The organism is Edaphovirga cremea, from assembly GCF_003332275.1.
GTDB lineage: Bacteria > Pseudomonadota > Gammaproteobacteria > Enterobacterales > Enterobacteriaceae > Edaphovirga > Edaphovirga cremea.
The window spans coordinates 1-83,028 of record NZ_QOVA01000016.1; the positions used below are offsets into that span (position 1 = coordinate 1).

Annotated in this window: 69 protein-coding genes and 5 pseudogenes; 40 read left to right on the top strand and 34 right to left on the bottom strand. The window is 48.2% G+C overall.

The features are described 5' to 3' along the window. The 6 genes and pseudogenes from DRI82_RS17610 to DRI82_RS17635 form a co-directional block, all read left to right on the top strand. Positions 1 to 1,227: pseudogene (locus tag DRI82_RS17610) on the top strand (TcfC E-set like domain-containing protein); the annotation flags it as partial. Positions 1,228 to 1,306: 79 nt separating this feature from the next. After that, complete coding sequence (locus DRI82_RS17615) at positions 1,307 to 2,014, top strand: pilus assembly protein (RefSeq protein ID WP_114195220.1); 708 nt, start codon at positions 1,307 to 1,309, stop codon at positions 2,012 to 2,014. A 59-nt stretch (positions 2,015 to 2,073) separates the two neighbouring features. Beyond that, positions 2,074 to 2,592, top strand: coding sequence for a hypothetical protein (locus tag DRI82_RS17620; protein ID WP_114195221.1), 519 nt, complete (start codon positions 2,074 to 2,076; stop codon positions 2,590 to 2,592). Between the two features lies 1 nt (position 2,593). Beyond that, positions 2,594 to 3,769, top strand: coding sequence for a hypothetical protein (locus DRI82_RS17625; protein ID WP_157968094.1), 1,176 nt, complete (start codon positions 2,594 to 2,596; stop codon positions 3,767 to 3,769). A 57-nt stretch (positions 3,770 to 3,826) separates the two neighbouring features. Next, entirely contained in the window at positions 3,827 to 4,528 is a 702-nt protein-coding gene (locus tag DRI82_RS17630; RefSeq protein WP_114195223.1) for a LuxR C-terminal-related transcriptional regulator, read from the top strand. Positions 4,529 to 4,674: 146 nt separating this feature from the next. Beyond that, entirely contained in the window at positions 4,675 to 5,577 is a 903-nt protein-coding gene (locus tag DRI82_RS17635) for a LysR substrate-binding domain-containing protein (protein ID WP_114195224.1), read from the top strand. Between the two features lie 143 nt (positions 5,578 to 5,720). On the opposite strand, the gene DRI82_RS17640 is transcribed toward DRI82_RS17635, so the two are convergent. Both DRI82_RS17640 and DRI82_RS17645 read right to left on the bottom strand, forming a co-directional pair. Beyond that, positions 5,721 to 7,805 carry a DUF2207 domain-containing protein gene (locus DRI82_RS17640; RefSeq protein ID WP_114195225.1) on the bottom strand — a complete coding sequence of 695 codons (2,085 nt, stop codon included), beginning with the start codon at positions 7,803 to 7,805 and terminating at the stop codon, positions 5,721 to 5,723. A gap of 4 nt (positions 7,806 to 7,809) precedes the next feature. Then, positions 7,810 to 8,352 carry a LemA family protein gene (locus DRI82_RS17645; protein ID WP_114195226.1) on the bottom strand — a complete coding sequence of 181 codons (543 nt, stop codon included), beginning with the start codon at positions 8,350 to 8,352 and terminating at the stop codon, positions 7,810 to 7,812. Positions 8,353 to 8,645: 293 nt separating this feature from the next. On the opposite strand from DRI82_RS17645, the gene DRI82_RS17650 reads away from it, so the two are divergent. Next, positions 8,646 to 9,524, top strand: a complete 879-nt coding sequence (locus DRI82_RS17650) for a hypothetical protein (protein ID WP_157968095.1) — start codon at positions 8,646 to 8,648, stop codon at positions 9,522 to 9,524. Positions 9,525 to 9,724: 200 nt separating this feature from the next. Here the strand turns inward: DRI82_RS17650 and DRI82_RS17655 are convergent, their stop codons facing one another. The 4 genes and pseudogenes from DRI82_RS17655 to DRI82_RS17670 all read right to left on the bottom strand — a co-directional run bounded on the left by DRI82_RS17655 (position 9,725) and on the right by DRI82_RS17670 (position 11,966). After that, on the bottom strand, positions 9,725 to 9,946 hold the full coding sequence (locus tag DRI82_RS17655) for a hypothetical protein (RefSeq protein WP_114195228.1): 222 nt from the start codon (positions 9,944 to 9,946) through the stop codon (positions 9,725 to 9,727). A 34-nt stretch (positions 9,947 to 9,980) separates the two neighbouring features. Then, positions 9,981 to 10,221 (bottom strand): annotated as a pseudogene (locus DRI82_RS17660) (exo-poly-alpha-D-galacturonosidase); the annotation flags it as partial. 142 nt (positions 10,222 to 10,363) lie between these two features. Further along, positions 10,364 to 11,362: an Abi family protein gene (locus tag DRI82_RS17665; protein WP_114195230.1), complete on the bottom strand. Its 999-nt coding sequence runs from the start codon at positions 11,360 to 11,362 to the stop codon at positions 10,364 to 10,366. A gap of 211 nt (positions 11,363 to 11,573) precedes the next feature. After that, positions 11,574 to 11,966 carry a hypothetical protein gene (locus DRI82_RS17670; RefSeq protein WP_245956873.1) on the bottom strand — a complete coding sequence of 131 codons (393 nt, stop codon included), beginning with the start codon at positions 11,964 to 11,966 and terminating at the stop codon, positions 11,574 to 11,576. Positions 11,967 to 12,586: 620 nt separating this feature from the next. On the opposite strand from DRI82_RS17670, the gene DRI82_RS17675 reads away from it, so the two are divergent. Together DRI82_RS17675 and DRI82_RS17680 are read left to right on the top strand one after the other, a co-directional pair. After that, positions 12,587 to 12,931, top strand: a complete 345-nt coding sequence (locus DRI82_RS17675; RefSeq protein ID WP_114195231.1) for a hypothetical protein — start codon at positions 12,587 to 12,589, stop codon at positions 12,929 to 12,931. Positions 12,932 to 13,046: 115 nt separating this feature from the next. Beyond that, positions 13,047 to 14,555, top strand: a complete 1,509-nt coding sequence (locus DRI82_RS17680; RefSeq protein ID WP_114195232.1) for an SNIPE associated domain-containing protein — start codon at positions 13,047 to 13,049, stop codon at positions 14,553 to 14,555. A 292-nt stretch (positions 14,556 to 14,847) separates the two neighbouring features. On the opposite strand, the pseudogene DRI82_RS24380 reads toward DRI82_RS17680, so the two are convergent. The 3 genes and pseudogenes from DRI82_RS24380 to DRI82_RS17700 all read right to left on the bottom strand — a co-directional run. Beyond that, a pseudogene (locus DRI82_RS24380) lies at positions 14,848 to 14,979 on the bottom strand (VapC toxin family PIN domain ribonuclease); the annotation flags it as partial. Between the two features lie 561 nt (positions 14,980 to 15,540). After that, positions 15,541 to 16,014 carry a DUF3757 domain-containing protein gene (locus DRI82_RS17695; RefSeq protein ID WP_114195234.1) on the bottom strand — a complete coding sequence of 158 codons (474 nt, stop codon included), beginning with the start codon at positions 16,012 to 16,014 and terminating at the stop codon, positions 15,541 to 15,543. A gap of 657 nt (positions 16,015 to 16,671) precedes the next feature. After that, positions 16,672 to 17,094, bottom strand: a complete 423-nt coding sequence (locus DRI82_RS17700) for a TraR/DksA C4-type zinc finger protein (protein WP_411704518.1) — start codon at positions 17,092 to 17,094, stop codon at positions 16,672 to 16,674. A 786-nt stretch (positions 17,095 to 17,880) separates the two neighbouring features. Between DRI82_RS17700 and DRI82_RS17705 the strand changes: the two genes are divergently transcribed. The 5 genes from DRI82_RS17705 (at position 17,881) to DRI82_RS17725 (ending at position 23,466) form a co-directional block, all read left to right on the top strand. Further along, a complete protein-coding gene (locus DRI82_RS17705) occupies positions 17,881 to 19,878 on the top strand; it encodes an oxidoreductase (protein WP_114195235.1) in 1,998 nt (665 codons plus the stop codon). 77 nt (positions 19,879 to 19,955) lie between these two features. After that, positions 19,956 to 20,819 (top strand): shikimate dehydrogenase, encoded by an 864-nt coding sequence (locus DRI82_RS17710; RefSeq protein ID WP_114195236.1) that lies wholly within the window; start codon positions 19,956 to 19,958, stop codon positions 20,817 to 20,819. 14 nt (positions 20,820 to 20,833) lie between these two features. After that, positions 20,834 to 22,045, top strand: a complete 1,212-nt coding sequence (locus tag DRI82_RS17715; protein WP_114195237.1) for an MFS transporter — start codon at positions 20,834 to 20,836, stop codon at positions 22,043 to 22,045. Between the two features lie 23 nt (positions 22,046 to 22,068). Beyond that, on the top strand, positions 22,069 to 22,827 hold the full coding sequence (gene aroD, locus DRI82_RS17720; protein WP_114195238.1) for a type I 3-dehydroquinate dehydratase: 759 nt from the start codon (positions 22,069 to 22,071) through the stop codon (positions 22,825 to 22,827). Positions 22,828 to 23,088: 261 nt separating this feature from the next. Continuing rightward, entirely contained in the window at positions 23,089 to 23,466 is a 378-nt protein-coding gene (locus DRI82_RS17725) for a PH domain-containing protein (protein WP_114195239.1), read from the top strand. Between the two features lie 201 nt (positions 23,467 to 23,667). Here DRI82_RS17725 and DRI82_RS17730 read toward each other — a convergent pair whose 3' ends face one another. Continuing rightward, a complete protein-coding gene (locus tag DRI82_RS17730; protein ID WP_114195240.1) occupies positions 23,668 to 24,261 on the bottom strand; it encodes an NAD(P)H-dependent oxidoreductase in 594 nt (197 codons plus the stop codon). Positions 24,262 to 24,378: 117 nt separating this feature from the next. Here DRI82_RS17730 and DRI82_RS17735 point away from each other — a divergent pair, with 117 nt between their 5' ends. After that, positions 24,379 to 24,993 (top strand): TetR/AcrR family transcriptional regulator, encoded by a 615-nt coding sequence (locus tag DRI82_RS17735; RefSeq protein WP_114195287.1) that lies wholly within the window; start codon positions 24,379 to 24,381, stop codon positions 24,991 to 24,993. A gap of 408 nt (positions 24,994 to 25,401) precedes the next feature. Here DRI82_RS17735 and DRI82_RS17740 read toward each other — a convergent pair whose 3' ends face one another. Beyond that, positions 25,402 to 26,304: a LysR family transcriptional regulator gene (locus tag DRI82_RS17740; RefSeq protein ID WP_114195241.1), complete on the bottom strand. Its 903-nt coding sequence runs from the start codon at positions 26,302 to 26,304 to the stop codon at positions 25,402 to 25,404. Positions 26,305 to 26,569: 265 nt separating this feature from the next. On the opposite strand from DRI82_RS17740, the gene DRI82_RS17745 reads away from it, so the two are divergent. After that, the gene (locus DRI82_RS17745; protein ID WP_114195242.1) at positions 26,570 to 26,860 is read left to right on the top strand and encodes a CopG family ribbon-helix-helix protein; all 291 of its coding nucleotides are present in this window, start codon (positions 26,570 to 26,572) and stop codon (positions 26,858 to 26,860) included. Beyond that, on the top strand, positions 26,848 to 27,153 hold the full coding sequence (locus DRI82_RS17750; protein ID WP_114195243.1) for a type II toxin-antitoxin system RelE/ParE family toxin: 306 nt from the start codon (positions 26,848 to 26,850) through the stop codon (positions 27,151 to 27,153). Before DRI82_RS17745 ends, DRI82_RS17750 begins: the two co-directional genes overlap by 13 nt. A 155-nt stretch (positions 27,154 to 27,308) precedes the next feature. Here DRI82_RS17750 and DRI82_RS17755 read toward each other — a convergent pair whose 3' ends face one another. The 4 genes from DRI82_RS17755 to DRI82_RS17770 form a co-directional block, all read right to left on the bottom strand. Further along, positions 27,309 to 28,391 (bottom strand): ABC transporter ATP-binding protein, encoded by a 1,083-nt coding sequence (locus tag DRI82_RS17755; protein WP_114195244.1) that lies wholly within the window; start codon positions 28,389 to 28,391, stop codon positions 27,309 to 27,311. A 17-nt stretch (positions 28,392 to 28,408) separates the two neighbouring features. Next, a complete protein-coding gene (locus DRI82_RS17760; protein WP_211317677.1) occupies positions 28,409 to 30,103 on the bottom strand; it encodes an ABC transporter permease in 1,695 nt (564 codons plus the stop codon). Beyond that, positions 30,103 to 31,179: an ABC transporter ATP-binding protein gene (locus tag DRI82_RS17765; protein WP_114195246.1), complete on the bottom strand. Its 1,077-nt coding sequence runs from the start codon at positions 31,177 to 31,179 to the stop codon at positions 30,103 to 30,105. The genes DRI82_RS17760 and DRI82_RS17765 overlap by 1 nt, the downstream gene beginning before the upstream one ends. A 123-nt stretch (positions 31,180 to 31,302) precedes the next feature. Beyond that, positions 31,303 to 32,295 carry an ABC transporter substrate-binding protein gene (locus DRI82_RS17770; protein ID WP_114195247.1) on the bottom strand — a complete coding sequence of 331 codons (993 nt, stop codon included), beginning with the start codon at positions 32,293 to 32,295 and terminating at the stop codon, positions 31,303 to 31,305. A 528-nt stretch (positions 32,296 to 32,823) separates the two neighbouring features. Between DRI82_RS17770 and DRI82_RS17775 the strand changes: the two genes are divergently transcribed. The 4 genes from DRI82_RS17775 to DRI82_RS17790 all read left to right on the top strand — a co-directional run bounded on the left by DRI82_RS17775 (position 32,824) and on the right by DRI82_RS17790 (position 37,888). Further along, on the top strand, positions 32,824 to 34,092 hold the full coding sequence (locus DRI82_RS17775; protein WP_114195248.1) for an ABC transporter substrate-binding protein: 1,269 nt from the start codon (positions 32,824 to 32,826) through the stop codon (positions 34,090 to 34,092). Further along, entirely contained in the window at positions 34,089 to 36,083 is a 1,995-nt protein-coding gene (locus DRI82_RS17780) for an ATP-binding protein (protein WP_114195249.1), read from the top strand. The genes DRI82_RS17775 and DRI82_RS17780 overlap by 4 nt, the downstream gene beginning before the upstream one ends. Continuing rightward, positions 36,077 to 37,333: a two-component system response regulator PgtA gene (pgtA, locus tag DRI82_RS17785; protein WP_114195250.1), complete on the top strand. Its 1,257-nt coding sequence runs from the start codon at positions 36,077 to 36,079 to the stop codon at positions 37,331 to 37,333. The genes DRI82_RS17780 and pgtA overlap by 7 nt, the downstream gene beginning before the upstream one ends. A gap of 219 nt (positions 37,334 to 37,552) precedes the next feature. Further along, positions 37,553 to 37,888, top strand: coding sequence for a type II toxin-antitoxin system RelE/ParE family toxin (locus tag DRI82_RS17790; RefSeq protein ID WP_114195251.1), 336 nt, complete (start codon positions 37,553 to 37,555; stop codon positions 37,886 to 37,888). A 110-nt stretch (positions 37,889 to 37,998) separates the two neighbouring features. On the opposite strand, the gene DRI82_RS17795 is transcribed toward DRI82_RS17790, so the two are convergent. From DRI82_RS17795 to kdgT, 3 genes are all read right to left on the bottom strand, one after another. Further along, positions 37,999 to 38,781, bottom strand: coding sequence for an alpha/beta fold hydrolase (locus tag DRI82_RS17795; protein WP_114195252.1), 783 nt, complete (start codon positions 38,779 to 38,781; stop codon positions 37,999 to 38,001). A 3-nt stretch (positions 38,782 to 38,784) separates the two neighbouring features. Next, complete coding sequence (locus DRI82_RS17800) at positions 38,785 to 38,988, bottom strand: hypothetical protein (RefSeq protein ID WP_114195253.1); 204 nt, start codon at positions 38,986 to 38,988, stop codon at positions 38,785 to 38,787. A gap of 393 nt (positions 38,989 to 39,381) precedes the next feature. After that, on the bottom strand, positions 39,382 to 40,356 hold the full coding sequence (kdgT, locus tag DRI82_RS17805) for a 2-keto-3-deoxygluconate transporter (RefSeq protein WP_114195254.1): 975 nt from the start codon (positions 40,354 to 40,356) through the stop codon (positions 39,382 to 39,384). Positions 40,357 to 40,774: 418 nt separating this feature from the next. Between kdgT and kduI the strand changes: the two genes are divergently transcribed. Further along, positions 40,775 to 41,611: a 5-dehydro-4-deoxy-D-glucuronate isomerase gene (gene kduI / locus DRI82_RS17810; RefSeq protein WP_114195255.1), complete on the top strand. Its 837-nt coding sequence runs from the start codon at positions 40,775 to 40,777 to the stop codon at positions 41,609 to 41,611. A gap of 353 nt (positions 41,612 to 41,964) precedes the next feature. Here the strand turns inward: kduI and DRI82_RS17815 are convergent, their stop codons facing one another. Both DRI82_RS17815 and DRI82_RS17820 read right to left on the bottom strand, forming a co-directional pair. After that, on the bottom strand, positions 41,965 to 42,423 hold the full coding sequence (locus DRI82_RS17815; RefSeq protein WP_114195256.1) for a GyrI-like domain-containing protein: 459 nt from the start codon (positions 42,421 to 42,423) through the stop codon (positions 41,965 to 41,967). A 278-nt stretch (positions 42,424 to 42,701) separates the two neighbouring features. Continuing rightward, entirely contained in the window at positions 42,702 to 44,048 is a 1,347-nt protein-coding gene (locus DRI82_RS17820; RefSeq protein ID WP_114195257.1) for an MFS transporter, read from the bottom strand. Positions 44,049 to 44,396: 348 nt separating this feature from the next. Between DRI82_RS17820 and DRI82_RS17825 the strand changes: the two genes are divergently transcribed. Beyond that, positions 44,397 to 44,699, top strand: a complete 303-nt coding sequence (locus DRI82_RS17825) for a hypothetical protein (protein WP_157968096.1) — start codon at positions 44,397 to 44,399, stop codon at positions 44,697 to 44,699. A 74-nt stretch (positions 44,700 to 44,773) separates the two neighbouring features. On the opposite strand, the gene gudD is transcribed toward DRI82_RS17825, so the two are convergent. Continuing rightward, positions 44,774 to 46,114: a glucarate dehydratase gene (gudD, locus tag DRI82_RS17830; protein WP_114195259.1), complete on the bottom strand. Its 1,341-nt coding sequence runs from the start codon at positions 46,112 to 46,114 to the stop codon at positions 44,774 to 44,776. A gap of 255 nt (positions 46,115 to 46,369) precedes the next feature. After that, positions 46,370 to 47,713 carry an enolase C-terminal domain-like protein gene (locus DRI82_RS17835; RefSeq protein WP_114195260.1) on the bottom strand — a complete coding sequence of 448 codons (1,344 nt, stop codon included), beginning with the start codon at positions 47,711 to 47,713 and terminating at the stop codon, positions 46,370 to 46,372. Between the two features lie 459 nt (positions 47,714 to 48,172). Between DRI82_RS17835 and DRI82_RS24385 the strand changes: the two genes are divergently transcribed. The 5 genes from DRI82_RS24385 (at position 48,173) to DRI82_RS17860 (ending at position 57,164) form a co-directional block, all read left to right on the top strand. Next, complete coding sequence (locus DRI82_RS24385; RefSeq protein ID WP_245956875.1) at positions 48,173 to 48,805, top strand: response regulator transcription factor; 633 nt, start codon at positions 48,173 to 48,175, stop codon at positions 48,803 to 48,805. Between the two features lie 341 nt (positions 48,806 to 49,146). Continuing rightward, complete coding sequence (locus tag DRI82_RS17845) at positions 49,147 to 50,172, top strand: type II asparaginase (RefSeq protein WP_411704527.1); 1,026 nt, start codon at positions 49,147 to 49,149, stop codon at positions 50,170 to 50,172. Positions 50,173 to 50,534: 362 nt separating this feature from the next. Beyond that, positions 50,535 to 51,899 (top strand): hypothetical protein, encoded by a 1,365-nt coding sequence (locus DRI82_RS17850; RefSeq protein WP_114195262.1) that lies wholly within the window; start codon positions 50,535 to 50,537, stop codon positions 51,897 to 51,899. Positions 51,900 to 52,133: 234 nt separating this feature from the next. Further along, positions 52,134 to 56,249 (top strand): RHS repeat domain-containing protein, encoded by a 4,116-nt coding sequence (locus tag DRI82_RS17855; RefSeq protein ID WP_114195263.1) that lies wholly within the window; start codon positions 52,134 to 52,136, stop codon positions 56,247 to 56,249. Positions 56,250 to 56,306: 57 nt separating this feature from the next. Further along, the gene (locus DRI82_RS17860; RefSeq protein ID WP_114195264.1) at positions 56,307 to 57,164 is read left to right on the top strand and encodes an RHS repeat-associated core domain-containing protein; all 858 of its coding nucleotides are present in this window, start codon (positions 56,307 to 56,309) and stop codon (positions 57,162 to 57,164) included. A gap of 192 nt (positions 57,165 to 57,356) precedes the next feature. Here the strand turns inward: DRI82_RS17860 and DRI82_RS17865 are convergent, their stop codons facing one another. From DRI82_RS17865 to tehB, 7 genes and pseudogenes are all read right to left on the bottom strand, one after another. Next, complete coding sequence (locus DRI82_RS17865; protein WP_114195265.1) at positions 57,357 to 58,142, bottom strand: anti-sigma factor family protein; 786 nt, start codon at positions 58,140 to 58,142, stop codon at positions 57,357 to 57,359. After that, positions 58,139 to 58,600, bottom strand: coding sequence for a sigma-70 family RNA polymerase sigma factor (locus DRI82_RS17870; RefSeq protein WP_114195266.1), 462 nt, complete (start codon positions 58,598 to 58,600; stop codon positions 58,139 to 58,141). Before DRI82_RS17870 ends, DRI82_RS17865 begins: the two co-directional genes overlap by 4 nt. A 198-nt stretch (positions 58,601 to 58,798) precedes the next feature. Next, on the bottom strand, positions 58,799 to 59,320 hold the full coding sequence (locus tag DRI82_RS17875) for a tetratricopeptide repeat protein (RefSeq protein ID WP_114195267.1): 522 nt from the start codon (positions 59,318 to 59,320) through the stop codon (positions 58,799 to 58,801). 141 nt (positions 59,321 to 59,461) lie between these two features. Further along, positions 59,462 to 60,433, bottom strand: a complete 972-nt coding sequence (locus DRI82_RS17880; RefSeq protein ID WP_114195268.1) for a D-2-hydroxyacid dehydrogenase family protein — start codon at positions 60,431 to 60,433, stop codon at positions 59,462 to 59,464. A 142-nt stretch (positions 60,434 to 60,575) separates the two neighbouring features. Next, a complete protein-coding gene (locus DRI82_RS17885; RefSeq protein WP_114195269.1) occupies positions 60,576 to 61,058 on the bottom strand; it encodes a YbaK/EbsC family protein in 483 nt (160 codons plus the stop codon). 186 nt (positions 61,059 to 61,244) lie between these two features. Continuing rightward, positions 61,245 to 61,949 (bottom strand): DUF2461 domain-containing protein, encoded by a 705-nt coding sequence (locus DRI82_RS17890; RefSeq protein WP_114195270.1) that lies wholly within the window; start codon positions 61,947 to 61,949, stop codon positions 61,245 to 61,247. Between the two features lie 107 nt (positions 61,950 to 62,056). Then, positions 62,057 to 62,638, bottom strand: a pseudogene (gene tehB / locus DRI82_RS17895) (tellurite resistance methyltransferase TehB); the annotation flags it as partial. A 164-nt stretch (positions 62,639 to 62,802) separates the two neighbouring features. On the opposite strand from tehB, the gene DRI82_RS17900 reads away from it, so the two are divergent. Further along, positions 62,803 to 63,441, top strand: a complete 639-nt coding sequence (locus DRI82_RS17900) for a LysE family transporter (protein WP_114195272.1) — start codon at positions 62,803 to 62,805, stop codon at positions 63,439 to 63,441. 334 nt (positions 63,442 to 63,775) lie between these two features. Here the strand turns inward: DRI82_RS17900 and DRI82_RS17905 are convergent, their stop codons facing one another. After that, complete coding sequence (locus tag DRI82_RS17905; protein WP_211317678.1) at positions 63,776 to 64,435, bottom strand: HAD-IA family hydrolase; 660 nt, start codon at positions 64,433 to 64,435, stop codon at positions 63,776 to 63,778. Positions 64,436 to 65,387: 952 nt separating this feature from the next. On the opposite strand from DRI82_RS17905, the gene DRI82_RS17910 reads away from it, so the two are divergent. From DRI82_RS17910 to DRI82_RS17930, 5 genes are all read left to right on the top strand, one after another. Beyond that, positions 65,388 to 66,893 carry a ParB N-terminal domain-containing protein gene (locus DRI82_RS17910; RefSeq protein ID WP_114195273.1) on the top strand — a complete coding sequence of 502 codons (1,506 nt, stop codon included), beginning with the start codon at positions 65,388 to 65,390 and terminating at the stop codon, positions 66,891 to 66,893. A 74-nt stretch (positions 66,894 to 66,967) separates the two neighbouring features. Beyond that, positions 66,968 to 67,834, top strand: a complete 867-nt coding sequence (locus tag DRI82_RS17915; protein ID WP_114195274.1) for a DNA adenine methylase — start codon at positions 66,968 to 66,970, stop codon at positions 67,832 to 67,834. Between the two features lie 317 nt (positions 67,835 to 68,151). Then, on the top strand, positions 68,152 to 69,840 hold the full coding sequence (locus DRI82_RS17920; RefSeq protein ID WP_114195275.1) for an AAA family ATPase: 1,689 nt from the start codon (positions 68,152 to 68,154) through the stop codon (positions 69,838 to 69,840). A 371-nt stretch (positions 69,841 to 70,211) separates the two neighbouring features. Beyond that, positions 70,212 to 71,861 carry a T6SS phospholipase effector Tle1-like catalytic domain-containing protein gene (locus DRI82_RS17925; RefSeq protein ID WP_114195276.1) on the top strand — a complete coding sequence of 550 codons (1,650 nt, stop codon included), beginning with the start codon at positions 70,212 to 70,214 and terminating at the stop codon, positions 71,859 to 71,861. Between the two features lie 216 nt (positions 71,862 to 72,077). Further along, positions 72,078 to 73,262, top strand: a complete 1,185-nt coding sequence (locus DRI82_RS17930; RefSeq protein WP_114195277.1) for an alpha/beta hydrolase-fold protein — start codon at positions 72,078 to 72,080, stop codon at positions 73,260 to 73,262. Between the two features lie 79 nt (positions 73,263 to 73,341). On the opposite strand, the gene DRI82_RS17935 is transcribed toward DRI82_RS17930, so the two are convergent. Further along, positions 73,342 to 73,599, bottom strand: a complete 258-nt coding sequence (locus DRI82_RS17935) for an HP1242/YdcH family protein (RefSeq protein WP_411705627.1) — start codon at positions 73,597 to 73,599, stop codon at positions 73,342 to 73,344. 353 nt (positions 73,600 to 73,952) lie between these two features. Between DRI82_RS17935 and DRI82_RS17940 the strand changes: the two genes are divergently transcribed. Then, positions 73,953 to 74,837 carry a PHP domain-containing protein gene (locus DRI82_RS17940; protein WP_114195279.1) on the top strand — a complete coding sequence of 295 codons (885 nt, stop codon included), beginning with the start codon at positions 73,953 to 73,955 and terminating at the stop codon, positions 74,835 to 74,837. A 46-nt stretch (positions 74,838 to 74,883) separates the two neighbouring features. On the opposite strand, the gene DRI82_RS17945 is transcribed toward DRI82_RS17940, so the two are convergent. The 3 genes and pseudogenes from DRI82_RS17945 to DRI82_RS17955 all read right to left on the bottom strand — a co-directional run bounded on the left by DRI82_RS17945 (position 74,884) and on the right by DRI82_RS17955 (position 76,834). After that, positions 74,884 to 75,792: a LysR family transcriptional regulator gene (locus tag DRI82_RS17945; protein WP_114195280.1), complete on the bottom strand. Its 909-nt coding sequence runs from the start codon at positions 75,790 to 75,792 to the stop codon at positions 74,884 to 74,886. A gap of 368 nt (positions 75,793 to 76,160) precedes the next feature. Beyond that, positions 76,161 to 76,262, bottom strand: a pseudogene (locus tag DRI82_RS24775) (SMR family transporter); the annotation flags it as partial. Next, positions 76,259 to 76,834, bottom strand: a complete 576-nt coding sequence (locus tag DRI82_RS17955) for a TetR/AcrR family transcriptional regulator (RefSeq protein WP_114195281.1) — start codon at positions 76,832 to 76,834, stop codon at positions 76,259 to 76,261. The pseudogene DRI82_RS24775 and the gene DRI82_RS17955, both read right to left, overlap by 4 nt. A 179-nt stretch (positions 76,835 to 77,013) precedes the next feature. On the opposite strand from DRI82_RS17955, the gene DRI82_RS17960 reads away from it, so the two are divergent. The 5 genes from DRI82_RS17960 (at position 77,014) to DRI82_RS17980 (ending at position 82,404) form a co-directional block, all read left to right on the top strand. Beyond that, a complete protein-coding gene (locus tag DRI82_RS17960; protein WP_114195282.1) occupies positions 77,014 to 78,786 on the top strand; it encodes a colicin-like bacteriocin tRNase domain-containing protein in 1,773 nt (590 codons plus the stop codon). Then, complete coding sequence (locus DRI82_RS17965) at positions 78,786 to 79,106, top strand: colicin transporter (RefSeq protein WP_245956876.1); 321 nt, start codon at positions 78,786 to 78,788, stop codon at positions 79,104 to 79,106. The genes DRI82_RS17960 and DRI82_RS17965 overlap by 1 nt, the downstream gene beginning before the upstream one ends. A 304-nt stretch (positions 79,107 to 79,410) precedes the next feature. After that, a complete protein-coding gene (locus tag DRI82_RS17970) occupies positions 79,411 to 80,763 on the top strand; it encodes a cation:proton antiporter (RefSeq protein ID WP_114195283.1) in 1,353 nt (450 codons plus the stop codon). Between the two features lie 211 nt (positions 80,764 to 80,974). Continuing rightward, positions 80,975 to 81,319 (top strand): TIGR04076 family protein, encoded by a 345-nt coding sequence (locus DRI82_RS17975; protein WP_114195284.1) that lies wholly within the window; start codon positions 80,975 to 80,977, stop codon positions 81,317 to 81,319. 38 nt (positions 81,320 to 81,357) lie between these two features. Then, complete coding sequence (locus DRI82_RS17980; protein WP_114195285.1) at positions 81,358 to 82,404, top strand: aldo/keto reductase; 1,047 nt, start codon at positions 81,358 to 81,360, stop codon at positions 82,402 to 82,404. Positions 82,405 to 83,028 lie beyond the last annotated feature (624 nt).

Sequence of the window (83,028 nt, forward strand, 5' to 3'; positions counted from 1 at the left end):
ATCGTCAATGCCGGGGCCAGCTTCCAGAACACCTGGTTTGCCGCCAGCAGTTCGCTGATCAAGGGCAGCGGCAGCGCCTGGGCGCTGGAGAACAACATCACCCGGCCCATGCTGATCGGCGACCTGAACGTGGCACCGACCGTGGGGATCATGACCGGTGAAAAGAGTACCGGCGGGTACGCCAGCCTGAGTGCCGGCAGCCAGAGCCTGGGCTCCATGACGGTGTCGCAATACCAGAACACCTCGGTCTCCGAGTTTTACCAGGCCAGCAACAGCACCTCATTTTACTACAGCCGGCAGTTTGGGCCCACGCGGCTGAGTTACAACTACAGCCGCTATAGCCGCAGCGAACTCCACCAGTTGCAAAGCTCGTGGAATGCGCGGGGCAACGGGGTATGGGCGGTGATTTCCGCCGGGGTGCAGAAGGGCGGGTATAACCAGAGCGACAACAACTACGGGGTGTTCCTCAACACCACCATCATGCTCAACAACAGTAACGCCACGCTCAACGCGGCCTACGAGAATGACAAGCTGCACACCGGCGGCAGTTACACCCGTGACTTTGAAGACAGTACCGGCACGACCTACGCCGGGGCGGACTTCAGTGAAGTGGGCCGCACCAATGCGTTCGGCCTGACCGGTCGGCGCAGCGGCACCCGCGGTGACGCCTCGGTGCGTGTCGGGGTAGACGACCGGGTGACCAACGGCAGTTTCAACTACAACGGCATGCTGGCTGCCAGCAAAGACGGCATTGCACTGGGGCGGACCAGCCTGAGTGGTGCGGCGCTGCTGGTCAAAACCCCGGATCTGGGTGACATGAAGTACGGCTTCAAGGTCGAGGGGTACCCGGTGGCGGGCGGCAGTACCTATGCGGTTCCGCTGGGCAGCTATCAGGACGTGGTGTTCGCCAGCGCCCAGTCGGTGGACGCCGGGACGGACATGAATATCCGCCTGCCGGCCAACGTGGTACGCGCCCATCCCGGGCAGGTGTACCCGGTGAACGCCGAGGTGGAGATGAACATTCTGTACAACGGTTTCCTGGTGGACGGCAGCGGGCATCCGATCAGCGGCACGGTGAAAGAGACGGGCGACACCGTCTATCCGAACGGGCTGTTCTCGGTGGCGTCATCGACGCTGCTCAGGCAGATCACCGTGGAGGGCACGCAGCGCTACCGCTGTGACCTGACCCTGCCGAAAGACAACCGCTACCAGTGCGTGGCGGGCTAGCGGGCCATGGACTACGCCGTATTTCACGGCACTTGGATTGTACGATAATTGAACAGACAGACTAAATGTGAGTAACCATATGAAACAGATGATGAACACTTTCCGTACCAAATTTAGCCGTATTCCTTTGGCTTTGGGGCTGCTGGCGGTAAGCGGGCTGGTGCAGGCCGACGGCCAGTTGATGGTGATGCCCGCGCGCAGCACGGTGGAAGGCAAGCAGAACCGCACGGTGCAGGTCAGTAATCTGGGAGACAAGCCGCTGTACCTGAAAATCGACCTGATGCTGGTTGAAAACCCCGGCCAGAGCCCGGAGCGCAAAAAGGCGATGGGTGAGGTTGCCCTGCCAGAGATGATGGTCAACCCGGCGAAACTGACGCTCGGCCCCGGCCAGAAGCGGGATATCAACCTGGTGGCGTTGAAGGTGCCCGCCCGGGAGACGGTATACCGGCTGTATATCGTACCGGTGTCGAGCATCAAGGTAGTGGATGACGGCAGCAAAGACAAAATCAAGGCACCGGTCAACTTTGGTATCGCGTATGGCGTGGTGGTGCACCACCAGCCGCCGACGACGTCGCAGATCCGCGGCTGGACGCACCAGTGTACGGCGGGCGGACTGCAACTGACGTCAACAGGGAATGTGCGCACGCCGTTCACCCAGTTGCAGGTGACGCCGGCGGGCAGTATGCCGTCCGATCAGAACGTGTATCCCGGTACGCCACTGGTGTTCCCGGCGAAAAGTGTGAAAGGAAATGCCGATGGCAAACCGTTTGACGTGCGTTGCCCGTAGGGTTGCAACCGGGATACTGCTGTGCGGCGCATAAGAGAAGCTAAAAAGGGATCAGCACCATGAGGGTATGGCAACAGATAATTGCGGCGGTTCTGCTACTGCCAGGCATTACTGCCAATGCAGTGGACTTGGGCAGTGTGGATGTCAGTATTTTGCTGACCAACCTGCCGCAAATTACGGTTGAGAAACCGGGCGGCGGCTGGTACGACACGCCGCTGGAGTTGATCAACGGTGAGGGCAGTGATGTCACCCGCTATAAGGCGCAGATAGAGGTGGATGTCAAAATCCGCAATGGCAGTGACTTCACCGTCTCGCTGGTTAACCCGATGAATTTGACCCATGAATCCAATAGCGCACTGATTTTCACCAATGAACTGGTGCAGTTTGGGAGCAGTGGTACTGCGCTGCAAACGCTGAGTTCCACCCCGCTGGATTTCAGCAATACGATCATCGGTGGGGGGATCTCCACAGGGCGTTACGTAATATCGGTGGGAGCCAACGAGCCTGCCGGCGGTTTCAGGAACGTCGTGGGTAATTACGTGGGTGAGCTGGTGCTGATGTTTGAGGCGAAGGTCTGACATGTTCTTCCTATTACCAGGGCTGATACGTCAGGCATATGAGACGATAGACACTGTAATTTCTACATTTATTACGAATGTAAAATATCAAGGAATGATGATGAAAATACGTTTTCCATCGCTTGCCTTTTTAGGGGCGCTTCTGCTGGGTAATAGTATTCAGCCCGCTTTGGCTGATACGTTCTACAGAACCGATCTCACGAACTGTTCAATCAGCGACATTGGTAATAATCAGTGGAAAGTCGCTTTTGATTTCCAACCTACACCGCGCTCAAGCGGGTCCGGCGTTGCGCCAAATTCGACCAACTATCTCGTCATAAAAATTCCGACTATTTCAAGCACGGGGTTGAGCACGTCAAATTTCGTGTGGAATCCGGTACCCATCACGGAGCTTAAAATGCCTACTGGGGTTGCTGTCCGTAATTCGCCGAGTAGTGGAACCCCCGGAATAACCCTTGCACAGCCTACGGGTAGTCTGATATTAACACCGAGCATTTCTGGAAGTGTGACATTTATTATCACGCCGACAACAGCGAATAATGCGTACCCGGCGGCAGTCGTCTCTACAACTGCCACAAGTACAGATGGTAACGCAAGTAACGGAAATTACTGGTTTATACCCAACCGAACGACGGGTGCCTGTACTATGAGCAGTGGTGACCCAGGAGGCACGATTCCTCCGATCACTGAGGTCATAACCCCAGATCCTGTGTTTAAAATGTCAACCGCGACGTGGGTACTTAATACAACGGATGTTGGAGATTTGCCAGATGTTACAGCTGCAGGTCCCGGTTATCTCGCCACGATTCAAAATATCAACAACAACAGCCTGTGCGTGAACTATGTGCTGGCTGGGGTGAAAAAATATACCTATGCGTTGAAGGTGAGCAATACCCCCAGCACGCAAGGAGGGCGCAGTTTGTTTATGATGCAAGGTCCTGATAGCAGTCAGTTATTCTATAATCTGAAGTTGAAGAGTTCTGTTGGTGCAGCAAATGACTATCAATTCCCTGCGTCTGAAACGCTCAACCATATTAACTTGCAACAAGGGAATGATATTGGGGATGGCCGCAGCCAGATGTGTTGGACACCGGAAATAAACCTGTTCAAGAACACCTCAACGAAAGAGGGCATGCATACTGGTACCCTGGATTTTATTATTACCCCTAAAGCATAAATTATATTATTTTAAAAGAATAATAATTCTTTCATTTATCGGCTCCAGGAGGGAACCGTGGCTAAGAAAAGAGTAGCAATTCAATGTCCATGTCTTTATACCCGCAAGGGGATTGAAGAAATCCTGCTTGATACGCAATTTTCAGCGAAGTGTAAAATTGTTGCCAGTATTAGCCACCTTGACCAGTATGAGAACCGATTAATAAAGTTAACTACTGTTGATATTATTATCGTGACGCTGAGTAGCACGGTTGACGATCCCGCGTCTACCTTACGCCTTTTCGGTGAGTTTTTACCCACTGCGCATCCTAATGCCCGGATATTATTGATTGCTGATATTATACCCACTGGGGTAATGGCTCGCTACTTATCGGATCTCAAAAATATTGGCGCCGTACTGGATACATCAAAATCACTGGATGTATTAGAAAATCAATTGGTTATCAATATTGGAAAATTTGCTGAGGTATATAAATTTGGCAAGGTAGCCGCACTCCCACTTTCCCTGCGGGAAACCATAGTATTGCGACGGCTTCTCGAGGGAGAAAAAACGGCGGGTATTGCCAAAGACCTACAGATTAGCCCCAAGACGGTCAGTAATTATAAGCGTTCAGCAATGGTAAAATTAAATATCAGATCGTTACAACCCCTTATAATTAACGAACGTAACAATGAATCATTAAATGATGAGGTAGAGCTGAGTAGTTCTGGAATAAATAACAAAAACCCGGTTTCCAAATATTTCCCTATATGGAAATGAGAAGAACCAAGGGAACAGTAACCAGTCAGGGTATTGTCAATTGACTGTGTTTTTATACTCTCGCGGAACTTTAGGTATTATTTGGAATACTTAAGGATTTACCTTTAAACTGCTTGCTTTTAATGGATTAAACAAACAGAGATATTATGAGAGTCTTACCTAAACTTCAACAGCTCCAGGTATTTCAGGCGGTCATTCTGCATGGAAGTATCCGCGCTGCAGCAAAAGCACTTGACCAGTCTCAACCAGGAATAACACGCAGCTTGCAGGAATTGGAGCAAACACTCGGCACGCCGTTGGTGATAAGAGGGGGCGGCGGCGTTATGCCTACTGAAGCGGGTATTATGTTTCATACGCGTATGGAGTTGGTGTTAAATGAGTTAAATCGTACCCTTGATGAAATTGAGCACCTCAATAACCTGACGTCAGGTACCGTTGGCGTGGGGCTGTCGTCGTTACCCATTTTAACCCTATTCTCTGCGGCTTTAGGGAAATTTAGGAAAATCCATCCAAACTCAAATGTTTTTACCATGGAAGGGCAAACCAATGTGCTATTGCCTTCCCTGCGCAGTGGTAAACTCGATTTTATAATAGGTACAGCCGTACCTTCTGAATATTTGAGTGGGCTGGTGCAAGAGCCTTTATTTAAAACCACATACAGGGTATACGCCCGCAAAGGCCACCCATTGTCCCGTTGCACCTCACTGAGCCAGTTACAGGACGCTGACTGGTATTTACCGGTAACGACAATGGGGCAGTACAATCCACTGGAGTTATTGCTTTTTAATTCTCCAAATAAAGCGGTAATGCGCGGTACTGGCACTGCGGCTCTGCAAATGGTTCTTCATGCTGATTTTTTGACCGTTGTGCCAAAAGCCATGGTCCGTGCGCATTTCCTCGCTCAAAATCTTTCTATTATTCCGGTGAATGAAACGCTTCCTGATGCAGAGTTCTCCTTGACCTACTCTTCAGAACGCCCCATAACGCAAGCGGCGAAAAGTTTGATGGATAGGTTTCGCTGGGAGAGCCAACATTATCCGTGGGATTGATGCAGGTTTTGCTTCGGTCTTAAATTAACCGGCTTGCTGAATACTCTGTACGCTATCGGGAAGGTAAGTGATGGTTTTGCATGGATGGGACGCAGGAAGAAACGGATGCCGGGTTGTCATGACCGGCATCCTGCGTGATCCCTTTACCAGCCGCCACCGCCACCACCACCCGATCCCCCTCCAGACGAACCACCACCTGATGAGCCCGAACCGCTGTGGCTGGAACCTGAGCTTGAACCCGAGCCCGAACTGCTGCTGGGGGTAGCCCTGGAAGATGAACAACAGGATTGGCTGAAGTGATGCACGCTGTTCCAGTCTGCATCGGCAAACACTTCCGACATGGCACCGGTGCTGATCAAGTATTGCGCAAAGGTATTTGCCCACGTCTGTCCCACGCCGAGCGCCAGTGCAACAGGCAGCATGCTTTCAAAATGGGAGACCAATTTATCTGGCGGATAAAGTGCCTGATAGCGGTGTTTTTCTGCCGCACCGAGATACAATTTCATCCCTTGTGCGATAGCCAGATCATTCAGGCCCCGTTGTGTGTAACGAGGTGCCAGCCAATAAAAAATCACGCACAGCAGAATGGCGACCAGCAGAGCACCCATGTAACCGGCGGGAAATTGCGTTATGGGCAAGAGTTCAAACATGAAAAGACCGCTGGCAAACGTCAGGAAAGGACCAAATATCAGCGATATAAACAGAGGAAAGCATCCCCAGCTGTTAACTGTTTTTCTCGGACTAAATAAAAACCTTAGCGGTACAGAAAGCAGGGTGATGCCCAAAAGCAGGAACAATAACGCGGGGAAAGTCACTATTGCGGCCCCAGAGCTGAATAATGCGCCAGAAATAACGGGGATCAGCAGCATGATGTATATTCCGCGTCGTACTGGCGTACCCCATTTACGGAATAATTGTGCACGCTGGTCTTCACAACGTTTCTCCAATAACTTGCGCGCATTTTGCATAGGCCGCTGATAGGCCAGGCTGAGATTAATGTTCATGCGATCGCCTGTAAACAGGGTACTCAGCAACTGTTTATCATCGGCATTTAACCGCTGGCCGTCATTGTCAGGTCGGCGTGATAGCCACTGTTCATCTACGGAATGACTCTTTGAAAACCACGAGCTTTTGCGTTTGCTCTCTTTTACCGTGATGCTGACACCGCGTTTGGCAACCAAATCCAGCAGATCGCTGCTGAAGGCCACGTCATCGTACTTACGCTGGGTGATATAGCGCAGATAACCCGGTGACACAGTGGCTGGCCGCGAATACAGCGGCACAATCGGTGGCATCTTCAGTCCGATGGCCGTTACATTTTTACGCCACCAAAGCAGGTAATAGCCGACGAGGAGGATCACCGGAATCCATAACGCGCAGGTTTTGGTGGTCGGTAATAGCAGATGCACGAGCGGTGACGCGGCTATGGGGGCGGGTGCGCTGGCAAGAATGGTCCGTGGCCAGGTATAGGCAACGGTCAGACCTTTACCTTCTCCGAGCGGTTGTAAGGTCTGCACACTGCCATCGGGCAGGATCTGGGCGTTTTGCTCTTTTGCACCTTGTACGCCAGTGTAGACATCAATGGAGCGCAGCCGGGTATCTCGGCCTTCTTTATTCAGGAAGGCGCTGGCTCCGGGCAATTCCAGATGAAAACTGGCCTTGCTGATTGAATAGGCCCAGTCATTCCCCGTCACATTCCAGTAAAGTTCATCCCATTCGGGGAATCGGCTGAAATGGTTGCTGACTTGATACTGGATCTCATAGTTATGGATGCCGGGTTGCAGTAAGTGGTCAGCACGACCAATGCGTACAGTGATCGTTTTTCCTGATTTATCCACGCTATACGGTTCTGCTACTCCGTTACGCAATACATTTTTGATCTGATAATCGACGCTGAAAATTTTGCCATCCTGCCGGTTCCAGGTTAACGGCAGCGTTCGGAAAATCCCTCTGCGTATTTGTTGGCCCAAAGACAGCACTTTGATGTTTTCACTCATCTCCATGCTGCCGTCCAGGTTAAAATGTGCCCGGGTATCGAAAGATACAATATGTTCATAAGCTCGCACGACGCGGGGAACCCTGGGCGATTTCTGTGGTGTTTCCCTGTTGGAAGCGCTGGCGACAGGTACACTTATCGCAATATCATGGGGCGTAGCCTGAACAGTCCCTGCCATCAACACCAGGCACACCCAGAAAACGCGCAATATCCCGCCGGAGACGTCTGCCATTGCTTTACTCCATCCGTGGTAACTTCGCATCCTCGGGATCCTCAAGCTCAAAAAAAGCATCCGTTTTAAACGTAAACAAATGGGCCAACAGTAAACTTGGGAAAGACTCCACCAGGATATTGAAATCGCGCACCGTGCTGTTGAAATAGCGACGCGCCATCTGTAGCTGTTCTTCTATTTCAGCCAGTGATTGTTGTAAAGACAGGAAATTCCCATTGGCTTTAAGTTCAGGATAGGCTTCTGCCAAGGCAAACACGCGACCGAGGACACCCGAATATTCCCGCTCATTCTCGGCAATCCGACAGGTATCACCTATCAGGTTGCTACGCTGGCGGGTAATTTCTTCCAGGAGATCTTTTTCGTGCTGGGCATAACGTTTGACCAGGCTCAGCAGATTGGGGGCCAGATCGTGACGGCGCTTGAGCTGCACCGCAATTCCACTCCAGGCTTCGTCTTTGAAACGGCGCAAGGAGATAAAGCGATTATAGGTCACCACTGCCCAGATAAGCACCACGGCACCGATGGCCAAAGCGGCATAAATTTCCATTTTTCAATCCATGTTTGACAGTAAAAGCATAATCCGTTGGTATGGATACTATCGCACACTGGTATGGCTGGTAAATCGTGAAAGTTTCCTGATAACAAGGAAACCGTACGCTGTGATGCCTCCAGTTCTGGCCGTTTCAGCTCGGTGAGTCAGTTGGTCTGACGCAAAGCAGGCAATTGAATAACCAGAGGAAGTCACAATTTTGTGCCACAGGCCATGCATATTTTCCGTATTTTGAGGGATAATTGAGGACGCAGGCTAAAAGGATGCCCATATAGAGAGGGGAAAGGACGATGACAAAGTCACAGGAAGCGAGATTGCATCAACTTATCGACCAGATCCGCTGCAACCCCACAATCTACCCCAAGAAGGCAATCGACTGGGAGTCAGTAGAGATGTGGCTGCGTAATGACGATGTTTCTATGGCCATATTCACGGCAGAAAAGATGATCACGACCATGAATAATCTGGCGGCGGGTATTCCTCCTCAATTGCAAACACTTCTTGACCAGATCTACAGCGATCTCACGACGTACCCCAATAAAACAGCGGATTGTGCCTCCATGCAGTCATGGCTGGACAATGGTGATTATGCCATGGCCATCTATGAGGCCAATTTGATTCTGCAGGCTATGAAGAACGTCCAGCTCGATATTCCTGCTGAACTGCAGTCGCGTCTGGATAGAATTAAAAGTGATACCACGTCGTACCCTAAAAAAAGTAAGGATTGGGGATCCCTCCAGACATGGCTGAATAATGGCAATTTCTACAGAGCCCTCTATCAGGCGAAAGCGATGATTAAAACCATGGATAATCTGGCGGCGGGTATTCCTCCTCAGTTGCAAACACTTCTGACCCAGATCCAAAACGCCAAGGTGTCGTACCCGAAAAAAAGCGCGGATTGCGATGCCCTGCGGACATGGTTGGAAAATGGGGATTATGATATGGCCAGCTATCAGGCCAAGGAGATCCTGTTGACCATAAAGAACGTTCAACGCGAAATGCCAACTGAACTCAAGATACTGTTGGAACAGGTTCGGCACAATTCTACGCCATACCCCAAAAAAACGGCAGACTGGGAATCAGTACAGACGTGGCTGAACAATGGTAATTTTACCATGGCGCTCTATAAGGCCAGGATTATGGTGACGGCAATGAAATACCTGACGTGAGGCTTGACCGGCACATCGGGTAAATATTTTGCGCCAAGCCTCGTGCAACGGTTTATACGGCGCTGCCGAACCCCGCGCGAACAGGCGCGGGGAAAACCTCCGTTATTCTGTCGCCGCTTCCAGGGTGAGAGTTTCATCACCTTGGGGTAACCACGGTTGGCACTGTCTTTCAACGTGACTTCTTGTACCTGCTTGAATTTCTATGCCGCAGGTACGTTTTCGAACACCATCTGAGTAAACAGGTTTACTCGCAGGAATGAGATATCCGTCGCTTTTGTGTTCTTGAACTTAACGTTTTCAAAGTTTAGCCCACGGTGGAAAGCATCACGGCCAAAGGCAAAACCGTAAGTACTCTCCATCTCGGCAACGGTCATGCCGTCAACCATGATGCTGTTTTTCTTGGCAGTACCGTTAATCATCATGCTCTTCACCGTAACATCCCGGAACTGCGCTCATACGCAGACCGACAAAGGTGAGATACATGATGTTATCTTCTGCGTGGATCTTTTCAATCCATACGCCGGTGTGACTACCTGCTACCACCACACCATGACCGTTACGGAAATAGTTATTGAAGATCCAGGCTTCACTCTGTGCTTTCTGACCAAACTCCTGCACGCCAGCGCCATAGCCGGTAGCAAAGTTAACGAGCATCAAAAAAGCTGTTGAATACCATGGCATTCAGCCTGTTGCCAAACATCATAAGCCAGCGTGGGTACTTGAACCTTCTGGGTGCTACAGAACGTTCCATAACTCTGTTGCCACCCGAAGCGTTGTCGCTATCCGAATTTATGACAACTAAGTTATGTCGCAATCAACAATCACCACTCTCCATATATTCAGGTACGGATAAAGTCAGGTCCGATAATTGCCACAGTTTGGCCCTTATCGGTCAGCTTTATCGTGCGACGCTGACGCAGACTTCTTAGCAGCAGCTTCATTTCCCGGCTGTGCCGGACGTTCAGCGCTTCTTGGATGTGTTCCCGTCCGGTAAAGCAGTTCAGGCCTTCTAAGGTGCAGAGCGTTTTAAAGCGTAGATGATGACCTTCTGTCAAAAATGCGGCATAACGGTCGCGACTTAGCCACATTAGAGCCTCCAGCATGTCATCGTATGCGCGCTGCAGCAGGTGCAGGGAAGGATTCAGGCCGTACACCGGCCGACTGTAATCGGGTTTACCCGTGGTCGGATCTGCATACTGAAACTTCCAGATAGCCTCATGATGAGCAAGGCGGTTACGCAGCTCACGGATCCCACCAAATTTGCGCTCGATAACGTACCGCGGGGTGCCGACTGGCGCTCCTGAGAATACGTCCGCCGTTAGGTGCGGCCAGAGCAGGGTGCGTTGGCGAGGCTCATCATACTCCGGCGCTAAAAAATTGGTCCAGAAGCCGAAGTCCAGCCCAGAGATAACACGCTCATTGGTCAGCGCTTTTCCGGCATCCTTGATCCGTTTCGAGACTTTTCGGACACAGTCTTCTTCCCAGGCAGTTTTGGCATACACTGGCTTTCCCTGACGGTGGAGAATGTTGCCTTGTCGGTCCATCTGGTAGCGTTTCCCCTGACGAATATAGGCTTTATCACCCATGTAGCGTGGCAGATCGAAGATCCAGTTGGCATCGGTGCGCCAAAGGCCTGCTGCACCGGGCGGGGGATTATGCCGGACGGCGTGGTCAATCGCGTTGCGAAAAGTTACCTCCAGGCAGTGCATCAGCGGCTGCATCGCGCTGGTCAGGGCTTTGTTCCAGTTGTAGGCACCGAGCGCCTCATCCGGTTTCAGCTTGAGGACGTCTACATAGACCTTCAGTCGCTCCGCAGAAATATAGTCTTCTAGATCCATGTGATTCTCCGGCCTGCCGGGGTACCAGTTGACGCCTCCGGAAGACGCTGGTAAATTAGTCATATCAAGGCTCAGATTTCTTCGGACCTGAGCGCATAAGTTAGTACTGGTAGTACTGGAAAAGCCATCTCTCGGGATGGCTTTTCTCATTCTAGCGTCTCAGAAAACTGTTCTTCCCGACACAGGTAAGCGCTAAGTTACGCGCATCTCATCAACCTGAACGAGGAATTGATCTTCTTTTATCCGAAAAAACAGAACCTGGAGAAGCTCCAACAAAGTTGTCAGATCGCATGTCGCCGCTTCGGCAAAAAGGGCAAATGCCATCGAAATACCGTGCGGTAAAAGCGTAACGTCCTGCAGGTGCCGCGCGTATCTCTCGCCAGGGCATGCCCGACATCATGATGCGCTGTAATACCTCTTCCTTAAAGATACCGAGAATACGGCAGTATTCCCGATTTTCTGTCAGGGTCTGCGAATCATCGAACCAGTAATCACTCTTGGGCGTACCCACTACCTTGGCCTGAGCCATAATGGCTGCATCAATATCAGAAGGAATATTTCGCATCGTCAGTGCAGTTGTTCCTCTGTCAATAGTTTTACCCAAAATGTCACCTCAATGCGATTTTGTAAATTTTATGGAAAATGAAATCGCATAGCAAATAGACTGCGTCAATAGTTAACATTTGATGCAGCCTATAATTAATGATGCAATGTGAAAAAATGAAGTGAAATATATGCAGCGATAAAAATCACATGCCATTTAGCTATACTCAAGTGTTGTCATCTTCAGAAGGCGGCTGCAGTAGTTTGCTAGCTTCAGGACCCGTTGTGCGGGCTACTATGAAGTTGCACAGCTATTAGAGCGCTGGCGACCAGCAGAATATCCACAAATTACGCCGCGGTTAATGAAAAAACTGGTGAACGACATCCACATCCTTGCGCTCACAGTTCCAAGAGAAGAGCCCTATCGTCATGTACTAATAGCTTTATATATTCTTGCTGTCAGATGCGGCGGGATAAGTATTCGCATTCTTCTCCGGGCACCAATCGAAAATGAAGGCAATAATAGTGATGCCTTGAGCCAGGATCCGGTACTGGATGACAAAGTGAAGGCAACGTTGCTCGGATCGCTTTGCAATACCAGACTGGTTTGTCGTCGCAGCACAACACCCTGAAGTAACGTTGAAATCTGTGACTCCTGAGTTGCTGCAGGGAGCACTGTTAATGGATGCTCAGTATGCGCTTCATTCTCGTGAAATATATCGGGGTGAGTTAAGCGAGGCTATCAATAAACTACTACATCATGACTTTTCTGATGAGCTTCACTTCACTGAGTCTGAAAATGCCAAAGAACGCCGCGCAATAGCGGCACTTTTCACCGTGTCAAAAGATGACAAAATACTGAAGGTCTGGTTGGATAGTCAGATTTTCCATTTCAATAAATGGAGTTCCGAGGACAGTGATACAGTGGTACGATATATTATCGATCATCAAGATGATTTCCCAACGATATGCAACAAATCTGTTTTTATTAAAAATAGGATTAAAAGCAAAATTGATGAGGAGTAGTTGCTGAACTGCAAGCTTCATATATCGTCAAGAGAAATATGAAGCTTGCAGCATTCATTTCTTTAAAAAGTTAGCTTTTATAACTTGGACTTGAAAATTTTAGAAGGATAGATAAATGGACTTAGTTTACCTCTCAGTGGCAGGTGTTGTTGTTCTTATCATACTAACCACCGTACTGATCTTTACCATCAAAAAATTAAATTCGGTAAAAGCTGCTGATAATGCCAAATCTGCTCAGCTTGAAAGTTTTGCATCAATTATCGATGCAGAAGCTGAAGCACAGAGGCTAATTTCACAAGCAGACAGCGAATCACAGGCCATGGTTAACGCAGCAAAGGCTGCCGCCGCTCTGATGGAGCAGAAAGCGACAGGTCTGCTAACCGACGCGCAAAAAACTAGCATTCTCATCCAACAACAAATCCAAGACCTGCGCAGTTCATACGTCACCAAGAAAGGTATCTACGACGATCTCGAAAAGGCAATTGCCATTTACCGCGAGGATGCTGACTTCGCAGAAATGGGGGCCTATGAACCGCACTTTAACTTTGATACATCAGAGGAATTTAAAGATGCTGTCCGCGAAAATCGGCAGAAGCAGAAAGCATTATTACGCATTAAGGACATCGGTGGTGCGATTTGGTGTGGTACAGAGTGGCAGGTACATAATTCTCGCTCCGAAGGTAAGAGAATGACCACTAGGGGTATCAACCTGACAGCCCGTGCCTTCAACGGCGAATGTGATGCAGCCATAGCAAACTGTACTTTTAAAAATTGGTCTGTTATGCACGACCGCATTCATGCAGCATTTAATAAAATAAATAGCTTGAATGAAGTTAACGACATTCATATTAGCCAAGCATATCTCCAACTCAAGCTTAAGGAACTCGACTTGGTTCATGAGTATAAAATCAAAAAACAGGACGAAAAAGAAGAACAACGTGAAATTCGCGCCCAGATGGCTGAAGAACGCAAGGCGCAACAGGAGATTGATCGCGCAATTCAGGAAGCAGAAGTAGAAGAAGCACGTGCACAGAAAGCTCTTGATAAGGCCCGCAAGGAAATGGAATCAAAACTGGCGATAATGACCGCCGAACAAGCCAAAGCCTATCAGGAAAAAATCGCCGTGCTGCAAGAAGCGTTGACCGAAGCCGAACTGAAAGGGCAGAAAGCGCTCAGCTTGGCCCAGCAGACTAAACGCGGTCACGTTTATATTATCTCTAATCTCGGAGCTTTTGGAGAGAACGTCTTCAAAATAGGAATGACTCGCCGCCTCGACCCGCAGGATCGCATAGATGAGTTGGGCAGTGCTTCGGTGCCATTCCTGTTCGATGTACACGCAATGATCCACTGTGAAGATGCACCAACACTTGAAAATACTCTGCACCAGCGCTTTAACGAAAGACGTACCAACCTGGTGAACAAGCGCAAAGAATTCTTTAATGTGAGTATGAAAGATATCAAAAATGCCGTGTACGAAATAGCAGGAAGCGACGTGGACTTTATCGAGACAGCAAGCGCACAGCACTACCATGAAACGCTGGCGATCCGGAAGAAGATAGCCGAGCACACAGCAACGACGGCTAACTTGCCAGTCCAACAGCCACGCTTTGCGGACGCCATTTAATGAGTCCTCCGTCCAATGGAACGAAAATAATATTAGGTGATCTGAACCGGTACCAAGTTGCTGAACTTTTTAGATTTGCAACTTAAACGTGCCTTCATTAAAAACGCTAAATGTTAATTTTTCGCTCTGTTGGGCGACATTCCTGAATTTTCTATGATTTATGGATCTTGCATATATGGTCACAGTGCAATCGACTTGTGATATTTGTGTCGTTGTCTCCTGAAATGGCAAGAATCATAGTCTTCATTTCACCCAGTCTTCAAGCGTTAGCTCGGTACCGCTCAAACTCCTGTTAATTGTTGGTCATCAGTATGGCATCGGCCGCAATGGGGTACCCGGCGATGGCCGTGTCCTTCGGGCCGATAGGTTTGCCGACGGTGGCCAGTGCGGTCTTTATCTTAGTGGACGCATCAACGGTGGAGCGTCTCTGCTGAAAGATATTCACCTGAACAAGCTTTTTGCCCTTGTTAACAGGTTCTCCATCCGGTCTCGACGAATTCTCCCGTCCGTCGCCCTACCTTCAGATATGCCCCACACAGATATCTTTAGCAGAAAAGGTTGTTTTATTTTCTGACCATTTCGCGCTTAACTGAATCCAACAGCAGTGAAACGCGCAGTTCCAGTCAAATGCAGTTCTAGCCAAATATCGAGGAGGGTACTATGTCGAAGAGTCTGTTATCCGCCAAATCCCGCTCTTTGCGGCAATGGGCCAGAAACATATTTGATCCGGCACAGGAGCCAGAATCTACTCTGGACAGTACCCGCATGTTAGAGGCACTTCTCGCATCAGGATGTATATATGGGATTGACATGGGCAATATTGACCCTTCCTGGTACCGCACGAAATAGCCATTACCGGCGGTTCGTCCGGTTGAGTTACTGGAACGAGCTGTGCGTTATCAAAAATCATTGGGGAGTATATGGACAGGAAATACAGCAAGGTCTTGTCCATATACCAATACTTATAAATCAGAGACCTTCTCTATCAGTTGTTGTTAATTTGCAAAGGCATAAACCGACACTCAGCGGCTGATTTTGTACATTCATATCCCTGAATACCCACCGCACCACTCTCTTTACTCCAATTAGGCTGATCCTCAATGGAAACAATCAGCGTCTTTAATTCATGCTCCTCCCCTTTTTTGTGATATTCAAGGTCGATGATCCCATCACCGCCGCTTAACGAGTAAGTGCAGTTGGTTAACGTTCCTCCGCTCTTACTTTTATCCATGGAAATATATTCCACAGTGGAAAATCCGCTAACTGCATATTTTTTATGTGGCTGAGAAATCCAGCTTCCCTCCCATCCTGTATAAGTTTCCGGTGCTACATACATACCGCCAATATATTGGATGCTTTCTGGCGTAGGACAACTCATTGTCTGAGTGCTGCCAGCCAGAGTACAGGACGAGGCGGTTAATGCGGCTACCAGCAGACTGGCCTTGTGGATATTCTTCATTGCGTTTTTCCTTTTACGATGGTTTTGTTATCCATATCAATGGACGACTGAAAAATCTGTTTCTATCAGGTTACGTCTATTCATAACGGCAACCCGGCGGCACACATCTTTTCGACCAATTTGGTCGAACGTTAATGTGATTCTGGAGGCGCGATCCGTCTCAATTAATATGATTTGAAAAAAGGTATCTATTGCGCGTGAGCGCGATCATTATTGCACGTTACTATCGTTATAAATGATTCGTTCTGCTCTATTATTTCCTTCCTTATCGTGCGTTATTTTAGAATGCGGCGAGGTGATGTCGTAAAATCTAATAGGATAAGACTCCAGGATGTAATGGTGATCTATTGTTAACACGTTTGATTGTCATTGTAAATTCAACCTGCGTCTGGAAATATATTCCGCCTTCTCATAATAAGTATGAATGGGTATTTGCCCAGAACTTATTCATGGTGTCTATTAATTATACCCACTTCAAGGTAGATAAGATTATCGCAGGGTGATTTATTGAGTACGGAAAATTAACATAGGTAATTAACCCGATGCGGGGTTTCAGGAAAGGTTAGGGGAAAATTAATTCAGGTTCTTATTTGCGACAGTACAGAAATTTATGCGCCGCATTTCATTTTTGAAATGCGCGGCGCAATGTCAATTAACTCATTTTTTGCGGTAAAGGGGCTCAAGCTGTTCCTGCTTGGTTTTGGCTTCAATGCTTCTTTCTGCCGTTGGACGTAAGAGAAGACGTCTGAGCCCGATAGGTTCACCCGATTCAACACAGTAACCGTAATCACCATTATTGATACGTTTCAGGCTATCGTCGATTTTTGGCAACAAACGGCTTTCGCGGTCTATCTGCCGGAACAAGAGACGCAACTCTTCCTCACGCATGGCTTTGTCAGCCTCGTCCCCACTGATGTCACTTCGATGAATTTCTTTTTTTAGTTCATCAAGGTGTGCCAGAACCTTTAAACGTTCTGCGCGCAAAAGACTTTCAAAAAACGAAAGTTGCTCTGCGTTCATATACTCAGCATCCGGCATTGCCAGGAGAGCATTTTCCTTATCCATGACTTTATTCGCCATAATTTACCTATCAGGTTTCCACCGCAACAACTTGAACGCCCAGGACGTCCCAGACGCAACGTTACATTATAACACAGATTAATTACTAACCGTAATTAATCCTCCGAACGCTGTGACATGCTCGCAGCGTGGCAACAACAATAGGTATCAGGTACGTCGGGAAGGTTAAGGAATAATCATTGATGGTGTGAGTCAGGGCGTAGCAGTCCGCCGCGCGTAACTTATAGAAAGAATCACGCCAACCTGGACAGCTCTTTATTACTCGAAATCACTCTGCGCTTCCTTTGAAGCCTTCATGGCAGCTAATTTGACCAGACACGCGTAATTTTAACAAAATTCATTGCGTATTTCTTGACCAATTTATTTGCCGCTGAAACGATTAATGTGATTTTAATCACGCTTGAGGAGGGACATGTAGCCACTCTGTAACGCCTCCGTTAATACCCCCGGCGAAAGATAGATGATATCGTTAAATCTATAGTTTCCCTCTATGAATTGATAGAAAAAGAGCATTATATCCCCTCCATTTGTCATGCTATTTCTTTATTACCGTCGCACTTGAAGTTGTTGGATCATTCGCTAATTCATTTACCGGTTAATTGACAGCAGTCAGTTAATCGAGATTGATTGGCTTGCATATTCAAGTGCTTAGCTGATTTGAAATGAACTTTACAGAACGCTGGTATTTGCTGTAATCGTGTTTATTCCTCTGGGAATAAGCTGAGAAGGCAGTCGCGTTTTACTTTTGTGAGCCAGTGCGGTAATGCCGTGACCAGGAGATTTATAATGTGCGCATATCAGAATATTTTTACGCCCTTAACCATCAATGGCATGACATTAAGAAACCGCATTATTATGCCCCCGATGGGCACCAATTTTGCCGGGCTTAACGGTGAGGTCTCGCAAGAGCAGTTCAATTATTACGAATTAAGGGCGAAAGGGGGCACCGGATTAATTACTATCGAAAATGCCTGCATCGATTTCCCTTTCGCCTCGAATGGAACCACGCAATTACGCATTGATAATGATCAGTACGTACCGGGTTTATTTAAATTAACCGAGAAAGTGCATAAGCATGGTGCTTGCGTAGCCCTGCAATTAAATCACGCCGGGGCGTCTGCCTATCCTGCCCGATTGAACGGCCAGCCGCCGATCTCTTCCTCCAATGTCCCCTCCAAGAAAAACGGCTTGATTCCCCGTTCCATGAGCGTTGAGGAGATTTACGGTGTTGTGGATAAATTTGGTGAAGCGGCAGTTCGGGCGCGCAAAGCGGGTTTCGACGCCGTTGAAATCCACGCCGGGCACTCGTACCTGTTGTGTCAGTTCTTATCACCCCTCTATAACCAACGCACGGATGACTTTGGCGGTTCAATTGCCAACCGTGCGCGTTTCGTCAAACTGGTGATGGAGAAAGTACGCCAGCAAGTCGGGCCACGTTATCCGGTCAGTTTGCGTTTCGGTGCGGAGGAGTTTCTTGAGGGTGGAAATCACCTTGAAGACATGTTTGAGTTGCTGGAGTATTTCCAGCATTACGCCGACATTCTCAATGTGTCTGCGGCGCTCAATGACAATATCCAATATCAGATTGATCAGATGGATCTGGCCGATGGCTGGAAGCGTTATCTCTCCCGCGCTATTCGCGACAAATTTGGCAAACCGACGGTCATCGCCGGGAATATTCGTAACCCTGCGGTGGCTGAAGATATTCTGGCCAGTGGTGATGCCGACTTGATTGCCATCGGGCGTGGGCTGATTGCCGAGCCTGAGTGGGCCAACAAAGTTGAGCGCGGCGACGAACATCTGTTGCGCAAATGCATCTCCTGCAACATTGGTTGCGCGGATCACCGCATTGCCAGTTCGAAACCGATTCGCTGCACGATCAACCCGGATATTTTTTACGGTGATGCCTATAAACAGAAGCAGGTAAAACGTCCGACCCACGTCGTGGTGATCGGGGGCGGTACCGCGGGTATGGAAGCGGCCTGCACGGCGGCGGAAGTCGGCTGCACAACCTGGCTGTTTGAGGAGCGTGACCATTTGGGTGGTCTGGCTACGGAAATCGCCAAGCTGCCTGAAAAACGGCGTATTGCCGATTTCCCACGTTTTATGAAACACCGCCTGACCTCGTTGGATCGAGTGATGCTCCACATCGGTACCCGCGCCAATATCGACAATGTATCGGTATTGAAACCCGATCTTATAATCAATGCGACCGGTTCCCAACCCTTGCTGCCGCCAATCAATGGCTTGATGGAGCACATCGATCAACCTGAGGGGAATCTGTTTTCCATTACGCGTTTTCTGGGTAATCTGGAGCAGTTTTCCGACTTTGAAAATAAACACATCGTGGTGATAGGCGGTGGCGCAGTAGGCCTGGACGTCACTGAGTTCTTCGCCAAGCGTGGTTCTACGGTATCGCTGGTGGAAATGCAGTCGGAAGCGGGCAAAGATCTCGACTACATCACCAAAACCTCAATGGTCACCATGCTGGAGGAGTTCAACGTTACCCAGCATCTGAACACGCAATTGATGGAAGTGGCCGAAGATCATTTCATCGTTAAAAATAACAATGAAATAGCAACGTTACCTTTCGATTACGGCTTTGTCTGCCTGGGAATGCGGGCGGATAAAAGTTCATTGCCCGAGTTTACCGCGTGGGGGAAAGAACACGAGGTGCCGGTGCTGAATATTGGAGACAGCGTTGTTGCGCGGCGTATTATCGATGGTGTTCGTGAAGGAAGAAACATCATTAATAAGCTTGAAGATATGGGCATTCTCGCTTGATGGGTTCCAAATAATAAAAATCGCACCCATCCGCGAATAGGGATTTTTTAATATTAGCAATCTATGAGGACAGGAACATGACGGAACGCATCACAGGCCATACCGAACTTATCGGTTTAATTGCTACGCCGATCAGACACAGCTTGTCGCCAACAATGCATAATGAAGCCTTCGCCAAATTAGGCCTGGATTATGTCTATCTGGCCTTTGAAGTCGATAACCAGGAATTAAAAGATGTCATTCAGGGCTTTCGCGCGCTGAAGCTGCGAGGATTTAACGTCTCAATGCCGAATAAAACCAAAGTGTGCGAATACCTTGATGCGCTTTCACCCGCTGCGCAGTTGGTTGGCGCGGTCAATACCGTGGTGAATGATAACGGTGTATTGACCGGTCATATCACTGACGGTACGGGCTATATGCGCGCACTGGCGGAAGAGAAGATTGATATCATCGGTAAAAAAATGACGTTGTGTGGAGCGGGTGGTGCGGCAACGGCCATTTGCGTCCAGGCAGCACTCGATGGCGTCAAAGAGATCTCGATCTTTAACCAGAAAGACCGTTTCTTTGACAATGCCAAAGAGACGATGAAGAAAATTCAGGACAACACGAATTGTACGGTCAATCTCTATGACATCGCCGATGTGAAACGCATGGGCACCGAGATTGATGACAGCGTTATTTTTACCAACGCGACGGGCGTAGGGATGAAACCTTATGTTGGTCAAACGCTGTTGCCTGATGCCAATATGTTGCGCCCGGATCTGGTGGTCTCTGACGTGGTCTATAACCCGTTGAAGACCCGTTTGCTGGAAATTGCCGAAGAGAAAGGCTGTCGTACTATAAATGGGCTCAGCATGATGCTATGGCAGGGCGCAAAAGCCTTTGAAATTTGGACTGGGAAACAGATGCCGGTGGATTTTATTAAAAACATTCTGTTTTAAACCACGGTGAAGCCATGAAAAATAACTATATCCCAACGGCTGCGGGCCTCTATGTGAACTATTTGGTTCACGGAATGGGAGTATTGCTGGTCACCCTGAATATGGCGCACTTACAAGACCAGTGGCAGACCGATGCCGCTGGTGTTTCTATTGTAATTTCGTCATACGGGATTGGACGCATGGTGGTGTTGCTGGTCTCCGGCATGCTGTCTGATAAGTTTGGTCGTAAGCCTTTTGTTTACCTGGGAATGATGTGTTACATGATCTTCTTGCTTGGGATGATTTCCAGCGGGAGCATTTATGTGGCTTATGCCTTTGGCATTATGGCCGGAATGGCCAACAGCTTCCTCGATTCCGGAACCTATCCGGCGCTGATGGAGTCATTTCCCCAGTCACCGAGTACGGCAAACATCCTGATCAAGGCGTTTGTCTCCGGTGGTCAGTTCATGCTGCCTTTCATCATCAGTATCATTATCTGGTTTGACGGTTGGTTTGGCTGGTCATTCGTGATTGCGGCTGTAATTATGGCGATTAACGCGGTTTACCTGAGGAAGCGCCAATTTCCCGATCATCGTGCGGTGGCCGTCGCTGCCAACGGAGCGGGCGGGGAAAAGGCCAATGAGCGTGAAAGTACCCTCTTCGATGGCGTCTGTTTTACCCTGTACGGCTATATATCGATGGCGACGTTCTATCTGGTCAGTCAATGGCTGGCGCAGTTCGGTCAGTTTGTCGTCGGAATGCCTTATGAGTCGTCGATCAAATTGCTGAGTATTTACACCGTTGGCTCGCTGGTCTGCGTGTTTGTCACGGCAGCACTGGTGAAAAAGGCGGTAAGCTCGGTATTCTTGCTGATGCTTTATACGTTTATCTCCTTCTGCGCGCTGCTGGTGGTTTGCCTGTTCCCATCACCCATGATGGTCATGGCGTTCTCGTTTGTGATTGGTTTCTCGGCGGCGGGCGGTGTCATGCAGTTGGGATTGACGATCATGGCGATGAGTTTCCCAAGCGGCAAAGGCAAGGCGACGGGGATTTTCTATACCGCAGGCAGTCTGGCGACGTTTACCATCCCGCTGATCACGGCGAAGTTGTCCCAGGTGAGTATCGCCAGCATTATGTGGTTTGATGTCGGTATCGCGGCGGCTGGTTTTGCGATCGCCCTGCTGATTGGTTATCGTCAGTTTGGTCCGCGTACTGCCGGTGCGAATGTAAACAGCGCCAATGCATAAGTCTGAATTCAAGGAACAGTAAAATGATGAATACCGTCACGGTCAAAAATATCACCTTTGGTGAAGGTGCACCGCGCATCTGTGTGTCACTGGTGGGCAAGACCCTCAGCGAAATTCAGGCTGCCGCGCAGGAGTTGTCCCGCATTGATGCTGACGTGATTGAATGGCGGGTTGACCACTTCAATGATGTTGAGGATCTGGCCGCAGTCAAACAGGCGCTGCAAGAAATTCGCGGCATATTGCCTGAGGCTCCGTTGCTTTTTACCTTCCGTTCCAGGGAAGAGGGCGGCGAGCGCGCCATCAGTAAAGATGCCTACTTCCTGTTGAATGCAACCGTTGTAGCCACCGGGCTGGTGGATATGATAGATGTGGAACTGTTTAGCGATGAAGTGCAAATCCCGGCGTTGTTGGCGCATGCGCATCAGTCTGGGGTGAAGGTCATCATGAGTAATCATGATTTCCATAAAACACCGGCGAAAGAAGAGATCATCTACCGCCTGCGCCGTATGCAGGAACTGGGTGCCGATCTGCCGAAAATCGCCGTCATGCCGCAGTCTCCGCTGGATGTGCTCACGCTGCTGGAAGCGACCTGGGTGATGAAGCAGGAATATGCCACGCAACCGTTGATCACCATGTCGATGGGCGGTACGGGTGTCATCAGCCGTCTCGCCGGGCAGGTGTTTGGCTCAGCCATGACCTTTGGTGCCGCGCGTCAGGCATCTGCGCCGGGCCAGATTGATGTTGCCAAACTGCGCAGCATTCTGACCCTGCTGGACAAGTAGTTAGCGTAAGTCATCAGCCTCAACAAGAAGGGCCGGGTAACGCTGGCTCTTATATATAAGTCCCTCGGTTATGCCGGGGGATTTTTTTGACTCTTTTTACATTCCCCCGATTTGAAATGGACGTTGATTTTAGGGAGATCGCCATTTTTTCATCTAATTACTATATTGGATAAACAAGTTTTTCAAATGGGAGGATGATTTTTTATTCCCTCTCAATTAGTATGGTTTTCCTCTTGTAAGTATCCTGTTTAAGGAAAAATAATGGGTATTTTTAGTGCGCTGATGGGTAATGCTGGCGAAATTAATGCCTCTGAAGCTCAAAGCGAGTTTGGTCATATATTAGGCGAAGACGAAGTTTGTGAGCTGGCCTATAAGTTAATTCGCGATCTGGTTGTTTTGACCAATCGCCGACTGATTCTAATTGATAAGCAAGGCCTGACCGGTAAGAAAGTGGAGTATCGCTCAGTACCTTACAAAGCGATTACTAATTTTTCTATTGAAACAGCCGGGAGTTTAGATCTCGACGCGGAGCTAAAGATCTGGGTCTCTGGATTGCCTCAGCCATTTAGTAAGCAGTTCAATAAAAATGCCAACATCTACACGTTGCAGGCTCTTCTGGCCAAGAAAGTGGCTGGATAAAATTCCCATATCAGCAAACTCACCCTGCAGCTGAGGGATCCTACAAATCAGTGCTAATAACGTCGGATAGGCGCAACCCGTAGCCAGACTGCGCCTGTCCGACCTCATGCTCGTGCTGTCTGCCAGCCCTTCGCTCCAAGATCATTGCTCGTTTCAGGTCTTATCCAATGGACAAATTTTCGGCAGTTCTGGCGTACAATCTCAAGCTGGCTGAAAGATGCTGCGCCCAATGTTACGCGCGGCGTCGAGGCAAGCGTTCGGCTCTCCCAGTTCAGGCATCAGTAACATTTCAGATGTCACAACCGGAGCGCCGCAATAATCAAAGATACCGTGCGCTATCTGCACGTTAAACGCGTCAGAAAACCCGTGCCGCTCATAGACACCTTTAGTCGCCGCCCCCAGAGCAACAAGATGTACAGGCAAATGCCCCAGTTTCTTTACAACGCTGCCATCCGCTGTCTCTTCATAAGCCCAGCCATTCGAAAAAACACGATCTATCCATCCCTTGAGCAAAGCAGGCATTGTCCACCAGTAGATCGGGAACACTAAAACCAAGGTGTTGGCACCATCGATACGCGTCTGTTCTGCCAGAATATCTGCTGGAACTTTACTGATTCGTTGGAAAGTCTCGATATCGGAGGCAGAGAAAACCGGGTTGAAACCTTCTTGGGTGAGATCGGCAATTTCAAAGGTATTGGCTGGATCGGCTTTGGTTATCCCTTCAGAAATTGCTGCAACAACGCTATGGGTCAATGACGTGTCGATGGGATGGGAGAGAACGATTAGCGCGTGCATTTTGGGCATTCCTATTGTCAGGGACGGATACAAGACGTAATCTATATACCAACAGTAAGTTACCATCGGTAAGTTACCTTTAGTATATAACTCTGTCAACGGGTAAACACTGATATGATGTCCAAGCCACATTCGCGGATTCGATTATCGAGAGAACAGCGTTATGAACAGCTAGTGGAAACTGCCTGGAAAATCATTCATGAGGAAGGGACGGAAGCGCTGACTCTTGGTCATCTGGCAGAACAGTCCGGTGTCACCAAACCGGTGGTTTATGACCACTTCACCAACCGCTCCGGGCTTTTTGCCTCGCTGTATCAAGAGTTTGATAATCGGCAGACTGCACTTATGGATGATGCCATCCAAAAAACCAAGCCAGAGCTTGAGCTGTTAGCGTCTGTTATTGCAACTTCCTACATTGAATGTGTACTGCTTCAAGGGCGTGAAATGCCAAGTGTAATAGCCGCGCTGGCCGGTACCCCTGAATTAGAGAAAATCAGGAATGATTATGCCGTCATTTTTACTGAGAAATGCCGCAAGATATTTGCCCCGTTCTGCCATGATAAAAGCATTCATGACGCTGCGTTATGGGCCATGCTAGGTTCTGCTGAAGGATTATCCTATGCCACCACTTGTAGCGCCATTACGGCAGACCAGGCCAAAGGTGAGCTATTCAGCGTGATAATCTCGATGGTGCAGAGGAGTTACTATCAACCGGATAACGCTATGCCATAATGGGGTATGAGGGCCAATGGAACGAAAATGCACGCTAAGCACCTACAGCTAGGGCTGGCGTATTCTGGCGGCAATCAGCAGTGTGAGGGAGGCTTTCCCGAATGCAACGACATAAAACGCAAAGGTGTGCATTAACCTGTCTTTTGATCAAATCTCCTGTTCAAGGGACTTGGTCAAGGGGATGCCTCAGAAAACGGAATCTATGGTCACTCCCATTTCTGCAACAAACGACCTGATCAAGAGGCTGCCACCTGAGCCCCTATCACCAGAATTTCGCCGCGCAAAAATAACCGGGCTTGAACCCTAAAACTGGATTGATGGCCCGTCACGCTATTGAGGTTTTTCACCTGACGATGCTCCACGCTATTGAGCATTTTCTTCAGGAAATGGTAAGCCTCTTTTTACCCACTACTTCAACAACGTGGTCTTACTGAACGAAATAATGAAATCCTTGAAGGCGCTGACCGCTGGGGAAAGGCTGCGCTCCTTAAGCGTGGCGAGATAGACATAGCGCTTTTGACCGATGTTGTTGATAGTCATGACATTCACATTGGCGCGTGACAGCGCACTGATCCTCGGCATAATGGCAATACCGTAATTGATACTGACCAGCCCGACCATCGCCGTATCCTCTTCGACGTAACACGCCACTTTCGGGACGATCTGTTTTTGTAAAAACAGCGAATCGATCAACTGGCGCAGGCCGCTTTTCCTGGAGAAATAGACAAAAGGATAGTCAGCCGCCTCAGCGAGATCCAGACTGCGGCGTTTTTGCTGCGCCAGCGGATGATCGCAGGATGTCACCAACACCATTTCCTGGCTGGTGATGGGGATGAATTCGACGTCAGGCTGATCGGGGACGTGCGAACAGATGGCAAGATCAAACTTCTCTTCCCGTAAATCCTGGACAATAGACAGCGTGGTGCCCTGATAAAAAGAGAAGGTGATATCTTCATGTCCCCCGTGCTGGCAGAAGTTATCGATTAATTGCGGCACCACTTGCTCACCCATGGTGTAAATAAAGGCCAAATCTATATTCCCACCGCTGCCGGTACTGAATTGTTGCAGCGTTTTTTTTCCTTTATCCAATTCACTCAGGGCATTTTCTACAAACGGCAGAAATAGTTTCCCGTGTTTCGTCAAACGCACATTGCGGCCATATTTTTCAAACAACACAACGCCCAACTCTTTTTCCAGTTCAGAGATAGCGTGGCTCAGCGAGGGCTGCGTAATGAACAGACAGGCGGCAGCTTCAGTATAGTGTTCAGTTGCGGCGAGCTTTCTAAAATAGTTGAGTTGACGTAGATTCAAAATGACACCTTTTCCTTGCGTCAGGGCGAGTCAATTGCACTCACGGGAAATAATAGTGATTAATTTCAGATAATTACATCATATCCTATCCACTTGCCTTACCCTAGATAATTCTGCCGACGCGTAGTTCCCAGATGCCGGAGCCTAGTGGCAGAGCGGTTGATCCGGTTGCGAAGGGGGACCTAACCTTTAGCAGTTACGTGACAGCAAAGCCTGCTCCGGTTAATATCATCGGTGACACCACTGATATTAACCGGAGCCTGATATGGCTAATACACCGAGGCAAACTACCACGCTGCGCATTGAGCAAGACATAAAGGATCGGCTGAAAACGCTGGCCGACGATCGCCACAGTTCAACTCATGCACTAATGCTGGAAGCCATCGCGGAATACGTTGATCGGGAAGAGAAACGCAGCCTGTACCGCAAAGAGGCTCTTGAGGCTTGGCAGGAGTACCAGGAAACAGGGGAGCACATCACGGCAGAAGAGACTGTTACGTGGCTGGAGTCCTGGGGTTCTGGAAATGAACAGGACGCTCCTGCATGTCACAAGTGATTGTGTCAAGGCGCGCGCGTCTGGACTTGCAGCGTTTGCAGGACTTCCTTAAAAAGAAAAACGCGCTGGCGGCAAAAAAAGCCGCGGAAATCATGATCCGCGGCATTCGTCAGTTGGAAAGCCTGCCTGATATCGGGCGACCTGTTGAGCATCTTCCACTGGAATATCAGGAACTGGTGATCGAGTTCGGCAGCAGTGGCTATGTGATGCTCTATCGCCACGATGAGTTCACAGACCGCGTGGTCATCCTGACCGTCAGACACCAAAAAGAAGCCGGATATCAAAGCAATTAGCTTTATAATGATTGAAAAACTTACCGATCAACCGTTTTTTAAAGCAATGAACAGCGCCCACTAATTTGAGAAAAAACGCACAATCAATAGTCAGGGCGGTATGCAACCGCCCGTGTTTGTCACCTCTGGCTTCAAAGCATCTTGCTGACAAATGATTATCCACCGCCATTTTCGGTGTGCTTTTCCTGCTGGTACCACTGCAATTTGCTAAAGGACAACTGGCAGTTTTCTCCTTCTTGTGGTCCGTTTGAACGGCGCCCCTTTTGAATGCGCAACTCCTGATTACCCACCAGAATGTTGTAGTCGATCACTTCCCCCAGATAGGAGCGCCGCTTGACGTGACCCGGTACGCCGCCCTGAGTGACAAAATCGATCTCCGAAGGGCGGCAGGCCAGAACCGCTTTTCCTTGTGACTGCAACTCCGCAGGTGGGGCGGGATGGATCGCATAGCTCCCCTCAACGTCCGGGAAACGGATACCCTGACTGTCGCAACTGACCTGCAACTGATTGGAGAGGCCAATAAAGCTGAACACAAACTGGTTGGCCGGTTGATTGTAGATATTCAGCGGTGTGTCTATCTGCTGGATAACCCCTTGCTTCATCACCATGATCCTGTCGGAAAGCGCCATGGCTTCTGACTGGTCATGGGTAACATAGATGATTGAAAAACCAAACTTGCGCTGCAAGGCTTTAATCTCAAAACGCATCTCTTCACGCAAATGGGGATCCAGGCTGGACAGCGGTTCATCAAGCAGCATGACGTCCGGGTTGATTGCCAGCGCCCGCGCCAGTGCCACGCGCTGTTTACCCCCACCAGAGAGATCGTCAGGGCTTTTGTCGGCGACGCCAAGCAGGTTAGTGTGTTTGAGCGCCTCGCGGGTGCGCCGTTCAATTTCCTGTTTGCCAAGCTTGCCAATCTGCAATGGAAACGCAACGTTGTTGAATACTGACATATGCGGCCAGACGGCAAAGGCCTGAAATACCATACCGAAGTTGCGCTTCTCCGGCGGCAGGTAGAAATTTTTCGCCTGCGAGGAAAGAATTCGTTCGCCAACGCGGATTTCACCGCCGTCCAGATCCTCAAATCCGGCGATCATCCGCAGCGTGGTGGTTTTTCCGCAGCCGGAGGGGCCGAGCATCGAGAAACACTCACCGCGTTCAATCGACAGGTTCAGGTCTTCAATGGCAACAACGTTACCAAACTTCTTCATCACGTGGCTTAGCTGTACGTAACTCATTATGTTCTCCTGAACCGTTATTTCTTGGTATTGGTGTAACGGCGGATCAGCGTCTGTCCGGCGACGATAATAATCAGGGCGATGCCCGCCAATGCTGCCGAGTAAACGGTTTCCCCATCCTCATTCAGGGTATAGATCGCCACCCCGATGGTGCGGGTGGAGGGGCCGTAGAGCATGACGGAAACGGTCAGTTCGCGCAGGGCTGGCAGGAAAATCAGGAAGAACGCGGCCACCATGCCGGGTTTCACCAGCGGCAGCACGATGTCCCGCAGCGACTGCCACATCGACGCGCCGCAGGCGCGTGCAGCCTCGACCAGCGAATCATGCACCTGCTCCAGCGCCGCCGAGTTAGCCTTCAGTGAGAACGCCATGTAGCGGGCGATATAGGCGACCAGAATAATCCAGACGGTGTTGTACAGGTTGATACCGAATTTACCGCTCCACGCCAGAATTACCCCCAGGGCAATAACCGAACCGGGGACAGAGAAGGGCAGCATGCCGAGGAACTCCAGGAAGCCTTTGCCCCGCACGCGCATTTTGACAATCACGTAGGAGATCATTACCCCGGCAAACATGGTAATCACCGCGGCGGCCAGACCCAGAAGGATACTGTTGCGAATGGCGTCCTGCGTGAGCTGCCAGTCAAACAGAATGAACTTATAGTTAGCCATCGTCAGGTTTTCCATGGTCATCGGCAGACCGTAGGTACGCAGTCCACCGACCAGGAAGATGGTGGCGGTCGGCAACACGATGGTAAAGGCGATGTACAGCAGGCAAATCACCAGCAGCGGTTTTCTCAATCCACGCAGTTTTACCTCAACCGGACGGAAACTCTTGCCGGCAATGATCTGGAAACGCCCCTTGTTCAGGATACGGTTCTGCAACCAGATAATGCAGGCGGCGCTGATGACCAGTACGGTCGCGAGCACGGTGCCGGTACGGATGGCCTCGAAACTGCCGCCGCTCTGGTGAATGCGTTCGTAAATCAGCGTGGGAATATTGAAGATGCCGTTTTCAACGCCGAGCACCGCGACGGTCCCGAAGTGCGCCATGGAGTAGAGCATAATCAGCAGCGCGCCGGAGATAATGCTGGGCATCACCAGTGGGATGGTGATTTTTCGGGTGATGGTCAACAGACTGGCACCCGAGATACGTGCGGACTCTTCCAGTGTCGGATCCATGCGTTCAAGGGCACCGCATACCTGAATAAAGACGAAGGGAAACAGATACATGGTCTCCACCGCCATAATGCCGCCATAGCTGTAGATATTGAAGAGGGCGTCCTCAAGCCCGAAGTTATCCATGAAAAAGCGGTTGATATAGCCTGCGCGCGGCGACAGCAGCATTTTCCAGGCCAGTGCACCGATAAAAGAGGGCAGCATGAAAGGCACAAGGAACATCACCTTCATGAAACCTTTATAGGGCAGGTCGGTGCGGGTCACCAGCCAGGCGAAGAAGGTACCGATGCAGGTACTCATCACCGTGACGCCAGCCGCGATAAACAGCGAGTTGAGCAGCGCCTCGTAGGTTTCTGGCTCAGATAGGATACGCAGCACGTCTGAGACATTGAACTTGCCGTCAACCCAGAATGAGTTGATAAAAATCAGCAGCACCGGCACAGCAACCACGATAATCAGAATGCCGATGGAGATGGCTAAAATAATATTGGCTACGCCGAAACGACTTTTATTCCTGGCGACTGTAGACATCATTACCCCCTCAGTGATACGTCGTTGGCGAACCAGTGCAACTCGTGAAACGTCACCTGGCACGTCTCCTGTTCAGCGAACATCAACTGATTTGACAGGGCTTCGTGGGTGGAAATCTCGGTTCGCAGCGTGGTGCCGTCGATATCGATCATGTAGTCCATCACCGGCCCCAGAAAGCTGGCGCGCACGATTTTTCCCGTCAGTCCATCGCCATCGCGGCTGAGGATGATATCCGACGGTCGGCAGCCAACTTTCCCCGACTCCGCAGGCAGCCCCGGCCAGTTGAGTATCTGCTGCCCCTCGCCAATTTGGTGGCGATCGACGTGATGGGTCACTGGCAGAAAGTTTGCCAATCCCATAAAGCGGAAGACCTGCTCGTTTTCCGGTTGCTCATAAATTTCCCACGGGGTACCGATCTGGCGGATGCTACCCTGTTTGTCCATGATGGCCAGCCGATCGGAGATCGCGAGTCCAATCTCCTGATCGTGGGTAACGTACAGGATGGTAATGCCCAGCTTTTTCTGTAGCTCCTTGATTTCGAACCGCATCTCCTCGCGCAGATTGGCATCAAGGTTGTTCAGCGGTTCATCGAGCAGCATTAGCGTGGGGCGGGCGATCAGCGCCCTTGCCAGCGCGACGCGCTGTTGCTGCCCGCCAGAGAGTTGCGAGGGGAGGCGCTGCTCCAGACCGGTGAGGTTCACCAGCGCAACGGTTTCCATCACGCTCTGGTGGATCTCCGCTTTGCTTTTGCCTGCGAGTTTCAGCGGGTAGCCAATATTGTCGAATACCGTCATGTGGGGCCAGACGGCATAATCCTGAAATACCACGCCGAGATCGCGCTGATCGGGGGGAATGTCGGTATGGTTGGCGGCGTCGGTTACGACCCTGCCGTCGATCAGGATCCGCCCGCTGTCCGGTACGTCGAAACCGGCGAGCAGGCGCAGCAGAACTGTTTTTCCGCAACCTGAAGGGCCAAACAAGGTAAAGCATTCACCGTGTTCGACCGTCAGGTTGAGATTTTGCAGTACCTGGTTGGTGCCAAATTTTTTGCTGATGTTTTCAAAAATGATCGTTGCCATAATCGCGTCCCATCATCAGTAGTGAACGAGCGCAAAACTCATTCCCTTATTACCCGAAGCTGTAGCGCGGGATCGTTCGTTTATTGTTGGGCTACAGCTTCAGGAGCGGAAGATATAAGGAAATTATCTTCCCTGTAGGATCCGACCAAATTGCTTGACCGTTTCTTCTTTATTACTGATCAGGGATTCATAATCGATTGGAATAGCGCGGGCGATCGCTTCTTCCGCCGACGGCATGGCAAATTTCTCGGGGATACTGATTCCTTTTCTTACCGGCAGCGTTCCTTCCTGCACAATAATATTCTGCCCCTGTTCCGAGAGAATAAAATCAATAAACTTTTGTGCTGCGTTGATATTCTTACTGCCTTTCATAATGGCGACCGGGCTGGGAATAACCAGCATTTCCTGCGGATAGACCAGCTTGAGCGTGGCGCCCTTGGCGATTTTGTCGTTGGTAATATAATCCACCGCCAATGATGCCAGGAGATCGCCAGAGGCGGTATCATCGACCACTTGCCCTGAGCCTTTACCGACCTTGCCCTTATTCTCCTTCATTTTTTCAAAGTATTCCCAGCCGTAAAGCGACTTGAGCAAGGCGACGCTCATGTAAGACGTACCGGAGAGCGCCGGGCTGGCGACGCCATAAGCACCTTTGAATTCAGGCCCGAGTATATCCTGCCAGGTGGCGGGAGGCTGTTTGACAAAGCGGGTGTTGTAGGCGATGCCGAGCGTTCCAAGGCGGACTGGGGTAAAAGAGCCGTCGTAGTCGGGGATAGGGTTGACGATATTGGCGACTTCGGGGGAGATGTAGGGTTCCAGCATCCCGTTCTTCTTCATGTTGTAGAAGTCAGGGACTTCGCTGGTCCAGATAATGTCCGCCATGATCGTGCCTGATTCTTTCTCGGCGGCAATCTTCGCCATCAGTTTGCCAGCACCGGCAGATTGGTAGTCCATGGCGATCTCGGGGTGCTGTTGCTTAAATCCCTCTTTGAGCTCGCCGATCAGCGACTCTTTCATGGAGGTATAGACGATCAACTGTTCCTGCGCATAGGCGCTGTTGGCCGCAGAAAATATCAGGGTGAGGGATAATAAGAGGGTGGAATGACGTTTTATCATAATCTTTACTCCTGTCAATGAGATGTCATGGGTAAACACTGCATATATTGGTCAGGTAATGATATTTATTGTCTGAGGTGTGATCCGCGAAAAATTACTCCCTGCTGTTTCTGTGTTTAAGGCGACGGCAGTGAAATAATGATGAGATTTTCCCTGGTGCTTATTTCTCCCGAGCACTATAGCGCTTATTCTTTATAAAACCATGCTGGGGGATTACCCGGTTTTGGGTTGTTTTTGACACAAAATGCCTCAGATGACTGCGTCAGTTTTGCCCCTTTTGGGTATAATTGTCAGGAATCTAATTCTCATCACATATAATTTAGTCTTTATGACCCAAAATAACTTTCCCTAATCTGAATTGAAATTATTGCTTTTTTGATATCAATCACACATTAACTCATATATGCCCGTAATCATTGAAGAGACCATTTTCTTATGAGTGATGTTTCTCAAGGGTGAGGTAATGGAGAGCCGCTGGCAATGCTGCGGCGTCAGGCAAGCAAAATAGAGAAGCGCGGGAGAGTAGTGATGAGGACGACATTGTTGCTGCTTTTTCTGAGCTTTGCCTCCACGGCTCAGGAACTGGTGATTGGCACCACCTACTCCCTGGAAGCAACAACGCACGTTATCTCCGTATGGCGAACTTTTCCAGAATCGGTACCGACCCGTACTGTCAATCGTACCAGCACGTCTCTTGAGCAACTGTTGTCGGCATCCCCGGAGGATTCAGTCGATCTGATCCTCAGCTCCTCGCCGATTTTGTTCACCCATCTGCAGGAGAAGGGGTTGCTGGCTGCGGTGATTGCTCCCGACGCACCGGAGCAACAATGGGTACCCGGGCAGTTGCGCGGCCACGTTGTGGCGTTCTCCGTCTCAGGCTACGGAATGCTGATCAACCAGCACTATCTCGATGGGCAGGGGATCAGCGCACCCGAGGACTGGGAAGGGATGGCGGATCCGCGTTTGCGCGGTATGGTCATTCTCAGCAGTCCGTCACGATCCGACACCAATCACATCATGATAGAAACCCTGCTGCAACGACGCGGCTGGGAGTCCGGCTGGCGTCTCCTGCTGGAAATTGCGGGCAATCTCGGTACGCTCTCTTCGCGCAGCTTCGGCGTCGCGGAAAAAGTGCAGGCCGATCTGGCGGCAGTGGGACCGGTGCTTGATAGCTATGCCAATGTGCTGCTGGCGAACCCCGATCTGCGTTTCCATTATTTTCCTGATTTTACCGTCTCGCCGACCTATATCGCGGTCAACGCCAAGAGCCGCAATATTGCCCATGCACAGGCATTTATCCGCTACTTGCTCAGCGAGCGCGGACAGCAGGCGCTGGGGGAGGTTGAAACCGGTAAATATCCCATTATTCGTCTGCCGGTGGACCATCCGCTTGCCGCACGCCAGCACCAATTGCTGTCGCTGCCGCCGATTGATTATGGGCTGATGATCCGGCGCCAGAGCCTGGTGCGTTCACTGTTTGATATGGCTATTTCCAACCGTCTGGCGCAATTGCAGGAAGGCTGGCGCAGCCTGCATCAGGCGGAACAGCAGATCGGTCATTCATTGCCTGAATTAAGGAGGCTGCTGACAGATATCCCCGTTAGCGAGGCGCAGTCGCTGGACGCCGCCTACCTGCAAAGCTTTGGCGTTCGCACGCAGGCCTACAGCAATAACAATCTGGAGTTGATTGACTGGCAGAACTATTTTCACCTGCGCCAGCGCCAGCTGTACACCGCGCTTGGCAAGATGGGCGTTGGTACTGCCAGTACCAGCCAAAGCGGGGCGGGGCGCAAATGAGGGAATCATCGATAAGTGCCAGGCTGCAATGGGCGTTTGCCTTCAGCGCCCTGTTGACGCTGTTTGTGGGTGGTGTGGGTTTTTACGCCTGGTATCAGCAGCGGGCGCAGATCACCTTTGGCGTGACCGATTACTTTCCCAAGGTGAATGCCGCGTTGCAGGTTGAGGAGAACCTGAATCTGCTGATGAACGAATACAACGCCCTGATTCAGGCTTCAGTCGTCGCCGAGCAGCAACAGGCGCGAAAACGGCTGGATATCCGGTTGAGTCATCTGCGCAGCCTTGCCGCCACGCTCGATAACCGTATTGGTGACATTATCCTCAAACAGGTGCGGGTGGCTGAGCAGCTACTGCCCCAGTTGGACGACAGTCTGAACCAACGTTTTCAACTGGTTGAGCGCCTGCGCATCATCTCGGTACATATCAACTGGCTACACGATGACCTCAATAGCGAGTTGAAAGCGTTGTTGCAGGAGGTGGGAATGCAGCAGTCAGCACTGCTGGAAGCGCTGGTAAAAGAGAACGATCGTGATAAACGCCCGGCACTCCAGGATGCGCTGCGTGTCATTCAGGATGAACAGCGGCGGGTCTACAACATCATTTCGCTGGAAAACCAGATAGTGAATGACCTGCAGGAGCAAATCCTGAACGGCAACCAGACCAACCAACGGGATCACTATAACTATCTTAGCTACCTGAAGGGATTGCTGGATGAAAACATGAGCGTGCTGACGCCTCATTCTTCCAGCATCAGTGTGCGGCAGATTATGGATGAATTGCTGGGCTACGGCCTGTTGCCGGATCGGTTACCTTTTCTGCTGATCGAGCGCGATCGGCAACAGCAGAAACTGGAACAGCAGATCGCCGATAAAGACCGGATGCTGCAACTGTTCCGCCAGCAGGTGGAGTCGCAGATTGGCGGCAGTCAGCAACAGTTGCAAATGCTGCATCAGGTGATCGAGAAAAGCACCCATATCAGCGGCCTGCTGATCGTGCTTGCCATGCTGACTGCGTTGCTGCTGTTTCTCGGCGTTAATTTCTTCTATATCCGTCCGCGTCTGCTTGGGCGCTTCATCCGCCTGAACGAGGCGGTAACGCGGCTAAGCCAGGGGGAAGCGGGCGTCGCGATCCCGGTGGGCGGAAGCGATGAACTGGGCAGAATCGCCCGTCTGCTCCAGCGCTTTTCGGCGGAGGTAGAGAAAAAGAGCGCAGAATTGCAGGAGCGGAATGTGCTGTTGCAGCAGGAGGTGCTGGAGCGGGCGCAAGCCGAGCAGGAGCTGCGTACCATGCAGAATGAGCTGATTCAGGCGGCAAAGCTGGCGGTAGTGGGGCAGACACTTACCACGCTGGGGCATGAAATCAACCAGCCGCTGAACGCGCTGGGAACCTATCTGTTCAGTTTGAATCGTGCGCTGGAACGTGACGACAGGGACGCGGCCAGACTCTATCTGGAAAAGATGCGGCGTTTGATTGAGCGCACCGCCGCCATTGTGCGCCGGTTGCGCCAGTTTGGTCGCCGCAGTACGGGAACCGACGTGTTGCAACCGGTGGAGATAATGAATTGCGTCCGGGAAGCCTGGGGGTTATTGGAGTCGGTACACCGCCCGCGCAGGGCCGAACTGCGGTTATCAGAAGGTGAGGTATGGGTGCTGGGGGAGGAAGTATTGCTACAGCAGGTGTGGGTTAATCTGTTCACCAATGCGCTGGAGGCAATGGCAGAGGGAGAGCCGCCGCGCTTGCAACTTCAGGTGGATATGCAACAGCACGATGAAGTCAGCCTGTACTTGAGCGACAACGGCTGCGGCTGGCCGCTGCAACTGGCCGATCATCTGCTGCAACCCTTTACCAGCAGCAAGTCGGTGAATCTGGGGATTGGCCTGTCGATTAGCTGCTCAATCATGATGCAGTGCTCGGGAGCGCTGTCTATTGCCTCAACGCTGGACAGGCACGCGCTGGTTATTCTTGTACTACGGAAACAACCGCTATGTTAACGCAGCAGACACAGATTTTATTGATTGATGATGACCCGGACGTTCTGGAAGCTTACTGCGACCTGATGAGTCAGGAGGGCTATCAGGTTCAGGCGCTGGCCGACGCCAACGGTGTGGCGAAATTGATCCCGACGGACTGGCCCGGTGTGGTGGTGAGTGACGTATTGCTGCCGGGCGACTCGGGCCTGACGCTGTTGGATAATTTGCTACAGTGCGATCCGACTCTCCCGGTTTTGTTAATCACTGGTCACGGTGACGTCCCGATGGCGGTGGATGCGGTGAAGCGCGGTGCCTTCGACTTTTTAGAGAAGCCGGTTGCTGCTGAAAAACTGCTGGCGCGGGCAGAGGCGGCATTGCAGCAGCGCCGGGCGCTCATCGAAAGGCGCAATTGGCAGAAGCAGACGCTGGGCGAAAACCTGTTGGGAGATAGCCAATGGATGATGGATCTGCGCATCCGGCTGCAAAAACTGGCAGAAGTGGATCTGCCGGTAATGTTTTTCGGCGAGATTGGAACCGGTCGTCGGCGTGCCGCGGATTACCTGCATCGTCTCGGTGAACGCCATCAGGCACCGCTGGTGGTGCAAGAATTATTGCCCGATAACGGACTACAGCTTGGTCAGTTGTTGGAGCGGGTACAGGGGGGCAGCCTGGTACTGAAAAACATCGCACATCTACCGTTCAGCACCCAGTTGGCGCTGGCACAACTGCAACAGAGCGACCAGCGCAGCTTTCGGCTGATTGCCATTGATGAACAGAGTCCGGCGGCGCTGGCGGTGGCGCAGCGGCTGGTGCCTGAGCTGTATTATCTGCTGTCGTTGACCCAGATTGAGATGGTACCACTCAGCTTGCGCACCCAGGATATCCCGGAAATATTTCGCCACTATCTGCTGGCGGCCTGCCGTCGCCTTAACCGCTGTCAGCCACAGCTTAGCCAGAAATTCCTGACCAGCCTGATGCGTCGCCCCTGGCCGGGGAATGTACGGGAACTGGCCAATGCCGCAGAGCTCTATGCCGTGGGGCTATTGCCACAGATCCCGCAGGGTGCGGCGCTCAGCCTGACTCAGGCGCAGTCGCTGGACGAGCGCATTGAAAGCTACGAGCGCAAGATTATCGAGGAGGCACTGAATCTGCATCAGGGGCGAATCAATGATGTGGCGACCTATCTGGATGTGCCGCGCAAAAAGCTTTACCTGCGAATGAAGAAATATCAGCTCGACAAGAGCCACTATAAGGATTTCCTGCTTCCTTGACGCGTTGGCTGCGGAGCCGTTGTGGCGCTTCTGCTATTGCCGTCGATGCGGATCGGGCAGCGTGTCCCAAATAACTTAAGTGGCAGAGCCACGACCCCTGCAACGCTTCATTCCTGTAGGATATTTATTGATGCTAAATAAACAAGATATTGCAGAAGGCCGGGTCTCTTCCGTTGAGGATGTGAGGTCGCGGATGAAGGCAGCCAGAGCTGAAGGGAAATGAAACCACCCTACGTAATACAGTTCGCTCGTGCCGCTGAAATGTGTTTGTCAGATATCGAGTCTTTAAAAATTACTACAGTGGGTGCAGAGGCGGCAGCTCACTTTGTCGATGCTCTTTTGGACGATATTGTGGAACATCTGGAAAATGATCCTTTGCGTTATCGCCAGAATATTCAGCTTGCTGAACTTGGTTTTGATGCGAGAGAGTTTCTGGAGCCAAACGGCTATCGTACGCTTTACGGTGTCAAGGAACAGGTCATTGATGTGTGGCTGGTTCTACATACCCGACAAGACAGCGAGAAAGCACTTTGGCGCTATATGATGTTTCGGTGAATCCTGAAGGCCCTTTTTCTAAATCTAGGTTGGCACGCCGCCCCGATAAGCGCGAAAGTCGCCGCTGATTGCGAGCCCAACCGTTTTCAAATGCGAGCCCTTACACTTACTCAGATAAAGTCCGTATTGTGTTCAGAGAAGCGCGTCGTCAGAAATTTCTTGAACAGTTGCACAGCGGAAGCCGCAGTGGAACTCCAGGCGAAATCCTGAAAGACAAAATGCCCGCAATACGGCAACATCAGTAAGGAAGCATCCGGAATAAGCGTTTTCATTTCCACAAGCTGTTCCGGCAACACCATATCCCGATCTCCGCCGACAATGAGTGTGGGTACCCGTAAGCTTGCCAGGAGTTCCCGGCTGATAACACTTTCTTGGTTCCACAGCTTTTTTGTTTTGGCAATAAAGGTTTCCGGCGTGGGGGGCGGATTCAATTCGGCATACTGCTCAAGCACTTCTGGCATATGCTCTTGCACAAACTCCACAGACAGCGCGTCAAACATTGCCAGACATCCTTCGGACATGCCGGACAATCCCTTATAATTTCCCGAGATGGCGATGAGGCTCTTTACCGTTTCCGGAAAACGGCTTGCCATGTGCAGGCCAATGTTTGCACCATCGCTATAGCCGATGACATGAAACGGCGGCAGATCCAGCCCGCGGGCGAATGCAGCCAACTCTTCCGCCATCAGGGCATAGTCGAAAGGCGCATCCGTATCCGCTGTTCTGCCATGCCCGCGTCGATCCACGGCAATGACGCGGAACCCATCCGCCAGTTCCGCCAGCAAATTGGTATAATTGGCGCAGGTATCAAGTCCGCCGTGCAGAAACAGGACAGGCTCCCCCTGTCCTTCCATTGTGTAAAACCAGTTGATTCCCGCAGTTGTCATTTGCATTGCTCAGTCCTTTTTATGGAAAATAGAATTTTTCCGAACCTCAAAGGCCCGGTGAGATGTAGCAAAGGCTTCCCACTGATCTTTAAAATTATGAATACGATCAGCAGTCAGATATTTTGTTCCATGTATTGCTGTGCAGTATGAACGGCTTTGGTTGAAGGATATCCCGTTGATACTTTCTGCCAACGCGTTAGCTCTTGTGATCATGACTTCCTATCCTTGTTTGTTGTAGAGATTACAAATACTGTTTATTTATACACGAGTCAAGGGCGGGATAGGGTGCTTTGGACATTTATGTGTATACCTTAAATGCATGTGATTAACTACACCATCAAGGCTTGATCAGCACTACAGAACGGGCAGCATTGGAGAAAAAATTATGAGCGGATTAATTTCCCCGATTGTTTCGGGGTTTGATATCGAAGACGGCCCAATGGGAGCGAAGCTGTGATTTCAAACGCGAAAGTCGCCGCGAGTCCGGCTATTCAGTGTCAGGTTTTCATTTTCAGTGATTCAATGAACGTAAAAACCGCCGGGCGATACTCTGTCGCCCGGCGGTTTTTTATTCTAAGAAATTTTTTATTCCAAGAAGTAAGGTAATTACTCCGGCTGGTGAACTAAATCTTTCTTACCTGCCACGTGCCTGGCGTACAGCGCGGTAATAATCGGTACCAGAATTGCCGTTACAATGACGCTGGCCGCAACTAACGCCGTAGCCGATGCGGCGACAGATTCAAAGGCCGGATTCATTTGGGCAATAATCACCGGATTGGCAACTGCGGCTCCCGCTGCGGATGAGGCCGCAATACCTGCCGTACCATTTCCTCCGCCAATTACTTTGTCAGCAATAATCAATGGAATACCGGTCACAATAATGACGGCTACACCCAGCATAATACCCAGCAGGCCGGTATCCATGATGACGCCCAGATTGATGGTGTTACCCAGAGCGAAACCGAAGAAAGGGATCAGCGTTGGTGTCGCTTTGCTGAAGAATGCGCGCAGGTCGTGGTCAAGGTTACCGAGGGCAAAACCGATCAGGAACGGCAGAACAGCGCCGACAAAATGGTGTGGTTCAAAAGATGCCAGACCGGCAGAACCCAAAATCACCATGGTCATTAACGGACCAGACTCCAGAGACATCAATACAAACGCGCCAGACTCTTCTTTGGTTCCGTACTGATTCATCAGGCTGGCATAGAGGCCACCATTGGTCATATCCATGGCAGAAACGATCGCCAGCACAGATAAGCCGGCAAACATCCCGGTTTGGATCCCTTGCTCAGGAATGAATGAGGCGGCGATCATTGCCACGGCCCAGGCGACGGCAATTTTGGTTAGCACGAGCGTCCCTGACTTGCGTAAAACGGTGCCGGTCGCCCGTAAATCGATGGAGGCGCCTATGCAGAAAAACCATACGGCAAGAATTGGAACGGTACCGCTAATCATCCCTTTGGTAAAGGAGCCGAAATAGGCGCCGGTATCCGGTGCGAACGTATTTAAAATCGCACCAAGTAACAGCGGCACGAGCATCATACCGCCAGGAATACGTTCAATTGTTGCTTTGATTTTCATAGCAAATCCTCTTCGCTAGCTCTTTTTACGCGCAATGGTGTAGCGAAAAAAAGGTGTGATTGTTGGCAGTAAAAAGATTTTCTTTTTACTGGTTTATTCATATTGACGATTAGGAGTAATCTGAGTTACTCAAAAGTACCGTTAAATTTTACGCGTGATGGTCTTGTTCCTTTTGTGGTGCAAGTGCCAGCAATGTCTTAGAACGTTACTATTGCTTTTCGGAAACAATAATTCAAGTATAATGAAATGATATTTCAATTTAGATCGCATTACTGCATTAATGTAGATGATAAGATGCTGTCAATTATCGTTTAATGTTGTTTTTGTATAAAATAATGACGATGATTTTCAATTTTTCTTAATAGAAAACGGATGTTAGCAAAGTAAAGTGCATCCGTATCACCAGTGAGGAAGTGCAATGGACATTCGTCAAAGCATCCATAGTGATCATGCAAAAACTCTGGACACCGCCGGTTTACGTAAAGAGTTTCTCATCGAAACCATCTTTAGTGCCGATGAATACACAATGACTTACAGCCACATCGACCGCATCATTGTGGGCGGTGTAATGCCGGTTACCCGCACGGTGAGCGTGGGCGGCGAAGTGGGCAAACAACTGGGTGTGAGCTATTTCCTTGAACGCCGTGAACTCGGTGTGATCAATATCGGTGGTACCGGCACCATCACCGTAGATGGTACTTGCTTCGAGATCGGCCACCGTCACGGCCTGTACGTAGGGAAAGGGGCGAAAGAAGTGGTGTTTGCGAGTAACGATCCGCAAAACCCAGCTCGTTTCTACTATAACTGCGCGCCAGCGCATACTGCCTATCCAACCAAACACGTGACGCCTGCGGACGTCTCGCCAGTGACGTTGGGTGACAACGTCACAAGTAACCGTCGTACCATCAATAAATACTTTATTCCAGACGTGTTGGAAACCTGTCAACTGAGCATGGGACTGACCGAATTAGCGCCGGGTAATCTGTGGAATACCATGCCGTGCCATACACACGAACGCCGCATGGAAGTCTATTTCTATTTCGGTTTGGAAGAGGACAGTTGCGTATTCCATATGATGGGTCAGCCGCAGGAAACCCGGCATATCGTGATGCAAAACGAGCAGGCGGTCATTTCACCAAGCTGGTCAATTCACTCCGGCGTTGGCACTCGCGCCTATACGTTCATTTGGGGTATGGTGGGTGAAAATCAGGTGTTTGACGATATGGATCACGTGAAAGTCGGCGATCTACGTTAACGGCAAAATCGTCATCCGCTATCTCAATCTGAGGGAAGCAATGTGCTTCCCTTTGAAAAATGGCTTTTGTGGTTTGAGGTCCAACGGAACGAAAACGTAAGTTAAGAAGATAATTCATTGTTTAAATTGAAATTTAATGACCTCATCTCAATTTACTATCAGCAATATTCCAAGGAATCCAAGATTAAAATCCCGTAAACCGTCAACAACTTGATAGCCCAGGCAGTACGCCAGGGCGAGTTATCAGTGGATTAGAATGGTCAGAATTTTACGTTAACTTTTGCCCTGAAGGTGCGGTCTGGCTCATTAACAGACGTATTGGCGGAATAGCCAAAGCTGCTGTTTCGAGATAATCAACGCACTAAACCAAACTGAATTTCGATGTTATTATATCGGGCCTCCGAACCGTTCCAATCATGATATATCTCCCTACTTTCGCCAGAGTAGGCATAGTGAGACATATCGATTTCGGCGACAAGAGGCGCATACCCCTTTGTAAAAAGCGTTCTCAATGATCCCTGATGCACTTTACTTGCCACCATGATCGGCTCCAGATGGACAAGCTCTAGTTTGCCATCATAGTGCTCGGGCCTCTTTATCGGGCGGCATATTTCCCAATCGAAGAAAGTTTTACTATCCTTTGGGAGATTGCGGGATATGAAAAGCCACGGGCCGTCAATTTCCAGTCCGGCCTCCAAAATCTGCTTCTCTATTGCCTCCGCACATTCCGGCACACACTGCTTGATGTCGGGGATCCTCAAGCGCCTCTTTTCGCACAGGACCCATAAATCCGGAGTTTCCTTGATGTCCATAACTTCTCCCTATAGCCAAAGAATTCATGATAATAGTACGCGGTTTGAAATTATACCGCCCACTTGAAATACATAATATCAGCAACATTATATTCATTAGCCAGGTAAGAACGCAGTAAAAAATCAGCTAGCCGTACGCATTCAGGAGCAATTGCGGGTAGTCAATTTGAACTAACCCCACAAAAAAGGTGGGGTTAGTCAGCAGTCTGAAATGCCAGTCAGTGTTACCTGACTGGCATTTTTTAATGCGCCGTAATACTTCAGCTATCAGTCGCGGCTCAATTGACCGGTTTCAGCACGATACGCTTGATATCACCGACGATAAACAAGTAGCTGCACACGGCGATCAAGGCGTGGATACCGACATACACCAGGGCACCTTTGAACGACCCGGTGGTACCGATGATATAACCGATCGCGATAGGGGTGACGATGCCGGAAATATTACCAAAGGTATTGAATAAACCACCGCTCAGACCGCTAATCTCTTTCGGCGCAGTATCGGCCATAACCGCCCAACCTAGGGCACCCAATCCTTTGCCGAAGAAAGCAAATGCCATGACACCCACCACCATCCATTCAGTGTCAATGTAGTTACAGAAGATCATCGACATGGACAAGAACATGCCAATAACAATCGGGGTCTTACGGGCAAAGGTTAAGGAATTGGTTTTACGCATCAGGTAGTCAGAGATAATGCCGCCCAAAACCCCCCCGGCGAAACCGCAAATGGCTGGGACAGATGCCAGGAAACCGGCCTTGAGGATCGACATCCCCCTTTCTTGCACCAGATACACCGGGAACCAGGTAATGAAAAAGTACGTTAATGCGTTGATACAGTACTGCCCGAGGTAAACACCGACCATCATACGGGACGACAGCAGTTGTTTAATTTGCTTCCACTTCTCGCCCTTCACCGGAGTGCGTTTTTCATTCTTCACATCGATATTGATCAGTGCGCCACCGGCTTCCATGTACTCGAGTTCGGCCTGATTGATACCGGGATAATCTTTCGGATCATGAATGACCTTCAGCCAAATGAAGCTGATGATGATACCCAGTCCGCCCATAAAGAAGAAAACGTGCGACCAACCGACCGCATGGGTTAACCAACCCATTATTGGGGCGAAAATAACGGTAGCGAAGTATTGTGCCGAGTTGAAAATTGAAACGGCAGTTCCACGTTCTTGTGCCGGGAACCAGGCTGCCACTATTCGACTATTCCCCGGGAAGGAAGGCGCTTCGGCTAACCCCACCAGGAATCGCAAAATAAACAGGGAGATTACGATGCCAGCACCACTGAAGATATCCACAAAACCTTGCAGCAGGGTAAACAAAGACCAAATAAAGATACTCCAGAAATAGACGCGTTTAGAGCCAAAGCGATCGAGTAACCAGCCACCAGGGATTTGACCGATAACATATGCCCAGGAGAATGCTGAAAACACATATCCCATGCCGATTGCATCCAGTCCAATCTCTTTTGACATGGCAGAACCAGCAATTGAGAGGGTGGCCCGGTCACCATAGTTAAAAGAGGTGACAATAAACAGCATTACCACTATCCAATAGCGTTTATTGGTTCTTTTTTGTATTGCGCCCGCGGCAGTACTTACCGTATCCATAAATAACTCCTGAATTATGACGATATGCTGCATTCATTCTGTAAAAAGATTTAATAAATAAACATCAGAATGAAAGTATTAAATTAGGTTATCCCTGTGTGGCGATCACGCTGCCTATTACACTTACTCCCTCGAACAAGATAGAGTATAGAGAGGCGCTATTGTTTATTCACTAGACAAACCAACAAATCTATCCGGCATAACGCGTTATTTATGTTGCATATGCCCAACTCTCTGTGTGCTGGTTCACGAAACTCAAATAATGGTTAAAGCCGCTGAAAATACCCTTGATTTAACTTTTGAGTCAGTGGGGTTTTGTTTTTTAAAGACATTCACAGCATTATAAAAATGAAAAGTCGTTTCATTTTTATAATGCGCGATGAGCCGCCTGAGGTTTTCAGCCATAACGTTGAGAGCGGGGGTTTTAATGGGGTTTTCAGTGTTCAAAGAGGGAGGGTTTTAAAAGGGCTGATAATTAAATCAGTCGCTGTTAATTATTCTTTGACATTAATTTTCCTACCCACAGCTATCGTCGCTGCAATATTCCGCGCATTGAGAAATACATTATCTGTAGCATTATTCAGCGCGTGCCGCGTCATCTTCATTCTTTGCAACAGGGAGCAGGAAGATATAAAAACCGATATCCGGTAACCGATTAATGTTTCGCCCTGCGATAAAATTATCAGCAGGGCGATGTTCACAACCGGAATTCAACAGATCGCGGTTTAACGGACCAGACAAGGACGCTTGTTATCGAAGGTCCAGTTTGGAATCAGGAATTGCATGCCCATCGCGTCATCACGGGCACCCAGACCATGCTTTTTATACAGCTCATTACCTTTCATCACCTGATCCATATCGATCTCGATACCCAGCCCAGGTTTCTTCGGTACTTCGACCATCCCGCCAACAATCTGCAACGGTTCTTTGGTTAAACGCTGATTGCCTTCCTGCCAGATCCAGTGGGTATCAATGGCGGCGATTTTGCCCGGCGCGGCAGCGGCGACGTGGGTGAACATCGCCAGGGAAATATCAAAGTGGTTGTTGGAATGTGAACCCCAGGTCAGGCCAAATTCGTGGCACATCTGTGCAACACGGACTGAGCCTTGCATTGTCCAGAAGTGCGGATCTGCCAGAGGGATGTCAACAGATTGTAATGAAAGGGTATGACCCATTTGGCGCCAGTCGGTGGCAATCATGTTGGTGGCCGTCGGCAAGCCGGTTGCACGGCGGAATTCTGCCATGACTTCCCGCCCGGAGAACCCCTGTTCTGCGCCACACGGATCTTCGGCGTAGGCCAGTACGCCACGGAGCTGCTTGCCTAAACGGATGGCTTCTTCCAGTGACCAGGCACCATTAGGATCCAGCGTGATACGGGCTTGCGGGAAACGTTTCGCCAGCGCAGTCACGGCTTCAGCCTCGTCACTTCCGGCCAGAACGCCACCTTTCAGTTTAAAATCATTGAAGCCATATTTTTCATAGGCGGCTTCAGCAAGGCGCACGACCGTATCGGCGCACAATGCTTCTTCGTGACGGAGGCGATACCAATCGCACGGATCGTTTGGTTGACTCTGATAAGGCAGATCGGTTTTGTTACGATCGCCGATATAGAATAAATAACCGAGCATTTCAACAGCATCACGCTGTTGTCCATCGCCCAGCAAGGAAGCAACAGTGACGTTGAGGAATTGACCCAACAGATCGAGCAAACCGGCTTCGATACCCGTGACAACGTGAATGGTGGTACGAAGGTCGAAGGTTTGCTGACCACGTCCGCTTGCGTCACGATCGGCAAACTGATTGCGCACTTTCGTCAGAATATTTTTATACTCCCCTAGGGTTTTCCCAACCACCAGCGGTACTGCATCTTCCAGCGTTTGCCTGATTTTCTCCCCGCCAGGGATTTCACCTACGCCGGTGTGACCACAATTATCAGTCAGGATAACGATGTTACGCGTAAAGAAAGGGGCATGTGCTCCGCTCAGGTTGAGCAGCATACTGTCATGACCGGCGACGGGGATGACTTTCATTGACGTAATCGTGGGTAAGGATTTATCTTGTGTCATTTAAAAATACCTCAGATAGCGTTTAGCTGATGACGAATAGTGAATAACTAACCGGTTAAGGCGAAAGGGGATAAGCATTAATGCCCGTAGAAAACGTGATAAAAGTATAAGGGCGTCCAGTTAATAAACCATCGGGCGAATATACAAAAATAACATTATTTCAGGATTGGTTTATGTGCATGCGCCCTATCGATTGCGCCTTTGCTCACACTCTGACAATTCCTTACGTCATCAATATACCCTTGGATAAGTTAACTATTTACGCCCAAAACAGGGGCGCTTGCGGTCAAATTTCCAGCCGGGTACCAGATATTGCATCGCCGCGGCATCGTTGCGTGCTCCGGTTGGCAGGCGTTTATGCAAGTCGTGGGCTTTCAGCACTTGCTCCATATCGATCTCGACGCCAAAGCCCGGGGCATCAGGCACCGCAATTTTGCCGTTCACTATTTGCAACGGCTCTTTGGTTAAACGCTGGTTGCCTTCCTGCCAAATCCAGTGGGTATCAATCGCCGTCGGATTGCCTGGCGCAGCGGCACCCACATGCGTGAACATCGCCAGGGAAATATCAAAATGGTTATTGGAATGACAGCCCCAGGTCAAACCCCATTCATCACAAAGCTGGGCGACCCGAACTGCACCGTGCATCGTCCAGAAATGGGGATCGGCCAGAGGAATGTCCACCGCTTGCAGCATGACTGCATGATTCATCTCGCGCCAGTTGGTGGCAATCATGTTGGTTGCTACCGGTAAACCCGTCGCCCGGCGGAACTCGGCCATCACTTCGCGACCTGAGAAACCCTGCTCCGCCCCGCACGGATCTTCAGCGTAAGTCAGGATGCCTTTCATGTTTTTGCACAGTGCGATGGCCTCATCCAGCAACCATGCGCCATTGGGGTCAACGGTGATGCGCGCCTCCGGGAACTGTTTTGCCAACGCAGTCACGGTTTCGATTTCATCCTCACCGGGCAAAACACCGCCTTTGAGTTTGAAATCCTTGAAGCCATAGCGATCTTGGGATGCTTGCGCCAGCCGTAAAATCGCGGCGGTATCCATCGCTTTCTGGTGACGTAAATCGTACCAACTGTGTTTGTTCTGCTCACCGCCGAGATAAGGCAGATCGGTTTGCGTACGGTCACCGATATAGAACAGATAACCGAGAACCGTCACGCTATCGCGTTGTTTGCCCGGCCCGAGGAGTTCAACAACCGGCACGCTGAGGAATTTACCCAACAGATCCAGCAGGGCGGCTTCCAGTGCCGCGACGGCGTTGACGCGCAATTCAAACGTCCAGGCTCCCTTGGCAAAAGAGTCAAAATCGGTTGATTGATTTCCGGTGTGAATCGCGTGAACCAGTTGATTCATCCGGGCAACTTGTTTGCCCAATACCTGCGGAATGGCATCGATCAGCGTCTGATAAATAACCTCTCCGCCGGGGGCTTCGCCTACGCCGGTATGCCCGGCGCTGTCGGTAAGAATCACGATATTTCGGGTGAAGTATGCGCCGTGCGCACCGCCAATATTGAGCAGCATACTGTCATGACCCGCAACGGGAATCACTTTCATGTCGGTAATGACCGGACTGCTTTGCGTATTGCTCATAATGAAGATCCTTTTTCTGCGTGATACTTTCTTTAGGCGTGAAAGTGCTGTTGGGAATGAGGTAGTCGTAGCCGAAAATATATTTTTATCAGTATAGGTACGAGGATAGAGGAAACCATTAGGCATCAGTATGAAAATTGATTTTTAAGCGACATATATTGTGGACATATGCACAATAAGTCGTGCCAGAGATCACAGAAAGCAAGAGGGTGTAATCGAATACTTTTAGCAACACGCTTACAGAAATAATTGAGATATTATCAGGCTGTAATAATTGGAGGTTTATCACACATCAGTTTAAAAATAAGATTTTTCTTGCCAATAAATAGGATGATTCTGAATTGTTTGAAGGCAAAAGTATTGATAGTATCAATTTTCCCCGGGATTGAGCAAAAGTGTTATACAAAATTATCTTTATTTTGTCTGAGGCGCTTTGAGAGTCGTCATGGAACGACATACATGAATAATATACATATTTTAAGTAAAGACAAGATGTTTTGCGAGGCGATGAAGTCTCTTTTGATGGAAGAAAACGAGACATCAAGATGTATATGCTATCCTAAAGCTGAAAAAATGATTCTCGAGTTTCAACGCTTCGATTCGAAGAACATTATTATTGATACTGATGGTTTTACCTACGGTATGATATTAAACACTGTCAGGTTGCTAAAAAGAGACTCTCCGCACGCCAGCATTTTTACTGTCTTGAACAGTAGTATTGCCAATAGAAAAAACTACACGATGGGGTTTTTTCTCTATTCTGATTACATGATTAACAAGTTTGACCGTTTAAGCCATGTCAGAGAAGCAATCAAATGTTATCTATTTTTTTCGAATACTGATAAATCGCAGATGAATAGGGATGATCGGATTAATTCAGAGCGTAAAACGCACTATTCAAAGCGGCTCACCAAACGTGAAATTGATATCCTGAGTCACTTGATTGCGGGGAAGGGGGCCAAGGAGATAGCAACTGAATTGTCCATCAGCGCCAAAACGGTTTATTCGCATAAACATAAGCTATATGAAAAACTTGGCGTGAAGAATATCGTTGAACTTTATGAAATCATGAACATATCCTCCATGCTTTAAACATTGAAAACTTACGGCGTTACAGTCATAGGCTCTATGGGTGGCAGGGCTCCTTAGGCGAGATAAAAGATTTCTGGATTATATGATTCTGGGATTATAGGATTTTTACTGTCATCTCTTTTCCTGTTCTCACCTCACACTCTCGGTTTTTTCCTTAAGCGTCTGCACCAATTTTGTGCAGCGTGTCGACGTACCTGCCTTTCGTCAGTGCAACAATGTCGCGATCTCGATTGTTCCATCAGAAATTGTTGTAAATCATTTGTTTGGTTTAAAAATTGCATTCTTCTTTGTGCCATTTAACGAAAGGAAGTAAACCAGTGAATAAAATCAGATCGTTCTTTATCGTTGTGCTGTTGGTTGTTGCGACACCGTTCTCGTGGGCCGCCGATCAACTGCCACATATCGTCATTCTGGCGACGGGCGGAACCATTGCGGGCTCTGCGGCATCGAACACGCAGACAACCGGCTACAAAGCCGGGGCGCTTGGGATTGAAACGCTGTTGTCTGCCGTACCAGAATTAAAAGCGATAGCCCGCGTGGATGGCGAGCAGATTTCAAATATCGGCAGTGAAAATATGACCAGCGATGTTTTGCTGAAACTGTCCAATCGGGTAAATGAATTACTGGCCCGCAGCGACGTCGATGGTGTGGTCATCACCCACGGTACCGACACGTTGGATGAATCACCGTACTTTCTTAACCTGACCGTCAAAAGCGAAAAACCGGTGGTTTTCACCGCAGCGATGCGCCCTGCAACCTCAATGAGTGCTGATGGCCCGATGAATCTGTATAACGCCGTTCTGGTGGCTGCGGATAAATCTTCCTGGGGTCGCGGCGTGATGGTTGAACTGAACGACCGTATCGGTTCCGCGCGCTTTACCACCAAAAGCAATGCCTCTTCACTCGATACCTTCAAGGCTGTAGAAGAAGGCTATCTCGGCACCATCGTTGGCGGAAAAATTTACTTTGAAACCCGCGTTGACAAGATTCACACCACGCGTTCTGTTTTTGACGTTACCGGGCTGAAATCACTGCCTGCCGTGGACATCATCTTTGGCTATCAGGATGACCCGGAATACATGTACGATGCAGCCATTCAGCATAAAGTAAAAGGCATTGTCTACGCGGGGATGGGTGCGGGTTCGGTGTCAAAACGCAGCGATGCCGGTATTCGTAAGGCGCAAGCCAAAGACATCGTTGTTGTGCGTTCGAGCAGAACCGGCAGCGGCGTGGTACCACCGGATTCCAACCAACCGGGTCTGGTCTCCAACTCCCTCAATCCTGCAAAATCGCGTATCTTGCTGATGCTGGCCCTGACCAAAACGGATAATCCGGAAATCATTCAGCAGTATTTCAATACTTACTAATAATCCTACATCGAGATCTTTCCACAACAACGGCCATTCATCGCGGATGGCCGTTGTTTTTTATACAAGGCAAGACCCACGCTGATTATTTCCTCTCGAACATCTGATTTTTTGTACTTCTGCACTTCCGCACATGAAATTATAAATCCTCAGTGTTGATTTACTGCCCGTCTTGGGTTCCTTTTCAGCCCGCCTGATATTTATTTTCTTATTACACTGATAAGTGTTGGTTGGATTGTCTGGTGTTACTCCTATAGCAATCCTTTATCTGACTAATGATGCCAGAAAGCATTAAGGCTGTTCTGACATTGATTTATTAATGTAATCATTGTTTTGATATGTAAAAATTCGGAGATGTTAAAATGAAAAAGACAAACCCTGGTCAAGATAAATCAGTATCTCTTGAAGTCGGTAGTAGTATTGACGATCTAACGTCTTTGAAACTTACTGGTTTGGCGATTGACATAGATCTATCGTCAGATACTAATATAAGAACGATATTTGCAAATGGTGCAATGACTGCGGCAGTTTTTCTCGGCTATACATATAACATTACAGACTCAGCGGATACGACTACTGGTCCTGATATAGAAAATTATCTACAAACCCCTGGGAATCTTGTCTGGAAATCTGGATCTAACCAAGACTCAGCGGTTTCACTGACCGACTCCACTGACAAGGGTGGCCTGGGTTGGACCGTTTCTTATTCCGATAATGGGTATCATCACGATACTCAAGTTGACGTTATATTAACTGCTGTTGAACCTATCTCCCCTCCAGGCATTACGGGGATTTCAGGCTGTGTGAATATGTATCTGATGCCGCCTGAAAATAACAAAGACTCATCCGATACCCCTATTTTTTGCGAGCTGAGTGCGATAAGTCCTGCCACGAATGATTCAAGCACATATGGCAAAATGACTCACGAACTGGCTGTGCAAACTATTATTTGGGATCATGATAAAACAGCTTTTGAAATTAAGTCCGTCGGTAATGATACCCCTTACGAACCTATGATTCGTCAAATAAAATATATTTCTGACTATGTTACAAATACCCCATCATATATTATTAGGGATGTTAATGCTGTTCATCCGACGATTGCGGATTATCCTGACGCAACCAATGACGAACAATATTACCACATGCCATTTAAAGCTAACCCACCTAATAGTGATTGGTCTGACTATTTTTATATGCTAGCATCCGGACAGAAAGATGGCTACAATTCTCCGCGCAGCGTCTATTTATTATATGCGAATAGTACAATTGCAGGGCGCCTTCATGAATTAAGTAATCTAACTTCAAAATCGGGAGGTAATTACTATTTTGCAAAGGACTACTACGGTTATGTGTGGTCTGATCCCGAGTATTTGGCATACGGGGAAGGGTTGAATAATAAATTTACTTCAATTAATTTAGTAGACCATGATAGTTGGAACATGGAGGACATATCGGGGATTGTCATTGGAACTCAACCAAATATCTTACAGGCATACCAAGATTGGTTCCAGATATCTGGCCCTGACTCAGGTCAATATTTACAACATTTCGATAATGTCACTATTACTAACTATCCGGGACAGGATGGGAATAGAGTCTGGTTTGAAGTTTATGATTCTTTTGGCACTACATTTACTTTGTACGTGCATTTCGATCCCAATGAGGATAATTGCTATTCTGGCTGGTATGTTGATAATGCTTATTATGGACATTATAATCCCTAAGGAAAGCAAGTAAAACACTTGCTGCTTAGAAATCTACGTCGATATCTGCATTGGCGGATATCGATATTTTCAGAAGGCGAAAATTAGGGTCTGAATGAAGAGCATGTTATTCCTGTATTAATGGAATTCGCATTCAGACCTTTTTTGGTTTAAACAATATTTAGGCATCAATACAATACGAATTAGTTGTATTAAACATGATCGCATTCATTGGAAACCTTATAGGTAAATATCATGGCACAATATTCAGCAGCTAGAAATGAAAGTAGTTTCTTATCGGGTAAACCCGATCCCCGTACAGGTTTTTTTGCGAAAATATTATCATTTGGTAAGATTTCAGGTAACAACAATAATGGGCCACATTTCCCACTTACACTTTCTTTTGACCCACAAACTCCGTCCTCAGGAACTGACTCTGAAGGATTTGGCATAGGTTGGGGGTTATCCATTCCGTCTTTTGTCAGTGCTGATGACATAACAGGGAAAGGACATTTATCTTTATTGTCCGGGGAAGTCTTTTATATCGAACCTACTGATGGTGATGTTGCTCTGCAAGGATATGCTTTGGGCGGACTAAGAGTTAGCTATAACTCGTCAACGGGGGAGTTTACCGTATTACACAAGTCTGGGGCAGTGGAGTTATATCAACCGCAAACTGAAAATATGAATAACGCCTATCTTTCAGAGATGACGAACGAAAAAGGCCGGAAATTATCTTTCTCCTATACTACTTTCAACGGCGCCCCTATTCTTGAGGAGATTTATGACAACAGCGGAGTATTGCTCTGTAAGATTGATACAACATCAACGCAATCTATTATTACTATTACCAATTATCCTGGATTGCCTGAGGAGTCAGCGTTTACTTTAGAATTAGAAGGCGGGTTACTGACGAGTTTTTATGGGCCCGAGTCTTACGCGGCTAATTTTGAATATAATGACCAGCTTTTATCACTGGCGATCTCAAGCGTATCCGATAATCATGGTCTGAATGAATCAGCCCAATACAGTAATGAGATCACCCAGCCAGGAGGGTCTGGCAACACTTTCCAAACATCCATTCAGTACTACACGCGTAGCGATGATCCGAATGACCCAAGCAGTGATTATTATGCGGAATATAAATTCCGTCAGGGAGAGGCTAACTATTTAGGTTACCCAATTATCACCACGACCATTGAAGAGCAAGATAGCTTGCTCATCTATACACCTCAAGCGGGTGAAACTCCTTTTACATATACCACTATTTATACTGAGCGTGTCAGTGATACCGTTAACAAAACCACCAAGGCTACCTATAACCGTTACCATTCAATCGTAAGTAAAATTGTCAGTTTTGATGGCGATCTTGCGGATGAAGATACGTCTAAATACCACACGGTGACTGAGACCTACACCTATGATGTTGATGAAACACAGAATGTGGATGGTCAGAAGGGCACGTATAAAAAACCGACCTCCTATACGAAAGAATGGGCCTATAACGGCGTCAGTGCCAATGAAGTGAGCTATTTCACTTGGGATACCCTTGATAGTAACGGTAATGATGCGGGTTTTGCCACGGGGAATTTGCTCAGTAAAACAGATAAGTCGGGAGTCAAAACCGATTACACCTACTACCCCGTTGGTGGGGATGGAAGCAATTGCCCGGCTGATCCAAATGGTTTCAAATGCCATTTAAAAAGTAAGCTGATTACCCCAGCAGTCGTGGATGATCCTTCTTTGCCGCTGGCTCCGACAGTTCAAACGGACTACACCTATGCTTCTCTGTCGTGTTATGGCGGCACAGGAACCTATCTGGCAAGGACACAAAGAAAATCTTCTCAAAATGGTGTTGCCATCGAAGCGCATGACATTACATATTTCAATGTCGACACAGACGATCTCTTAACCCTTGGCCGCCTGAATACAATTGTATACACGGTGTATAATGCAGCCCCGGTAGGGGATAAAACCACGACCAGCAGCTTTGACTATTACCTGTCTGAAGACAGTAATACGTTCTTTACCGAAATCGAAATGTCGACAAATGTTGACAGCGAGATGACAAAGCACTGCTATGAGCGAAAGATCTATAGCGGAAAGGTGGTTTACACGGCAAATATCACTGAGTCTGAGAGTGCGCCAGCGCTAACAATCGATATTACCTATGATGGATTGGATCGTGTAACGAAAAAAACTGCGTGCCAAGGCTCCGAATTTGAAGCCTCCCAGAGTTTCGCGTATGGCAATATCAACAGCGATGATGATGATGAGGATAATGCCACGTATTTCCGCAGGACCTCCACTGATGCAAATGGGCTTCAAATCCGAACTTATCTCAACGGGTCGGGCAAAACACTTTTCCAGAAGCAGCAAGATGTTGATGGTATCGTAGGCGTAGGATTATTTCTCCAGACCCAGCAGATCAGCTATGATGGCTTGGGTAATGAACTGAGCAGTACCAACTATGATTATTTGCCTGGTGACACTGCGACTGCTCCCTCTATTTCGACCATCACAACCACACAATATGATGTGTGGGGTGCAGAATGTGGCACTACCTATCCAGACAGCCATCAAGAAATTGATGCGCATGATCCTACTACGCTTACGTCTGAGGGCTATTGGCTCTTAAGTGATAAGAGCACAGAGCAGTATACTCAAACGGTTTACAACATCTCCGGTTCTCCTGTCAGCGAAAGTCGTCTCAATCTTGATGGTTCAATATATAGCACAACCACCACTGATTACGACGGATTGGGTCGGTCTGTTCGCACCACTGACGCACAGAATAACGTTGAATTGACGAGTTATGATGCATTTAGTCGCCCCCTCACTAAAACGCTGCCTGACGGTACTGAGGTACAAACTACCTATGCACCACATAGCAAAGAGAATCTGACGACGAGTATTGCTCTGGCCAAAGATGGGGACAGTTATACCTTCGGTACCCGTGAGTTTGATGGTTTATCCCGTACAACCACAATGTCCGTGGGAGGACGTGTAGCCACCCTGGAATACACAGCAAATACGGCAATGCCCCACCCTAGTTTCGTTAATACGCCAGCGGGCGATCGGTTGAAATACACTTATCAGCCCGAACTCGGCTACGCAACCATGAGTATTGGGTTGGAAACAGGTGACGGGGTTGGTGCTGAAGATGAAGCCTCAATGACCTACACCTATTCGCCAGCGTCGGGGCAACCCGTCACGGCCAACAGTACCAAGGGTGCAAGTGAATACTCTAACTGGACGTATGAATATTTGCCATCAGGCGAAACTACGTCCTCGTCACTGACATACGCCCTGGATAGCGGTGAGCAGGGAACCAAACAGATCTCCAGCACCTATTCGTTGTGCGGGTTGGTGTTGGTAACGACCGATGTTCAAATGCAGACGCACACCGTCACCTATAACGGGCAGGGACAGCAAATCGGCTATCAATTACAGTCGGGTTCGCAATCTCTGGTTGAGGTTGAGTACAGCTACGATCTCTCCGGTAGGCCAAGCCAAACGGTCACTCAAGACACATTATCTGGAGCCGTTAATCAGACTACCACCATCAGCTACGATGATCAGGGCCGTGAACTGACCCGCACATTAAGCGCGTTGGGAAGTAGTCAGTCCCAGACATTGGCCTACTCAGTGGATGATCAGATCCTCACCCGGACCTGGATGCAGGATGGTGCAGCATACCGTACCGAAACCTATGACTACTCTGTGCTAAAACAGTTGACTAGCTATGAATGTACCGGGAACGCGATGCCAGATGCTCCTGATGGATATGTTCTGAAAGAACAGACAATTATTTTCGACTTCCTTGGCAATATAAGTACGGTAACCTCAACGGTCACTGCGAGTGCAAATCCTGGTACTGACACCGTCAACGTTGCCACGTATAGCTATGATCCTACAGACCGCACACAGCTTGTATCGATAAGCAATGATCCGATTACAGACTGGGATATCACACTAACCTATGATGCCAACGGTAACCAAACGACGGATGAGCAGGGCCGCACCCTGGTATATAACAGCCGTAATCAATTGATGAGCCTGTCGGAAGATGCGCAAACGTTAGGCGGGTACAACTATGATGCCTATGGGTTCCTGTTATCTGAGAAAGTTGCATCAGACGCTGATGCTACTCTGTTGTTCTATCTGGATAATCAGTTGATTAATGAAGTGAAAGGAGATGTGGCTTCGACCTATGTGGAATCCCTCTCATGTGCTGTCACTGACTCTGCTTCCGCTTCCACGCAGGTACAACTGCTGGGATCCGATCAGCAGGGCTCGATTGTCCAGATCAGTGATGCAAGTGAAGTCACCTACCGCATCTACGACCCCTACGGTTATCGGAAAGTGTGATAGCGGACATAATTACGGCGCATAACGTACTTCATAAATTCAAGAGGCAAAATCATCATGACGACACAAGCGGATTCGATATCTTTAGGGTATACCGGAGCCAGGCGTTCCAGTGTTACAGGGCATTATCTACTGGGTAATGGCTATCGCAGCTTTAACCCAATCATAAAACGGTTTACGGGTTGGGATAACTCCAGTCCATTTGATGCAGGGGGGCCACATGGGTATGCCTATTGTACGGGTGATCCTGCTAACAATACTGATCCTACTGGTCATTTAATCCTTGAAGTGCTGGTGGATATTTTCTTTGGTACTGTTGCTACCAGAAATGCGCGTCGGGCAGTTGAAGGAGCAGGGGCAGCCGAAGGTGTAGAAGCAGCGGCAGCCGGAGGTGCAGAAGCGGGGTCGGTCAACGCTACCGGAAGAGGAATTGCGTCAGGGGGGGGAGCAAGAACAGGAGTAAGTGTGGTGGCGGGGAAAGAAATCCCTAATAGAACGCTTTATGATGCCAGCAAAACATTTATCAAGAACTATCTGGAGGAAGTAGCTGGAGTTGATCTCAAGAAATATTACATACCCGGTATTAATGAGTACTCTCCGGGAAAACGTAGGCTTGACATTACACCGGTCTATAAAAACGGGCGCTTTAGGAAGTTGGATATCAAAAAAACAGAGTTACACTCCAAAGGACGTATTGCGCACGCAAGTAAAAAGAAGCGATTACGCTATTTAGCTAATAGTGAACCACTCCTTAAGGGCCTGGTATCCGATAGCGCTGCGGAACAGATTACTGTTTTACGCGACCGCCCTCTCCCAAGAGCTCCTCGGGAGCCGAGGGTGGATGTATCGGAACATACATATGAATCTGTTGATTTTTTAAGAATTGTTGAAGATATTGGCGATAGTACTCTCTAATTCCATTATGCGTAAATAATGTTATTAATGCTCACCAATACCGGTGGTATTGGTGAGCTATACATGAAGGGTTTATGTAGATATTTATGTCGATGCTGAGTTTATATACGAATATCATATGAAAATGTGTAAAAGTGCTCGCGTTCACTGCGGTCGGGCTCATTTGCAGGGAAGTTGCAGGTAATTCAACAATCAGGATTCAATAACCCTTCGCGCCAGCGCCTGCATGTCGTCCGCGGGATTGTGACCAATCAACATAAAGTTGTGCCCTGCCTCAGACCAATACACCACATTCATTCCGCGCCTGCGCTCAATTTCTGGGGCGTGGGAACCGCTGTCGTCGGCAACTGAAATGCACAGTGCCAAGGGGCCATAACGTGCATCAAGGTAAGAAATCTGTGCAATCCACCGATCCTCGTAATTCAGTAACCGCGCGTTCATCAGCTCTGCACCGGGCAAGAGCAGTCGATCGCGTTCCAAGGATAATCCGAGCTTATTACCTACGTCCTGCAATTGGCGCTGCTGCAATTGCGTGGAGTCCGCCACGTTATCAAATGTTTCTCGGGTGTAGAGCGACATATACTGAGCGACTAATTCACGCCAATTATCGTTATCAGCTTCCTGGCCCAACAGTAGCGGATAAAAGTGTCCGCCTGCCGCGCCAATTACCAGACAAGAGACGGCGGCAGCGATCAGCGCACGTCGACTGAACCTCTTGGCTGAGGCTGAAGATTCCCTGATAGGCAGTGCATTGAGTCTTGCCGTCAATTCAGCCACCGGAGCCTGCGCCAGCAGACCGCTGAATGCGGCACTGAACGACAGACTGGCACTATCAAGGTGCGCCAGTCGCGAGGCCAGTTGCGGATCGTGACCGAGCAACTCATCGATTTGCTGTCGCTGTGCGAGCGTCAGTTCATTGTCGAGATACGCCACCAACCAATCATCGGAGAGCGGCAAACTGAGAGGATGTGTGGTCATGAACTCTCTCCCTGGATCTGTGGCCGGGCGGACATTATCACCGAATCTTTGGCCAGTGATTGCCGCGCGGTGGTCAGGCGACTCATAATAGTGCCGATCGGCACAGATAGCGTTTCAGCCGCTTCCTGATAGGTAAAACCTTCGACATAGACCAAAAACACGGCGTTACGTTGCGCTTCGGGTAATTGGTTGACGCGCTCAATGATCTGCCTGGCAGAAATGCTTTCAAACGATTCGTTGCGTTCAGACGCAGGTGGCAGATCGTCAATATCGACAAAACCCTGACCCTGGCGAATATGCTGCGAGCGGATCTCATTGACCCACACCGAGTGCAGGATAGTAAAAAGCCAGCGATCGAGATGCGTACCGTGGTCAAATTGCTCGACACGCTCCAAAGCCCGGACACAGGTAGCCTGAACCAGATCGTTGGCGACGTCCTGATTGCGGGCCAATACCATGCCATAGCGCCACAGGCGAGCCAGATACTGCCCCAACTCACCGCGAATATCGTTTTTTTCTATGTTCGCTGTCTCCCGTCATGAATATGAATAAGAGTAAGTCATGAGCGAGTATTTTGCGGGCTACCTAGGCAGGAAACGCCGGGAGACACGCTCACCCGGCTGATTTCCTACCGAATATTCGCTGCCCAAATTACATTAAGGCTCAGGATGACCCGCGATAGCATTGGCTAAATCCTCATACTCTTCACAGCCTGTACCGCAGATCGTTTTAATGACAGCAAGTTGGGCTTTGGCTAAGTCAGGACGACCCTTAACCATATAAGCTTCACCAAGATATTCGCGAACCTTGGCGTAGTTGGGGTTGAGGGCGATCGATTTTTGGTAATAACCGATCCCTTCGTCGGTGCGACCCATTTTACGGGTGGCATAGCCACGGTAGTTGAGCGCCTCGGCAGTATTCGGTTGTTTCAAGGTGTTCAGAACATCGATCGCTTCCTGATAGCGACCCGCTTTTGCCAGTGCGTAGGCATATTGGGTACGATCGGCTTCTGAGATCATGCTGCCTTTTTCGACCATGCACGTTTTGGTTTTTGTGTCGTAGATTTGGCCTTTGGGACACGTTGGGGTTTTATCTGAATCGTCGCCCATGGCATGAACGGCACCCGAGAGTAATAACAGAGCGCTACCGAGCGCCAGAAGAGCACGTTTGTTTAGCATTCGTGCTGTTGAGTGGATCGTAGTTGTGGAAGGGATTGTTGCGAAATCGTGTTTCATGATGATACCTCCGCTGATTGTCATTGGGTAAACACATCAGAAGCGGTATCTATTCGGTTTTTATTTTAAAAAAATTAATTTTTTCTAAACGTGGCTTTTTTCCAGCACCCTGATCGGTTTGCCAGACAAAAATGCCTGGATATCTTCAATCGCCTCTGAGTAATAAACCTGATAATTCGTGTCGGTCACATACCCCAGATGCGGTGTCGCCAGCACATTCGGTAATGCGCGCAATATATGCGTGGCAGGTAAGGGTTCAACGTCAAAAACATCCAGCCCTGCGCCAGCAATGCGCCCCGACGATAAGGCATCGAACATTGCTGCCTGATCGATGATTGACGCGCGTGAGGTGTTGATAACAAAAACATTGGGCTTCATCAGCTCAAACTCACTCTTGCCGATCAGTCCTGCTGTTCGCTCGCTTAAAACCAGATGAACCGAGATAAAATCACTGTCTTTGATTAATGCCTGTTTTGAACTGGCGAGCGTGACTCCGGCTGCATTTGCACGTTCGGACGTCAAATTCTGGCTCCAGGCGATCACCTTCATACCAAAAGCCTGAGCGATATTCGCGACGCGGGTTCCAATCTTGCCAAGGCCGATTATCCCCAGCGTTTTGCCCGCCAGCGTCACACCGAGGCTGCTTTGCCATGGCCCGTTGTGGCGAAACGCACTGTTTTCAGGCACCACCTGACGGGCGAGGCCAAGTATCAATGCCCAGGTCAGTTCAATGGCCGGATCTGAATTGCTGGCGGTGCCGCATACGGTGATACCACGGGCTTTCGCGGCGGCGAGATCAATAGACGCATTACGCATTCCCGAGGTGATGAGTAATTTTAAGGCGGGAAGTCGAGCCATCAGGGAGGCAGTGAATGGCGTTCGCTCACGCATGATCACCACAATATCAAACTCTTTCAATGCCTCAACCAGCGCGTCCTCGTCGGTGAAATGGTGCTGGAAGGCGGTCACGTCCACTTGTCCGGTAAGCGCAGACCAGTCTGCCAATGAAAGGGCAACGCGTTGATAATCATCCAGGATGGCACAGCGTAAAGGCATATTTTTACTCCTGATGTGGGAGGAGGGGGTTCAATACAGATTACAGTGCTGCCAGAGCAAGGTCGATAGATGCTTTTATCTTGGCGATATATGAAGGACTGTAGTATCGCGCTGGGGTACCATTCTCTCCTCTTTCATCATGTTATTCCTTTGTTATAGGTAATAATCTTGTTCCGCTTTTTCTGATTATTTTTTCATAATCAATGCTTTTCATGACTATCGAGCAGTCCAATCTCCCTGCATTAAATGCGATTTCATCCAGTTCAAGAATAGATGGATCAACGACTAACTCTATACATGGGTTGAATGTAAAAGGTGGTATTGACCCAATTACACATCCCGTGATCTCTTCGGTTTTACCTCTATCCGCTAAAGATACTCTTTTTCCTCCAGTTGCCGCAGCAAGAGCTTTAAAATCGAGTTTTTTGTTGGCTGGAAGTATTGCTAGTAAATATTTTTCTCCGTTAAAACATAACAATGCTTTAGCTCCCTGCTCAAACCTGGTGCCTCTTGCCTTTGCTACTTCATCACTTTTCCCAACAGACTCATGATGTAAGGTCTGATATTTAATATCGTGTAAATCCAATAAATTACGTATTTTCGTATGTACGCTATCGTTATTCATTATGAGACCACCCTAAAGTATTACTGTTGCACGCGTTTCTATCATTAGGTATGTGTTCTTCCTTGGTTGTTTTATTTTTCTCATGCAAAAAATTTATGAGGAGGGCGAAAATTTCTATTTCTGCCGCCAAACAGCGGCAGATTCAGCACTTATAACGTTCCAGCGAGGAAGATTGCAACGGACAAATTACAGATCTTCGAGCGGAACCTGTTTCAGCGTTTCAACGTGCATCAGGAACTGATAGAGCGGGGCTAGCTGGCTGAAACCGCGCTCCAGTCGCGTGACCAGATCGGGAGTGAAAAGCGTCTCGACCTGTGTGTCCAGGGTCATTACCGCGAAGGATTTGCGGTTATACCAGGTAGCGAGCGCCGGATCCTGATCTTTGACCAACGGGCGCTTGTAGCTTTCACCCACCAATTCAAAGGGGGAGCAACAGCATGCCGCCGCTTTGGCGAACTCTTTGGGCTGACGCAGCATCAGGTGACGGAATCGATCCATGGTGCCTTTGCTGGCGGAGTAATAGCCCAGTCCATACGCCAATTCGTAGGGTTTGATCTCAAAGAAATAGACCGGTGCGTCGGTCCACTCTTTTGAAGGACGTTTGAACGTCAGCCACATGCGGTTGCGGTAAATTGATTTATCGTTGGAAAAGCGGGTATCACGATTCATGCGCGACAGGGTCTTGCCAATCGCCGGGCGGACTTCGAATCTGTCATCAATATTCAGCATGGTGGGTGCCAGCGCCTCCACCAAGGCACGGAACTGTGCAAGAATATGTTCGTTGTACACGCCGCGCTGGGATTCAAACCACTCTTTGCTGTTTTCAACCGCGACCTGCTGCAAAAAATTGAGCCCCGTTTGGGTAAAACCCGTAAATGAAGTCTGCTGCACGGTAAGGTCTCCATGAGAAAAAGAAGGCGGGATTTCCCCGTCCCGCCGACGGTACTCTTCTTCCTGGTAATCAAATACCGGGTACTTGCTCAAGCCTCAACAAGAAACTATCCCGCTTTTCTTGCCAGCATGGTAGCAAATCTCGCTTTGATGCGGTTGCCTGCGGCATCGGTTCTGTGTAGTTCGCCGAGGTTTTCGTTGTATTTGAGGATCTCCCAATCGGTATAATAGTTTTGCAATTCACCGGGTGAAAAGACAAAAGAGAAGGGGACATCACAGGAAGTATCTTCCGATGAGACGACGGAGACAATCAGGTTATAGCCACCCGCAAGGGTATGTTCCTGCATATTGGCGATAATGTCCGGGATGCGATCGCTATTGAGGAACATAAAGGTCACGGTCGAGACGATCAGCCCGAAGTGGCCAGTGATCTCCGCGCGGTTGATGTCATACGTATGGACATCAATGTTTGACATATCTTCGCTGGCAATCATCTTGCGCAGATTTTCCAGACTGGCCTCATTTCTGTCGTAGGACGTCACGTCAAACCCGCACAACCGTATATACAGAGAGTTTCTGCCGTTGCCGCAACCGAGATCCAACGCTTTACCCGGCGGTACAATCTTCAAGGCTTCAATGACTTCGGAATGCGTGCGGGTCATGCCATATTTCTTGGCAAAATAATCCTCTTTATTGTGCTGATCCATTGTTTCCCTTACTTTTAAACGAGTTTTGCACCCGATGGCGTTAAATTTGCGATATACGCACTAGTATTGGCGCAATGTTATCCGCAAGATAACCCAGTTTAATCGACAAGTCAGGTTGCCAGAAGTACAGAACGAGGGAAATTGAAATGGATGCCATACACACAATTATTCTTACCATAGGATTGTTTATCCTGACGTTCATTAACCCCGGCGCAAATCTGCTGGTGGTTGTGCAGACCAGCCTGACATCAGGAAAAAACGCCGGGATCCTTACCGGACTGGGCGTGGCGCTGGGTGATGCGCTGTACTCCGGACTGGGGTTGTTTGGTATGGCGGCGCTGATTACGGAAGGTGGGCAGTTCTTCTCAGGCATTAAAATCTTCGGCGGGCTTTATCTGATTTGGTACGCCTATAACATGATCCGTCACCCCAACTCGGTACAAATGTACACGGGGAGGTTATCTGCCACGACCTCTGCGCCCTGGTATGTTTTTTTCCGCCGCGGATTGTTGACCGATCTCTCCAACCCCCAGACGGTGCTATTTTTCGTCAGTATATTTTCCGTCACCCTGACACCGGCGACTCCGCTGTGGGCAAAAGTATTGGCGTGGCTCGGTATTGTTATTGCGTCGATCATTTGGCGCACGTTACTAAGTATCGCATTTTCCCTGCCTGCCGTAAGGCGAGGATATACCAAGGTGCAGCAAGCCATGCGGGGGATTATCGGTGTTGCGCTGGGGGCATTTGGCTTGCGGCTGATTTATGAAGGCTTTATGAGACGCTGATGTTTACATTGGGCTGTAGGCACCCAGCAGATGTAATACTCTTATCGTGCGCGTTCTAGCGCACGATAAGAGTAGCGAAAGAAATTGCCGGTGACTCACTGGCCATCACCCTTGCTGGATATTTATCCTTCTATTTTTAAGGTTTTTTACGGCTTTTGAACAACCGCATAACCGCACCGATGATGCAGCCAATGACGATGCCGGTAATAATCCAATCAATTAAATTCATAGCCATTTCCTTCATCAACATTCGCTGATCGATTAACTGGCCGCAATGTTGCAGCGATATTATTGACAAAGAGTATGCAACACTCGCCCGGAGAACGCATGCAAATCACTCACGGTAATTCAACCGAAAGCCATCACCGTCAGTGCTGATTTCAAGGGGGAGATAATTTTTAAGCGAGAGATAACACGCAATCGTGTGTTTCACCGATTGCGCCGTCACCAACTCTATAACCGTACACTCGGCAGCCTTGGCCGACGCCAATCCGGAGAGGGAATCCTCAAAAGCAATACAGCGTGCCGGAGAACAATTCAACCGTTGTGCACCCAGTAGAAAAGCCTGCGGATGGGGTTTACCCAATGTCACGTTTTCACAGGTTATGAGCGCATTTGGCCTGGGTAATCCCGCAGCAGCGATTCTCGCCGTTGCCACTCTTGACAATCCTGACGTCACAATCGCCCAGGGAATGGTGAGGCGTTGCAGGGTGTTGAGCAAATCAATCGCGCCATCAACCGCCGTCATGCCCGCCGCATCTGCGACTTCGTAATCTTCAAGGGCTTTGCACTCCCTGAGAATCTCTTCGTCGCTTGCGCCTGTTAGAAAATGCCGGAACGTAACCTGCGCGGGTTTACCATGCAAATAGCCGAGAACCTCCTGTGGGCACAATCCTTTGCTGACCGACCAGTTTTTCCACGAATCCTCCACTTTCTCCAGCGAATTAACCAGCGTTCCGTCCAAATCAAACAACATCCCTGAAAATCCCAGCATCTCTTTCACTCCCATTCACGTCATAAATACATCTTACGATGCAGGGGAAAATTAGCTATCGCAAAAAAAGAGTCTTAGAGAGAAAAAGGCGTCATTACTGGCCGTTTTTGTAAGCGGGGGTTGCGATCGCAGATGAGGCCAAAGTGGCTGTTATTTGAACACCGTATCTGCCCGGGAGCGGTGCTGATAATACTCTTGCTGGAAGACGGCACCCAGACGGAGTTTTATTCTTAGGTCGTGGGGATGAGAGTGTGTAGAAAGTGATCGGCATTTTCGCACCACACTTGGGGAGTTCACCCATTCGTGGAACGGGCACAACGTAATGACACATTGCTGCCAAAACCGTTGACCTTGAGGGTTTGACCTTAAAAAGTGCTTTCGGTGCGTTAAGTCTTGCCGATAAATATGAGGAGGTCGGTAACCGTGGGGTCACAAATTTAAAGGATAGTAAATCAATAGAGGCCGTAGCATTGCTGCAACACCCAATGGAAACGGCATGATACCATCATTACGCGGTCTGTTAGGACAGGAATAAAGGGTAAGTACGGAGTAAGTAAAAAGAACACAGCGCAGCAAAAATGGTTATCGCGTGTGAACGGTGACCCCCCATCGGCTCGATTAATTCCCGATGAGCGCGCTCGGATATCACAAATTTAGCTTGAGTTAGAACGAAAGGAGATTACCGCAGAGCGCTGGGACTTGGAAGTGTTGACGCGTTGTGCTCTGAGCAATTTTAACGAGAAGATGTTCTCATATCCAGTCAAGATTAATGCCAGGGTTTTGATTGCACGTTAAAGCATCCGATGGATGAACATCCTGAAACTACAACGTCAAGTAATGATTGTGATTGCTCAGAATTAATTTTTATCACTAACTCTTTGTTGGTTATTGAAGTTTATGATGCATAATATAGGGTCAGCATGATTAAATCATACCAACAGAGGATGTGGTAATGAATCAAATAAAATCAATAAATATCAATAAATTGCTTCTTGATGTTGATAATCCGCGATTTCCTACTCCTGCTGAAAATCAACGTGATGCCATCGAAAAATTGCTAGAATTGCAATACGATAGGCTATATCGTCTGGCTAAAGACATCGCTTTAAGAGGGTTAGATCCCTCGGAGAATATTTTAGTTTACCCAAGTCAGGAAGAAGATGGCTTCTTTGTTGTTGCAGAGGGTAATAGACGTGTAACGGCTTTAAAGTTGCTACTTTTACCTAAAATGGCCCCCAATGAAAAAGTAAAAAAAGCCTTTGAAAAACTTAAACTAACGCAAAGAAATGACATCAAAGTAATTGATAATTGTGCTCTTTTTGATGACGATGAATATAGTCACTGGGTTAGCCTTAAACATACAGGGCAAAACAATGGCATTGGTCGTGTAGAGTGGACGGCTCCTGAGAAGGCAAGACATCTTGCTAGGATGGGTAAGCAATCTTTTGGTAATCAGTTATTTACATTTATGGAACTTAATTCTGAATATTATAAGCGAATTCTAGAAAAGAAAAAAATCATTCGAATTACTAACATTTCTCGACTTTTTGGTGATTTAAAGGTTCGGGATTATTTTAATATTCAAAACATCAATGGCCTTTTATATTGTTTTCAACCATACGACCGTTTTGCAGAACAGCTAGAAAAAATACTAAGTGTGATGATAGAGGAGGATGAAAAAGGGAAACCCTATTTTACTGTAAATAGAATACGTAGTCAGGTTGACAGAGTAACTTTCATGCATGAACAGAAGATTACTGAATCAAAGCTTACTCTTAGAAAACCTTGGCGCTTAATTGATGAGAGACCCGCTCTTTCCGAGGAGGAAATTCAAAGTAAACCATATAATGAAGATAATATGGGAGATAAAAATAAAGATCATAATAGCCATGGTGTTGATAGTGATATTGAAAATAAAAATAATAATAATAAAGAGAGTAATACTAACTTCTCTGAAGGAAATGATGATAACAAATTTAATAATGTTAAAGGAAATCAGGGTAAAAATACAACACCTCCGAAAGCTAATAGAAATAATTTAATACCTTCTTATGTTAAGTTAAACTTCAGAGGGAATAAAAAATGCTCACGTATATTTACTGAGTTAAAATCACATCTATCATTTGATACAACACCAAATGCAATATCAATTCTTCTTAGGATTTTCATTGATCTATCTGTAAGTTATTTTATTGAAGATAAAAAAATATCCTCTAAAGATAACCACAGAAATCCTGGATTACATGATAAAGTGATTTTTTGTGCGCATTACTTAAGAGATAATAAAAAAATAACGGGTAGCGAGTGTACAGCAGTAATAACATACTCAAGTCAGATAACTAAAGCTAATGGTTCGTTACAACAGTATGTTCATAATCCTCATTTGATTCTTTCTAAAGAGGCCGTTAATACTGAATGGGATAATTTTGAGACATTATTAACTCTTATGTGGAGCTAGTAATTTAAGATGGGCATAGACAAGGATGTCTTATTTTTGCTATTCTTAGTTATAAAAACATTAGTGAGGTTTAGATGAAATATTATACACCATTACGGTATCCAGGGGGGAAAGGGAAACTCTCTTACTTTATAAAAGATGTTATAGAGATAAACAACTTGAATGATGGTGTATATGTCGAGCCTTATGCCGGAGGTGCTGGTATTGCATTAGAGCTGTTACTTCAAGAATATGTTCGAAAAATTCATATTAATGATATCGATTATGCTATCTATTCTTTCTGGCATTCCGTGATACATGATGCAGAAAATCTTTGTCGATTGATACATGATGCTCAGGTGAATATGGATGCATGGAGTTTTTATCGAAATATACTTGCTAATCCATGTCAGTTTTCTCAGCTTGAAGTTGGGTTTGCTGCATTCTTTCTCAATAGAACAAATAGATCAGGAATATTGAAAGCTGGTGTAATTGGAGGAAAAGCGCAAGAAGGATTATGGAAGATGGATGTACGTTTTAATCGTATTGATTTGATAAAAAGAATTGAAAGTATTGCCGATTATAATCAGAGAATTTCAATCAGTAATCTTGATACTCTAGATTTTTTGGACGAAGTAGAATATTTAGATCAAAATAAAACATTACTTTATCTTGACCCTCCTTATTATATTAAAGGTCAAGGACTTTATAGAAATTTTTATAATCATGATGATCATGTATCTGTTATGTCGAAACTGAAAAGAACCAAGTTCCCATTTTGGTTGGTATCATACGATAATGCCGAAGAAATAAAAAAAATATATAAAGATTTTGATAAAATTGAATATTCATTGCAGTACACTGCACAGCAGAAAAGAGTTGGGGAAGAGGTGATGATTTTTTCTCCAAAAATCGTTGTTCCTAATACCCTTAGGGGGGCTACTGACAACTTGTGTGCATGAGTGAAAAATTACCCACTTTGGATATTTAAGGGTTATGAGTTAAGTTGAATTTATAGGGAAGCAATGAATCGTGTATATGCAAGTTGCACTAACCTGCATGCAAAAGAAAGCTATAATGTTAGAAACATCTAGACTCCACGGCTATATCAATGATATTACAACAGAATTAGAAACAATACTTGAATCGGACAGAATAGGCGGGGATCTTATTGCTTCAGCTACAAATTAATAAACAATAGTATCAACTTCTTTAAATTATCACACTCATTCAAAGATTATTATTTCAAGTGAAATTATTATATTTATAAGGATTTATAATGGTAAATAAGATCACCAAACTGAGAAATATCAATATAAAAAAATTTAGAGGATTGCAAGATGTCAGTATTGATTTTGGGGAGCGAATTACAATAATTTGTGGTAAAAATGGCACTTCAAAATCTACTATTCTCGGTGTGATAGCACAAGCGTTTAGTTTTAGAAAAGATTATACTAAAGAACCTGTAGTGGACTTAAGCTCATATAAAACATTAATTGATAAAGAGTTTGCGTCGTCATTTTCTGATCATTTCAGATTTTCAGAGAAATATGATATTCCCGGATCAATGGATATTGAGTTAACAGTTTATGATGGGGCGAGTGAAACTATACTCGACGAATTATCACTTGGATTATATGACTCAACTGATAGGAGAAAATCACGACCTATACTTAGAGGTAATCATAGCCGCAACGTGACTCACCCGTTAATTTATTTAAGTCTAGAGCGTTTGCTACCAATATCATCAAGACCGAAATATTTAGTTAGAAACGTTGATTATGTAAATAGTAATAAAGATGGTATCCGATCATTAAGTAATAAACTTCTTATTAAGGATGGTTCTAATATTGTTACTGCCACTACAGGTACAATTGACTCTTTAGTTGTCCATTCAGACTATTATGATCAAGAATCAGTGTCTGTGGGGGAAGATAATGTAGGGCAAATTATTCAAGCAATATATTCCTTTAAAAGATTAAAGGAAGTGTATCCGGATTATCATGGCGGCATTATACTTATTGATGAGGCCGATGCCGGTTTATTTCCAGCAGCTCAGGTCGAGTTTATAAGCATTTTATCGAAAGCAACAAAAGAATATAATTTACAAATAATAATGACCTCACATTCCCCCACTATTATCGAAGAGGTTTTTAGTCTGGCTAAGAAAGATAGTCATAATTACAAGACTATTTATTTGACTGATACTTTTGGCAAAATACAGAGGAAAGATAATTTTTCATGGCCGCAGATATTCGCGGATTTAAGAGTCGAAACTATATCTATTGAGCAAGGGGTTTCTCTGCCAGTCATTAATGTATACTTTGAAGATAGGGAGGGCGCAGATTTCTTCTCTTCGTTGATAACTGATAGAAAAATAAATAAAGTAATAAATCCATTAAAAGAAATCACGTTGGGGTGCAATAATTACAAAGAGCTTATTTCAAAAAAAATACCTGAATTCAGTAAAAAAAGCATTATAGTCTTTGATGCTGATGTCCCAAAAATTAAGGGGCAACAAAACGTTGTATTATTACCGAGTGGACTTCCGCCTGACCAACTGCTTTTTGAGTTTTTATATAATTTGCCGATTGATTCAGGCTATTGGCATAATGATTTTGCATATACGAAAGCTGTTTTTTTAAGAGAGACAAGCAGTATATTACAAACGCTGAATATAATTCAGGGCGCAGATCCTTTAGATTTAAAATCTGTTGTGGAAGTATTCCGTGCTGGGAAAGATAATCGCGATGGGTTAGTCAGAGAAATGTTTAAGAAATTCTATAAAGATAGTAGTGTAAAATTAACGATAAATGGAAAAGTCAAAGGAAATCCATTCAGATTGTGGGCCAAAGTAAATCAGGGTGCGGTAGATAATTTCCAAGAAGAGTTTAAGTCTAGTCTGATTCATACGATATCAAAAGGGAATGGTGCAGAACTCGCCTCTGTTCTTGGTTATTTAGGATAATGCGGGAGTATACAGACAATAAATTCATTTATTGTCTGTATACCTTCTTGATATCCACATATTATTATTTGATGGATAGTGTTTAAGGATTATATTTGGTGGTGACTTCACATTAGATTACGGAAGTTACTTTAACTAGTCGTATCCCGCATCGATTACTACAGGTTGTAAGCGGCATGCTCACAAATACTTGCTGCGATAAAACATGGCCGCGTCATCCTACCCACCCTTAACCCGACACGTTTCATATTAAATATTTATCACATTGTGTCCCGTCATTCTGCGAACTACTGTGCTCACGCTCGCCCCCTTCAGTCGAAGAAATAGTCAAAAAAGCTGGAAAACAGGGGGGTAAAACAAGGAGGCGCAGAATGAAAGAATCTCAAGACTATGAAACACGTTCTCAAGAAAATAAAGCCATAACAGTCCGCGAAATTACATTAACAATAGGTATTTTTTTCGACGGCACCGGGAACAACAGGGAGAATACCGCGTTACGAATGCGGGGGTTTACTGAGTCAGACGCTGAACAGAGGCAGGCGCAGAGTTGCAAAGTGTCTCCTGGTGGGGAGAATAATGAAAATCTCACAATCAATAGTGACAGCGTAACAACAAACAGTTATCGGGGATACTTTTCCAATATCCATTGGCTTAATTCTCTTTATACGTCCCAGCAACAACTGGCAGAAGATCAAATAGAGGCTCAGATAAAAACCTATCTATCTGGTATAGGAACGGCGACCGGTAGACCTGATTCGATGATTGGCATGGGGCTTGGAAGCAGCATGCTGGATATTTTTGAAGGTGTAGTGACAAAAACGGATGAGGCAATGGTCGCAATGACCAACGCCATTACCGAATTTATGCAATGTAACCCCAGCCCTGACTTTAGTATCGCAAAAATTCAATTTGATGTGTTTGGTTTCAGCCGCGGCGCGGCGGCGGCAAGGCACTTTGCCAACCGTGTCATGGAACAGGATCCCGATATTGCGGATGCGATCGCCAAGGGGCTGGACGGTGATCTCTATGGCGGGAAACCCTCCGGTGAAGTCCGTTTCATCGGTCTTTTTGATACCGTCGCGGCTATTGGCGGCATCAAGGATTTATTCGATACCAATGGCAGAAGCAATGCGGACGTCAAGCTGGAGTTGCGACCCTCAGTCGCCAAAAAAGTTTTCCAGATAACCGCCATGCATGAATGTCGCTACAACTTCAGTTTGAACAGTATTAAAGGCATGTGGCCTGAATTTGCTTTACCCGGCGTCCATTCGGATATAGGTGGAGGTTATAATCCAGCAGGATCCGACTGGCAGGAGAATGAAAATTTGTTCCTCACCATGCCCGCCTTTGAGGTCGTCAGTGACGACACTTTGGAAACGGCAACCACGGTGTTTCGCAAGGCAGAGTTGGCCCGAGAGAAACTCTATTCTGTCGCTGCGCTGCAATATCTGCTCCCGCATGGAAAAGTGACCACTAAAACCCGTTCTGTAGAGGGGGTAAACGCTTATCAACAGCGGACGGGAATTATCCAGAAGCAGGTTGGGTCTGCCGTGTTTCTGGAGCGAACGGCTGTGCCGAATGACTGGGCTAAAGTCAGCCTGCGTGTGATGCTGGATGCGGCTCAGGATGCCGGAGTGTTATTCAACCCGATATGCCAAAGTGATGAAGAGTTGCAGCTCCCACCAGAACTTATCCCACTCGGTGAAGAAGCCATTGCACAGGGAAAAGCGGTGCGGCTTGGGCAAACACCGCAAAGTTTTACCGAGGATGAATTGCATACTATTGGCAAGTACATTCACTGCTCTGCGAACTGGAATATCGCTTCAGATCGGAATCAATGGATTGACCCAAAAGCGGGTGAAACATGCATTAACCGTTTTGCGCCAAACGAAGATAAAGCCATTGTTTTCACCAACAGCCCCAACAACGAGTGGGTACGAACGGTCTGGTATATGGACGACGAGCAGAGGCTGCATGATGATGAAGTGACCCCAGAGGATCAGACTGCCAACGTGTCTTGACCTGAGCATCAATGTGGCCATGCGGCAAAACTTTTACCTGCGCCGTAAAAAAACGCCCGTTAGCCTTCGCATAGGGGCTTTTTTGTGATAATTCGTTAAAAAAGAAGGAATAATAGGCAAAAAGCGAGAATAATTTAAAGTCGCTAATAAAGTGTTCAAAAAATTAAGACTATGCTCAGATAAGTATTTTCCGAGAAAATCGAGGAGTGTCACCAAATGTCTGACAACGTCTTTTGTTTCGGCGTATTGACCGCGGCGCTGTTATCACCGATGACTGTTTGGTCCGCCCCCCCGAAAGATCTACCGTTAGTGCCCGATCCCAGCCTGCCGACGCGCGAGTTTGTAACCTCCGTCAACTCTAACAAAAGCATTGTTTTCCGCCTGTTCGCCCCAACGGCTAAATCGGTCTCAGTTGTGACCGGCGCAACCGAGGACAGTTATGTCGTCACGCCGATGACCAGGAATGAGATCGGCGTATGGTCGTATCACACGCTGCCGCAGGCACCGAATTTGTATGAGTATTTCTTCAATGTTGATGGCTATCGCAGCAGCGATCCGGGTACGGCGTTTCCCAAACCGCAACGGCAGGTGAATACCAGCCTGATTCTGGTGCCGGGAGGCGTGCTTGACGTGCGCCCGGTGCCGCATGGGCAGGTGTTGAGCCTGACGTACCATTCCAACGTGCTCAATGCCGAACGGCAGATGTATGTGTGGACGCCGCCGGGCTACAGCGCCGAAAGCAAGCCCTTGCCGGTGCTCTATTTCTACCATGGTTTTGGCGACACCTCTGGCTCGGCGTTGTTGCAAATGCGTGTCCCGCAAGTCATGGACAATCTTCTGGCCGAAAAGAAAATCGAGCCGATGGTAGTGGTGATGCCGGATACGGAAACCGATATCGCCAACGCGATCCCAGAGGATTTTCCGCGGAAAATGCGCAGGAAAGTATTTTATCCACGCAATGCCGATGCCGCCGATCGCGAATTGATGCAAGACATCATTCCCTATATCAGCCAGACATTCACCGTCCGTCAGGACGCTGACGGCAGGGCGCTGGCGGGGCTATCGCAAGGTGGTTATCAGGCGCTGGTAACGGGAATGACCCATCTGGATCAGTTTGGCTGGCTGGCGACGTTCAGTGGTGTAAGTACCGCAACCGTTCCTAACGAGCACGTTGCCGAGGTGTTGAATCAGCCTGAACGGATTAACAAACAGCTTAAACTGTTGAGTGTCGTGGTGGGTGAACGTGACATTGTCACGGGGAAGGATGTCGAGGGATTGAAGACTATTCTCGATCAGAAGGGCATTAAATACGCGTACCAGATGTACCCCGGGCTTGGTCATGAAATGGATGTCTGGCGTCCTGCCTACATCACCTTCGTAGAGAAACTGTTCAAAGAGTAAACCGTCTCTTGCAGGAAAATAAAGGGCCAAAGCACTCTCGTGCTTTGGCCCAAATTCGTGGTTGATATGTTTAGCTGAATCAGCTCTCCGTTTCACACTGCTTTAGCATTTTGTATAACGAGTCCTTTAACCGTAGTTTCTCCCTTTTCAATTCTATGATGTGTTTGTCGTGCACTGCGCCAGGCAACTGTTCAAGACGTTTTATTTCATGATCCAGTCGGTTGTGTTCCTGAAACAATGTACAGAATCGTGGATTTTCCTGTTTTTGCTTTGTGATCAATTCGCGATATTCTGGAAACACAATGCCACCTCCTTTTGTTGGTACGGTTAAAAACACCGTATCACGATGGAAAGAACGAGAAGAAAATGCACATCACAAGAATGAAACTTAGATGAGCGCTCAGGTTGATATTTTTCCACCGGTTTTGCAGATTGGCGCTGGAGGCTTATTGCGGGGTGATAGCCCTACCGGGTTGATCTTCCTGCGGTAGTAGATTCCAGTTAAATGTAACCCTTTCATGTTTGTCATACTGTGTCGTCATTGGTGCAAAAAAGGGGTGGTTTCATAAACAACCCTCAGTGTGTAATGCGGGTAACGTCGTTGATAACGGTCTTTTTAACCTTGCCCGCTCATGCTAATTTCAACACTGACATTCGCGTGGTTTATCCATTATCAGGAGTAGGGATCCCATGAGTAAAATCGATCTGCACATGCACTCAAATTACAGCGACGACGCTGACTTGCCGGTAAGTGAGTTGATCGCTCGCTGCATCGAAAATGGCATCACTACGCTGGCGGTCACCGACCATAATTCGGCGACGTCTGCGCTGGAATCGGTAACATATCGCAGCAACAGCCTGAACGTGCTGACCGGAATCGAGATTGATTGCACCTTTGAAGGCCGTAATTTCCACCTGCTGGGCTATGGTTTTACACCCAGTGACGATTTTGATCTGATTCATCGTAATTTCAGCGCGGTGCAATCTGCTCTGGTACCGCAAAAGATTGAAAGCCTGCGCAAACTGGGTTTTTATCTGGACGAAGATGTGCTGCAAAAACTCTCGGGTGGACGTATGCCGCAGGAAGAGCAAATGGGTGAAGCCATTCTTGACGATGAACGCAATGATGGGCATCCGCTACTTTTACCTTATCGCGAAGGCGGTGCACGCGGGGATATGCCGCTGATTAATTTTTACTGGGATTTTTTCGGGCCAGGCAAAGTGTGTTACGTCCCAGTCTCTTTCGCGCCGATGACCGAAATGGTGGAGGCAATCACCTCTAATGGTGGTATACCCGTCGTCGCCCACCTCGGTGCGAATATCAAAGAGAGCTACGAGGAGGTGCTCACCGCGATGTTTGCCATCGGCATAAAAGGCGTGGAAGCGTTTTCGAGCTACCATTCACCTGAACTGGCCAACCGGCTCTACGATTTTGCGGTCAGCAAAAATGCATTCGTCACCTGCGGCAGTGATTTCCACGGTAGGAATAAACCTAAAATCGAAGTTGGGCAGTGCAATTACACGCCGCTGCAACAGGCGACTATCGAACGCTTTTTGCGGGCAGCCCAGGCCTAAGATCGGGTTGCGCAAGTGGCTGATAATCATGCCCTTGCGCAATCGGTCAGAGTAGTGACAGCGCAGTCAGTCGCGGCCACAGCTTTTCCATGATAAAACTGGAAAAGGCTTCAATCTTCAGTGCCGGGACTTTCTGCGGCAAATAGAGCATATGCATTGGCCGGGAAGGGACGGGATAGTGCGGGAGAACCTTGACCAGTCGACCATTCCTAATCTCCTGCTCCAACGTGATTTTCGATTGCAGGACAATGCCAAAACCTTCCAGCGCTGCCTGTTTCGATCCCTCCCCTGAATTGACCATCAGCCGCGGCACCACCGGAATATTTTCCTCGCCCTCGGCACCGATCAACTGCCAGAATTTATTGCTCTCACGCTGATTGAACCCCAGACAGTGGTGATATTGCAGATCTTCCGGGGTGGAGGGCGTGCCATATTCGGCAAGATAGTCAGGCGTGGCGGCCAGCATCAGCTCATAGTCCGGTAACGCCCGCGCGACCAGCCCTTCATCCATGATGTCACCAATCCTGAAGGTGAAATCAAATCCCTCTTCGATCATGTTGACCTTGCGATCGGCCAAAACCAGCTCGAGTTTGATTTCGGGATATTGCTTCAGAAACCGGGTCACCAGCGGTACCAAAATATGATTGCCAAAGGCGTAAGGGGCACTGACGCGGATCATGCCAACGGGAGCAAAATTCAGTGACTGAATCAATGACTCGACGTTGGTCATATCACCGACGATGCGACGGCTATGTTGGTAGAAGATATGTCCGGCTTCGGTGAGGCCCTGACGGCGGGTGGTGCGCACCAGTAACTTGGTTTTGAGCAGGCTTTCCAGGGCGGTGATGTGTTTGCCTACCATCGTCGGTGAGATATTCATCGCTTCAGCCGCTGCCACAAAACTCCCTTTGTCTATGACTGCGACAAAAACCGACATGCTGGTTAACCGATCCATTATGAACCCCTGGTGTTTTCTGTTGCCCTTAATATAGGCAAAACGGTTGACCTGCCCGAACCTGAAGGTGGGAGCAGGGACGTTGAGCTGGTTACACGCAATTATAGATACGGGAAAAGAGAGACATTGCCACGTCCGTTGCATCAGATGCCAGAGCCAATATGCGCATCTGCATCGACGAACCCATCATCATGCCCCAAGTATAGAAATACTGCCAACGATGCAGCCCAGCGGCAATTCCAATACGGGAAACCACCAGACTTCAAAAGCTCCAGGCAAATACTGACAGGATGTGGCTGCCGATGAACAGTAAATATGCCACTCGACAGGCGTCGGCATTCAATTTTTCGGGTGAGCAACATCAGGGGCAAAACGCTGGGTAACCAACGCGTAAAACTGTCAGACGCTTTCAACGCCGTGGTAGCGATCACTTCGGCCAAAATAGTCAGGGACAACAGCAGATAATTCATACACCCTTTTCCTTCAATGTCATCGCATTTAACTTATTGATAATTCGTTCTCTCCTCTCGGTTTCCAGTGGCTGGTAGCCACAAATGTCAGAGAGCCAGAGGCCGTCTACCGCCATGCGACACATAATCATTCGGTCCTGTTCTTCGCCGGTAAGATCTTCTTGCGGGACATCATTGTTGACGAAGTGATTCCACCGTTCGCGCAGTCCGCGATCGGCCAGAATGGCAACCACCAGCGCCCGGTACGTAACGTGTTCACTGTCTCGACTTCCTGCCGTACAGGCGCGCAAATAGGCACGGGTAGCTCGCCCATAAGGCTCCGTGTCCAGTCGCATCAGGTCAGCCATGTCGTCAGAAAAGCGCTGCATAAGATCGTTAAATAATCCGTTGATGAGCGCGGTTTTGGAACTGAAGTGATATTGCAGGCCGCCTTTGCTCACGCCAGCAAGTTGCGCGACATTATCCAGCGTTAATCCCTGCAAGCCCTTGTCAGCAATGATTTTCGACGCCGCTTCAACTACGCTGCGTTTCACGGTTTCAGGTTCTTTCGGGCGATTAATTGCGGCTTTCATTGTTACTCCTCACTTAAACAATCCGTCTGGATGGATTACTCGAATTTTACCTGCTTTTTCTCCAGTGACAAGCGAATTTTACAGGGATGATGGCGCGGACGGGGGAAGAGGTTTAGACGTGGACACATGCGTTATGGTGGCTGGACTGAAGTCAGTGAGTCTTATCTTATCATTTATAAATGATTCTGATTCTCATTTATACAATTGACCTGGTTGAGTGGTTTTCATACATTGGAAAAGCCGTAAAAATGTATATTTTTCAGGTTGTTAGTTTTTATTTTGATAATCAAAGAGGAGTTTTTATGAATGATGACACGATAACAGTAAATGGGGGGGGTGGAGATGACAGTCGTAGTGATAATGAAAAGCACGATGGAAGTGGTCAAAACTCAAACGGATCTAGCGTTAATCTTTCAGTGTATCCAGAAGCACAAGTTATCGCAGTGCTAGCCGCGCCAATGAATATTACTTTGATTGGTGAAGGATGGGGATTTACTCTCTTAACATCTCAAACTATTACGAGCGCACTTCAGGCAGGTTTGAGTACTCTGGGTACTATGGCGCTTGAGGCCGCGCCTTATTTAGGAAGAATGGCAGGAGTTGTTGTTGGTTCGCTTATTCCCAGTAAAATTGCACCAGATGATCCGAAGTTCATGGCGCGAATTGTTAATGCACTCCCAGCAACGACAGTCACCGACGTACCGATGATACAGCTACCCACTCAACCGTCAGTCCTGGCAAAAATGCAGGTGGAAGATACTGTCGAGGATGAATTGCAAAAAATCGTCGTAGTCAGTTCGCCGACGTTTCCCGTTTCAGTTCCTGTTGTGAATGCTGTACCCACGACACGCACAAATGTATTTACTGCGCAAATTGTACCAAGTATGCCACCAGTGCATATTAAAATGGAAAAGTCGACAACGTTAGTTAATTCAGTTCCAGCAATTGGTATTACTGAAGTAAAGAACGCTCCGGTTAAACCTGTTGAACGTGGAACGGGCTCAAGTACGTCAGATGCATTTATTCATTTTCCAACGCCTAGCGGTTTTCAACCTATCTATGTATCAATCACAACAGTGCTCACCGTAGAACAGATTAAAAAACAAGAAGAGGAAGCCAAAAGACGTCAGGCGCAATGGGATGCTCGACATCCGCTCGAAGTTGCTGAACGAGAATTAGCGGAAAAGGAAAAAATACTGGCTCAGGCAGAGCTTGATATTCTCAACAGAGAAAAGGCACGTAAAGACGCAGAAAACACTCCAGAAGCACTTGTAATAGTGGATCCTGTCTCTCATCCGTTAACCTATACAAAAGATGTTCGCTTCGTTACGTCGATTTATAATGGAACGATTCAGTTGTCGTTCACGATAGAAACTCGCGACACATTGAACCAACTTTTGTCACAAGGTGGAGGAATGATAGCTGGAGAGTCAGTAGAGGCTCCCACGTATGCAGGCTTTCAAGTTGCCCAGACAATACAAAAGGGTTTAATGGAAATTGTTGAAGAGATGCGTCAACTTATTCTCGACGGCCAAAAACGAATCATTGAAGCACAAAATGCTCTTGTAGTGGCGATTGAAGGCCGTAATAAGGCAGAGGATGAAAAGAATAAATCTGAAAAGAATAGAGATCAGGTTAAAGAAGAGAATAAAAACAAGCCGACAAGTTATACTCTTGATGATAAAATTAAAGTGCAAATGGGTGAGCGCGGTTGGACAGAGCAGGATGTCAAGGACGTAGTCGGTAAAGGTCAGAATGGCATTTCGTCAGACCAGCGTCGACCTAATAAAACACCTCCTGATTTTTTAGGGAGAAATGATCCGGCTTCAGTTTATGGTATGCCAGGTAAGTATGTTGTTATCAACGACAGAACGGGCGAAATAACACAAGTTAGTGGGAAAAATGATCCGCATTGGATTGATGATGGCCGTATTGTATGGGAGAAAAAATAATGAGTATAACTTCAGCTATTTTGTACAATAATGGTGAAGACTTCTTTAAGCTTAACGGCAGTAGTGTAATGGCTTTAACACCTAAAGCGGCTAAAGAGGTGTGCATAGAAGCTTCTAAGCGAGAAAAATTCGTTTACATTGTTGAAGGTGGCCATTGGATGAATCCTGGATTCAGACCCGACGGAAGTACTCGATGGGATGCTCGTCAAGATTTTGAACAAAGTGGGAAATTCAAAGAAAATAATGATGCAGCGCTAAAAAATATAGAAGAGGATGTTACTTTCGGTATTACTGCTTTTATGATTACTCTATCGAAATAAAGACAACTATTAATTTTTATTACATTTTTATAAAGTAAAAATGAGTTGAGCCGATGACTAATCGGCTCGTTTTATTTCTAAACAGAAGAGTTGCTTAAATGGATAAGAAGTACTCTCTTTTATCCGATAATCCCCTGTCATTGCAAAATAATGGTGTACGAAAGGTTATCTTGCCGTAATTAAATTCCCATCATGCAAATTTTCCCCTGTAGACCATACTTAAAACCTATCCCAATCGTTGGTATTAACCTTTTGGTGATGACTGAAGATTCCGCCCGTTAATATTGAAAAACAAGAGGAATCTATGAGTTTTCTTGGATGGACGGCAGCGGTAGGTGCGCTGTTATTGTTGATGTCACTGGCATCCGGCTGGATCCACCGCGGTCCGGTCACTGTATTTGGGTTTTATTTGATCGCAGGGGTGATATGCGGCCCCTGGGTGTTGAATCTGCTGCGGATTGATGTCGCGGTCTACGCAGAATTAACGGGCAGAATGACCGAAATAGCCATGGCGGCGTCGCTGTTTATTACCGGTCTCAAGTTAAGGCTTCCTTTTCGTCATTTGAGTTGGCGCATGGGTTTACGACTGGCGTTTCCCGCGATGCTTCTTACCGTCGGTGGGGTGACGCTGGCAGCACATTATCTGACTGACTTGTCGTGGCCACTGGCATTGGCGTTTGCCGCCATCGTGGCACCTACCGATCCGGTGCTGGCGAGTCTCATCTCGGTGAATGACGCCAGGGACGACGACAGCCTGCGTTTGGCTCTGTCGAGTGAAGCCGGACTCAACGACGGTTCAGCGCTGCCGATACTTATGCTGGCGTTGGTTTTCCTGACCACAAAAACAGATCTCTCGCTCTCGCTGCTGGGGCATTGGGCGCTGTTCGACGTCGTCTGGGCGCTGATGGGCGGGTTGCTGATTGGGTTTGGCCTGGGTCGGGTGATCGGACACATCGCCACAAAGATGAGAACTGTACATCAGGACGTTGCACCGAACGATTTCATCGCGTTATCACTTATCGCGTTGAGTTATGCGGCGGCGCAAAGCGTTGACGCATCAGGTTTTCTTGCGGCTTTCGCTGCGGGTGTCGGACTGCGGTATGCCGAGGTACGCATCGTGAGTCAGCATCCCCTTGAAGACCTGCATGAAGATGCCCGCTATCTTCCCGCCGAGACCATGGTCAACCCAAACCAGCGGCATACCCTGGCCGGTAAAGAACCCGCAAAATCAATGGGACTGGTGGTAGGCGATGCACTCTCTTTCGGCGATACGATTGAACGACTTTTTGCTGCGGCCATCGTTATTGTGTTGGGTATTACGCTCTCCATGCATTGGGATCCGATGGGCTTGCTGCTGGCGGCAATTCTGTTTTTCGTCATACGTCCAACTGCCGTTTATCTGTCAACTGTAGGAACCCGCACTCCCCATGCGCAAAAGCTGATGATTGGCTGGTTGGGTATTCGTGGGATCGGCAGCATCAATTACATCGCGTATGCCTATACTCACGGCCTGCAGGGAGCCGATGCCAGTAGAATGGTGGACATGGCATTTACCCTGATCGCGGCAAGTATTGTCGTGCATGGCGTGACGGTGTCACCTTTGTTGAAATGGCGACAGGCGGGCATCGCCGAAAATGATCGCAGTGGAGAGGAGTAGACTGGCGGGGGCTTGCATGTAGCCCGGTTTGCGTTAATGTAGAAAGGCATTTAAATACTTTTGGTATCAGGGAGATTATCTTGCCTTCCACATGGATTCAGTTTTCTGGCGGACACGGGATGTTCAAATTACAGTACTCCTCGCTGTTGCGGCCCATTTCTTTATGCCTGGCAATGTTCCCGAGAATGATACCCAGAAAGTGGAGTAAGTTATGAATGACAGTTTTGAACTCTATGACTTGCATATAGAAGTAGTTCCAGGTGATCGACCTTACGTCTGTTCGCACCATACCGGGCAAGGTTTTGATGTGGAAGGTGAAAACCTGATTTTCCCACAAGGTGGACGATTTTCTCTTTACTCGCTGGCGGCACTTTTGCCGCTGATACCTGCGAAGCAACGAATGACCCATGCGAATGACTGGATGACTACGGATGCGTTGATCGCCTGCCCAGACCCCTACTGCGGTGCCCGGTTCAAAATAGCCCGGACCGGAATCAGGGTATTCAGTCACAGTGATTGCACGGTGGTACCGCTGAATGCCGCATTGGATGAATAAAAGAATAATAACGGAAGAATATTAACAGGACGAGAATCATGGTTGATAAACGAGTAAAACTGACACCAGACTATAGCCCATGCCGCATTATCAACGGCGGATGGCAGCTTTCCGAAGGGCACAAACTTCAGGGTACGCTGGACTTTGATCCGGTTTTGAGAGCGTTCCATCAATTGGCCGATCGTGGATTCACCACGTTCGATTGCGCTGACATTTATACCGGCGTCGAAGAGTTAATTGGTAAATTTATTCTGGAACGCAGAAATAACAGTGGGAAAGATGATGTTCAGGTACACACCAAATTTGTACCGGATCTCTCCATGCTTGATCAGGTCGATTATCAGTATGTTGAGCGGATCATCACCCGCAGCCTGAAACGTTTGAATAAAGAGCGTTTGGATCTGGTGCAGTTTCACTGGTGGGATTACAACATCCCAGGATGCATAGATATTGCCGGGCACTTGGTTCGATTGCAGGAAAAAGGGCTGATTGCCAATCTGGGTACCACCAATTTCGACACACCGCATCTTCAGGCGCTGGTGGATGCCGGATATCCTTTGGTCAGTAACCAGACCCAATACTCAGTACTGGATCGTCGTCCAGAGCGGGCGATGGTAGATTTTTGCCTGCGCAATGACGTGAAACTACTCTGTTACGGCTCTTTGGCTGGCGGTTTCCTCTCCGAGTCATGGCTTGGTAAACCGATGCCTGAAAAACTGGATAACCGTTCACTGGTCAAATACCGTTTGGTGATTGATGATTCTGTGGGTTGGGAAGGTTATCAGCAGTTGCTGCAACTGCTGAAGCAGATTGGCGAACAGCGTGGTTGCTCATTGTCGAATGTCGCGGTGCATTATGTGCTGAATAAAGACGCGGTTGCCTCGGCCATTGTCGGTACACGCAGCGAACGCCATATTCAGTCCAACGAAACCGTGTTCTCTACCCAGTTGCTGGCGGAAGATTTCCAGCGCATTGATGCTTTCCTGGATGAGCATCAGATCCCTGCTGGTGAGCCGTTCGAGCTTGAGCGTGAAGAGGGTAATAAGCATCGTAATATTATGAAGATGAATTTAAATGAGGACTAAGCAAGGGGCGAAGCGCGCCCCTTGCATCCGTGCTTCACGCAGCATGAATTGCCCACTGCGTAGGTCCTTCGGTTGTCATTCCGGCTGGCTGGGACGGCTTTAGGTTCGGGTCATGCGTGAACTATTGTTTTAAAACAGGTTCAGTGCAGGTTTCGGTTGGTTTACGATCGCTATTCTACTTGAGCGTTTTCGCCTCAACCGACAAAGGGCCGCCAATCGCCGCGGCCCTTTGAACCCGGGCTTTTTCGCGGCACTCCTCGCCGGCTGCGCCGGTCCCTTCACTCATCACTCCGGCGGACGGGTCGGCTTTAGGTTCGGGTCATGCGTGAACTATTGTTTAAAAGCAGGCTTGGAGCAGGTTTCGGTTGATATAAATGTATTTTTCTACTTGAGCCTTGAAGCCTCAACCGACAAAGGGCCGCCAGTCGCCGCGACCCTTTGAACCCGGGCTTTTCCGCGGCATTTCTCGCCGACTGCGTCGGTGCCTTCACTCATCTCTCCGGCGGACGGGTCGGCTTTAGCCCACATCCATGTGGGCGGACGCCTCTCACCGCCATCCTGGCGGTTCGCCCCTGCCTGCGTTCTTCGCTCAGCGAGTCATGACGCTCTGGGAAGGTCAACGGA

Bases quoted from the DNA above. Each gene is read 5' to 3' on its own strand.
- DRI82_RS17975 (WP_114195284.1), top strand. From the start codon at position 80,975: ATGAATGACAGTTTTGAACTCTATGACTTGCATATAGAAGTAGTTCCA.
- DRI82_RS17715 (WP_114195237.1), top strand. From the start codon at position 20,834: ATGAAAAATAACTATATCCCAACGGCTGCGGGCCTCTATGTGAACTAT.
- DRI82_RS17735 (WP_114195287.1), top strand. From the start codon at position 24,379: ATGTCCAAGCCACATTCGCGGATTCGATTATCGAGAGAACAGCGTTAT.
- DRI82_RS17910 (WP_114195273.1), top strand. From the start codon at position 65,388: ATGAATCAAATAAAATCAATAAATATCAATAAATTGCTTCTTGATGTT.
- DRI82_RS17625 (WP_157968094.1), top strand. From the start codon at position 2,594: ATGTTCTTCCTATTACCAGGGCTGATACGTCAGGCATATGAGACGATA.
- DRI82_RS17640 (WP_114195225.1), bottom strand. From the start codon at position 7,805: ATGGCAGACGTCTCCGGCGGGATATTGCGCGTTTTCTGGGTGTGCCTG.
- DRI82_RS17875 (WP_114195267.1), bottom strand. From the start codon at position 59,320: ATGCTAAACAAACGTGCTCTTCTGGCGCTCGGTAGCGCTCTGTTATTA.
- DRI82_RS17700 (WP_411704518.1), bottom strand. From the start codon at position 17,094: ATGGCGAATAAAGTCATGGATAAGGAAAATGCTCTCCTGGCAATGCCG.
- pgtA (WP_114195250.1), top strand. From the start codon at position 36,077: ATGTTAACGCAGCAGACACAGATTTTATTGATTGATGATGACCCGGAC.
- DRI82_RS17865 (WP_114195265.1), bottom strand. From the start codon at position 58,142: ATGACCACACATCCTCTCAGTTTGCCGCTCTCCGATGATTGGTTGGTG.
- DRI82_RS17710 (WP_114195236.1), top strand. From the start codon at position 19,956: ATGACGGAACGCATCACAGGCCATACCGAACTTATCGGTTTAATTGCT.
- DRI82_RS17645 (WP_114195226.1), bottom strand. From the start codon at position 8,352: ATGGAAATTTATGCCGCTTTGGCCATCGGTGCCGTGGTGCTTATCTGG.
- DRI82_RS17665 (WP_114195230.1), bottom strand. From the start codon at position 11,362: ATGGATCTAGAAGACTATATTTCTGCGGAGCGACTGAAGGTCTATGTA.
- gudD (WP_114195259.1), bottom strand. From the start codon at position 46,114: ATGACACAAGATAAATCCTTACCCACGATTACGTCAATGAAAGTCATC.
- DRI82_RS17870 (WP_114195266.1), bottom strand. From the start codon at position 58,600: ATGGTATTGGCCCGCAATCAGGACGTCGCCAACGATCTGGTTCAGGCT.
- DRI82_RS17880 (WP_114195268.1), bottom strand. From the start codon at position 60,433: ATGCCTTTACGCTGTGCCATCCTGGATGATTATCAACGCGTTGCCCTT.
- DRI82_RS17725 (WP_114195239.1), top strand. From the start codon at position 23,089: ATGGGTATTTTTAGTGCGCTGATGGGTAATGCTGGCGAAATTAATGCC.
- kduI (WP_114195255.1), top strand. From the start codon at position 40,775: ATGGACATTCGTCAAAGCATCCATAGTGATCATGCAAAAACTCTGGAC.
- DRI82_RS17920 (WP_114195275.1), top strand. From the start codon at position 68,152: ATGGTAAATAAGATCACCAAACTGAGAAATATCAATATAAAAAAATTT.
- DRI82_RS17960 (WP_114195282.1), top strand. From the start codon at position 77,014: ATGATTCTGATTCTCATTTATACAATTGACCTGGTTGAGTGGTTTTCA.
- DRI82_RS17655 (WP_114195228.1), bottom strand. From the start codon at position 9,946: ATGATGATTAACGGTACTGCCAAGAAAAACAGCATCATGGTTGACGGC.
- DRI82_RS17915 (WP_114195274.1), top strand. From the start codon at position 66,968: ATGAAATATTATACACCATTACGGTATCCAGGGGGGAAAGGGAAACTC.
- DRI82_RS17855 (WP_114195263.1), top strand. From the start codon at position 52,134: ATGGCACAATATTCAGCAGCTAGAAATGAAAGTAGTTTCTTATCGGGT.
- DRI82_RS17900 (WP_114195272.1), top strand. From the start codon at position 62,803: ATGGATGCCATACACACAATTATTCTTACCATAGGATTGTTTATCCTG.
- DRI82_RS17790 (WP_114195251.1), top strand. From the start codon at position 37,553: ATGAAACCACCCTACGTAATACAGTTCGCTCGTGCCGCTGAAATGTGT.
- DRI82_RS17945 (WP_114195280.1), bottom strand. From the start codon at position 75,792: ATGGATCGGTTAACCAGCATGTCGGTTTTTGTCGCAGTCATAGACAAA.
- DRI82_RS17820 (WP_114195257.1), bottom strand. From the start codon at position 44,048: ATGGATACGGTAAGTACTGCCGCGGGCGCAATACAAAAAAGAACCAAT.
- DRI82_RS17615 (WP_114195220.1), top strand. From the start codon at position 1,307: ATGAAACAGATGATGAACACTTTCCGTACCAAATTTAGCCGTATTCCT.
- DRI82_RS17750 (WP_114195243.1), top strand. From the start codon at position 26,848: ATGTCACAAGTGATTGTGTCAAGGCGCGCGCGTCTGGACTTGCAGCGT.
- DRI82_RS17940 (WP_114195279.1), top strand. From the start codon at position 73,953: ATGAGTAAAATCGATCTGCACATGCACTCAAATTACAGCGACGACGCT.
- DRI82_RS17775 (WP_114195248.1), top strand. From the start codon at position 32,824: ATGAGGACGACATTGTTGCTGCTTTTTCTGAGCTTTGCCTCCACGGCT.
- DRI82_RS17800 (WP_114195253.1), bottom strand. From the start codon at position 38,988: ATGATCACAAGAGCTAACGCGTTGGCAGAAAGTATCAACGGGATATCC.
- DRI82_RS17730 (WP_114195240.1), bottom strand. From the start codon at position 24,261: ATGCACGCGCTAATCGTTCTCTCCCATCCCATCGACACGTCATTGACC.
- DRI82_RS17930 (WP_114195277.1), top strand. From the start codon at position 72,078: ATGTCTGACAACGTCTTTTGTTTCGGCGTATTGACCGCGGCGCTGTTA.
- DRI82_RS17650 (WP_157968095.1), top strand. From the start codon at position 8,646: ATGACAAAGTCACAGGAAGCGAGATTGCATCAACTTATCGACCAGATC.
- DRI82_RS17765 (WP_114195246.1), bottom strand. From the start codon at position 31,179: ATGGCAACGATCATTTTTGAAAACATCAGCAAAAAATTTGGCACCAAC.
- DRI82_RS17695 (WP_114195234.1), bottom strand. From the start codon at position 16,014: ATGAAGAATATCCACAAGGCCAGTCTGCTGGTAGCCGCATTAACCGCC.
- DRI82_RS17970 (WP_114195283.1), top strand. From the start codon at position 79,411: ATGAGTTTTCTTGGATGGACGGCAGCGGTAGGTGCGCTGTTATTGTTG.
- DRI82_RS17835 (WP_114195260.1), bottom strand. From the start codon at position 47,713: ATGAGCAATACGCAAAGCAGTCCGGTCATTACCGACATGAAAGTGATT.
- DRI82_RS17815 (WP_114195256.1), bottom strand. From the start codon at position 42,423: ATGGACATCAAGGAAACTCCGGATTTATGGGTCCTGTGCGAAAAGAGG.
- DRI82_RS17965 (WP_245956876.1), top strand. From the start codon at position 78,786: ATGAGTATAACTTCAGCTATTTTGTACAATAATGGTGAAGACTTCTTT.
- DRI82_RS17705 (WP_114195235.1), top strand. From the start codon at position 17,881: ATGTGCGCATATCAGAATATTTTTACGCCCTTAACCATCAATGGCATG.
- DRI82_RS17795 (WP_114195252.1), bottom strand. From the start codon at position 38,781: ATGCAAATGACAACTGCGGGAATCAACTGGTTTTACACAATGGAAGGA.
- DRI82_RS17680 (WP_114195232.1), top strand. From the start codon at position 13,047: ATGGACTTAGTTTACCTCTCAGTGGCAGGTGTTGTTGTTCTTATCATA.
- DRI82_RS17780 (WP_114195249.1), top strand. From the start codon at position 34,089: ATGAGGGAATCATCGATAAGTGCCAGGCTGCAATGGGCGTTTGCCTTC.
- DRI82_RS17620 (WP_114195221.1), top strand. From the start codon at position 2,074: ATGAGGGTATGGCAACAGATAATTGCGGCGGTTCTGCTACTGCCAGGC.
- DRI82_RS17850 (WP_114195262.1), top strand. From the start codon at position 50,535: ATGAAAAAGACAAACCCTGGTCAAGATAAATCAGTATCTCTTGAAGTC.
- DRI82_RS17860 (WP_114195264.1), top strand. From the start codon at position 56,307: ATGACGACACAAGCGGATTCGATATCTTTAGGGTATACCGGAGCCAGG.
- DRI82_RS24385 (WP_245956875.1), top strand. From the start codon at position 48,173: ATGAATAATATACATATTTTAAGTAAAGACAAGATGTTTTGCGAGGCG.
- DRI82_RS17955 (WP_114195281.1), bottom strand. From the start codon at position 76,834: ATGAAAGCCGCAATTAATCGCCCGAAAGAACCTGAAACCGTGAAACGC.
- DRI82_RS17745 (WP_114195242.1), top strand. From the start codon at position 26,570: ATGGCTAATACACCGAGGCAAACTACCACGCTGCGCATTGAGCAAGAC.
- DRI82_RS17825 (WP_157968096.1), top strand. From the start codon at position 44,397: ATGAAAAGTCGTTTCATTTTTATAATGCGCGATGAGCCGCCTGAGGTT.
- DRI82_RS17760 (WP_211317677.1), bottom strand. From the start codon at position 30,103: ATGATGTCTACAGTCGCCAGGAATAAAAGTCGTTTCGGCGTAGCCAAT.
- DRI82_RS17755 (WP_114195244.1), bottom strand. From the start codon at position 28,391: ATGAGTTACGTACAGCTAAGCCACGTGATGAAGAAGTTTGGTAACGTT.
- DRI82_RS17980 (WP_114195285.1), top strand. From the start codon at position 81,358: ATGGTTGATAAACGAGTAAAACTGACACCAGACTATAGCCCATGCCGC.
- kdgT (WP_114195254.1), bottom strand. From the start codon at position 40,356: ATGAAAATCAAAGCAACAATTGAACGTATTCCTGGCGGTATGATGCTC.
- DRI82_RS17675 (WP_114195231.1), top strand. From the start codon at position 12,587: ATGGATGCTCAGTATGCGCTTCATTCTCGTGAAATATATCGGGGTGAG.
- DRI82_RS17885 (WP_114195269.1), bottom strand. From the start codon at position 61,058: ATGAATAACGATAGCGTACATACGAAAATACGTAATTTATTGGATTTA.
- DRI82_RS17925 (WP_114195276.1), top strand. From the start codon at position 70,212: ATGAAAGAATCTCAAGACTATGAAACACGTTCTCAAGAAAATAAAGCC.
- DRI82_RS17770 (WP_114195247.1), bottom strand. From the start codon at position 32,295: ATGATAAAACGTCATTCCACCCTCTTATTATCCCTCACCCTGATATTT.
- aroD (WP_114195238.1), top strand. From the start codon at position 22,069: ATGATGAATACCGTCACGGTCAAAAATATCACCTTTGGTGAAGGTGCA.
- DRI82_RS17635 (WP_114195224.1), top strand. From the start codon at position 4,675: ATGAGAGTCTTACCTAAACTTCAACAGCTCCAGGTATTTCAGGCGGTC.
- DRI82_RS17905 (WP_211317678.1), bottom strand. From the start codon at position 64,435: ATGCTGGGATTTTCAGGGATGTTGTTTGATTTGGACGGAACGCTGGTT.